Source organism: Patescibacteria group bacterium (genome assembly GCA_041653535.1).
Lineage (GTDB): Bacteria > Patescibacteriota > Patescibacteriia > JACRDY01 > JACRDY01 > JBAZFH01.
Window position 1 is genome coordinate 1 of the sequence record JBAZFH010000002.1, and the last position, 112,388, is coordinate 112,388.

126 protein-coding genes, 5 tRNA genes and 2 pseudogenes (1 of these 133 running past the window's edge) are annotated in these 112,388 nt (G+C 40.3%); 37 read left to right on the forward strand and 96 right to left on the reverse strand.

Features of this window, described 5'->3' with window-relative positions; translation table 11 throughout:
- Positions 1–178 precede the first annotated feature (178 nt).
- The 38 genes from WC310_01770 to WC310_01955 all read right to left on the reverse strand — a co-directional run bounded on the left by WC310_01770 (position 179) and on the right by WC310_01955 (position 31,193).
- A complete protein-coding gene (locus tag WC310_01770) occupies positions 179–553 on the reverse strand; it encodes a hypothetical protein (protein MFA5358533.1) in 375 nt (124 codons plus the stop codon).
- Positions 554–701: 148 nt separating this feature from the next.
- Positions 702–1,139 (reverse strand): pilin, encoded by a 438-nt coding sequence (locus tag WC310_01775; GenBank protein MFA5358534.1) that lies wholly within the window; start codon positions 1,137–1,139, stop codon positions 702–704.
- 34 nt (positions 1,140–1,173) lie between these two features.
- Positions 1,174–1,743, reverse strand: a complete 570-nt coding sequence (locus tag WC310_01780; GenBank protein MFA5358535.1) for a pilin — start codon at positions 1,741–1,743, stop codon at positions 1,174–1,176.
- Positions 1,744–1,753: 10 nt separating this feature from the next.
- A complete protein-coding gene (locus tag WC310_01785) occupies positions 1,754–3,154 on the reverse strand; it encodes an extracellular solute-binding protein (protein ID MFA5358536.1) in 1,401 nt (466 codons plus the stop codon).
- Between the two features lie 73 nt (positions 3,155–3,227).
- Positions 3,228–4,094 (reverse strand): UTP--glucose-1-phosphate uridylyltransferase, encoded by an 867-nt coding sequence (locus WC310_01790; GenBank protein MFA5358537.1) that lies wholly within the window; start codon positions 4,092–4,094, stop codon positions 3,228–3,230.
- 40 nt (positions 4,095–4,134) lie between these two features.
- Complete coding sequence (locus WC310_01795; GenBank protein MFA5358538.1) at positions 4,135–4,899, reverse strand: DNA alkylation repair protein; 765 nt, start codon at positions 4,897–4,899, stop codon at positions 4,135–4,137.
- Between the two features lie 19 nt (positions 4,900–4,918).
- Positions 4,919–5,221: a hypothetical protein gene (locus WC310_01800; protein ID MFA5358539.1), complete on the reverse strand. Its 303-nt coding sequence runs from the start codon at positions 5,219–5,221 to the stop codon at positions 4,919–4,921.
- A 48-nt stretch (positions 5,222–5,269) separates the two neighbouring features.
- A complete protein-coding gene (locus tag WC310_01805; protein MFA5358540.1) occupies positions 5,270–5,608 on the reverse strand; it encodes a hypothetical protein in 339 nt (112 codons plus the stop codon).
- Positions 5,609–5,693: 85 nt separating this feature from the next.
- Positions 5,694–6,176: a flavodoxin gene (locus WC310_01810; GenBank protein ID MFA5358541.1), complete on the reverse strand. Its 483-nt coding sequence runs from the start codon at positions 6,174–6,176 to the stop codon at positions 5,694–5,696.
- A gap of 209 nt (positions 6,177–6,385) precedes the next feature.
- Entirely contained in the window at positions 6,386–6,988 is a 603-nt protein-coding gene (locus WC310_01815) for a DedA family protein (GenBank protein ID MFA5358542.1), read from the reverse strand.
- A 28-nt stretch (positions 6,989–7,016) separates the two neighbouring features.
- On the reverse strand, positions 7,017–7,820 hold the full coding sequence (locus tag WC310_01820) for a transporter substrate-binding domain-containing protein (protein ID MFA5358543.1): 804 nt from the start codon (positions 7,818–7,820) through the stop codon (positions 7,017–7,019).
- An 11-nt stretch (positions 7,821–7,831) separates the two neighbouring features.
- Entirely contained in the window at positions 7,832–8,503 is a 672-nt protein-coding gene (locus WC310_01825) for a hypothetical protein (GenBank protein MFA5358544.1), read from the reverse strand.
- 20 nt (positions 8,504–8,523) lie between these two features.
- A complete protein-coding gene (locus tag WC310_01830) occupies positions 8,524–8,745 on the reverse strand; it encodes a DUF2769 domain-containing protein (protein MFA5358545.1) in 222 nt (73 codons plus the stop codon).
- 144 nt (positions 8,746–8,889) lie between these two features.
- On the reverse strand, positions 8,890–9,243 hold the full coding sequence (locus WC310_01835) for a hypothetical protein (protein ID MFA5358546.1): 354 nt from the start codon (positions 9,241–9,243) through the stop codon (positions 8,890–8,892).
- Between the two features lie 135 nt (positions 9,244–9,378).
- Positions 9,379–10,122 (reverse strand): cache domain-containing protein, encoded by a 744-nt coding sequence (locus WC310_01840; protein ID MFA5358547.1) that lies wholly within the window; start codon positions 10,120–10,122, stop codon positions 9,379–9,381.
- 81 nt (positions 10,123–10,203) lie between these two features.
- Positions 10,204–10,779: an NUDIX domain-containing protein gene (locus WC310_01845; protein ID MFA5358548.1), complete on the reverse strand. Its 576-nt coding sequence runs from the start codon at positions 10,777–10,779 to the stop codon at positions 10,204–10,206.
- Positions 10,755–11,465: a ribonuclease H-like domain-containing protein gene (locus WC310_01850; protein ID MFA5358549.1), complete on the reverse strand. Its 711-nt coding sequence runs from the start codon at positions 11,463–11,465 to the stop codon at positions 10,755–10,757. Before WC310_01850 ends, WC310_01845 begins: the two co-directional genes overlap by 25 nt.
- Positions 11,466–11,480: 15 nt before the next feature.
- The gene (locus tag WC310_01855) at positions 11,481–12,035 is read right to left on the reverse strand and encodes a M48 family metallopeptidase (protein MFA5358550.1); all 555 of its coding nucleotides are present in this window, start codon (positions 12,033–12,035) and stop codon (positions 11,481–11,483) included.
- Positions 12,036–12,068: 33 nt separating this feature from the next.
- Complete coding sequence (locus tag WC310_01860; protein MFA5358551.1) at positions 12,069–12,362, reverse strand: helix-turn-helix transcriptional regulator; 294 nt, start codon at positions 12,360–12,362, stop codon at positions 12,069–12,071.
- The gene (locus WC310_01865; GenBank protein ID MFA5358552.1) at positions 12,359–12,733 is read right to left on the reverse strand and encodes a type II toxin-antitoxin system RelE/ParE family toxin; all 375 of its coding nucleotides are present in this window, start codon (positions 12,731–12,733) and stop codon (positions 12,359–12,361) included. Before WC310_01865 ends, WC310_01860 begins: the two co-directional genes overlap by 4 nt.
- A gap of 138 nt (positions 12,734–12,871) precedes the next feature.
- Positions 12,872–13,312, reverse strand: a complete 441-nt coding sequence (locus tag WC310_01870; GenBank protein MFA5358553.1) for a hypothetical protein — start codon at positions 13,310–13,312, stop codon at positions 12,872–12,874.
- A 19-nt stretch (positions 13,313–13,331) separates the two neighbouring features.
- A complete protein-coding gene (locus WC310_01875) occupies positions 13,332–13,748 on the reverse strand; it encodes an EamA family transporter (GenBank protein MFA5358554.1) in 417 nt (138 codons plus the stop codon).
- A gap of 238 nt (positions 13,749–13,986) precedes the next feature.
- The gene (locus tag WC310_01880) at positions 13,987–14,358 is read right to left on the reverse strand and encodes a hypothetical protein (protein ID MFA5358555.1); all 372 of its coding nucleotides are present in this window, start codon (positions 14,356–14,358) and stop codon (positions 13,987–13,989) included.
- A 43-nt stretch (positions 14,359–14,401) separates the two neighbouring features.
- On the reverse strand, positions 14,402–15,190 hold the full coding sequence (locus tag WC310_01885) for an alpha/beta fold hydrolase (GenBank protein ID MFA5358556.1): 789 nt from the start codon (positions 15,188–15,190) through the stop codon (positions 14,402–14,404).
- 5 nt (positions 15,191–15,195) lie between these two features.
- Positions 15,196–15,663: an NUDIX domain-containing protein gene (locus WC310_01890; GenBank protein ID MFA5358557.1), complete on the reverse strand. Its 468-nt coding sequence runs from the start codon at positions 15,661–15,663 to the stop codon at positions 15,196–15,198.
- A 1-nt stretch (position 15,664) separates the two neighbouring features.
- Positions 15,665–16,129, reverse strand: coding sequence for a DUF5680 domain-containing protein (locus WC310_01895; protein ID MFA5358558.1), 465 nt, complete (start codon positions 16,127–16,129; stop codon positions 15,665–15,667).
- Positions 16,130–16,133: 4 nt separating this feature from the next.
- A complete protein-coding gene (locus WC310_01900; protein MFA5358559.1) occupies positions 16,134–16,439 on the reverse strand; it encodes a hypothetical protein in 306 nt (101 codons plus the stop codon).
- Positions 16,440–16,455: 16 nt separating this feature from the next.
- Positions 16,456–17,724 carry a 4Fe-4S binding protein gene (locus tag WC310_01905; GenBank protein ID MFA5358560.1) on the reverse strand — a complete coding sequence of 423 codons (1,269 nt, stop codon included), beginning with the start codon at positions 17,722–17,724 and terminating at the stop codon, positions 16,456–16,458.
- 48 nt (positions 17,725–17,772) lie between these two features.
- Positions 17,773–17,991: a hypothetical protein gene (locus WC310_01910; GenBank protein ID MFA5358561.1), complete on the reverse strand. Its 219-nt coding sequence runs from the start codon at positions 17,989–17,991 to the stop codon at positions 17,773–17,775.
- Between the two features lies 1 nt (position 17,992).
- Positions 17,993–18,412: a hypothetical protein gene (locus WC310_01915; protein ID MFA5358562.1), complete on the reverse strand. Its 420-nt coding sequence runs from the start codon at positions 18,410–18,412 to the stop codon at positions 17,993–17,995.
- Positions 18,413–18,599: 187 nt separating this feature from the next.
- The gene (locus tag WC310_01920; GenBank protein ID MFA5358563.1) at positions 18,600–19,391 is read right to left on the reverse strand and encodes a patatin-like phospholipase family protein; all 792 of its coding nucleotides are present in this window, start codon (positions 19,389–19,391) and stop codon (positions 18,600–18,602) included.
- 124 nt (positions 19,392–19,515) lie between these two features.
- Positions 19,516–19,917 carry a hypothetical protein gene (locus tag WC310_01925; protein ID MFA5358564.1) on the reverse strand — a complete coding sequence of 134 codons (402 nt, stop codon included), beginning with the start codon at positions 19,915–19,917 and terminating at the stop codon, positions 19,516–19,518.
- 172 nt (positions 19,918–20,089) lie between these two features.
- The gene (locus tag WC310_01930; GenBank protein MFA5358565.1) at positions 20,090–20,854 is read right to left on the reverse strand and encodes a cupin domain-containing protein; all 765 of its coding nucleotides are present in this window, start codon (positions 20,852–20,854) and stop codon (positions 20,090–20,092) included.
- Between the two features lie 108 nt (positions 20,855–20,962).
- A complete protein-coding gene (locus WC310_01935) occupies positions 20,963–21,703 on the reverse strand; it encodes a hypothetical protein (protein MFA5358566.1) in 741 nt (246 codons plus the stop codon).
- A 312-nt stretch (positions 21,704–22,015) separates the two neighbouring features.
- Positions 22,016–23,380, reverse strand: coding sequence for a hypothetical protein (locus WC310_01940; GenBank protein ID MFA5358567.1), 1,365 nt, complete (start codon positions 23,378–23,380; stop codon positions 22,016–22,018).
- A 5-nt stretch (positions 23,381–23,385) separates the two neighbouring features.
- Positions 23,386–24,129 carry a hypothetical protein gene (locus WC310_01945; protein ID MFA5358568.1) on the reverse strand — a complete coding sequence of 248 codons (744 nt, stop codon included), beginning with the start codon at positions 24,127–24,129 and terminating at the stop codon, positions 23,386–23,388.
- Positions 24,130–24,158: 29 nt separating this feature from the next.
- Positions 24,159–30,257: a tail fiber domain-containing protein gene (locus WC310_01950; GenBank protein MFA5358569.1), complete on the reverse strand. Its 6,099-nt coding sequence runs from the start codon at positions 30,255–30,257 to the stop codon at positions 24,159–24,161.
- Between the two features lie 117 nt (positions 30,258–30,374).
- Positions 30,375–31,193 (reverse strand): PAS domain S-box protein, encoded by an 819-nt coding sequence (locus WC310_01955; protein MFA5358570.1) that lies wholly within the window; start codon positions 31,191–31,193, stop codon positions 30,375–30,377.
- A 136-nt stretch (positions 31,194–31,329) separates the two neighbouring features.
- Here WC310_01955 and WC310_01960 point away from each other — a divergent pair, with 136 nt between their 5' ends.
- Complete coding sequence (locus tag WC310_01960; GenBank protein ID MFA5358571.1) at positions 31,330–32,457, forward strand: MFS transporter; 1,128 nt, start codon at positions 31,330–31,332, stop codon at positions 32,455–32,457.
- A gap of 266 nt (positions 32,458–32,723) precedes the next feature.
- On the opposite strand, the gene WC310_01965 is transcribed toward WC310_01960, so the two are convergent.
- From WC310_01965 to WC310_02025, 13 genes are all read right to left on the reverse strand, one after another.
- Positions 32,724–35,018 carry an N-6 DNA methylase gene (locus WC310_01965; GenBank protein MFA5358572.1) on the reverse strand — a complete coding sequence of 765 codons (2,295 nt, stop codon included), beginning with the start codon at positions 35,016–35,018 and terminating at the stop codon, positions 32,724–32,726.
- Between the two features lie 139 nt (positions 35,019–35,157).
- Positions 35,158–35,248, reverse strand: a tRNA-Ser gene (locus tag WC310_01970).
- Between the two features lie 58 nt (positions 35,249–35,306).
- Positions 35,307–36,644 carry an O-antigen ligase family protein gene (locus WC310_01975; protein ID MFA5358573.1) on the reverse strand — a complete coding sequence of 446 codons (1,338 nt, stop codon included), beginning with the start codon at positions 36,642–36,644 and terminating at the stop codon, positions 35,307–35,309.
- A gap of 86 nt (positions 36,645–36,730) precedes the next feature.
- On the reverse strand, positions 36,731–38,149 hold the full coding sequence (locus WC310_01980) for a flippase (GenBank protein ID MFA5358574.1): 1,419 nt from the start codon (positions 38,147–38,149) through the stop codon (positions 36,731–36,733).
- Positions 38,150–38,236: 87 nt separating this feature from the next.
- Positions 38,237–38,788 carry a PH domain-containing protein gene (locus WC310_01985; protein MFA5358575.1) on the reverse strand — a complete coding sequence of 184 codons (552 nt, stop codon included), beginning with the start codon at positions 38,786–38,788 and terminating at the stop codon, positions 38,237–38,239.
- A 10-nt stretch (positions 38,789–38,798) separates the two neighbouring features.
- On the reverse strand, positions 38,799–39,092 hold the full coding sequence (locus tag WC310_01990) for a hypothetical protein (protein ID MFA5358576.1): 294 nt from the start codon (positions 39,090–39,092) through the stop codon (positions 38,799–38,801).
- 19 nt (positions 39,093–39,111) lie between these two features.
- Positions 39,112–40,152: a Holliday junction branch migration DNA helicase RuvB gene (gene ruvB, locus WC310_01995; protein ID MFA5358577.1), complete on the reverse strand. Its 1,041-nt coding sequence runs from the start codon at positions 40,150–40,152 to the stop codon at positions 39,112–39,114.
- 527 nt (positions 40,153–40,679) lie between these two features.
- The gene (locus tag WC310_02000) at positions 40,680–41,162 is read right to left on the reverse strand and encodes a hypothetical protein (GenBank protein ID MFA5358578.1); all 483 of its coding nucleotides are present in this window, start codon (positions 41,160–41,162) and stop codon (positions 40,680–40,682) included.
- 29 nt (positions 41,163–41,191) lie between these two features.
- Complete coding sequence (locus WC310_02005; GenBank protein MFA5358579.1) at positions 41,192–42,208, reverse strand: radical SAM protein; 1,017 nt, start codon at positions 42,206–42,208, stop codon at positions 41,192–41,194.
- A 107-nt stretch (positions 42,209–42,315) separates the two neighbouring features.
- Positions 42,316–43,752 carry a hypothetical protein gene (locus WC310_02010; protein MFA5358580.1) on the reverse strand — a complete coding sequence of 479 codons (1,437 nt, stop codon included), beginning with the start codon at positions 43,750–43,752 and terminating at the stop codon, positions 42,316–42,318.
- Between the two features lie 193 nt (positions 43,753–43,945).
- Positions 43,946–44,031, reverse strand: a tRNA-Leu gene (locus WC310_02015).
- 89 nt (positions 44,032–44,120) lie between these two features.
- A complete protein-coding gene (locus tag WC310_02020; GenBank protein MFA5358581.1) occupies positions 44,121–44,861 on the reverse strand; it encodes a hypothetical protein in 741 nt (246 codons plus the stop codon).
- A gap of 126 nt (positions 44,862–44,987) precedes the next feature.
- A tRNA-Gly gene (locus tag WC310_02025) sits at positions 44,988–45,063 on the reverse strand.
- A 106-nt stretch (positions 45,064–45,169) separates the two neighbouring features.
- Here WC310_02025 and WC310_02030 point away from each other — a divergent pair.
- Positions 45,170–47,092, forward strand: a complete 1,923-nt coding sequence (locus WC310_02030; GenBank protein MFA5358582.1) for a DUF2079 domain-containing protein — start codon at positions 45,170–45,172, stop codon at positions 47,090–47,092.
- Here the strand turns inward: WC310_02030 and WC310_02035 are convergent.
- From WC310_02035 to WC310_02045, 3 genes are all read right to left on the reverse strand, one after another.
- Complete coding sequence (locus WC310_02035) at positions 47,079–48,707, reverse strand: hypothetical protein (GenBank protein ID MFA5358583.1); 1,629 nt, start codon at positions 48,705–48,707, stop codon at positions 47,079–47,081. The genes WC310_02030 and WC310_02035 overlap by 14 nt on opposite strands.
- A gap of 6 nt (positions 48,708–48,713) precedes the next feature.
- Entirely contained in the window at positions 48,714–50,324 is a 1,611-nt protein-coding gene (locus WC310_02040; GenBank protein ID MFA5358584.1) for a hypothetical protein, read from the reverse strand.
- A 110-nt stretch (positions 50,325–50,434) separates the two neighbouring features.
- Positions 50,435–51,505 carry an SIS domain-containing protein gene (locus tag WC310_02045; protein MFA5358585.1) on the reverse strand — a complete coding sequence of 357 codons (1,071 nt, stop codon included), beginning with the start codon at positions 51,503–51,505 and terminating at the stop codon, positions 50,435–50,437.
- Positions 51,506–51,722: 217 nt separating this feature from the next.
- On the opposite strand from WC310_02045, the gene WC310_02050 reads away from it, so the two are divergent.
- Complete coding sequence (locus tag WC310_02050; protein MFA5358586.1) at positions 51,723–52,448, forward strand: YebC/PmpR family DNA-binding transcriptional regulator; 726 nt, start codon at positions 51,723–51,725, stop codon at positions 52,446–52,448.
- Positions 52,449–52,612: 164 nt separating this feature from the next.
- Here the strand turns inward: WC310_02050 and WC310_02055 are convergent, their stop codons facing one another.
- Positions 52,613–52,861, reverse strand: a complete 249-nt coding sequence (locus WC310_02055; GenBank protein MFA5358587.1) for a four helix bundle protein — start codon at positions 52,859–52,861, stop codon at positions 52,613–52,615.
- A gap of 330 nt (positions 52,862–53,191) precedes the next feature.
- Between WC310_02055 and WC310_02060 the strand changes: the two genes are divergently transcribed.
- Both WC310_02060 and ruvC read left to right on the forward strand, forming a co-directional pair.
- A complete protein-coding gene (locus WC310_02060) occupies positions 53,192–53,899 on the forward strand; it encodes a hypothetical protein (GenBank protein ID MFA5358588.1) in 708 nt (235 codons plus the stop codon).
- A 181-nt stretch (positions 53,900–54,080) separates the two neighbouring features.
- The gene (ruvC, locus tag WC310_02065; protein ID MFA5358589.1) at positions 54,081–54,548 is read left to right on the forward strand and encodes a crossover junction endodeoxyribonuclease RuvC; all 468 of its coding nucleotides are present in this window, start codon (positions 54,081–54,083) and stop codon (positions 54,546–54,548) included.
- Between the two features lie 39 nt (positions 54,549–54,587).
- Here the strand turns inward: ruvC and WC310_02070 are convergent, their stop codons facing one another.
- Complete coding sequence (locus tag WC310_02070; protein ID MFA5358590.1) at positions 54,588–55,076, reverse strand: hypothetical protein; 489 nt, start codon at positions 55,074–55,076, stop codon at positions 54,588–54,590.
- A 137-nt stretch (positions 55,077–55,213) separates the two neighbouring features.
- Between WC310_02070 and WC310_02075 the strand changes: the two genes are divergently transcribed.
- Together WC310_02075 and WC310_02080 are read left to right on the forward strand one after the other, a co-directional pair.
- Positions 55,214–57,799, forward strand: a complete 2,586-nt coding sequence (locus WC310_02075; GenBank protein MFA5358591.1) for a PBP1A family penicillin-binding protein — start codon at positions 55,214–55,216, stop codon at positions 57,797–57,799.
- An 8-nt stretch (positions 57,800–57,807) separates the two neighbouring features.
- Positions 57,808–58,830 (forward strand): radical SAM protein, encoded by a 1,023-nt coding sequence (locus WC310_02080; protein ID MFA5358592.1) that lies wholly within the window; start codon positions 57,808–57,810, stop codon positions 58,828–58,830.
- A gap of 55 nt (positions 58,831–58,885) precedes the next feature.
- Here WC310_02080 and WC310_02085 read toward each other — a convergent pair whose 3' ends face one another.
- The 3 genes from WC310_02085 to dnaA form a co-directional block, all read right to left on the reverse strand.
- Positions 58,886–59,461: a GerMN domain-containing protein gene (locus WC310_02085; protein ID MFA5358593.1), complete on the reverse strand. Its 576-nt coding sequence runs from the start codon at positions 59,459–59,461 to the stop codon at positions 58,886–58,888.
- An 88-nt stretch (positions 59,462–59,549) separates the two neighbouring features.
- A complete protein-coding gene (gene dnaN, locus WC310_02090) occupies positions 59,550–60,713 on the reverse strand; it encodes a DNA polymerase III subunit beta (protein MFA5358594.1) in 1,164 nt (387 codons plus the stop codon).
- Positions 60,714–60,977: 264 nt separating this feature from the next.
- Entirely contained in the window at positions 60,978–62,402 is a 1,425-nt protein-coding gene (gene dnaA / locus WC310_02095; GenBank protein ID MFA5358595.1) for a chromosomal replication initiator protein DnaA, read from the reverse strand.
- 483 nt (positions 62,403–62,885) lie between these two features.
- Between dnaA and rpmH the strand changes: the two genes are divergently transcribed.
- From rpmH to yidD, 3 genes are read left to right on the forward strand one after another with little or no spacing between them, the layout of a single operon-like run.
- Positions 62,886–63,023, forward strand: a complete 138-nt coding sequence (gene rpmH / locus WC310_02100) for a 50S ribosomal protein L34 (GenBank protein ID MFA5358596.1) — start codon at positions 62,886–62,888, stop codon at positions 63,021–63,023.
- 55 nt (positions 63,024–63,078) lie between these two features.
- Complete coding sequence (gene rnpA, locus WC310_02105) at positions 63,079–63,426, forward strand: ribonuclease P protein component (protein MFA5358597.1); 348 nt, start codon at positions 63,079–63,081, stop codon at positions 63,424–63,426.
- A 1-nt stretch (position 63,427) separates the two neighbouring features.
- Complete coding sequence (gene yidD, locus WC310_02110; protein ID MFA5358598.1) at positions 63,428–63,700, forward strand: membrane protein insertion efficiency factor YidD; 273 nt, start codon at positions 63,428–63,430, stop codon at positions 63,698–63,700.
- A gap of 122 nt (positions 63,701–63,822) precedes the next feature.
- Here the strand turns inward: yidD and WC310_02115 are convergent, their stop codons facing one another.
- From WC310_02115 to tig, 8 genes are all read right to left on the reverse strand, one after another.
- Positions 63,823–64,047 (reverse strand): DUF167 domain-containing protein, encoded by a 225-nt coding sequence (locus WC310_02115; protein ID MFA5358599.1) that lies wholly within the window; start codon positions 64,045–64,047, stop codon positions 63,823–63,825.
- Between the two features lie 15 nt (positions 64,048–64,062).
- Positions 64,063–64,491: an MgtC/SapB family protein gene (locus WC310_02120; GenBank protein MFA5358600.1), complete on the reverse strand. Its 429-nt coding sequence runs from the start codon at positions 64,489–64,491 to the stop codon at positions 64,063–64,065.
- A 6-nt stretch (positions 64,492–64,497) separates the two neighbouring features.
- Positions 64,498–64,989, reverse strand: coding sequence for a YfcE family phosphodiesterase (locus WC310_02125; GenBank protein MFA5358601.1), 492 nt, complete (start codon positions 64,987–64,989; stop codon positions 64,498–64,500).
- Positions 64,990–65,145: 156 nt separating this feature from the next.
- Positions 65,146–65,991, reverse strand: coding sequence for a deoxyribonuclease IV (locus WC310_02130; GenBank protein ID MFA5358602.1), 846 nt, complete (start codon positions 65,989–65,991; stop codon positions 65,146–65,148).
- A gap of 109 nt (positions 65,992–66,100) precedes the next feature.
- A complete protein-coding gene (locus WC310_02135; protein ID MFA5358603.1) occupies positions 66,101–66,742 on the reverse strand; it encodes a hypothetical protein in 642 nt (213 codons plus the stop codon).
- 24 nt (positions 66,743–66,766) lie between these two features.
- The gene (locus WC310_02140; protein ID MFA5358604.1) at positions 66,767–67,273 is read right to left on the reverse strand and encodes a hypothetical protein; all 507 of its coding nucleotides are present in this window, start codon (positions 67,271–67,273) and stop codon (positions 66,767–66,769) included.
- A 197-nt stretch (positions 67,274–67,470) separates the two neighbouring features.
- The gene (locus WC310_02145; GenBank protein ID MFA5358605.1) at positions 67,471–68,013 is read right to left on the reverse strand and encodes a hypothetical protein; all 543 of its coding nucleotides are present in this window, start codon (positions 68,011–68,013) and stop codon (positions 67,471–67,473) included.
- A gap of 170 nt (positions 68,014–68,183) precedes the next feature.
- Positions 68,184–69,473, reverse strand: coding sequence for a trigger factor (gene tig / locus WC310_02150; GenBank protein ID MFA5358606.1), 1,290 nt, complete (start codon positions 69,471–69,473; stop codon positions 68,184–68,186).
- 73 nt (positions 69,474–69,546) lie between these two features.
- Between tig and WC310_02155 the strand changes: the two genes are divergently transcribed.
- Positions 69,547–69,972: a four helix bundle protein gene (locus WC310_02155; GenBank protein MFA5358607.1), complete on the forward strand. Its 426-nt coding sequence runs from the start codon at positions 69,547–69,549 to the stop codon at positions 69,970–69,972.
- A 90-nt stretch (positions 69,973–70,062) separates the two neighbouring features.
- On the opposite strand, the gene WC310_02160 is transcribed toward WC310_02155, so the two are convergent.
- Positions 70,063–70,344 carry a hypothetical protein gene (locus WC310_02160; protein ID MFA5358608.1) on the reverse strand — a complete coding sequence of 94 codons (282 nt, stop codon included), beginning with the start codon at positions 70,342–70,344 and terminating at the stop codon, positions 70,063–70,065.
- Positions 70,345–70,548: 204 nt separating this feature from the next.
- On the opposite strand from WC310_02160, the gene WC310_02165 reads away from it, so the two are divergent.
- Positions 70,549–71,220 (forward strand): hypothetical protein, encoded by a 672-nt coding sequence (locus WC310_02165; GenBank protein ID MFA5358609.1) that lies wholly within the window; start codon positions 70,549–70,551, stop codon positions 71,218–71,220.
- Positions 71,221–71,313: 93 nt separating this feature from the next.
- Here the strand turns inward: WC310_02165 and WC310_02170 are convergent, their stop codons facing one another.
- From WC310_02170 to WC310_02180, 3 genes are all read right to left on the reverse strand, one after another.
- Positions 71,314–71,652 carry a hypothetical protein gene (locus tag WC310_02170; protein MFA5358610.1) on the reverse strand — a complete coding sequence of 113 codons (339 nt, stop codon included), beginning with the start codon at positions 71,650–71,652 and terminating at the stop codon, positions 71,314–71,316.
- Positions 71,653–71,787: 135 nt separating this feature from the next.
- The gene (locus tag WC310_02175; GenBank protein ID MFA5358611.1) at positions 71,788–72,069 is read right to left on the reverse strand and encodes a hypothetical protein; all 282 of its coding nucleotides are present in this window, start codon (positions 72,067–72,069) and stop codon (positions 71,788–71,790) included.
- Between the two features lie 110 nt (positions 72,070–72,179).
- Positions 72,180–74,201, reverse strand: coding sequence for a sodium-translocating pyrophosphatase (locus WC310_02180; GenBank protein ID MFA5358612.1), 2,022 nt, complete (start codon positions 74,199–74,201; stop codon positions 72,180–72,182).
- Between the two features lie 242 nt (positions 74,202–74,443).
- Between WC310_02180 and WC310_02185 the strand changes: the two genes are divergently transcribed.
- Positions 74,444–75,733 carry a M23 family metallopeptidase gene (locus WC310_02185; protein ID MFA5358613.1) on the forward strand — a complete coding sequence of 430 codons (1,290 nt, stop codon included), beginning with the start codon at positions 74,444–74,446 and terminating at the stop codon, positions 75,731–75,733.
- Positions 75,734–75,827: 94 nt separating this feature from the next.
- The gene (locus tag WC310_02190; protein MFA5358614.1) at positions 75,828–77,348 is read left to right on the forward strand and encodes a YifB family Mg chelatase-like AAA ATPase; all 1,521 of its coding nucleotides are present in this window, start codon (positions 75,828–75,830) and stop codon (positions 77,346–77,348) included.
- A 7-nt stretch (positions 77,349–77,355) separates the two neighbouring features.
- Here the strand turns inward: WC310_02190 and WC310_02195 are convergent, their stop codons facing one another.
- A complete protein-coding gene (locus tag WC310_02195) occupies positions 77,356–78,102 on the reverse strand; it encodes a helix-turn-helix domain-containing protein (GenBank protein MFA5358615.1) in 747 nt (248 codons plus the stop codon).
- Positions 78,103–78,283: 181 nt separating this feature from the next.
- Between WC310_02195 and WC310_02200 the strand changes: the two genes are divergently transcribed.
- The 8 genes from WC310_02200 (at position 78,284) to WC310_02235 (ending at position 82,578) form a co-directional block, all read left to right on the forward strand.
- Complete coding sequence (locus WC310_02200; protein MFA5358616.1) at positions 78,284–79,411, forward strand: adenylyltransferase/cytidyltransferase family protein; 1,128 nt, start codon at positions 78,284–78,286, stop codon at positions 79,409–79,411.
- Between the two features lie 87 nt (positions 79,412–79,498).
- Positions 79,499–79,765 carry a hypothetical protein gene (locus WC310_02205; protein ID MFA5358617.1) on the forward strand — a complete coding sequence of 89 codons (267 nt, stop codon included), beginning with the start codon at positions 79,499–79,501 and terminating at the stop codon, positions 79,763–79,765.
- Positions 79,766–79,807: 42 nt separating this feature from the next.
- Positions 79,808–80,080, forward strand: a complete 273-nt coding sequence (locus WC310_02210) for a hypothetical protein (GenBank protein ID MFA5358618.1) — start codon at positions 79,808–79,810, stop codon at positions 80,078–80,080.
- A gap of 68 nt (positions 80,081–80,148) precedes the next feature.
- The gene (locus tag WC310_02215) at positions 80,149–80,424 is read left to right on the forward strand and encodes a hypothetical protein (protein ID MFA5358619.1); all 276 of its coding nucleotides are present in this window, start codon (positions 80,149–80,151) and stop codon (positions 80,422–80,424) included.
- Between the two features lie 12 nt (positions 80,425–80,436).
- A complete protein-coding gene (locus WC310_02220) occupies positions 80,437–80,706 on the forward strand; it encodes a hypothetical protein (GenBank protein ID MFA5358620.1) in 270 nt (89 codons plus the stop codon).
- 59 nt (positions 80,707–80,765) lie between these two features.
- Positions 80,766–81,170 (forward strand): DUF3307 domain-containing protein, encoded by a 405-nt coding sequence (locus WC310_02225; protein MFA5358621.1) that lies wholly within the window; start codon positions 80,766–80,768, stop codon positions 81,168–81,170.
- A 9-nt stretch (positions 81,171–81,179) separates the two neighbouring features.
- Positions 81,180–81,563 carry a hypothetical protein gene (locus WC310_02230; protein MFA5358622.1) on the forward strand — a complete coding sequence of 128 codons (384 nt, stop codon included), beginning with the start codon at positions 81,180–81,182 and terminating at the stop codon, positions 81,561–81,563.
- Positions 81,564–81,795: 232 nt separating this feature from the next.
- The gene (locus WC310_02235; protein ID MFA5358623.1) at positions 81,796–82,578 is read left to right on the forward strand and encodes a hypothetical protein; all 783 of its coding nucleotides are present in this window, start codon (positions 81,796–81,798) and stop codon (positions 82,576–82,578) included.
- A 112-nt stretch (positions 82,579–82,690) separates the two neighbouring features.
- Here the strand turns inward: WC310_02235 and lspA are convergent, their stop codons facing one another.
- The 3 genes from lspA to WC310_02250 form a co-directional block, all read right to left on the reverse strand.
- Positions 82,691–83,155, reverse strand: coding sequence for a signal peptidase II (gene lspA / locus WC310_02240; GenBank protein MFA5358624.1), 465 nt, complete (start codon positions 83,153–83,155; stop codon positions 82,691–82,693).
- An 8-nt stretch (positions 83,156–83,163) separates the two neighbouring features.
- Entirely contained in the window at positions 83,164–83,526 is a 363-nt protein-coding gene (locus WC310_02245) for a TraR/DksA C4-type zinc finger protein (protein ID MFA5358625.1), read from the reverse strand.
- 677 nt (positions 83,527–84,203) lie between these two features.
- The gene (locus WC310_02250) at positions 84,204–85,619 is read right to left on the reverse strand and encodes a hypothetical protein (protein MFA5358626.1); all 1,416 of its coding nucleotides are present in this window, start codon (positions 85,617–85,619) and stop codon (positions 84,204–84,206) included.
- Between the two features lie 224 nt (positions 85,620–85,843).
- Between WC310_02250 and WC310_02255 the strand changes: the two genes are divergently transcribed.
- Entirely contained in the window at positions 85,844–86,644 is an 801-nt protein-coding gene (locus WC310_02255; protein MFA5358627.1) for an SPFH domain-containing protein, read from the forward strand.
- A 386-nt stretch (positions 86,645–87,030) separates the two neighbouring features.
- On the opposite strand, the gene WC310_02260 is transcribed toward WC310_02255, so the two are convergent.
- From WC310_02260 to WC310_02275, 4 genes and pseudogenes are all read right to left on the reverse strand, one after another.
- The gene (locus WC310_02260; GenBank protein MFA5358628.1) at positions 87,031–89,298 is read right to left on the reverse strand and encodes a polyribonucleotide nucleotidyltransferase; all 2,268 of its coding nucleotides are present in this window, start codon (positions 89,296–89,298) and stop codon (positions 87,031–87,033) included.
- Positions 89,299–89,471: 173 nt separating this feature from the next.
- Positions 89,472–89,978, reverse strand: coding sequence for an NYN domain-containing protein (locus tag WC310_02265; GenBank protein ID MFA5358629.1), 507 nt, complete (start codon positions 89,976–89,978; stop codon positions 89,472–89,474).
- Between the two features lie 237 nt (positions 89,979–90,215).
- Positions 90,216–90,476: pseudogene (gene rpsO, locus WC310_02270) on the reverse strand (30S ribosomal protein S15).
- A gap of 218 nt (positions 90,477–90,694) precedes the next feature.
- On the reverse strand, positions 90,695–90,907 hold the full coding sequence (locus WC310_02275; protein ID MFA5358630.1) for a hypothetical protein: 213 nt from the start codon (positions 90,905–90,907) through the stop codon (positions 90,695–90,697).
- A 174-nt stretch (positions 90,908–91,081) separates the two neighbouring features.
- Between WC310_02275 and WC310_02280 the strand changes: the two genes are divergently transcribed.
- Positions 91,082–91,567, forward strand: coding sequence for a hypothetical protein (locus WC310_02280; protein MFA5358631.1), 486 nt, complete (start codon positions 91,082–91,084; stop codon positions 91,565–91,567).
- 272 nt (positions 91,568–91,839) lie between these two features.
- Here the strand turns inward: WC310_02280 and WC310_02285 are convergent, their stop codons facing one another.
- Entirely contained in the window at positions 91,840–92,475 is a 636-nt protein-coding gene (locus WC310_02285; protein ID MFA5358632.1) for a hypothetical protein, read from the reverse strand.
- A 97-nt stretch (positions 92,476–92,572) separates the two neighbouring features.
- Here WC310_02285 and WC310_02290 point away from each other — a divergent pair, with 97 nt between their 5' ends.
- The 3 genes from WC310_02290 (at position 92,573) to WC310_02300 (ending at position 93,968) form a co-directional block, all read left to right on the forward strand.
- Positions 92,573–93,547 carry a tyrosine-type recombinase/integrase gene (locus tag WC310_02290; GenBank protein ID MFA5358633.1) on the forward strand — a complete coding sequence of 325 codons (975 nt, stop codon included), beginning with the start codon at positions 92,573–92,575 and terminating at the stop codon, positions 93,545–93,547.
- A 237-nt stretch (positions 93,548–93,784) separates the two neighbouring features.
- Positions 93,785–93,856, forward strand: a tRNA-Arg gene (locus WC310_02295).
- Between the two features lie 37 nt (positions 93,857–93,893).
- Positions 93,894–93,968: transfer RNA gene (locus WC310_02300), tRNA-His, on the forward strand.
- A 2,060-nt stretch (positions 93,969–96,028) separates the two neighbouring features.
- Here WC310_02300 and WC310_02305 read toward each other — a convergent pair.
- The 4 genes from WC310_02305 to WC310_02320 all read right to left on the reverse strand — a co-directional run bounded on the left by WC310_02305 (position 96,029) and on the right by WC310_02320 (position 97,974).
- On the reverse strand, positions 96,029–96,376 hold the full coding sequence (locus WC310_02305; protein MFA5358634.1) for a hypothetical protein: 348 nt from the start codon (positions 96,374–96,376) through the stop codon (positions 96,029–96,031).
- Positions 96,366–96,515, reverse strand: coding sequence for a hypothetical protein (locus WC310_02310; GenBank protein MFA5358635.1), 150 nt, complete (start codon positions 96,513–96,515; stop codon positions 96,366–96,368). The genes WC310_02305 and WC310_02310 overlap by 11 nt, the downstream gene beginning before the upstream one ends.
- A 182-nt stretch (positions 96,516–96,697) precedes the next feature.
- The gene (locus tag WC310_02315) at positions 96,698–96,841 is read right to left on the reverse strand and encodes a hypothetical protein (protein MFA5358636.1); all 144 of its coding nucleotides are present in this window, start codon (positions 96,839–96,841) and stop codon (positions 96,698–96,700) included.
- A 383-nt stretch (positions 96,842–97,224) separates the two neighbouring features.
- Positions 97,225–97,974 carry a hypothetical protein gene (locus WC310_02320; protein ID MFA5358637.1) on the reverse strand — a complete coding sequence of 250 codons (750 nt, stop codon included), beginning with the start codon at positions 97,972–97,974 and terminating at the stop codon, positions 97,225–97,227.
- 159 nt (positions 97,975–98,133) lie between these two features.
- Between WC310_02320 and WC310_02325 the strand changes: the two genes are divergently transcribed.
- Together WC310_02325 and WC310_02330 are read left to right on the forward strand one after the other, a co-directional pair.
- A complete protein-coding gene (locus WC310_02325; GenBank protein ID MFA5358638.1) occupies positions 98,134–99,324 on the forward strand; it encodes a hypothetical protein in 1,191 nt (396 codons plus the stop codon).
- The gene (locus tag WC310_02330) at positions 99,321–99,767 is read left to right on the forward strand and encodes a putative toxin-antitoxin system toxin component, PIN family (protein ID MFA5358639.1); all 447 of its coding nucleotides are present in this window, start codon (positions 99,321–99,323) and stop codon (positions 99,765–99,767) included. Before WC310_02325 ends, WC310_02330 begins: the two co-directional genes overlap by 4 nt.
- On the opposite strand, the gene WC310_02335 is transcribed toward WC310_02330, so the two are convergent.
- The 3 genes and pseudogenes from WC310_02335 to WC310_02345 all read right to left on the reverse strand — a co-directional run bounded on the left by WC310_02335 (position 99,747) and on the right by WC310_02345 (position 101,406).
- A complete protein-coding gene (locus tag WC310_02335; GenBank protein MFA5358640.1) occupies positions 99,747–100,418 on the reverse strand; it encodes a hypothetical protein in 672 nt (223 codons plus the stop codon). The genes WC310_02330 and WC310_02335 overlap by 21 nt on opposite strands.
- A 98-nt stretch (positions 100,419–100,516) precedes the next feature.
- Positions 100,517–100,819 (reverse strand): hypothetical protein, encoded by a 303-nt coding sequence (locus WC310_02340; GenBank protein ID MFA5358641.1) that lies wholly within the window; start codon positions 100,817–100,819, stop codon positions 100,517–100,519.
- A gap of 428 nt (positions 100,820–101,247) precedes the next feature.
- Positions 101,248–101,406, reverse strand: a pseudogene (locus tag WC310_02345) (YHYH domain-containing protein).
- Positions 101,407–101,814: 408 nt separating this feature from the next.
- Between WC310_02345 and WC310_02350 the strand changes: the two are divergent.
- Entirely contained in the window at positions 101,815–101,985 is a 171-nt protein-coding gene (locus WC310_02350) for a hypothetical protein (GenBank protein ID MFA5358642.1), read from the forward strand.
- Positions 101,986–102,041: 56 nt separating this feature from the next.
- Here the strand turns inward: WC310_02350 and WC310_02355 are convergent, their stop codons facing one another.
- From WC310_02355 to WC310_02365, 3 genes are all read right to left on the reverse strand, one after another.
- Positions 102,042–103,205, reverse strand: coding sequence for an NADP-dependent malic enzyme (locus WC310_02355; GenBank protein ID MFA5358643.1), 1,164 nt, complete (start codon positions 103,203–103,205; stop codon positions 102,042–102,044).
- A gap of 117 nt (positions 103,206–103,322) precedes the next feature.
- The gene (locus tag WC310_02360) at positions 103,323–103,739 is read right to left on the reverse strand and encodes a hypothetical protein (protein MFA5358644.1); all 417 of its coding nucleotides are present in this window, start codon (positions 103,737–103,739) and stop codon (positions 103,323–103,325) included.
- A 177-nt stretch (positions 103,740–103,916) separates the two neighbouring features.
- Positions 103,917–104,519: a hypothetical protein gene (locus WC310_02365; GenBank protein ID MFA5358645.1), complete on the reverse strand. Its 603-nt coding sequence runs from the start codon at positions 104,517–104,519 to the stop codon at positions 103,917–103,919.
- A gap of 218 nt (positions 104,520–104,737) precedes the next feature.
- On the opposite strand from WC310_02365, the gene WC310_02370 reads away from it, so the two are divergent.
- The 3 genes from WC310_02370 to WC310_02380 all read left to right on the forward strand — a co-directional run bounded on the left by WC310_02370 (position 104,738) and on the right by WC310_02380 (position 106,088).
- Positions 104,738–105,283: a DUF2178 domain-containing protein gene (locus WC310_02370; protein MFA5358646.1), complete on the forward strand. Its 546-nt coding sequence runs from the start codon at positions 104,738–104,740 to the stop codon at positions 105,281–105,283.
- A 9-nt stretch (positions 105,284–105,292) separates the two neighbouring features.
- A complete protein-coding gene (locus tag WC310_02375) occupies positions 105,293–105,487 on the forward strand; it encodes a helix-turn-helix transcriptional regulator (protein MFA5358647.1) in 195 nt (64 codons plus the stop codon).
- A gap of 400 nt (positions 105,488–105,887) precedes the next feature.
- Positions 105,888–106,088 (forward strand): cold shock domain-containing protein, encoded by a 201-nt coding sequence (locus tag WC310_02380; GenBank protein MFA5358648.1) that lies wholly within the window; start codon positions 105,888–105,890, stop codon positions 106,086–106,088.
- A gap of 98 nt (positions 106,089–106,186) precedes the next feature.
- Here WC310_02380 and WC310_02385 read toward each other — a convergent pair whose 3' ends face one another.
- The gene (locus WC310_02385; GenBank protein MFA5358649.1) at positions 106,187–106,477 is read right to left on the reverse strand and encodes a hypothetical protein; all 291 of its coding nucleotides are present in this window, start codon (positions 106,475–106,477) and stop codon (positions 106,187–106,189) included.
- Positions 106,478–106,605: 128 nt separating this feature from the next.
- Complete coding sequence (locus WC310_02390) at positions 106,606–106,947, reverse strand: hypothetical protein (GenBank protein ID MFA5358650.1); 342 nt, start codon at positions 106,945–106,947, stop codon at positions 106,606–106,608.
- 142 nt (positions 106,948–107,089) lie between these two features.
- Here WC310_02390 and WC310_02395 point away from each other — a divergent pair, with 142 nt between their 5' ends.
- Positions 107,090–107,647, forward strand: a complete 558-nt coding sequence (locus tag WC310_02395) for a YdcF family protein (GenBank protein MFA5358651.1) — start codon at positions 107,090–107,092, stop codon at positions 107,645–107,647.
- A gap of 9 nt (positions 107,648–107,656) precedes the next feature.
- Positions 107,657–108,868, forward strand: a complete 1,212-nt coding sequence (locus WC310_02400) for a methyltransferase domain-containing protein (GenBank protein ID MFA5358652.1) — start codon at positions 107,657–107,659, stop codon at positions 108,866–108,868.
- 275 nt (positions 108,869–109,143) lie between these two features.
- On the opposite strand, the gene WC310_02405 is transcribed toward WC310_02400, so the two are convergent.
- Positions 109,144–109,320: a hypothetical protein gene (locus WC310_02405; GenBank protein ID MFA5358653.1), complete on the reverse strand. Its 177-nt coding sequence runs from the start codon at positions 109,318–109,320 to the stop codon at positions 109,144–109,146.
- A 179-nt stretch (positions 109,321–109,499) separates the two neighbouring features.
- Here WC310_02405 and WC310_02410 point away from each other — a divergent pair, with 179 nt between their 5' ends.
- On the forward strand, positions 109,500–109,862 hold the full coding sequence (locus WC310_02410) for a four helix bundle protein (protein MFA5358654.1): 363 nt from the start codon (positions 109,500–109,502) through the stop codon (positions 109,860–109,862).
- Positions 109,863–109,893: 31 nt separating this feature from the next.
- On the opposite strand, the gene ychF is transcribed toward WC310_02410, so the two are convergent.
- Positions 109,894–110,973 (reverse strand): redox-regulated ATPase YchF, encoded by a 1,080-nt coding sequence (gene ychF / locus WC310_02415; protein ID MFA5358655.1) that lies wholly within the window; start codon positions 110,971–110,973, stop codon positions 109,894–109,896.
- A 125-nt stretch (positions 110,974–111,098) separates the two neighbouring features.
- Between ychF and WC310_02420 the strand changes: the two genes are divergently transcribed.
- A complete protein-coding gene (locus WC310_02420; protein ID MFA5358656.1) occupies positions 111,099–112,040 on the forward strand; it encodes a DUF475 domain-containing protein in 942 nt (313 codons plus the stop codon).
- Between the two features lie 5 nt (positions 112,041–112,045).
- On the opposite strand, the gene WC310_02425 is transcribed toward WC310_02420, so the two are convergent.
- Together WC310_02425 and WC310_02430 are read right to left on the reverse strand one after the other, a co-directional pair.
- Entirely contained in the window at positions 112,046–112,300 is a 255-nt protein-coding gene (locus WC310_02425) for a hypothetical protein (GenBank protein ID MFA5358657.1), read from the reverse strand.
- A 57-nt stretch (positions 112,301–112,357) separates the two neighbouring features.
- Positions 112,358–112,388: the final stretch of a TIM barrel protein gene (locus tag WC310_02430; GenBank protein ID MFA5358658.1), read on the reverse strand. It continues 692 nt past the right edge of the window; only the last 31 of its 723 coding nucleotides appear in the window; its start codon lies beyond the right edge, outside the window; the stop codon is at positions 112,358–112,360.

Sequence of the window (112,388 nt, forward strand, 5' to 3'; positions counted from 1 at the left end):
GTTAAACCGGTAGCAGCGCCGTAACTTAGACCCAGGTCTTCCGCCTCAAGAGCAAAAGCAAATTGGGGAATAATGACCAAGCCAAGCATCAGGACTAGGCTAGCGATTTTAAATACGTTTTTTTTCATAAGAATTTTGGTTAGCCTTAATTCTTAATTTATTTAAAGTTAAATTAAAATTATGCTGTAGCGTTTACTAATGAATTGATAACAAAAGCGGCGATGGCGTAAGCGGTGATGATAATAACCAAACCGATAACACCGGCGGCAATCAACTTCTTGGACTCGGAAACCTTATCTTCGTTACCCAGAGCGGTCATCCATTTGAAACCGCCAACCAAGATAATGGCAACGGCGAGAATACCCAGAAGTCCCAAAGCGACGTTGATAATGTTGGCAACAGTGGTACGAATATCTGTGCTGGTTAAACCGGTAGCAGCGCCGTAACTTAGACCCAGGTCTTCCGCCTCAAGAGCAAAAGCAAATTGGGGAATAATGACCAAGCCAAGCATCAGGACTAGGCTAGCGATTTTAAATACGTTTTTTTTCAGCATAACTTTTTATCACTTAAAAGTTTATTTAAATTTAGTTATTTCTAACAGTATTGTCGCCGAGTTCTTTTTATATTATAAAACTTTTTTTCACTAATAGTCAAGTAAATTAACCACAAACAGCCAATTATCTGGTAATTATTAACAAGGTCTACTGACCAGTAGAAGTTACAATGGTCTGCATGACAAAACTTACCAAAACATAGGCTAAAAAGACTATAACTAACCCAAGGATCGACCAAACCAAAGTGCCTTTTGCTTTTTTTATCTTTTCTTCATTACCTTGCGCAAAAAGCATCTGGAAAGCGCCGTAAACAAACATGATAAACGCTGCTGCTCCCACCACGCCGATAATAGACTTTGCCACTGTCGCAATAATACTGTTAATACCCAGATCTTCCATATCCGCTCCCTCGGCGCGAGGAAATTCATCAGAATTTGATAATGACTCAAATTTTTGCGGAGCGAAACCACCGTTAGGATCGTCCGTAATATCATTAATCGCGGCAAAGGCGGGAATCAGACCAAAAAATAAAACAAAAACCAACAAAAAACTAAATAGTACGATTAGCTGTCCTCTTTTGTTCATAATTGATTATTGATCTTATTATTATCAAATATCATTACTGGTTATCTGTTGACACCTCGCTACGAGTGCTTACATTTCGGCATGGATTATCCCATTCGTATTGACCAAATATTAAATAATTCCACTCTTGGCTGCCTCCGTCTTCTGTTTGCGTGGGAGTAATCGCCAAAACAACAACAACATGGATGATTTGCCAAGCAAAAACGATAATTACTATACCAATAAGAGCATTGGCTAAAATACCGCGGGCTTTTTTTATTCTTTCCGGATTACCGGCAGCAATAATAAAGCTGATACCGCCATAAATAAAAACGACGAAAGCAACCGCGCCAAAGCTGCCAAAAATTATTTTGGCTATTTTGTTGGCTAAAGATAAAAAATCACAAATGTCACAATTACCACAAACTACGCATTGCTTGCGCACTCCGGACATAATGCCGTCAGGAATGGGTTGGGCATAAGACGGATCGTTGCAGGCTTCCTGCGGTTTGGCTATTTCTGTTTGTTCTTCGCTATTGTCTTGCGCTAAAACCACCGGAACTATTAAAAATACAAAAACAAAAATCAATAATCCGATAAAAATTCTTTTTTTGCTTTTTGACATAAAATAAAATTTACATTGTCTGCTGAACGCGACCGATAGCGCGACCAAGCGCTTCGGCAGGAGAAGCCTGGGCTTGCACCACTGAATCAATCATTTCCTTAAAAATATTCTCCGCCAACCCTAAGTCGTTTCCATGATACCAATTTTTGGCAGTGAGCAGTTGATTGACAAAAGGCAACAGCTTTTCTTTTTCCACCTGATAATTAATCAAACTACGCAATGCGGTCGGTAATTCCGTTTTGTCCAAATAAGTCTTTGCTTGCTTGTCATTAGCCGCGGCAAACTGCAAAAAATCCCAAGCCCAATCCGTGTTGCTCGACTTTTTAGCCACCGTTTCCACCCAATAATTAGCGTAATTAACCGCTTGGTTTCCTTCAATTTGAGGCATGGCACTATAACCAAAGCTCAGCTTCGGCGCGCGATTTAAAATATCTTTCAAATGATAAGAATATCCAAAGAAAAATGCCACTTTTCCGCTGATAAAAGCGTCAAGCGAATTGGGCATTTGATCATTCCAAGTATACACTTCTTTAGCTGGATAAGCAAAATCAGTATAAAAAGTTAAGGCCTCTACGCCCGGAACTACGCTGCGGTCGCTCATCCCGGCAGGTAGTTTGTTAAAAGTAACCGTACTTCCTTCTGTCATCCTGGTTCCGTTTTGCATCATCAGTAGCGAAAGTAGGTCAAAACTCCTCGCTACGTTGCTAGAAGTACCGATAGCACCGCCGGAATAAACAAAATTTCCTTGTTTATCCTGCTTGGTTATTTTTTTCACATCATCTTGAAATTCCAACCAGGTACTTGGGGGCTGGGGAATGCCGGCGCTATTTAATAAATCTTTATTATAAAACAAAACCATCGTATCAACGCTCATCGGCAGACCATAAATCTCGGCTGTTTTATCGGACAACATCACTACGTCGTTATATACCACATCAATAAATTTTTCTCGAAGCTGCGCCGCGGTTATCATCTTGGTAGAACGCATCTCCACCGTAGTTTCTTTTTTCAAACCACCTAAATATGATTTTGTCACTGGATATGGCAAGGAAACACTGGCAGGCATTGGACTGATTTTACTGACATATTTTCCTACCCAACCGTTACTAATGGAAAAAATATCCGGCCCACGATCTTCAGCAAAAGCTTCAAGCAAAGCTTTTTCATATTCTTCATAGCGAAACCGTTTATACTCGATACTAATATTAGGATGTATGGCTTTGTAAGCGTTAATGATATCGCCAAAATCGTCTTCGCTATCCCAAACTCGCCAAAATTTAAGCGTTATCGGTTTATTGGCAGTCGCGGTATCAGATGATCCTCCCTGACAGCCTAAACCGGCGGTAATAAAAAATACAAAAAGAAAAAACAAAATCATCAATTTTGCTTTCTTGTTTTTATTTTTGAACATATTTTGGTTTTATGGCTATCAGTTTTTTAGCTCGCCTGCGACGCTTGGCGCGGCAACACGATCTAACTGCTAGCTAATATTTTAATCCTTTTAAATATTTTCTAAGATCCTTGGCTATATCCGGTCGCTGCAAACCAAGAGCAATATTGGTCTTTAGTAAGCCCAGTTTTGATCCAGCATCATAATAATCGCCATCTACCAAACGAGCGTATATTGGTCGTTTTTTGGAAAGCGTGAATAAAGCATCTACCAACCAGAGTTCGTCCCCCCGACCAATTTTAGTTTTTCGCAATATCGGAAAAATGTCAGGAGTAAGAATATAGCCGCCTACTGCCGCCCACAAAGACGGCGCTTTTTCCGGACCTGGTTTTTCCAGTATCGAATTAACCCGCAAAATATTTTCATCTATCTTTACACCATCAATTATACCATACTTTCCAGTGCCCTCTTTATTGGTTTTAATAGCAGTTAGCACCGGATCACCATATTTTTCATACACTTCAATCAATTGTTTGAGTCTCGGTTTTTTGCCGATCAAAATATCGTCCGCCCATAACACGGCAAAGGGCTCATCGCCTATCAAATATTCGCAGTTCAAAATCGGCGTACCGTTGCCATAGGGACCTTTTTGTCTGACATAAACAAAATGTGCCATGTCGGCGATTTTTTTTATTTCTTGACGCTCTTTTTCCTTGCCCTGTTTTTGTAGCTGATTCTGCAGCTCATAATTGTAATCAAAATGATCTTCTATCGCCCGCTTGTTCGCGCCGGTAACAATAATCACTTCTTCAATACCGGCAGCCACCGCTTCTTCCACCACATACTGAATAACCGGCTTGTCGATAATCGGCAGCATTTCTTTTGGCTGAGCTTTGGTCGCCGGCAGCAGTCGCGTGCCAGATCCAGCAGCGGGAATAATCACTTTACGAATTTTCGGCATAAATTTTTTTTATTATAACAAAAAAAGATAAATAACACGATTATACTTTTAATAATTTTTGATATTCCAACGGCAATTTTCTGCCGCCTTCACGAAAACTAAGGGAAGACATTTTATGACGATTAGTTTTTAAAAAATTATATATCTCTTCCGGCCACCGCTCCGACATTTCGCGAAGCACCCAGCCGATGGTTTTACGGATAAACCAACGACCCATTTTCTCCGGATGATTGCCAGCCCAAGAATCAAAGTTTTGCCACGACTCATCCATCATTTTAACAGCTAGCCGATAAAATAACTGCCGATCCCCCTGTTTTTTACGGAAAAGAAACAACTGCGAAAGTAAAGCCGCGCGACGAATCCAAAAATTTTTATCAATACTCCATTTTTTTAAATAGCTAAAAGCCCTTTGGTCTTTTTCTAAAATTGGACCAACTAAATGCACTGCTATTTCATCAATCTGATCCCAATTAATTGCTTGACGCAACAGTCTTTCTATTGCCGGCAGATCGGAATAATCAAGTTTTTTCAGGTAACCACGTAAAAGATTAACGGCCGTGCTGCGTAACTCATGGTAACCAGACTCCCATAAAACCCGAACTAAAAGCCAAAGGTCTTTTTTGTCCAACTCTTTGTTTTTTTGGATAAATTGCTTTATTATTTTTTTGACATCATCACCTTTGACTCCGTAAAACTTAAAAATACTGCGACAGTAGTTTTTATCCCAGGCGGCTCTTTTTTTGTTGCCCACCCGTTCATACCGTCGCTTTAGATATTCGACTTCTTTCTTAACGTTAATCGCCATTTTCGCTTATCACTAAAAACTAATTCATTTTTTCTGGTCTTTTTCCTCCACGGTTAAAAAAAGTAAAAGCGTCTCCGAGAAGTCTACTCAAATTAGCAATTTCCACTCTGGCTCTTCTTAAAATCTCCGCTTCTTCCGTGGTTATTTCGGCAGCTCCCGCTTCAGTCACTCGCTGCTTGATTGTCGCCAGTAATTCTTCCTGCCGACGGTTATTTTCTTCGAGATCGTGTACAAGTTGCGTCCACCAAATATCAGGGGAAAAACCTAAATTTTCCCTTAGCCCTGTTTCACTTGGCTTTGAAGAAGGCGTCTCTTTTGTCATATGATTTACTAGTTATTAGTTAACCTGCCCACCTCCTGGCAAAATTTTTTATTTTATAACTTTAATATTTAATTCCTTGCGTATTTCTTCTGGTATAGGAATTGCTTTACCAGTAGGACTTTTGGCTGGATATCTCCAAACCGAAATTATCGTATTAGTCCCTTTTGCTTTATCGTGCTGGTACATTAGCCATATCTCCGAGGTGTGTTTAGGGGTTAATGGCTGCATCAAAGCTGTGGTTTTTGGCGCAACGCCATCTTCGACTCTCGCGGGATGATGAAAGGCGCGCAAAATCCGGGATGGGGAAAGTCGGTAATATTGCATCTTTTCTTTGGCGTGTACCGTCCAAAAAAACTTATTTTGCCCCTTTACTTCAACCGTTTTCATATATTGGTATATTATCTAATTTTGAGCAAAAAATAAAGCCCCACGATATCAAAATGTGGCGCTAAAATATTCGCTTCTAAAACACCTAAGAACTGCTAATTTCAGTCGCCCAGACAGAAGCTTTGGCAGTTGAACCTTGCGGGTCTTTTTTTTGCGGTTCAAAAAATTCTATTTCGCCCAAAATTTGGTTGCCGGCCAACTCCTTTCTCATGTTTTCAAAAGTTTTGCCTTTTTGCCCGCCATTACAACAAAACAGCGCTACCTTTTTTCCAGCAAATTTATTTTGAGCAAAAAATGTAGCTAATGGTGGAGCGTAGTTCCAAGCCCAAACCGGGGTACCCATAAAAAGCATTTCATAATCAGCCGGATTTTTTTCTAGCGGTAATATTTCTGGCTTGATTTTCATCACCACTTGACGACCACCCCAGAGATATTTGAAAGGACTTTTGCTATTTAGTTCTTTCTTCGGCTTTAGTTCCAAAATATCAGCGCCAACTGTACTGGCGATTGCCTCGGCGATCAGGCGAGTGCTGCCGTCGAGGGAATAATAAATGACTAGGGTTTTCATAAAAATGGTAGTTAGTAGTTGGTAGTTAGTAGTTGGGGAGTCAATTTTATTTTAACACCCTAAAACCAAATTAGCCATCGCGAAGCCTATCGGTTCGACACGCCCCCTGGGCACGTTATTGAGAACGGCGCGCTGTCAGTTTTTTTTCAATATTAAACAAAAAAAACGGGCTTTATCCCGTCTTTCCCCTACTTGCTACATCCTATTTACTACCTCCTTCTTAATTTTGTAACCCCCCAAATAATCAAAACCACCAAAACTATAACAATAATAATATCCAACACTTCACTAAACTTCCTGATTTCCTCCCAGCGCGAACCAAGATAATACCCAAGATATGCCAAAAACGAATTCCAAAGACTGGCACCAACAACAGTGTAAACACCAAATTTCCAAATATTCATTTTACCGATCCCTGCTGGCAGAGAAATCAAATGTCGCACTACCGGAATAAACCGACTGACAAAAACCGCTTTATCGCCATAATGAGCGAAAAACTTTTCTGTTGCATCAAGGTGATGTTCATTGAGTAGTAAATATTTACCAAAGCGCATTACCAGTGGGCGACCACCGTAATATCCAATATAGTAAGAAAGTAGTGACCCGATAATACTACCCAGTGTTGCAAAAAAAACAATCGGCAAAAAACTCATTTCCCCCGAAAACCAAAGAAATCCGGCAAATGGCATAACGGCTTCTGACGGTACCGGTATCACCATGCTTTCCAAGATCATTAAAAAAATCACGCCGCCATAACCGGCAGTAGCGATAATACTCGTAAATAAATCAAGTAAACTTTGGGTGATAGACATATTTGGTAACCAAAAATTCGACTTAGTGCTATTTCATTATCTGTTCTTTGTACAACTCTTTATTTTCCAAAATCATTTGATCGATTGTACCATCGGCTTTGTATTTTTTGATCAAGCTGTTTATCTCTGGTAAATATTTAGCCAATGGTGAAACTTTGGAAATAGTAACATAAAAATTTTCTTCTGCCACATACTTTGGTAAAATTTCTATTTTGTCCTGCAAACCGTTTTTGGCAATCATTCTCTCTGCCGAGTAGAGAGCATAAACAAAATAATCGGCTGATCCATCCTCCAGGGAATTTACTGCCTCGATAGCGCTATTAGCCCGAATTGTACTCAGCTTGGCAGCAGCAAAATCGTCAAACTCCTGACCGTAACTATCACCTACGGTCAGTACCCCCAGTTTACCGACCAAATCTTCCCACTGATTGTATTTGAGATCACTGCCTTTTTTGACCACCACGGCAATTGGATCGGTAGTATAAGGAATGGAATAGTCCATATAAGTTTCTCTTTCCGCTGTTTTATAGACAGCAACCAAAACATCAACTGACCCGACCTTGGCTTTTTGTTGAACCATATCCCATAGACCAGTGTATTTTGATTCTATTTTGACGCCCAAATCGGTAAAAATCTTAGTAACCAAATCAGGGCCAGCACCAACAATTCTTCCCTGCTGCTGCCACATAATCGGCGCCCACTCCGGGTGGCCGGAAGCAACGAAAATTTCTTGTCTTTCTGTTCGGGAAACACTGACATAATAATAAACGGCAAACAAAATGATAGCTAAAATCAAAAGTACTAAAATTAAATGCTTGGTAACCTGCTTCATATTTTTATTTTTTATTTTTTTCTATTTCTTATCTTCTTTACTGCCAAAATAACAACCACGATCAAAACAACCAGCACCACCAAAATAATACCAACCGCTTTTCCTATCTTACCGTTAAAAAATGCCAACGGCTTTTCACCAAAAAATTGCATTTTTAGCCTAGGCAAATTTACCAGAGTAGCTAAAGACTCTCCGATTGGAAAAGATTCTTTTTGTCCGACAACCAAAACGTACTTTCCTGCATTTTGCGGAGCAAAAACCTCTATGCGGTAAGATCCTTTTGGTAAAGAAACGGTTTGTTTTGGTCCCTGCCAGTAGTTATCGCCAGCGTATTCTTCATAATATTTGTTCCACTCATTTTCCAGTCCCATCAAAACATTGGTTATCTCGCCAGTGACTATGGTTATCAGATTAGCCGAAATATCTTTTTTAATCTCCGGAAGATCTGGAACCAACAGACTAAAATAAAAATCCATTGGCTCACTAATTGTTACTCGATAATAATCAGGCGCTCCTTTTAGCTCACCGTAAAAAGCCTGCGAAACATCTGGCTGAGTGATAATCACTGGATTTTCTGAAGTAATCCGTTGCGGATAGACCAATCGCGGCTGGTGAGCGTCAACTGCAACAATAAAACCAAACATAATAACAACTGACAAAACCAAAATGTGGATTTTTTTCATACCCAATTATTAATCAATAATTACTTTATCTCATCGATACAAAAATACCCGCCACTTAAATCGTTTTCCGCATAAACCGGGCAACTGCCGCAGATACAAGGCTTGGAAGCGTCTAGATCACAAGTTGATTTTCCGACAGCACAATACAGCATTTCTTTTTTCTCTTCGGTACACTGATTATAAAGCGGGCAGTCGCCACAAATACATTTAGCTCGATTTTCCGGAGTATTTACTGGTTTCATAAGTTTGTTTTATTAAATATTTTAAACGCTTTAATAATACCAAATAAACAAAAAACCTGCTACGTAAAAATGCGGCAACACAAAGCCATTATCTTTTTACTTAATAAAAAGAGCCAAAAAAATTGCAAAACTCACAGACTATTTCTAACCAATTTTACGAAATCGAACAGAAAAAATCGGTTCGTACTCATTTTCATAATCATCAGTCACTTTTATTGTTTCGCCGCGGACCAACTGGTTAAGCGCCATATCGCTCAGCATTTCTTTGTCAGTCTTAATATCCAGCTCCATTAAAGACAGCTTTTCCAAATCACCGCGCAATTCGGATTTAACATCCTGCTCTATCTTTTTCTTACGCTCTCGCAATTCTTTTATTTTATCCAATAACTCTTGATAAGTTTTGGAATTAGCGAGCTCCTGCCGATAAACCGATTTTATTTCGTTACGCTGTTTTTTGTTCTGTTCAAGTCGTTTAAACACTTCGTGAAGCTGAGGCATAATTAGTGATTAGTAATTAGTGGTTAATAATTAAGCGAGATTGTATCATAAAACAAAAAAACATAACAACACAATAAAAAATTACTACTGCTTCCCTTTGTTATTATGTCGCTACGTTATTATGTTACGTTGTAACTACCACCATCTCATCATCTTGCCGCTACAAAAACCACAGCTACTACCCGCACTCCAACCGTTTTTATAATTGCTAGTTACCACGTCTTCCAAATAATATCCCGTCCCTATTATCCAACCAAATGGTTTAAATTCCAAACTATAAGAACGTTTCGCCAGAGGAACGGTTCCACCGGGTTTGACAAAATAATAATCAGTAAAACCCCCGCCCGGTTTCTGACCGGATTTAATAATCTCACGAACATGAAAAACACCATTTACTTTTGCGTCTATACGATTAGTACCCTCAACGCTTAAATTAGTCGGCAAAACGATATTTATACCTTCTACCGTATCAGCAAAAAAATATCCCTGACCGTCTTTTCCGTAGCGTAAATTTCTTAAAATATCAGCCGCCAACTTTTTTGCTGTTTCTTCTTCCATTTCTTCCGCCATCACTTTGGCATAAATACCATCCAAAATGCTTACCGCGGTTTGTACTTGCGTTTTTATCAATTCGTCCTGATCAGCAACTTTGACTGCGGAAAATGTATAAACCATAGCTTGATTTTTCGTCTCTATTCTGACAAAGCAAAACATAACAAACGACACAAGAAAAAGAACCGTTGCTGCAGTTAACAACAAAGGCATCCAAAAGCTGCATTGATATTTCGCCTTTTTGGCAACCGAATAAAAAATTTCTGATCTTTTAGAAGCCAAGAGATTCTTTGTTGTTAAAGGTTTTTTTGTTTTGGTTTTAGGCATAAATTTAAAAATGTAAACTATAAAATGATGTTATTTGTTTTTATTTAATAAACATATTATACCCCAAAAAAATAAAAATAGCTAGCCTACACGGTCAAACCTTTGATGTAATAATTTAAAAAGCGGCACGTACTCAGCGTGTTTTACGAACCCCAAGTCACCGGCAGCTATAATTTTCTCCAATTCTCGCCAAGGAATAAATTTTACTTCCGACACTTCTTCTGACTGCAAAGTCATGTCTTTGGTCTCAACGTCCATGGTCGTTAAAAAAACGTCGTTGTATTCATTGTTAATAAAAGTGCCGTTATTTAAAACCGCTTGTACTGGCAAACGAAACAAAAACTCCATTTTTTTAGGGTCAACGTCTATGCCTAGCTCTTCCTCCGCTTCGCGAACGGCAGAAGTAATTATATCAGTACCAGCCGGCACATGACCGGCGCTACTAATATCCCAAAGATTGGGATGAGATTCTTTTTCCGGCGATCTTTTTTGAATTAACAATTCTTGTTTGGAGTTAATAATCCAAAGATGGGTTGAGGCATGCCAATCACCGTCGCGATGGACATCGTCGCGCGGCTTTATTCGACCGGTCGGATTACCGTCTTTGTCCAAAATATCAAAATATTCCATACTTAAAATTTTAAAAACGTTTTCCATTTTTTATACAATTCCCTGGTGGCATACAAATCACCTACGTTATAACGGGCAATATCAACAAACTTTTTGGCTTTAAAAAGTCCAGCCACGTCGTCGCCGGTTATTCCATCAGCTTTGGGACTTTTGATACCAAAAGCTCTGGTCCATAAATGCAAACTGCCTTTGCGCCTAACCGCGCCATAAAAGCTCAGCTCTTCATAAAGATCGACATGTTTAGCATTATCTTTTTGCAGATTGAGATAACGGTTGGACATCAAATTTTTACTAGGACGAACTTCATTAACCGCCGAACGGATCATCAAAAACGGCACGTCAAAACTCCGCCCGTTAAAAGTAACAAACTCATTGTACTCGGCTGCGCCACGCCAAAAATTTTCCAGCATTTCTTTTTCGCTTGAAGGGATAAATTTGATACCGTTTTCTTCAAAATTTTCTAACTTCTCTCCTGGCGCTTGGAAATAAACAGCGCCTTTGTCGCGCTCTAAATCTAGAACACCAATAGCGGTTATCTCTCCGGTCAACGGTGAAAAGCCAAGCTCGCTTTTTAGCCCATCGAGCATAACCCGATAGTCGCCTTCGTCGGAAGACTCCTTTTTGATCCAACGGGTCAGATTTTCTTGAGTAGTTTTGTCTAGTGAATCAAAATCTTCACCAATTGTTTCGATGTCGATAATAAGTGTAGACATAAAGTTATAAAAATATTAATAATGAGACCAAGTTTTTCTGAGCTCCCGTCGAGCTGCTTTGTAACCCGGTATTGCTTCGGCAACCAGCCGCCAAAACTTTGGCGAATGGTTTAACTGCTCTAAATGACACAGCTCGTGAACGACAATATAATCAAACAAATGTTCCGGTAAATATAATATTTTATAATTAAAGTTCAAATTGCCGCTACGACTACAGCTACCCCATCTGGTTTTGGTATTGCGAATCGCTACTCGAGTAAAAGTAAAATTATAATGAATGTTAAAGTAATCTAACTTTTTTGCTATCAGTTCACGGGCAATTTCTTTTTTCGCCAAATAATCACGTCTACTGTTTTGCACAACAGCCCTAGTTTTAACCAATGCCAATTTTTCCAAAATCCAATCAGCTTTTTGTCGAATAAAACTCTCGGCAACGTCTTCACCCATCCAGTGTGGCATAGTAGCGACCAGACCGTCACAACGAACCACCAGCCGTAAATGCCGCGAACGTGGATTTTTTTTGAGCGTATAGTTTATCTGCTTTGTTTGTAGCTCTATACTTCTTTGCATTAACAAATTATAGCACGTGATGATTAATACTTACTAACAAAACTCGATTTTAAGCTCCCGACCAAACGCTTTAGCGATCTTTTCTAAAGTTCCGGTAGTAAGGTTTTGCCGACCAGACTCTATTCTGGCCAAATTACTTTGAGTTGTACCAATTTTCTGAGCCAACTGTAGCTGTGACATTTTTTTATTTTTTCTCAGCTGCAAAATTTGGTAAGCGACTTTCAATTGCTTGCCATAATAATCATAATGTTTTTTAAAATCATTATTTTTGAGCTGTTCTTGACGGTATCCCTCAAAACTAAACGATATCGATTTTGTTTTATTCATATATTTTTTTTACTACTTAATACTTCGTCATAACGTTTAATCGCTATATTAATTTCTTTTCTTGGCGTCTTTTTTGTTCTTTTCAAAAAAGCATGTAATAGAACTAATTTTTTATCAACAAAGGCGAAGTAAAATATTCGATGACGATGTCGATCAAAATCAATCCGCAACTCCCTGATCTTACCAACGATGTGTCGAGAATATGGTTCATCTAGGTAGCCCTTATTTATTTTCAAAAAGTCTATATATTTAACAATTTTAGCTCTCTGATTTATTGGCAAACCGTTCAAATACTCTAAAACCGGACAATAGCCGTTAGATCGTGCCCTATAAAAAACCACTTCGAATTCCTTGTCATTATTATATATCATATATGATATATGTCAATATTGATCATAAATTAATAGTATCGTTTTTATTTAACCATAGAAAAGATAAAATTTTTCTAAACTTTTTGAGACATAAAAACCCCACGAAAATCAATCCGCGGGGCATGAGTTGAATTGCTGTTAAATGACCACAGTCGACCGCTTACGACATCTACTTTTATAGGTATCGTAGGCAAACAAAATAACCAAGGCCTTGACCACAACTATCAGTAGTGACCAAAACCTCATAGCGAAGAACCATCCGGCCATCTGCGGCCATCCCACCCAATTAAAAACAATAGAAAGACCATTGAAGATGACCGGCAGACTAAAGTATGTCAGTAGGACCGGAAAGGCATAATGGTACAGTCGCAGCCTGAACAGCCGCAGCCCGAAACGATTCTTTAATCCTTTAACCGAAAGACGCATTTCCAGAGTGACGATCAGCAAGAACAGGCATATCGGCCCAAGCATGACCGAATAACCAAAAACGTAACCGCCACCGCCGGTTATTACCGTGTAGATCAAACCAATTATCGCTCCGACGATTACATACAAAATGAGAACGACCAGACCAAACATCAGTAGTCCCTCCTTCCTTCTAGCTAAGCAGAAAAACCGCGACACAGGCTAGCGTCAGCCCGGCGATTTTTTTGAGAGTGATCGGATCACCAAACAGAACGACCGCGATAAGCATTGCGAAAACAGGCACCAGCGCTGCCGCTATCGGCACAAATTTGGACAGCTCAACACTGGGTGAGCTGATCATCTTGGTGTAGGCTAACATACCGATGCCGTTGACTAGACCGGCGACAAAAATGATCAAAGCTGCTTTGCTTTTCGGCAGACCGTCGCCGGCAAGATATTTACTCGTAATCATGCCAAAAGAAGCGGTGGTCGCCGTACCAAGAGACATCAATACCGCCAACCAGCCCGGGGATGCCGAAGCAAACCTGGCTAGCGACGGCCATAATGCAAAGAAAAAAGCCGTCACGACACAAAGGATCAGAGTATTCATTTATTTCCTCCGTTTTAATGGTTATTTTTTCAAAAATCGTTGATTGCCAACATTATCATATTAATTATTTTTTGTCAACATAAAAACAGGTTTAAAACCCGCTTTTCAATCACGAAAGTAAAAACTACTTCCGTGCTAGTACCGTATTTTTTCACGATTTTAAAATGAAAGATCTATGAGAGTGCGGCTATTCCAAATCTACAAAAAAACCGTCGATTAAGACGGTTTAACAATGTTTTTACTCATCACTTTTGTGGTCGGCAAGTTGTTCTTCGGTATAAATTCCAATAGCCCACAAAGATCCCTGGACAAAACCAAATTTCAACAACACCTGCTGAAAATCTGGCAATGCCTTTCCAACCATAACAGGACCAAACATCTCTCTTTTGATTTGCACGACCCTATCCGGTCGCAATATTTTTTTAGCTTGCCGTGCGGCTTTCAAACCGGCGACCGCTTGTTCCAACTCATCGATAATCGCGACCAAATCTTGCAATATTTTTAAATTCAAATTTTTTGCCTGTCCTAGCCTTGCTGTTCTTTCATCAATCTTTTTTTGCAACTCCAGATGATATTGTCGCGTGAGACGCGCGATTGTTTCAAGTTTCAACGTCAATCCTCCTTTTGGTTAAAAACCGTTTGTTGAAGACACTCTATCTCCATTTTTCCATTTTGTCCAGCCAGAAAAAAATTATTTTCTTTATTTCTGCAAAATGTTCAACCGTGCGAAAAGTGTGCTCAGCACCATCAATAACATGCATTTCCTTGATTCCGGGTAACGCCTGGAAAAATTTTTCCACTTGATAAACCGGCGTGCTGGTATCGTTTTGCCCGACAATAATCAAAACCGGCATGTTCAATTTGTTTGCCTGCGGAATCAGATCATATTGATCCCAGTCTGCCACCACCGACCAAGGACTTCGTCTGAACGCGCCTGGTTTAGAATTGCTAGGAACCTCAAGCCAACCGGTTTGACGCCATTTTTCCCATACCGCCGGGTTTCTTCTTATCATCGCCTCGTCTAAAAACTTCCCAGATATTACTGGAGAAAACGGCGCGATCGCCAAAACTTTCTCCGGATAATTCTCGGCATAATATGCTATACAAAAAGAACCCATACTGTGCCCAGCTAAAATAAATGGTTCTTGATACCAATCCCGTGTTTCTGACCAAGCGATCACGTCTTCTAAATCTTGATAATAACTGGTGAGACTACCGTCTTCCACCCTGCCTTCGCTTTCGCCCAAAGTATTTGCGGTGTCAAATAAAACAGTTGTATAATTTTTCTCAAAAAAAGATTCGCCGATAGCCTGAATCTGGTCCTGATCTTTAAATCCGCCAAAACCATGCATAACAAAAACTAGTCCTGCTTGATCTTTTGCCTGACGGACATTGACTACTATTTTTTGCCCCCGACGATTGATAAAAGAAAGTTTTTCCATATGTTTTAAAGATTACGACGGATGTCGGAAATTTTTATCTTGGCCTCTTTTGGCGTATTAGTAAAACCATTTTTAATGTCTTCGACCAACCAGTCACGAATCTCCAACGGATAAACCAACATCTGCGGCAAGTCGGTAATTTTGTGCCATTGCGGTTGATAAAAATTATCATCACTCAACCTTTGAGCCTCTATACTGTCTGACGACAATCTGGGATCGCCGGAAAGATAGGAACATAAATAAAAAAACTGCTCTTGTTTATTGTCATAAATATGGTGATAGAGGAGTTTTTCTATTTTAATATCCAAAGTCGTTTCTTCTTTAATTTCACGGATAGTGGCTTGTTCTACTGACTCGCCGTCTTCCACTCCGCCGCCGGGAAAAGTAAAATATTCTTTTCCATTTTTGCGGCGAAACATCAGCAACACTTCATCGCCTTTTATCGTTATAGCTACAGCGCGGTTTTGTAACATATTATTGATCAACCAGTCCTCCTAAATAATTCGCTTGATACGCCTCCTCGCCATCGAAGAATATCTTTTCTTGACCGGAAAATTTTGTTATATCGCCGATCCACTTATTTTCATAACGTAACATTGAGTCGACTAACTCGCTTGGACCGCGCAACGGCATTTCTGCCGGAAACGATTTCAACGCTTGGCGCAAAAAATCATAGACCATTTCTTTATCAACGAAACTTTTCACTTGTCCGTAATAAACCATAATAAAAACCGGTTTACCTTGATAAGAAACCACCTCTCGACCACCATACGGCTCGCCGCCAAAATAATTATCATTAAAACCCCAATCGCCATCAACAAAAACTATTGTCTTTGAACCGTCGGTTTCTTTGATGAAAGAGTTTTCCGCACCCGTGGCATAGCCAGCCAGATTAGCTTCTGCTAAAAAACTTTTTAATCGCACTAAGTCAACCGCCACAAAATTAATACCAAACTAAAATGACCAATAAAACCATGGTAATAACAAAAAGCCAAGCCAGGGTGTAACCGAGCAGCTGAATCGCCTGAACTTTCTTGTTATCCAAGTACATCATTATCGGACGACCAAAAACTAAAAAACCGGTAATCGCTGCGGATAAAACAAAAATGAGCAAAAAGGCTACTGGCGCTAAATAGTTTTTACCTGTGCCAAAAAGTCTCTCGCCGTTTTGCATAATGAGAGAAACGGCGGCAACATAAACGCCTACGCCCAAAGCGCTGGCTAACCCGGAAAAAATAAGTTTTTTCATAAAATTATTGTTATATTTAAACCTTTTTATCTCCTGCTTTTAGTTTAGCATAAACCGCGGTCAAATGAGAAACATATCGCGAACAAAGCTGCTGGTCGGCTAACCGCCGCTTGATCGGACTAAGTTCCAATATCACTTTTAGCATCCGGCGCAGCAACTCATATGTCCAGAGAGAATAATTATCAAAAATTAAATTTTGCAGCTTGCCGTTTTCTATCGCACCCAAAACAAATCTCTCAAAGCTGTTGTTTGGCACAAAACGCGTATCGGATCGGCGCACCATTTCCATCGCTTTAGTCGGACAAAATCTGGTACAAACACCGCAGCCGATACAGTGGGCAATATCTATTTCCGGTTTTTTGTGGTTTATTTTTATGGCTTCAACCGGACAACGTCTGGCGCACATACCGCAGCCGATACATTTGTCGCTACTAATCTGCGGAAAATAATTGCTATTGATCGCCGGTCGAGTACCGAGTTTTTTATAAGCCAGTATCGCCTCGCAACAACAACCGCAACAATTACAAATCCAGGCAACTTTATTTTTGATATTATCGCCAAGCTGCACTAAGCCCAATTTAACACATTTGTCCAAAATCGCTTTTGCCTCTTCTTTGGTGATTTTTTTAGCGACACCGTGTTTGGACAAACTTTCTGCGGCGGTATTAAATGTCAGACAAACATCTTGCGGCATTTGACACGCTTTACCCATGTGCTCCATTTTGTGCCGGCAATAACAAGTACCAACGGTGATACACGAAGCGGTGTTGATCACCTCTGTCGCTTTTTCGTAATCTAGTATTTCTGTTTTGGCTTTTTCTGATAAAGCGTCTTCTTGGACAAAAGTGCGGGCAATCGACGGATCTATAGCTAAAACTTCTTTAACAAAGCGATCTTCAATATTTATGTATTGATAATATAGTTCGGACAAAACTTTGCGGTCGAACCGACCATCAGTACGCATAATAGAAAATTCAAAAAACCCCGCCATCGTCGGGGCTAAAATATAATTTTGTTCTTTGCCATTTTGGATATCAAGAAAAAGTCCTTTGTCGGCCAACGTGTCCAAAATAGCCTTTGCCTCGACTTCTTTCTTTTTCCAAATCTTGGCCGCTTTTTTAGCAGTAAAAAGGTTGATCGGCAAAAACGAAACCAGCTCGGCTTCTTCCGGGGTAAACAAAATCTCCAGAATTTTAAAAAGCGTCTCTGAACTCGGCGCGCCTTGCGGCGAACGATCCAGCCGACGCTGTAAATCCAAATAATTTTTTGAAGTCTGATGACCCATAAACATTGACCACTATTTTCTAAGCATGAACAACTGCCTCAAAACCATCTATAGTTTTTCTATTTCCTTTAAATCTTTATCCGGTAAGTACAAAACGACAAGACCAATAATAACACCAACGATAGCCGTCCACACATGACTACCGCCAAAAAGCCATTTATCAAATCCGTCTAAAACATACCAAATTCCGCGCCAGATCAAAACCAAACTAACGGCAATGGAAATGTTTTTTGCCAAATAGCCTAGGGTTATTTTACGTTTAAACATATTATTTTATTGACTTATTTAGTCGCGCCAAAATCCAGCCTGCCAACAAACCATCTATCAGACCCATAATCGTCCAGGTTAAAATCATTACTAAGGGTAGATTAAAACTGGAAAAATTAATTAGAAAAGCCGGGATACCACCGACAAAAAAATAAATTAAACCAAAGTTCAGACCGTTATAAAAAACGCTTTTACCAAATAATTGCTTGGTCTTATCCCAAACAAAAGATAGACCGAAACCAAGTGCTATTGGGTAGAGAAAAAAAAGCATCATGATTGGGTCCTGCCAAGGACGAAAAACTGGATTCATGTAAGACTCTTTCAACCAAGGAAAGAGGGAGCTAAAAATCGGGTTCAGCGCCATATTAATAACTACCATGACCACGCCGGCGACTAACCCAGTCCAAAATACTTTTTTCATAGAAGTTTTTTTAATATTAAGCCAATATAGCTTATCTTAACTTATTAATTCATAAATTAAATCAGCTAGTTAAAACCCAATATTTTTTTGGCAATCAATACTAATAAAATATAACTTAATTATACTGATTTTACAAGGAAATCTCAATAAATAAAAGCAGAAACCTACTGGGATATTTTTTACCTGATCAAATCTTGGCTTTGATTTGAGAAATAATTTTTTCAGTTTCGAATTCACCAATTTCAACGATCTTTTCACCGGAGTCTTTAGTAAAATATTCACGCCAACTGGAATATCTACCAAGCGGCGGTTGAATAATAAAATCAGCATCATGCATCGAATATTCCGCCAAATAATGACGCATTATTTCCTGGGTCCTTTCCGCCACCAGAGTAAAGCCAATTTTTTGCGGAGCGACACCTAACGAGTTTTGAGAAAAATCCAGATTAACCGCAATAATCACTTGCGCACCCATACTTTTTAAATAATTATCGGGTACGGGGTTACTGACACCACCGTCTACCAAAACACGATTGCCAAAAATCACCGGTCGAAAAATGCCCGGCACTGCCATACTGGCACGAGCGGCAAATGCCAGATTACCTTCGCTAAACACCACTTGCTCGCCGCTAATCAAGTCGGTAGCGTTAATCCGGAGAGGAATCTGAACATCGGCAAAAGTTTTTTTATCAAGCCAACCATCAAGCATGGCTTCGATTTTTTCTCCTTTGACCAGACCGCCGCCTAATGTCGGTTCCAAAAAACTTAACAACTTTTCTTTTTTTCTGCCAACCGTAAATTCAGCGGTTTTTTCAATATCGCGATAAAGCGCAAAATGCGCCGCTACCCAAGCGCCAATACTGGCTCCAGAAAGATAGTCAATCGGAATATTGTGACGCAAAAGCGCTTTAATTACTCCGATATGCGCCAGTCCTCTTACTCCGCCGCTGCCAAGGGCTAATCCAACTTTTTTAAACATAAAAATAAAACATCTTCTGTACATACAACACTACGCCCGATTATACCTTTTGTAAACCCAAATAAAAAATCAGTACTATTGAAAATAATACCGACTTTTTATTGGTTAAGTTATAAAATAAAGCTTATCTCCAATTATTTTTCCATCCATTCGGTCCGGAGTCGTAATCGTTTTGTAGCTCGCTGCTGGCTTCTTTGTTTTTTGGTCTTTGCAGCTCTTCAGGAGTAGGATCTGCTTCGCCGCAATCAAGCGAATCGACTTTGACTAGCTCTGACTGCGGAACCTCGTCTCGATGATAAGCAAGATAATGAACGGCGAGAAAATTGGTCTGCTCTCCATTGGGTAACGTGTAATCACAGTTCGTGCTACGTGCTCCACACTTACAAATATGTATGCCGCGATAACCAAGACCTTCTTTGCCCTGCCGAAGAGCGGCAACCATTTTCCTGGTATACCTATCAATAACCGGCTCGGAGGAAGTTTTCGCAGAGGGCTCGATATAAAGAATTCCCATGTCTGTAATCATATTAAACAATACTTAATATTTAACATTTAAAAAAATATTATCATCATCAACTACTATTTTCTGCGCTTTGCTAATTTTCACATATCCAACATTATCACTAATTATCCACCTTGTAAATAAAAAAATCCCCGCATACACCACTAAGGGCGAACGGGGATGCTGATAGCCGTGCCTAGCGACGGCTATAATGAACGTCTTCCATCTGAAAAGCCGGGGAGCATACACATACTACGACAAGGTCTTCCGGAGATTCGTTGACGAAGCCATGTTCCGTTCCGGGATTGACACGCAACCAATCACCGGACTGAATCGGCACAAGAGTTCGATTGATATTGACGAATCCTTTGCCCTCAACCACGTATGCGAACTCAGTGGTCCGCTTATGATAATGAGGTTTCTTGCGCCGCATCAGATCACTGGTAACCCAGCCTAGTGCCACACTCAAACCAAGATGGGAAAAATCATATGAGATAATTTTTGCACCGTCAAAGCAATCTTGCGGCTCAGACAAAAACAACTGGGCGGGGGATTTTTGAACAAACGATTCGTCTTTAATTATCTCGACGTCAGCGGGGTTAAACGGGGGCAGGGCAAATACCAGATGTTCCAAATATCCACCGCCAATATTTTTGAGCATATGCGGAACACCGGGCAGAATGTCAAAAGCGCTACCAGCGACTACCCGACGACAAACATCGTCCGGTTTCGAAACATCAAACAAAGCTTCTCCGTGACCCTTGGTGATAACATAAATCTCCGTCATCTCTCGATGTTTATGCAAAAGAGATTCAGCCATCGGATTCATAATCACGTGTGCCATTGACCATGTCGGCTGTTTTTCCACTTCACGCAGTACTTGTCCGCAAACATTCGCGGCGACCGGCAGTTTTCGCACCTTTACCAAAATCAACGAATCCTTAGGTTTCCGTCGTATCATAAAAAGCTCCTTTTTTGTTTTTTACGTACCACTAACTAATTATTCACTGATGTCACGACAAACACTAAAATTTTAAACAAAAATCACAAATATATTCGGCAACCGATATCACGCTTTTTTTATCTCAATTTTTAACCTTTTTGCCAGCTTACTGCGGTGATGCCGGTAAAAATATTCCAGGCGACTAGCTGCTTTATGCGCTTTAGCATAAATCTCGGTATAGTTTTTATTCACCCGCAACGTGCCGTTTCTAATGTCAAAACAGTGCCCGGCAGACATTATTCTTCTCTCATAAAGTTCGTGTAGCAAAACAAATTCTCTTTCGGCGGGATACAAACCATCATCAAGCCAAATTTCTTTATCGGGAATAAAAGAATAAACCCTGTCATGACCACCTTCGGTAAAATCAATATAGTAAAAATCACGAACCAATTCCCCTCGTACCACCCAGACATTAACCTTCTTACTATACTCTTTTAATAATTCCTTATGAACACTGGCGACTAATTCTTTTTTATTCTTTCTAAATTTTTCTAATTTTTTAAACAATTTAGATTTTTTTCTTTCTAACAATTCAGCTTTACCCGCCGCATCCATAGCCACGCATCGGCTCTTGCCTTCCACCATCAGCCGGTACTCCGTCAACATTCGGTAAATATAAAAACGCACTTCGCTTTGTTGCTGCTCCCGGTCGATCCAAAATTCATCCAACGGAATACTTTTGCAGGTATAATGATGACCGAAATTGGTAAATTCTTTATCGAGGTTGGTTCGGATATATTGACCGTCTACTAACCAGATACTTATAACACCTCTGTCGTCAATCTTTTTTAAATACGGCTTTTTCATGTGGTTTAACTCTTTCGTCTAATTACGCCCGTTTTTTAAAAAAATAAATTCCTATCTATGCGTAGCACATTTATTCGTAAAAACTCCACACTAAGCAGGATGTAAATGGGGACGATGTCCCGAAGTTTGAACCGAGAACACGGCTAAGTTTCGCGTTTATTGATAAAAGTATACAGCAATTAAGGGCTTATTACAAAATTCATCCGGAATGGTTTGAGACACCGAAGCCAAAATCAGTTAAGGGTAAAAATGAGGTGGATTATTCGGTTTGATTATTAGCAAACACTCCTATTAAACTTCACCCCACCACAGTTACTTATTGTGGGATTGCTTTTTGTGGGAGTAAATAAACCAAATCACGGCTATTACAGCTACTAGAACATAAAACCATAGAAATAAATGGGAAGTTGATAGACTCATTGATATTGTTTCGGGAATGCCGACAGCTGCGAAAATGGCAAAGTGAGTAAGATGATTTACGTAGAAAGTCGCGCTGACATCATCAAAGATTGCGTCGGAAACAAGTTTCCATTCGTTTGAATCATCATCGAGGTAATATACACCCAAGTCATTGCGATCACGCAAATTTTCAGGAATCACAAGCGTAATTTTGATCGGTTTATCAAATTGATGAACCACCTGACCTTGTTTATTGACTGCTGTGATATCAAAAACAGTTCCCAAGAGAGTTGTTTGGTCGTTTTGTAGAGAAGCGACAGTATCGGCTGTTGCCAGCCTAACTGAAACCGTAAGGATATCAGCTGATACTTCTTTTGGCAGCTCGATAATCACCGCCTGTCTTTTTGATTCTTGAGCCATTTCCGGCGTAGTAAAATCCCAGACCAGAAGTCCGCTTTGCTGAGGTTCTACAGCGAGCGGTGCGTTAAAACTTTCCTGATGATTTTCTTCGGGTCTGTCTGTTGGTAATTGTTTCTGTAAGCCCTTAAAAAATTGAGTAATATTTTCACTTGTAGGTTGACTATTTTCAGAGGTCGATTTGGGAAGGCTGCCATCGATTTGCATCTCTTTGTTTATGGACGGCTCAGTACTCGGCTCATTATTCGGATTTATTGGATTTTCCGATATAGGCTCAGTCGGAGAACTTGGCTCTATAGGGGTTGTCGGAGCAGAAGGACTTCCCCCACTTCCACCTCCGCCGCCAGTTGCCACGCATGATCCGCCCGATACTATATATCCGCTATTGCAGGTAGCCGGACCGCAGGTTGGGTAGGCATTATAGGTAGCGGCATTGGAAACTACCGGACAAGCCGGCCGCCAGTCAGTCCGCACATCGCAATAAGTCGGGCAGTCAAAAGTCATGGTGCCTATAAGATCGCCCGTGGCAGTTCCAGAGAATTTACCGTTTGAGGTGTTTATAGAAACGCTGCCAAAATTAATCCAGCCTAACTGATCGCCCCAGGCATAACCAGACAAATCACCATTATCATTTAAAACCCCGCCATTTGGCGGATCAAATCGTATCCAACCGAAATTTTTAGACCAGGCATAGCCGGTAAGTGCGCTGTCTGAAATAGTTACACTTTCAAAATTGATGTAGCCGGTGTTATTGCTCCAAGCGTATTTGTAATCACCAGTGATGTTAGCGGTCAACAAAAAAGAAACCGGCAGAAAAATGCCGACAATAATTAATAAAAATGTCGGAATTTTTGTTGCCATATAAATTATTTTCCGGAGATAACCAAAATGTCGGCATCCGGTTTACCTTCGCCCTCGGGCAAAGAAGAAACTCTGCCACCCAAAAGACCGGCGATCTGGCCTGCTTCCTTGCTGTGCGCGCCGGTTAAATCAATTACCAAAGTTTCCTTATAATCTTTTTTAGAGGCATCGCCCGAGACGCCAGTCTGATAGAGCGGGTAAGTCTTTTGCACCAGCTTTTCAGATTCACCAGCTAGTTCAATGGATTCCGTGCCATTGTAATAAGCGATCTTCAATCCGGTCAGAGCAACGGTTGCCGACTTCTCTTGCTTAGCAACATCTTTCTGATCAATAAAAATTGGCGCAACATTGATAATTTTGTTGGTGGATGGCCGATAGAGAATGGCTTGCATTGCCTTGGTATAAGCCAAAAGCTTGTCGCCATTTTCAGCTTTTGCAAAAAATGGCTGGTCTTTTAGTTTGTCTTTATCCATAATTGTTGCCACGGTTGGCGTTTCATCTGCTGGCAACTCCATTATTTTACTAACCGCAGATACTAAAGTTTCGGTTTCTTTTTGAGCCTCAATGTCTGGATTGGCTTTAAGCTGGCGATATCTATTAGAGTAATAAATTGATGTGGCAATTCCGCCAACGGCCAAAAGAATTATAACAACTGCCAGCCAGCGTTTTACTGCTGGGTAACTTGGAAATTTAGGCTTGCTTAATTTTTGTGCCGCATCAATACTAGATACTTTAACGTTCTTAAACATATCTTTTATTTAATAATAAATTACTTTTATTATTGCGCAACATCGCCATTATCTGGAACTGGGGCAGGTTCAACTGCAGGCTCTGGAGTTGGTTCGGGTTCTGGGGCGGGTTCTTCAACAACAGGAGCTGACTCTGGTTCAGGATTGGGTATTGGCTCGGGCACGGGCTCTGGCGCTGGAGTTGGTTCAGTAATAGTTTCTTCCGGTTCTTGCTCTGGTTCAGAGTTTGGTGTTGTTTCTGCTTCAGGTTCGGTTGGTGCTAACTCTTCGGGAGTAGTTATTACTGGCTCTGGTTCAGGAGTAATTTCAGATTCTGGGGCTTGTGTTGCTTCCACAACCACGGTAAATGCATTGCCCTTTTGGGCAAATACATGCCAATCAAAAGTTATGTCGCTTGTTTGAGCAGAAGAAATGTTAACGGTAAATCCGTTTGGCGTTTTATTATTAACAAAGAATGAAACAGCCTGGTCTGGCGTTATAGTGATTGCGGGTTTTTCTGTGTATGGAGTTGCAAATGTAATATTTGCTGAAGTTTGACCAGCCGTTATTATGGCCTCTCCAACCGTATCTTCGCCTAAGACTACATGACCAATAACTGATAATGCTCCAGAAATTGTTAATTCGTTTAAAGAAATAACCGAAATACCACCGGAACCGCTCTCGCTTGCCAAAGTTAATTGATTTTGAATTTCTTCAATCTCCTTTTGCTGGTCTTGAATGGCCTTTATTGCCAGTACACTTAACTTAGGATAGTCAACACCGCCCAAAACCGCCACACCATTTTCATCATAATTATAAGTATTGAGCAAAGGATCAACTTCGGCTACTTCTTCGGCAATCAAACCAACTTGCTGTTTGTCCATATCGCCGGATAAACCATGATATGTGTCTTTGTTCCAGTAGTAAGTTACCGGTCGCAACTTCATTGCTTCATCTAAACCAAAATGTAAATCTTCAACATTTGTTTTGTAAACGCCCAAAGAAGAATTACAAGCACTAGCAGAATAAGTAATACTTCCGCCGTTATTACACAAATAGCTCGTTCCAACACTCGAGCCCAAACCATTTATTGTTAAACCGCTAGCGCCGACATTCATAGTTACTCCAGCCGCGGCAGAATCAAAAACTAGAGGAGTTTGCCAAGTGGAGCCGTTCCAATACGAAATACCAAAGTCATTGCGTTCACTCGTTGTTGAATACGCGTCTCCGCGGCCATACAATTGCCAGCCTTTCGTGCTTGCACCACTCAAACCAGAGGTATTTCCACCTTTAGTTACAAATTCCAGATTAACGGCTGAGTCCCCCGCGGTTCCGGCTGTGCCTAAAATTTCCGAACCCACAATGTGCAATGCGGCTTGAGGAGCTGTCGTCCCGATGCCGACGTTGCCATCATTGTAATAAAGCGCCGTGCCATTACTTGTCCATTGATCCGCGCCTTCAACCGCCGGATAAAATTTAACGGTTACAGTATCATATCCCTGGGTCACCCTATAATAATTACCCTTTTTTATCGGTACCATGGCCGCGCCATATTTCGTATAGAGATTTTGATCATCACCTTGGCGCCACACAACAGTTTCGGGCGGATTGGTTGTGCCGACATAAATATACAAATCATTCATGTATGATCCGGAATAAACGGCACTCAAATAACCATCCGTGCCTGCTTGATAAATGATATCCGTAACCCTTGTTTGCCCATTGGCATAGTCAGGAACACCCATCCCTCCTCCACCATCTCCACTGCCGGTTCCTCCGATTACTCGCCAATAGGAAGTCGCCGCCGTTCCGGTTGAATCGTATTGCAGCGTCACCGAAGCATTAGCGGCAATAGTCAAATCCGCGTCGGTGCCAGTCAGAATTTTGTTGCCATCGCTGGATGATGCGGAACTGTTGGAAAGAGTTACGGCGTTCGCCGCGTCCACATTCATAAGAGTAAGAATTTTCCCATCCGCTCCGCCGGCGATACCGGTAATCGTTTGAGCTGTGCCTGAAGTATCCAGTTTGATAAGCGACACATTGCCAAAATTCACATTGTTGGCTGATCCGGCAGTGGTGTAGGTCGTTCCGGCTTTAAAAGCTACCGCTCCCTGGATGTCCATTGAAAGTCCGGTTCCGGAATTGGCAATCGAAAGTCCTTTAGCACTGGCGCTGGCGTTACTTATATTTAAAGATAAAATATTTCCTGAAGCGCTGGCGCTTGAAGTCGCCAAATTCAAAAGTCCTCCACTAGTGAGAGTATTGCCAGTCATTGTGAGACCAGTTTGTGTCGTTGCCGTTGACCAAGCCCAAGTGTGAGCATAACTTCGATTATCCAAAGATCCATTGGCGGTCGCGTCAACCAAACTACTTAACGCCACACCGGATGAAGCGGTCGAGCCGATTTGAGTGATCGATGCAAAAGATTGCCCTCCCATTATTGTTCCAGAGCCTGCAAACGCAACCAGTTTTACTTGCTGATTTGTTGTTGGCGTATAAATAATGCTACCCGATTTGCTCTCATAGGCGGCGGCTGAATTACCCATTCCTGTATTTGCAACTAGGTTAGTAGCACCATCATTGTCCCGCCAAGCAACATCAAACTGAGCTGAATTACTAGTATTACGCAAACTATATGAAAGTTCATAGGTTTTTCCGGCAGTCAAAGTAAACACGCCTGTGGAAGTATTATAAGGAATATTACCGCTAACCTGTGTATTGAACAGAATTGTGGTGCCGTTACTAACATCCTGATTAGATGAGCGTGTGACCATTATATACTCCACTGTACTAACCACATTCGTCCCCATGGCCGACCAGCCCTGAATCGGGATGGAAACATGCAATGAAAAACTTCTGTTTGCGGCATTCTCAAACCAATCAGAGCCAACCACATAATGATTTTCTGAGTATTCTTCTGTCTGAGCAATATTTAATTTATTTGGTGTTGCTCCTCCCCACACATACGCTGTCAGTATTTTTCTATTTTGATCTGTTGTTTGATTATAATCTCCATAACCATAACCAATATTTGTAGCTCCTTGACTTGGGACGCTTCTTGCGGCGGCAGACTGCAAAACAAGATTAGTGGTGTCAATATTGTATCCGCTAGGGATCGGCAATAGATATGTACCCGATCCACTATTACCGGCAACACTCATATAGTAGTCGTATTCTATTTCCATATTCTGCCCGACTCTTCGCCACCGCATTTTGTTGATGGTCACAGTACCGCCGCTTGGAGCAGTGCCGGTGGACTCTATGGAGAAGGTGCTGGTTTGCCAGTTGGTTATGGTTGCCACATCTCCGTTCTTGTTTTGCGATGAAATCAACACATTTGAACCGTCGGACCGAAAGACGACACTTTCACCCTGGTTATACAAGTAAACATCTTTGGTTATGCCGTCTATGGTTTGTCCGGAAGAAGCAGAGATTTTAACAAAATTAGTTGAGCTATCGGTTTTATAGACTTCAATCAGTTGTCCACTATTTTCGACTGCCGTCGGCAAGGTAACCGTTACAGATGCGGAAGTCGCATCGACTTTGACTGTTCGCGTCCAACCCGCCAATGTCGCATCGGCAGTTATACTCTGTAGTGTCGTTGCACCTCCTCCGCCGCCAACAGATGACCCATTCCATTGAAGTGATCCAGAACTATTGCTTAAAGCCGTTCCGCCGATGTAAATGGAACTTTCGGAAACATAAGCGTCTTTCCATTGCTTGGTACTTGAACCCAAATCATATGTTTCGTCGGTTCCCGGCAAAAGATTTCCGTTTATAGTAACGTTTCCATCTAAAATAATATTTCCTTTCAAGGTAATCGTATCAAGAGCCGAACCAATAGTTACGTTATCGGCTGTCGTATTGTCGGAAGCTATATTTATAGTATTGCCAGCTGTGCCTGTGCCAATGCTTATTGTTTTTGCATTATTACCAGTGCCAATATTTACTGCTCCTGTAGAATTTGAATCCAAAGTAATCGCCCCCGTACTGCCCGATGTAATTGATAAAGCTCCGGAGCCCGCAAGAGAAGCAACATTTGAAAGCGCACCGGCATTAATAACCAGACCATTGATTGTATTAGTAGATGTGGCGCCGGTAATGGCGCCGGTCACGCCAAGCGTTCCAGCAATAAGAGTGTTTCCACTCGCAGCTGTGACAGTAAATTTGTCGGTATTTATGGCCAGGTCGCTGGCTAAATTTAACCCTCCGCCTGAAGTAAAATCTGTTCCAGCTGCGCCGATGTTGAGCATCAGACCGTTTGCCATATCCACATTACCGGAAGTCATAGTTAAACCGGTAATGCCCGAGAGCGCACCAGAATTTATAATTAATCCGTTTATAGAATTTGCTAAGGTCGGCGCAATGATAGCTGAAGAGAAAGTTTTAGTTCCGCCAATTGTTTGTGATTGGGTTGTGTCAACAAGGCCAGACCATCCGGTGTTAAGCGAATCACTAGTTTTAACATAAAGCACGCCGTTTGCGGTATCAATTGCTAGCGAGCCTTCGTTGGCCGCAATTGAGCTTTCCGGAGTTCCGGCAGTATTAAAAATTCCAAAAGTATCAGTGCCATCGGCAAAATTCATCCATTGTCCAGCCGAAGTCCTGGTATATTTTGGCAAGCCTCCGCTGGTGATTGCAAAAGTTAAATCGTTACCAGCCAAAGTAATACCAGTTGCAGCATCAAGTGTTAGGGCATCAGCAAGCTTGGTAAAATTTAGCGAATCGTCAGCCAAAGCAATTGTCACAGCCGCATTTTCTGTTCCAGAATTGGCAATTGTAAAAATACTTTGTCCGCTGTCTGCAAGTGTTGCAATATAGTTTCCAGTAGTATCGGTAGCAAGAGTTACTTTGTCTGCGCCAATTGTAGCTGCGCCAGTATTATCTATTGTAATGTCTCCAGACATTACAACGCCTGTTGCCACGTTTGAACTGTTGCCAACAAAAATTAGGCCGCTGTTCAGACTTTTTGCAAGTTTTTCAGTGTCCAGTTCAACAATGGCGTCTTGTACGTTTGTGGCAACAATATTTCCACTGACTATATTGTCAATTTGGTCTGCATCATAATCATGTGCAGAGGCTGTAACAGTGCCTTGCCTGCCAAAAACAGAATCAACGGCATTTGAATTATCAAGCTTTTCCCATTTTGTGCCGTTGTGCACCACCCAATCTCCCACAGTGTAAACAATTGCACCGCTGCCAAGATTTTGAGAACCGCCTGCCGCAACTACATAATATTTTCCCTGTTGGCCGCTAGTAGGAGCGTCAGCCAAGGTTGGTGTGTTGTTTGAAGCGTCCCAAGTTCCCTGGTACACAAGCGCTCCCGTAATACCAGAAAGAAAATTCGCTCTTGTGATTTGTCTTACTGCGCTGGCGCTGGAATCATATATAGGAATCAAGTCTGCGTTATCAATTACACCTTCGCTTGTCAGTCCGCTAATATTTAAAGAAAAAGCCCCACTTGAAAGTGAAAGCCCTGTGCCGGCCGTGTAAGTAGTATTATTGTCGGTTGAGCATGCCCAAGCTGAACCATTCCACTTTATTATTTCATTTGTAGCACAACTATTTTGTCCCAATTTACCAAAAGTTATAGTTGAGTCAGCGATGTCGGCAGTGGCGATCGTGCCGTCAATAATTTCAGAAGATTCAATTGAAGCACCTAAACTTGATGAAAGCGTGCCACTAGAAAAACTCAATCCAGTACCGGCAAGATTAGTATAAGTATTGCCACCAAGAATAAAGCCGTTACCGAAAGATTGAATGCCCGTCCAGCTGTTGGCATTAGTCAAATCAAGCGCGAAAGATGAACCGGAAAGCGAAAGTCCGCTTCCAGCGGTATAGCTCGTACCACCCGCGTCTGCCGCCCAAGTAGGCAGTCCGCCGGATAACTTTAAAACTTGGCCATCGGTGCCGGCTGATAAAAGCGACCAGGCATCGGACGAAGAAAACAACATGGCTCCATTGGTAGCGGTGTCAGATGTATAAACCGGCGCAGTAACACCGCAATTGCTATCTGCAGGACCGCAAGCTGGCGTAAGTGTTTGGCCAGGAGAATACATAACCGCTCCTGCGCTTTGAGGAAACACGACACAAAGCAATAAAATCAAGATGACAAATTTGCTTATAATATTTAAAAAATTATTTACCATACTATAATGAAAACAGCCCAATCTAAAAAGATTTGGGCCGCTCATGAGCCGCGTAGCTTATTTTTATTTATTATAACAAATTTTTATATATCCAATAATATTAGCCTGTGGATAAAATTACTTTTTCATCCAATTTAAATGTCTATATCCCACAAAATCTCCCAGATCGTCATAAAACGGCGAAGCTATACTTTCGCAATCTACAAAGTGACCATCTTTGTGTTTTGCTCGAAAACATGGGATCCGGAAAGATTGTCTTTTATGAAATAAAGCTTTCTGATTGTTATCACGCCACTCCGCTTCGTCGGGCGCATACAACTCTCTAACGTTTCTACCCAATAACTCTTCCTGTTCGTAGCCGTAAAAATTTCTTACTTGTTTGTCCACATACAAAAAATTGCCGCTTGAATCCATTTCCGTAACAAAGTCGCAATGGTTTTGAGAGTCAAACTTATTGCGCGACTCAAAGGCCTCGTCGGGGAAAATAACTTTATCAACAATTCTTAATATATAGTCACGGCCGTTTTCCTGAAATGATCGCATACAAATTACAATCGGAACCTCGCTTCCGTCTTTTGCCTTGTGACTAGTATCCCAGCGAAAGTATTTAAATTTGGTAATTTTTGAGATAAAAATTTTATCCACACTCCTCTGCTGTTCGCTAAAATAAAGTTCGTTGACATTTTTACCAACTATTTCGTTCAATGAAAAACCAATATTCCTTTCAATAGAAGGACTGGCGTTGACTATCTTTCCATCATAGGATGTAAGCAACAAATATCTGTTAGACTCGTCTCCATCGGCAATACCATTAAAACGCACAATTTTTCCACAACGGTCGCATTTAAGCTCCTCATAGCTTTTAAGCAACATCCCTCTTATAATCAAACGATTACAGCCGTCACAACGATATTCGTGTAATAGATAAGAGTCCATAAAATATGTTATAATATTATAACATATTTTATAAAAAACAATGAATAAACTCCGCAATATTTTTTTATGGGCGCTCTATGACTTTGCCAACTCTTTTGTTTATATCGCTTTCTTTTTGTATTTCAGCCAGTGGGCAGTGGCTGACAAAAATGTCCCTGACATTTGGTTTAACCTTTGCCTTGCCACCTCTTCTGCTATTTTATTACTAACTGCTCCGTTTGTAGGAATAAAACTTGATGAAAAATGGCAGAACATTTCTGGCCTACGTGTTACCACCATTGCGATTATATTTTTTTATGGACTCACGGCATTTTTCGCGCTCAAAAATTATGCCGTTCCAGCTCTTGCATTTTTCACCATCGGCCAATATTTTTTTGCTTTATCATTTTCTTTTTATACTCCGCTTATCAATGTTATTTCTCCGCCAAATAAACGCGGCTTGGTTTCGGGAATTGGTTTTGTGGGAAATTTTATGGGAAATATCGCGGGGCTGTTGCTTGCTGCGCCTTTTGCAACAGGGAAAATAAATTTATTTGGCGAATTAAGCCGCGCCGAAACTATAGTACCGGCGATCAGTGCTTTTTTGTTATTTTCCCTGCCAATGCTGCTGTTTTTTAAAGAACCTAAAAAAGAAAACACAACCACTCAGCTTGAGGGAAATTTTTTGCAAAAAGCAACGAGTATTTTTCAAAATCGTAATATTTTAATATTTCTAATTTCGTTTAGCTTATTCAATGGAGCCATTCTTACGGTAATAAATAATTTACCAATTATTTTTGAAAAGGTTTGGAATACAACAGATAATACTAAGGCGCTTATAACGCTAGCAACGGTTATTGCTTCGGTAATCGGCAGTTTCCTCTTTGGTCATTTTGCCGATAGATTTGGAGATAAAAAAATCCTTGTTTTAATACTTATAAGCTGGATTGTTCTATTGCCAGTCACAGCCATAATGCTGAATTTTTATTATTTTGTCATATGTTGCATTATAAGCGGATTGTTTATCGGTGCAAATGCAACCGTATCCCGAACAACAATGACCAATCTGGCCACAAATAAAAATTATAACCTGGGTTTTTCGTATTTTAATATTATTGAACGCGCCTCAATTATTATCGGTCCCATAATTTGGGGAACTGTTGTTTCAAGTTTTACTAGTTTTGGCATAGCGCGCTATCAATTTGCCCTATTAGCAATGGCGCTAATTGTTTTCTCTGGTTTAATTTTTTTGTTAAAAAAAAGCCGCCCATTTTCTAGCGGATAAAAAATAATTATGCAGGCATCTTTTTGCTAAAACTCTTTATTTACTCAGGTTCAAACTTGGTAATCTGGCGGTGACGATGTCCCGAAGTTAGAACCTAAAACGTCTTATAGACGGCCAACTTTCTGGACTCTTGATCCTATTATAAAGAATTTGAGGCATATGCACAAAGAACATCCAGAATGGTTTGAGGTGCCTAAACCTAAATCTGATAATGGTAAAAACGTAATCGAATATTCTATCTGACTTGAGAGTAAGTAATGTTGAATCTATTCATCGTCCTGTTTTTCGAGAATATCATCCTCAAACTTAATATCCAGCTTCTTCTTCAACAGCTTAACTTTATTTTCCAGCTCGACAATTTCTCTGATTTCTTTAACTAAATCATGTTGAACACTTAGTGGTGGTAGAGGAATTTGCAAATCCTCAAATGTTCCTCTTCTAATCGACGGATATCCTTCATTTAATAAAATATCTTGTGCTTTAATGTTTATTAAACAATTCAAAAGATAATAAGGGTCTACTTTGTCCTCATTTGGTATGATGCAAGCAAAATGACTTACAACATAAGCATTGCACCCTAGTATTCCTCGATGGTTTTTTAACGCAGATTTACCACTCTTAGGGAATAAGATTGTCCCCTTAGAAAACAGCCTTAACCCCTTAATTCCCTGCTCATTCAATAAATCTCTGGTTTCTTTAAGATTGAAAGCGATGTGTTCTTTTGCCAAATCAGAAACTCTAACAAATGGATAGGTTCCGTTTTCAAAAGAATCTAGGTCTTGCGGTGCAGAATTTCCAAAAGTTACTGTAGCAATTGATTTTAGACTTACGCTCTTATATCTTCCTGATGGTATTCCATTTGCCGTATATAACGATTTTAAAAGTTCGTATTTCTTTTTCCTTATTTCTGCAATTTCTAAAACATCAAAATGAATACCGTCTAATAAATTATCAAGATCATTTTTTTTAGTTGGTTTTCTGTAATTATCTAGAGTATATCCGTCTGATTTTACGTCAAAAAACCATATCTTCTCTTTCTTTTCAGATTTATCTTTTATTTTTACATGAAGAATACTAGCTTTTTGCGGAGTATAAGGCAGAAACACACCAGAAGGTAGCGACACTACTGTTTGTAAATCAAATTTCTCTACCAACCACTCCCTATCTTTTTCAAATTTAGAATCAAATAAAAAACCTTCTGGGACTATAATTCCTGCGCGACTATTTATGTTTTCACTGTTAAGTGACTTCAAACAGTGCTGCAAACAAATACTGTCTCCATTTTTAGTCGGTAGGTCATATAAATTACCCCATTCTGTTTCCTGAGAAAAAGGTATGTTAGTTATAACTACATCATATTCGTTTTTAACTGGGTGTTCTAAACTATCCATCTGTTGGATATTGCTATGTCCATCACCAATAAGAATCATGTTCATTTTTGCAATTCGAGCAATGCTCGTTAATTCTCTCCCATATACAGTATTTTTTCTCAAAATCTCATCTGAGTTTTTATTTTGAGGCATCCTGTTGTGAATATATTTAAATGTTTCGGTTAGCATACCTCCGGTTCCACAAAAAGGATCATAGACCTTTTCTCCGAGTTGCGGATTAAGTAACTTTACAAGAGTTTTTGCAATATGACGTGGAGTAAAGTACTGTCCCATGTCATTACTATTGCCAGAGCTGTATGATTTCAAAAAATATTCAAAGGCATCTCCTTTTATATCAGCATTAGTATCTATTAAAGATAAAGGATCGAGCATGTCGATAATCCTTTTTAATCTTTCTGGGTTTTGAATTCGAAGATCAGTAAAAATGTTCGCATCATTGAACCTTTCTCTGAAGTATTTCAACACTATAGAATTTATATACTGTTTTAACTCGTTATCATTCTTATTTTTAAAGAAATTCCATCTGAATTCTCTTGGTATAACGTTGGCGACACCGTTTTGTTCGTTTAAATCCTCTCTCTCAGAAATAATTTTTAGAAATAAAAGATTGGCAAATTCACTAAATCTGTCAACTCCAGCATGTAAGCCTTCTCCTCGTAAGATATCATTCGCTTGATCAAAAATACCTATGAGCTCTTTGCGTGACTCTATGACTTTTTTGTCTTTAGTAAGTACATCACTAGTGTCTATGTATTGTAAAGCAATATACTCTTTAATGAGTTCATCCAGTTCCTCTCCATTAAGAGTCAGCGGCTTTTTTGTCTTAATGTGTAATGTTTTTGTAAAAATTCCATCTGTTGCAAAAACGATAGGCGCTTTGATTTTTTGAGCATAATCCAAGCCCTGTTTTAAGGCCTCGTGTATATTTTTTCGAGTTTTCTTTGCTTCAATAACTATTATTGGCTGATCGGAATTTGATTTATACAACACATAGTCAGGTCTCAGTCCGCCCAAAGCTTTTTTCTGCTCAACAGTCTTTGGTTGTTGTTTATATACATTTCTTTCGTGACTTTTTGGGTCACTAACCCATCCCAAATTTTCCAGGGTACGGTCAATCAAAGTTTCCGTATCTCTTTCAATTGATAAATTATAGATATCGTCTTTATGCATATAAGTTAATTATGCAAAAAATAAAAATATTTTACAAATGTGCCGACATTCTAAAAAACGAAAAAATACCCTTTAAAAATCACACTTGTAAAAAGTTATCCACACTCAAGTTTTTAATCCAAGTTCTAACTTGGACATCTGGCGGAGAGGGAGGGATTCGAACCCTCGAGACCCTTACGGGTATACCGCATTTCGAGTGCGGCGCCTTCGACCAACTCAGCCACCTCTCCAAACAAGTGAGAAGAAACGAGGTACAAGGAACAAGCAGGAACAAATGCTCGTACCTTACTACTTCTTATTATACTCTTTTTTGTCCTCCGTCAAGATAACGCCAATACTAGCTCCATACGCCACCACCGACATTAACCCAAAAAACATCCACCACAGTACCGCCAGATCGTTTTTAAAATACGGTACGTCTACAAGACCGTGAACCAAAATCGTTACCATTGCTGCGACCAGTCCGGCAGTAAAAATTTGTATTTGACCTTGTTTTTTATCCTTATCTTTTCGCGAAAAAACAGTCCTTAATCCTATCCAAAAGTAATGAACGATCGATCCCAAAAAAACTATCAGTCCGGCTAGACCCAGTTCCGACCAAAAGTTTATGACGAAATTATGCGGATACAAAAATATCTCGATATATTTTGCCTGATGATAAGGCACTATTGCGCTCTGATAACCGGCTAGTCCCGCGCCGAGCAACCAATGATTCTTAATCATGTTCCAGCTCTCTGCCCAAATCGTTAATCGTACACTCCCCGACCAATCAGAAAAAGTCAGCTTTTGCATAATACTAGATGGCAAGCCAAAAAGTAAAAAGTAGAAAATAAGAAACAAAATAGCTCCAACGACATACCAACGAGTTTTTTTGACAAGCAAACCAAAAACTACTAAACCGGCAGCCAACCCAACTAATGCTCCGTCGGAATGCGCCCACCAAATCGCCAAAGCTCCACAGACTATAGTTGAAACTAAAAAAACTATTTCTAACACTTGTTGTGCGCTGCGGGCTGCGTGCCGTTTTATTGAAACCAAATATCCCACCATCATCATCACAATCGGCGCAACAAAAAGCCCAACCGCGTTTGGGTAGCTGTAAAAACTAGTCACGCGAGGTCCTTCACCTAAATACCAATATTGATATGGCACCAGAAAACCATTGGTAAATTTTTGAATAATCGCAAAAACAGAAATTACCAACGCCACCAAACCAAGGGAATGAACGACGTTTCTTAACTGCTCTGAGGTTTTAATCACACTGGAAAAAATTATAAAAAACAATATTGCTTCAACAAAATACGCCTTCCAAATACCGGCAGCCCGTACTAATTCTGGCGAGACAAGCATTGAGATGGTGGCAATAACCAAAATCAAAACAGACCATTTGGCAAACTTGCTTTGCGGCCAAAGTTCAAACTTACTCGATATCGCGCGCCAAAACCAAACCAGAAATAAAACTAAAATTTCCAACTCCAAAAGCGTCAATGGTAAAAACCCTAGCTGCAAACGAACGCCATAGCTAGGTAGTGTCAACAAAACCAAATACACGCCCCAGTCGAGACGACGAATGCAGACGTAGGCGAAAAATAATAGATAGATTGTAATCAAAAGGTAGGTTAACATAGGTAAAATATTTAGGGGCTAGTATTTAGTGACCAGAAAAAGACAACTACCAAATACCAAATACTAAGACCTAAATACTAAAATGATTATTTAACTAAATTTTGCAAAAGCTCTTTATTAATGCCACCGATCAGATAAAATATTGCGGCATAAGTTACCGTACCTACTATCAAGGAAACTAACAACCCGCCGCCATACCAACCAACCACCAATAACACAGCGCCCATCACCAAACTAGACAGGAGCGCTTTATTAAAAATATTAAACCCTACTGTTTTACCAGTAGCCCGCGTTACCACAAAGATAGAAATTACTAAAATCATCATCTCGGCTAACACCGTTGTCCATGCCGCCGCAAAGTAAGAATATTTCGGTATTAGCCAAAGATAGCCAGCTAAAGCAACAACGGCGGTAACAAAAAACCCTTTAAGGATTTGCCGTTGGCGTTCCAGGGCGATAATCGCATGATTAAAAATAGTGCTAAAATATATTGCTCCGGTGGCAATAATTAATATTTGCAAAAGCGGTCCGGCGTCAGTAAAGCCTTGACCGGCAACTAAAAACATGATTTTTTTTGCTAGCACAATACCGCCAATCATCATTGGTAGTGTCACCGCGCAAATAAAGTCCCAAGATTTTTGCGTAATCTCCCAAAACCGTTGTCCGTCTTTAGCCGCCAATGACGCCGACATTAACGGTAAAACTAACCCCATAAAAATATATGGCAATCCGGCTAAAATTTCCAAAACTTTATAGGTCGCACCATAAATCCCGACCTCTGCCTGACTGCGTATCAAAGACAAAATCAATGTGTCAGCCTTGAAATAAACCAAATTGAAAATGATTGACAGACCGATCGGCCATGATTTATAAAATACTTCTTTCCAAACCGACCAGTCAAAAGCTAACCTGATTCTTGTAATCGAACGAGAAAGTATAAATAAAAGCAAAAAATTCACCAGATTGCCAATCGACACCGCCGCCATAATCGCTAACAAGTTCCAACCGAAATAAACGGCTAATACGGCGCCAAAAAATATAATTGACCGACCGACCACATCGGCGATAGTCGCTTTCCCCATTTTTAATTCACGCTGAAAAAGACCGAGTATCAGTTGATTGAGTGAAGTGAAAAACAGCGCCCAAGTGGTAACTAAAACGCCCCATTTAATAATCGCTGGATAGGGGAAAAACCAAACTACTAAAGGCGCTAACGCAAAAAAGAACAGTGCCGAAATTAGACGAAAAGTAAAAATATTGGAAGTTAATTTTTCCGTCTCATCCGGTCGCGACGAGATCATTTGAACGATAATTACCGCCAAGCCGAAATCGACTATGATCCCAAAAAACTGCAAAAAAGCGATAATCGTCGAATATTGACCAAAGCCTTCTCGTCCCAAATAACGGGTCATGACACCAATCGTCAACAAACCCAAAATCATCGCGACAGCTTTGCCCGATATCTGGATAAAGGTATTTTTCAAAACTTTTTTTACTACTGACATTGGTATTATCTTATCATCGTTTGATTTTTTTTTCTACCATCAAAAAAACGGCTAGACAGCCGCTTATTTTTTAGACTCAAAAAAATATTATCCACTCATCGCGCTATTTCGACGGCGGCACTCTTCTGACAAAACCATTATTTTACGCGCCACAGCGTCGGCATGAGCAACTTGCTGCAAAATAGTATTAGACACAGCACCAGCGGCTTGAACGCTGATATTTCCATAATGTAACAGCGTCGGGACAAAACCGCTAATATCAGCATTAACATCTTGCACCCGATCAAGCTGCAGTTCTATAAGCGATCGGGAAAAAAGACCTTTTTGTTCTATACTGATTATCCTTTCAGTCGTTATTACCCATACATCCAGCCAATAATCGAGAAACCCGGCAAAAACAAACAACACTACAAATAACATATAAATACTGCCCGCCAAAAAAATTAATGCGTGCAACATCTCGTCATCCCAAATAATGGGGAATTGTGAAGACAAAAACCAACGAATCACCCATGGCACTAACAAAAGAATAAAATAGATAACAAATTCTTTAAAAACTATAAAACCATGACGACGGACCACCATCTGGACGCTCTCTCCTTTCTCCGGCATTGGTAAAAATAGTCTAGCTCTCATCATAATATAACAACTAAAAAGTTTCGTTAATTTCATTAATCGCCTGTTCTTCACTACCGATATTGAACCCGCTGATCCCCGGTGGGTTAAACTCGAAACCTTCTTTCCAGTTGACTTGACGAATATAATCAAAAGAAACAAACATGATTATTATTGTCGCGGCGATAAATAAAAAAGTAATAAAAAACGTGGCAAAGTCCCAAAAAGAAAACCGAATAGCATGATATATGTTAAAAAAGGCAAAAAATAAAAATACAACCACCAAGCCTATGTAAAGATACAGAAAAATGGAAAGAGGAATTAGCATAAAAATTAATAATTGACTTTTAAAGCCCCAACTTGCTTTGATAATCGCTAGGAACGTTTTTACCCAGATGTTCATAAGCAGCCGGCGTTACTATCCTACCACGCGGGGTACGGGACAACAATCCTAGTTGCATCAGAAACGGCTCATAAACATCTTCTATTGTTTCAATCTCTTCTGCAATCGCGGCAGCAAGAGTGTTCAGCCCCACTGGTCCGCCGGAAAATTTGTCTATTATTACTTCTAAAAGCCTCCGGTCGACCGCGTCCAGACCAATATGATCAACTTCCAACATCTGTAGAGCGGATAAAGCCGTATCTTTTTTTATCTTACCATCTTCCTTTACTTCCGCATAATCGCGGACTCTCTTTAATAACCGATTAGCTACACGCGGGGTTTGACGAGCGCGACCGGATATTTCGACGGCGGCATCGCTATCCATCTCGATTCCCAATATTTTTGCCGAACGACCGATGATTTGCTGAATGTCTTTATTGTGATAAAAATTCAAATGATAAATATTGCCAAAACGATCGCGCAACGGAGACGACAAAGAGCCGATCCTGGTAGTCGCCCCGATTAAAGTAAATTTAGGCAACTGCAAGCGCAGTGTCCGCGCCGAAGGACCTTTGCCGATTATAATATCCAACGCGTAATCTTCCATCGCCGGGTAAAGAACTTCTTCCACCATTTTATTAAGTCGATGAATCTCATCTATAAACAGAACATCTCCTTCGGCTAAATTAGTCAATATCGCTGCCAAATCTCCAGCGCGTTCGATCGCCGGTCCGGAAGTAACACGAATATTGACATTCATTTCTTTGGCTATAATATGAGCAAGCGTCGTCTTGCCAAGTCCCGGAGGACCATAAAGTAAGACATGTTCGATCGGTTCTCCACGACCCTTTGCCGCCGACATGAAAATCTCTAGATTCTCTTTTACCTTTTCCTGGCCAATATAATCTTGCAATTTTTGCGGGCGTAAAGTAACGTCAAAATTGGTTTCTTCTTTTTTTTCTTCTGGGTCGATAACCCTTTCTTTTTTTGGCTTTTTTTGAGTCATAATATATATAAACCGACCCACTTAACTATTTTTTATAAAACGCTAAAATACCAATATTGGCACACTAGTTACTTGAGGAAAGAAAAAGTCGACTCCCGCTGAAAGTCAAAAACTTTCATTAAGGTCTTATGACTGAAAAGGGATCGGCCAAAACCAGTTCGGCGTACAAGCTGGCGTGCGTTGCCAAAACTGGGGTTGTAGGGATGGTCAATGACTCAACGCCAAGAGTCAAGAAAGTTACAAAACCTTATCAGGTCTTTCTGCACCACCACCCTGAAGACGGGTGCCTACCAAAGCTTTAACAGCATTATTACGACCCCCAAGGCTAAGCAAGAACTAGTGTAAGCCAACCATTCATCTAAAGAGTTTCGCATTTTGCGAAACTCTTTTTCTTTCTAATGACCTGCCTTAATTTTAGCCTTTTAACCGCTATAAATCAAGCAGTGATTTTATTGTTTGTTGTTCTACTTTTTACTATAAAAAAAGGGAGGTCGCCGTTTGGTCGAGTCTCCCTTTGTATGAATATTTTATTTTTTCTTCTTATTTTTTTTATCCGGCAACGAATACCGGAGCATTCCCTGACCGCCGCCCGGACCGAACGGACGACCGCTGGGAAGTCCTTGTTCGAATACCGACGACAACGAATCGGGATCGACCTTTTTCACGAGATCAATTAGTAGATCGTCGATATCCTTATAATTCACTCGTTTAGTCTCGCCGTCATAATCGGCAAAGACACGATTGAAAGCAAAAATCATTTTCAAATTATCGTCCAAGAAAACACCGTAGATGTTGTCGGTCTGGTTGCGACCGAAAATTTTGAGCGCCAACTTGCGTTGGAACTCCGTAATTTGCTGACCAAAGGTTACTTCGAAGTCCTCCAGTCTGCTGGTTTTTGCCTGCATCATAATAAGATATAGAAACCTTTCCTCCTCCTCACCGGGCAAAACCACATAAACTTTGTGGTTTTGTAAATCCTTAGTAATCAACCTGATAGCATTGTTGGTCATTTCCTTGTCCTCCTTCTGGTTTAAGATTATCAACTCTGAAAACTTCTGACAAAGCAAAACGGCGAGCTGTGCAAGTAGCCGTAATAAGCAAACGACTGGCTATTGCAGCCACCGCGGCATTGGTTCAAATAATTACAACCGGCGCAATTGCCTTTTACGCTGCCAGGGTCAAACTGCCGATTGAAATCGAATATTGAAGAGCTTTTCCAAATCTCGCTCAAAGGTTTAGACTGGACGTTTTCACCGCGAATACCTCCTTGCAGCGAGAGACACGGCATAACGTTTCCGCTCGCATCAATACCGAGAGAAGAAATGCCAGCCGAGCATCCATTCCAGCAACCGGAACGAATTATATCAGGAGACGCTGCGCCGAAACAATCAGCAGCCTGGATACTTATTTGGCTAAACTGTTTTCGCAGCACGGCGACTTGCCGGCAAACTTCTCGAAATTCCTGCTCGCCCAAAAGCAGCTCACGACGTGTTTTCATCCTGCCAAAAGGCATGGCGAGCTGTATTTGCCAAGAATCTACTTCGGCGAGATCAAAAAAAGCGCCTAACCGCGTCAGCTCTTGATAGTTTAACTTGTGCAAAGTCGTAACCGCACAAATCGGTACAGCCAATCGCTGTAAGACAAAAATGTTTTTCATCAGCCCTTGCCAGCTATTTTCGTTTCTCCTTATTTTATTATGAACATTTTTCAAACCATCAATACTCAGACCAACCGCGAACGGCTGACTCTGCGTTATCGCTTCCTGCAGTAAGTCGGAAAATGGCTGCAAACCGTTGCTGATAAAACCGACCTTCAAACCCAACCCAGCGGCTGTAAGTAAAAGGCTTTCAAAGCCTTTTTTGAGAGTCGGCTCACCACCGGAAAAAACCACCTTTTCCACTTTCATATCAGCAAGCTGTGTTAACACCTCCTGCCATTGGCAAATCGTCAGTTCCAGCTTTTCAACCAAAGCCCTGCAATCCGAACCGCAATGCATGCAGTCGAGGTTACACCGCCGAGTGGTTTCTATCACCACTTCTCTTAATAAGTATTCCATCAGCCTCTCCTTATATAGAAAAAATATTATTAATATTTTAAAGTGCTACTTTAAAGGTTAAAACAGCTCGACCGCTCTGTCAACTAAACTTTTAAAAGCAACGGAAGCTATTTTACTGTCACTTTTACCCATTTATAACCAATATGATACTTAACTTTCAGCCAAGTTGTTCCCAAAGATTTTCCCGTCAAATTTCCTTTAAAATCTATTTGAGCTGTTTCAGTGTTCAAAACATCCCACTCTGGCAAAACCTGAACTGTATTATAATTCTGATCGGTGTGTTTAATTTCTAAACTTTTACTTTGTCCAATATTTAAATTTATTTCATCCACCTCTTTCCCTTTATCCAAAACTTGTATCCTTGTCAGATTAATCGGATCGACTACTGTTACAACACTTTTAAATGTCTGCCCGTTGTATTTGGCAGTGATTATAGCCGTCCCCAGCCCCATCGCCGTAACCAGTCCGTTACTGGAAACATACGCAACATTGGTATCGCTGGAAGAAAAAATCGGATTTACTACTGCACCTTTAAAATAAACAACTATTTTTTTAATACCGCAAGAGTAGGTTAACGGTTCATTTTTCGCTAACATCAGTTTAGCTGGATAAATAAAAGAATTGCCGCCGGTTATGGCTGTGATTGTTTTATTAATAAACAGCTTGCCGATCTGGTTATGAAAAACAATATTTCTGACATCGTTGTTTGCGCCGACGATATCTTTAGTGTGAGCATGGGCATAGCAAATATTGCCGTGCAAAAACCACAAAAAACCTTTTATCTGACCATGAGCAAAAGCTGTTTGGACATAATAATTTTGAGAACTTGTCAGTGGCTGTGGAACATTGATATTCCTTATATTTTGATATTCCTCATCAGAATAGCCGTTTAGTTGACCGTGACTTTGGGCTACTAAAAATATATCTTTGCCGGTATTTAAAGCCCACTCAACTCTTGGGTTAACATACCAATTGTAACATTTAGAAAAATTAACCGGCAACAAATGATTATATGTCGGACATCTTTCAAAAGTAAATGGTGGTACCGGATAAGCCGGATAAAAATAAGGATCTATCCCGACGTAATCGATATTGGAAGGGACCTCAGCATCAAGCCCTTGAGATAAACTGTAAGTAATTAACGATTTAGAATAAGGAAAATAAATCTTGGCAGTTTCAATCATTTCACTTAGTTGTTGGCTGGTAATTCCTTGCAAATCCGGCTCGTCATAAATATAAACTATGGCAACTTGTTTTTTTAATTGTTCGCTGTATCTTTCTGAAATTTTTTGCAGTTCATTGTCAATATTGTCTCCGGAAAAAACAAAAGACAAATTAATAATCACCGACATTTTTTCTCCTGCTGCTCTCTTTACTGCTAAAATATCCGTGGGCACGTCTATCATATAGGTATTAGTGTACCCTTTTACTTGCTCCAGACTGTGATCGGAAAAATTTTCACCGCTAAAATACCCATAATAGTCCACGGCGCTTGCCGGAAGGGCAAAGAACAAAAATAATATAATAACTAATGCTTTTTTCATTATTATAAATTAAATATAAGCTTCAAATAATTTAACCATATTATTAACTTTTAGTCAATAATTTTGACGTCTTAAAATCCCGCAACCATGATATTAAAATTATAATCTAGTTATTGCTTAAACTATTTTAAAATCAGATAAAAGTAAAAAATCAACTAAAAAACGAGTCTTTAAAACTCGTTTTATCGGAAAATGCCCGGGGCCGGGGTCGAACCGGCATGGAGTTTTATCTCCAAGGGATTTTAAGTCCCTCGTGTCTGCCAATTTCACCACCCGGGCAGACACCAAACTAAGCACTATTCTAACGAAATTATCTAAAAAGTCAACTAAAAGAAAAACCCCGCCATGTGACGGGGTGTGTTTTTTTGCTACAAACGGCAATATGCCGTGACAAACCCCTTACGCCACGGGGTGTCGGCATAAGGAGTGATTAGTCTGGGACCGTAGCCGTCACCATTGAAAAAATAATGACCCGGCTCTTCTAAAAGATCGATATGCCCTTGGTTAAATTTATCTGGATAGTGCAACGCCAAGGACACAACTTCGATCGGACGTAACGGTCGTAGTTTATGTTCGGCGAGCTCACGGACTTTTTGGCAGCGCAAAGTCGTTGGCTCGGTGTCGATATTGACGTTGAATATCAGATACAGCTCCGACTGATCTCCAGCGACCAGTTTATTGATAAGTCCTGAGGCGACCGTACCCGATCTCATCCTAACCTGTACCGCGTCCAAACGGTTGTTCTCAAGCACCAATCGCTTGCTTAGGATTTCCACTCCAGGCAAATTTTTTTCTTTAGCATATGCCAATTGCGAACGCAATTGGCTGATTTTTTTCAAAAACACTTCGCGCCGGATGTCAAAATGAGCCTTCAACTCCGGCACTAAAATTTTACCTAATTGAACGTCGATCGGTAAAATAACATGCGGAACTACCAAGAGAACTTTTACAGCCATATCATCACCATCACCGGCGTCGATTGCCGTCGTTCTCAGTTTGGAAATTTTTTCCCAAAACTGATTGTTTGAAACTTTGAGATCTTTTGTCAGACCCAATTTTATCAAATGTTCAAGCTGCCGCTCCAGAATTTGAAGGTAATATTGTGGCATGTTATGCCCTCCTTTTTTTTGTTAAAGATCTGTGAATTATTGATATTAACCTAACGGCATAAAAAAGTCAATACAACACTATTTTACCCTCTCAAACAAAAAACCCCGACTTTAATCAGGGATTTTTGGAGCGGCAGACCGGACTCGAACCGGCGACCTTCTCCTTGGCAAGGAGACGTTCTACCAACTGAACTACTACCGCATATTTTCCTTATACTTATTTTAATTTATTATAACCAATCTTAGCCTTTTTTCAACTAATAATCTATAATAAATCAGTGAGAATAGAATAGACTTTTTAAAGATTTATGTCAATACTAAAAAATATCTTATTACAAAAACATCGCCAAATACTGTGGTTCACGATTTTTCTTTATATTATTATCTTTAGTTTTTTTTGTCTTTATAAATACTACCATTTTGGCTACAACTCGCTTGATCTGGCAATACTCAACCAAGTATTTTTTAACACCGCCCACGGTGATTTTTTTGCTTCATCAATAAACTACCCATCATATCTTGGTGACCATTTCAAACCGATTATTTTGTTGCTATTACCCGTTTATTTTGTCTGGCAATCACCGCAAATATTATTAATTATCCAAACCTTTTTTCTGGCTCTTGCCGCTTGGCCATTATATCTGATCGGTAAAAAACTTTTTACCAACCCGCTGTATTATCTTATTTTACCGACATTGTTTTTACTCAACTCCACCGTTGCCAGCACCAATCTTTTCGAATTTCATCTTCTACCCATTGCTTATTTTACACTGTTTTTTTCTTTTTATTTTTATTTAGAAAAAAAGTTCTGGCCGTTTTTTATTTTTGCTTGCCTGAGCATGATGATCCGCGAAGACGTTTCTTTGTTTATCTTTTGTTTCGGTTTTTTTATTTTGTACGAAAACATAAAAACGAAAGAAAAAAGGCATTGGTATTGGTTTGTCGTTCCTATAATTTTGAGCGTGCTTTATTTCTTGGTCAGTTTAAAGATTATTTCTTATTTTAACACTGCTGGTGGCTACAAATTTATTACCTATTATTCCTGGCTAGGAAATAGCTTCACGGAAATTATAAAAAATTTCTTTTCTCATCCTTTGGTTGTAGTAAAACATTTATTTTTAAAACAAAACATTGAAATGGTTTTAGGCCTGCTTGTTCCTTTTGCTTTTTTCGTACCTCTAGCCAGCCCTCGCTACCTAATACTGACTGTATTAACCTTTGGTCAGTTTGCTTTGAGTAACCTGGGTGGTGGTGGTATAACAGTACAAACTCATTACGCGACACTATTAAACATTCCGTTGTTTCTCGCCGTAGGATCGTCTTTGAAAAGGATTAACGAAAACCAAATTTGGCAAAAACGTTTTTATATAATCACCGGCATTTTGTTTCTCGCTACTCTTTACTCAATGCTTCTGCTCGGACCTAAAATAGTCAGTCAAAATTCGCCAAAAAACATTGAAACGAAAAAAGAGTTTATCACTAAAGCATGCTCTCAGGTTTCTTTTTCTCAAAACGCAACTATTGTGGCTAGCTATGAAATTTTACCAATTTTTTCTTCGCGCTCTAACCTCTATCCTTTAAGCTATGTCTTCCTGGGGAAAAAACAATTTTCTACCGAAAAATATCTTCCGCCCCAAAATATCGATTTTTTACTTGCTGATATGGCCGAAACCATAACCTACCAATTCCAATTTGGCGACAAAAAATATTATCAAAGCGACTATTATCGAGGTGCTAAAAATTTGAGGGATTTTATTAATGAACATAAATTAAGTTATTCATGTTCTTTTGACACCACTATTTTGTTCGAAAAAAACACTAATAGTAATAATGGTTTGGGGTTGGTGGATATCACCCATGCGGAATCACAAAATAAATTCAACTGCCAGGGTTATGATGATAAACAAAATATAGCTTTTATATGTCAGACACAGTTTTCTCAACGACAAACAACCAACCACCAACTACAAATCCAGATTAAAAAAGACGAGAAAGAAATATACACCAAAATACTACCCTTCGCATATGGGTTTTACCAAACCACCGAGTTAGAAACGACTGATCTATTAACGATCAAATATCTTTTGACCATACCTCCGGACGTTGCTCAACAAAAAAACCAAATTTGTATAAATTTGGTTTATCTGGATGGCGACTATGTGTTAAATCAACAAAGGAGCGGAGAATTAATTGTTAAAAATATAAAAACAATCGACTCTAGCTGCTGGTAAAAAGCTGCTTCACTTGATAAATTTTCACATCTTGATTGCTGTATACTTCTTCCAAATAATCTTTTTGTCCTGGTTCAAAATAGCCGTTCCATTTTTCAAAATCTGAGTACCATATATAATCAATGCTATTTTTATTGAGCCAATTTTTCTTTTCCGCGTCTTGGTCGTTAGTTTTAAAAAACCAACTTTTCAAAAAATATCGACGTTGATAAAAATCTATCGTCTGATGACCATGCCCGGCATAAACGGTGCGACCAGAAAAAGCCGGGATTAGATTTCCTATCTGCACATCCGCCGCTACCACGTCGTTTGGTTTAACATTATTTTTAATCCAGGAAAAACCATCATAATAAGTATTAGGTATAAGATAAGGAAAATCCGGATCGATCAAAATGTCTATTTCTTGTTTGATTATTACAAAATTAGTTACAAAGAAACAAATTATCAAAAAAGAAACAAAAACGGTTGAATTAATCCATGTAGCATATTTACGAAATATCGGCGCAAGATAAAATATCCCCACTGACGCCAAAATCACCAAAGCTACATGCCAACCATTGCTAAATCGTCGTTGAACATTTAATGGTAAATAAACTAATACCAAAGATGTTATCGCCCAAATTATAATAAAATAAAACTTTTCTTTTTTTTGTTTTATTACCACCCAGACTCCAATTAATGCAAGAATAAAAACCAAACCATAACCCCAAAGATAACTTAAAAAAGGCGGCGAAACGGTCAAGTTTTGGTCAGCCCAGCCGCCAATAGCTATTTGCGTCTTAGTTATATAATAGTAGTAAACAGCCGCCCAGACAGAAATAAAAACGATCCAAAGATAGGTCGCTATGCCGTGCCAATCAATCCTTTTTTGCCGCCAAGTACAAAAAACCAAATAAACACCCAGCACGGCACAAATCGTCACGATATCGTAAGGATGAATAATCGCCAATACAGCCACCAGAAAACCTACTAAAAGAAATCTTTTTTCGTTAAACTTTTTAGTAAAAAAATAAAATATTGCCAAAATCAACGTTTGCGAAAAAATGAATAATGCTGAGTGTAACAAGGTTAAAAAAGTATTACTTTCCGAAATCCAAACATCTGTCGGCAAAAGCAAAAATACGTCTTGAGCGGAAAAAACCGGTCGTGAAGAAGAAATAATACCGCCAAAACCAGAAGCAAAGATTGTTAACAAAAAAACAATCAAACGTTTTTTTGTCGTAGTAAAAAAATAACTAATAAAAAAATACAAACATAACAAAAAAACCACGGCGGCGACACTACGTAAAAAAATAAAAACAAAAGCGTTTGACCAACCGGTAGCAGTGCCAATCCAGCCGCCGATCAGCCACAACGGTGAAAACAAAACCGCTTTTTGCGCTTCAGGAGTATACAGGTTTTTAAATAAAATTTTCCCTTGCCTGCCCTGTTCGATTAACGAAAAGTAAACGGCATCGTCTGATTTATTTATAAAATCGGGGGTAAAAAAATGATATTGTCCTCCAGCGCGCCAATAACCAAAAATCACTGGCAGCAGCGTCAGCCAAATGACCGCAACGATTATTACAAAAACTATTAACTTTTCGTAACGATCGACCCAGGCGTTCCAATCCATAATATTTTAATTAATAATTTTAAAAATTTTACTTTCCTTGTCGCTAAAAACAAGCCAAAAATCTCCAGACTTTTCCAGGCTTGATATTAAACTCTCCCGACCAGCTGTATCGATAAAAAAATAGTTCGCTCCAAAATTATTTTTTATTTTCTCCGCGATGCCGTCGGTTGTTTTTGCCATAGTAATATTTTCAAATTCTTTGTATAACGCCGGATCTTTTTTATATAGAAACGTCGGGTCTAACCCGGCAATATAATAATTCCAATTATTATGGTAAAAAAGAACCGGAAACTCATCCCAATCACTATGAAACACCGTGCTGCCAGCCGATGTGTTTTGTTTTAACCAAGTACTGGCGGCAGTAAATTTATTAAAACTATGACCTGTATGATGATATAGCTGCCAATTTATCACCCAACCCCGGCTAGCCAATATAACTATCGCTATAAACCAAAAAACGCCCAAACAAGTAGCTACCACCACGTGTCTATTATAAAAAACCTTGGCTCTGGCAAAATACTCGCCGGGTGGTGTTTTTTTTATATAACTACCGACGACCATTGCCGCAAAAACCACAGCCATGGGGATATAATACTCAACATATCTCTGCGACTTGAGAGTAATAGCAAAAAAGAAAATGCTTAATACCAGCGCTACCCAGGTTACTCGGCTTTGTCTTTTATAATTGATAACCAGCAGTAAAAAACAAAGAATCAAAGCCGCGGAAAGTAACGGCGTTTCCAAAAAAAGATTACGCAGATCATAAGGATGCCACTCGGCTCCGACACGAACTACTTTTTGAAAATTAATAACTCCGATCTGGACAAACTGCTGCCAATAAAATTTTATATTATTGGGAAAATATGGATTAATCACCACACCAGCCGCTAAACCGGTCAAACACGAAACCATCAGTTTCCAGCGTTTTTTATCAAAAACCGCATTAAAAAAATTTTTTGCCAGTTGTTTTTTTCTCTCTTTTACTGCGTGAAAAAAATCAGCTAAAGCACTGACTAAAATCGACGATCCTAAAACCACCAACAAAACCGGCCAGCCGCCATAAAGATAAACATACATAAATGAAAATAAAAAAAGCCAATGGTAACGCTGATGAATAATTAGATGCCAACCAATAAATAAAAAAAGTAGTGACACTGCCGGAGCCTTCGCTAAGTTAATTCTAAAAACTAAAGGGCTGCTTGCCAGCATCAATAAAATAAAAATAAAATTTACTCCCACTCCGGCAGATGGATTGTTTTTTTGTAAAAACCAATAAAAAATCGCCACAAATAATGCCGCGAAAAAAACCGTTGCCGCTTTTATGCCAACCAATGGATTAAAAAATATTAAAAACGGAATAACCAATATGTGATATAGAAAATGCTGATCAATATAATAATCATTTAATACGGTTAACGGCAACCAAGGAAAGGCTGTCACCACTCCTTGATTCTTAATCAGCTCAACAATTTTGGCATGGTAAAAGGAATCAGGATCTAAAAAACTCTTTTCCCAATTTAGAGCCCCAAAAACCACTAAACAAACAAAAAAAACCATTAAACACCACCAAAATATTTTCTTACTTTTTGTTAGATCTTTCCAAGAAGTATTTTGCATGGCTATATTATAGCAAATTTCCGCTAAATAAAAACATTTTGGTTAAAAAAATTCCTCCCAAGCATGGGTGGAGGAATTTTTTACAACTAGACCCACTAACGTAATATTCGTTATTTTTCTAATTGCTCTTTGAAATAATCAACCCAAGGGACCGGACTCGGATCAATGCCGTTCAACACCGCCAGATAAAAACTAACGTAACTACCAAAAATCAAAAGTTCAAATGCTTGCTCAAATTTTGTTTTCGATTGTAACTGATGTTCTATAAAATCTATACTATTACTCTCCACCACGTCTTTACTTACTTCTATTCTTTTCTGATTACGTGGGTGATAAAGTTTTGACTGAATAAATAAAAATCTCAAACTCTTTTTATATTTTTTCGGCTGAGACAATCCTTCCATTAAATGATGATTCATTTCCGATATCGGAAAATAACAGGCAAAGGTTTTAGCGTTTTCATTTAGTTGATTGGAAAAAACATGCACGCTGCCCGTCAAAAAATCGGCAGCTACCAAAACCGGAACTCTTTCGTGTAATTTGAGAGCTATCTGCTTAGCCGGATTTTTACCAGTCGAAATGTTGGGCGCAAATTTTTTATTCAATTTTTTCAAAACATTAACTACTTGCTCGACATCTTTATCCTTTATGTCAATTATTCCGCAACGGCTTAAAAGCGCCAACTGTCCAAAAACGGAATAGCCAATACCCATTCTGGGTTGACCACAGAGATTATGGTCTTCCTTTATTAAATACCCTGGAGTTTTCCCATTGAGCACCAACTTGCCTATTTTGCCACCTTTAGTAATAGCGATTATTTTAGCATTCTTTACTTTTGCCGGCGCGATAGTATCTATAGTCTCTTCCGTATTTCCCGAATAACTGGAAACTAAAAATAAAGTATCTTTATCGACGCAGGCAGGAATAGTATAACTGTTAATTACCTGCATCGGCAGTTTTATTCTGTCCCAAAATAAAAACTGGATGACATGCCCACCCAGCCCGGATCCACCCATACCACTGACAACGATTTTTTTTACATTATGATAAGAGGCAGGGATTTTCACTTTTTTCGCTTCATACCAAGCCTGCCTACACTGTAATGGAAGCTCTTTAATCGAATCCAACATTTTTGATTGGTCAATTTTTTTTATTTTTATTTGATTGTCCAAAACAGACATATCTTGTTAATTTATCTGACCCACTTTTTTACTTCCTCCAGTTTAAGTGATAATTATTTTTTTGGCAAGACCGAAAACGGCTATAACAAAACAAAAAGAATTCCTGTTGATTAATCATTTAAAGACAAGCCGCATAAAAACATTGATTTCCCTGCTAAACATTGCTAAAATAGCATTATAAACAAACCCTCTAACAACTAGATAATTCCTATTAAATATGTCTGGACACTCTAAGTGGGCAACCACCAAAAGACAAAAATTTGCTACTGATGCCAAAAGATCAAACCTTTTTACCCGGCTGGCAAAAAACATCGCTTTAGCGGCAAAAGAGGGCGGTGGCGATCCAGAGATGAACTTTAAACTCCGTATTGCCATCGACAAGGCTAAAGAAGGCAATATGCCAAAAGACAATATCGAAAAAGCAGTAAAGCGTGGCACTGGCGAAGGCGGTGGAGCGGCATATGAAGAAATTTTTTACGAAGGCTTTGGTCCGGCTGGCAGCGCTTTTATTATTCAAGTGGTTACGGATAATAAAAATCGAGCAGCCTCTGAAATAAAACATATTTTTTCAACCAACGGCGGATCGCTGGGCAGCAGCAATAGCGTTTCCTGGATGTTTGATAAGGTAGGTGGAATTAAAGCGACTGCCGCCGATAGCCGTCCTAAAGAAGACGTCGAACTTAATGCTATTGATGCCGGCGCAATAGATTTTGAATGGTTAGATGAAAAAACTATTTGGATATATACTGAGCCAAGCGGCCTACAAAAAGTAAAAACTGCTCTGGAAATAAGCGGTCTAGTTGTTTCCGACAGTGAGCTTGGCTATAAACCGAAAGAAAGCCTACTAGTAGAAGACGATATTCGTCCAGCCATGGAAAGAATGTATGACGCGCTGGACGAGGCAGAAGATGTCCAAAATTTTTGGAGCAACATGGCCGTTTAGTTGGTAGAGGGTAGTGAGTAGCGGGTAAAGAGGGACGGTTATTATGACCGTTCTTTTAGTTTTCTCAGAGAGCCATTTATTAATTTCTTGGCTACAACTGTTTGCTCGGCAACCTCCAAAAACCTCTCTTCGCTAATATAACCCAGGTCTCGAGAAGCCAATAACTAACTTTGAATTTCAACCAGCGATCCTAAAGCGATAGAATAGAAATGGATTTTTTCCAACTTAGTCCTTCTACAAAAACCTTCGGCTATGTTTGAAGGGACGGAAACGGCCGCTCGACGCAGTTGGTCAACCAAGGAATATCTTTCTTCCCTAGGAAAATTACCAGTTGCCTTATAAATCAATAAAAGTAGTTTGTGAGCCTCCTGCCAAGTAGTCAGCTGATAAAACGACTGTATTTTTTTATTCATAATATCGTTATTTTACAAAAGCAATCATTAAATCTTTCTAAACTTTCTTTATACTCACCACTCACTACTCACTACCCGCTACTAAAAACCCCTTGCCGAATATAACTACTGATTTATTTTTAGATTTAAAAAATGACCCAATTAAACTAGGGTTATTTTTATTAAATTGACGAAAATTAGTCTTTAAGCTAAGTTATAATGATATTTTTGAGTTAAATGGCTTGGTTGCTTAAGCCAAAAACAATCAAACCATTTACCTCAATGTTGAGGTAATCGCTAAGCCTGAAGGCGGATAATTTGGGCTGGTACTTTTTTCGAAGGAGGTTTGTCATGGCGGGTAAAAATTTTCCTGTCGACGGCGAACTGTACAGGACCATTGATCGACGGATGATAGAGATTAAGCGTCAGCTTAATCAGGACGGTGGAAGTCCAATTGACCCCGAACGGGTGGCAGTAGATCTTCAAAAAATTATTGAATCTGCCGTCCAAGACAATCCGTGGCCGTTTGAACTGGTGACAGATTTCGGGTTGATCGTTGTGCCCGACAACTACAATCACGCCACGCAATTAGCCAGCTTCCGATCAAAGTACCCGGAATTGTTTGGTAACCGTTCTCAAAATATGGTTGATTCTCGTTTCGCACTGGTTAGCCATGTTTTGCGACCAGGGGAAAAATTCTGGGTTTTGGGATTTAAAAATCTTAAAGCCTATCTTAGCCCCACAACCAACGAACAGCGTTTGGCTTTTATTAAAAGTCAAGAAGGTTTTCTGGTTGGCGCCCAAGGTCTTACCCTAGTTTGGGAGCAACGGAGCCAACTGTTTTTACCTAGGCAACATTATGCGTCCTTGGACGTAAAAAAGGCCCTGCCGAGATTTCTTGGTCATGGCAGTAAAAGTCGTGCTGGCCACGGCACTATTGTGCCGATGTTGAATTTACTAGAAAAAGGCCAAACCGAGTTTGTGCCAATCACCTTTAATTGCAACCAGTACAGCTATTTCCTCGTTTTTTATCGGCGGCAGCCGTCATTAGACAAGTAGATAGCTCTCACTACTCTTAGGTAATCAAGGGCGTTCGTTTAGTCGGACGCCCTATTTTTTATCCATAATATCGTTAATTTATAAAAACGATCATTAACTCACCACCCGCTACCCGCTACTAAAAAACCCTATTTTTTGATATAATTCTGATACTAATAAATACCACTTAAAAACCGATCTCATGTTAATCCTCGGCATCGACCCTGGTTTTGCTGATACTGGCTGGGGTGTAATAGAAAAAAAAGGTAACGACCTAAGCTTGGTTGACTATGGGGTAATAAAAACCTCAACCAAACTTGATTTTATTGCTCGCCTGGAAATCATCCATCAGGACTTGACTAGAGTTATAAAAAAATTTAAGCCGGAGAAGGTCGCCGTCGAACAGCTTTTTTTTGCTAAAAACGTCAAAACCGCTCTTCTTGTCGGTCAGGCTCGCGGCGTAGTGCTCCTTACTATCATGGAAGAAAAATTGCCGCTGCTGGAATATACTCCACTGCAAGTAAAGCAAGCGGTATGCTCCTACGGTCGGGCAGAAAAAACTCAAATCCAAAAAATGGTTAAGGTCTTGCTGCAGATGAAAGATATTCCACGTCCGGACGACGCTGCCGACGCCTTGGCAATAGCCATTTGTTGCGCTAATAGCAACTAAAGAAAAAAACGCGTGTACTGCTGACACGCGTTTTATTTTTTATACCGGTAATCTGCCATTTTTTTCCAGTTTGGCTATGTCGTTTAAAAAAATCGCCGCCTCTTCAAGTGCCGCTGCCATTATTTCGTTTTGATGATAAGGAACTCGGTGTTCTTGATTATGGTTAATACACGCCGGTTGAAGACCTCCTCCCTTAGGTCCTAGCCTTAAACGAATGTAAAGAGCAGCTCCTTCCGAGGTAGAAGACGAATCGATTTTAGTACTTATATCTAACCATAAAAAACCAGCATCTTCCTCGGTAATCTCGGTGGGGTCGAGAAGTTTTATCCCGGCGCCAGTCATTAATGTTTTGAAACAAAGAAAAACCTTTTCCTCTACATTACCGACCGACTTTTGTTCCCTTGTTAAAATAAACGAATATTGATGCTTTACTGTGTTTTTGATGAAAAAGTACATTAGTTGCCACCTGAATGAAAAGGTAATAACAACTAAAAAAGCCATAATCACAAACAAAGAAGTCAGCAGCATTATCGTTTCTCCTTTAGTTCTTTAGAGTTGAGATAACTTTTCATTTAAAGTGCCAGCTTAATACAGTTTATATTTTATTGGTCTTTTGTCAACCTATTGGAAAAAAAACAAAAAATCACTATAATGTAAACCAGTATATGAGTTTACCTAATAATATAAAATCTAGAAAAGACTTTAGAAAACGATCCTCTTTTTTTGGTCGCTTTTTTAAAAAGTCCAGAGAAATGCGTCTTTCCCGGCTTTCTTATATCCAGCACCACCGCCAAAAGAGAATAAAGCTGCTATTTAACTATGTTGTTAGCCTGGGAATAGTCGTTTTCCTTTTTGGCGCACTTTTTGCATTGATTGTCTTTGCTTGGACTACTCGCGACCTACCCGATCCAAATAAACTACAAGAAAGAAGTGTTAAACAAAGTACCACTATCTATGATCGGGAGGGAAAAACCATTCTTTATCAGCTTCACGGTGATGTAAACAGAAAACTAATTAAATTGGAGGAGCTGCCGAAGTATATGATTAACGCCACCATCACCGCTGAAGACAGGGAGTTTTATCAGCACAAAGGATTCTCTATTCGCGGCATCATCAGATCTTTTATTTCTAATATTTTTAGCGATACTCGGATCGGCGGATCCACCATCACTCAACAGTTTGTTAAAAATGCAATTTTAACCACGGAAAAAACTTATACTAGAAAATTAAAAGAGGTTATCTTGGCGTATCGTATTGAAAATAAATTTTCAAAAGATGAAATATTACAAATGTACTTTAACGAAATTCCTTACGGCTCTGTGGTTTATGGTATTGAGGCCGCTAGTGAAAGCTATCTTGGCAAATCAGCCAAGGATTTATCCTTAGCACAGGCTGCCGTTCTGGCCGCTATGCCCCAACGACCGACGTATTTTTCTCCTTATGGTACTAATATTGACAAACTGATGGAACGACAACGATATATTCTTAATGAAATGGTTGATCTGGGCTATATCACAGAACAAGAAGCCGAAACTGCAAAAGCCGAAAAAATAGAATTTCGACCTCGTTCGGAAAAAATGCTTGCACCACATTTTGTTATGTATGTAAGAGAATTACTAGCTGAACAATTTGGGGAGCGTTATGCCGAAGAAGCAGGATTGAAAGTTACCACTACTTTAGAAAAAAATTATCAAGAAGCGGCGGAAAAGGCCATTGCCGACCACATAGAAAGCAACCGTACAAAGTATAACGCCAACAATGCGTCGCTAATAGCATTAGATACAAAAACAGGACAAATAATGGCGATGGTGGGGTCAGCTGACTACTTCAATGAAGAAATCGACGGCCAAGTAAACGTCGCTTTGCGCCCACGGCAACCAGGCTCATCTTTCAAACCTCTGGCTTATGCTACAGCTTTTAATAACGGCTATACTGCTGATACCATACTTTTTGACGTAGAAACAACCTTCAAAACCGACACTGCCGACTACGCGCCAAAAAACTACGACCTAAAAGAGCACGGTCCGGTCACGATGAAAAAAGCGTTGGCAGGATCTCTCAATATACCCGCGGTAAAAACTTTGTATCTCGCCGGAGTTGATCGTGTTTTAGATTTTGCTGAAAGTATGGGCTACTCGACTCTACGCGATCGCAGTCGCTTTGGACTGTCTTTAGTTCTTGGTGGTGGTGAAGTAAAGCTGTTAGAGCACACCGCCGGCTATGCCACGTTTGCTCGCGAAGGAGTTTATCAAAAACCTTTGGCTATTTTAAAAATAGAAGATCCTGACGGCAAAATTTTGTATGAATACAAAGAAGATGAAAACAAGGGTCAGGAAGTAGTAAAGCCGGAACCAATCAGAATTTTGAACGATATTTTATCGGATAATTCTGCCCGTGCCTACATCTTTGGTGAAAAAAATTATTTAACTTTATCTAACCGACAGGTGGCGGCGAAAACCGGGACTACTAATGATTACCGCGATGCCTGGACGATGGGTTACACTCCCTCCCTAGCTACTGGCGTCTGGGTAGGAAATAATGACAACTCGGAAATGAAACGCGGCGCTGACGGTTCGGTTGTTGCCGCTCCGATCTGGAACCAGTTTATGAATTCTGTCTTATCTGGTAAACCGGCTGAGAGCTTTAACCCTCCTCCGGAAAACACCTCCACCAAACCAGTGCTGCGAGGCGCGCTAGCCGGACTACAGCCGGTAAAAATAGACCGCTTGACCGGTAAACTGGCAACCGAACTAACACCGGCTGATCAGATTTCTGAAAAAATCTTTACCCAGTTTCATTGTATTCTATACTACGTTAACAAAGATGATCCGCAGGGTCCATCGCCGGTTGACCCTTTCGCCGACCCGCAATATGCTTCTTGGGAAGACGGAGTACAAGCCTGGGTTAAAAGACAGGGTTATAGCCAGAGCCAAGAAACTCCACCCACTGAATATGACGACTTGCACACCTCTGCTAATAAACCAACTCTAGTTATGGTTTCTCCAGCTAACGGCGCAACAATTAATAGTAAAAATTTAATCGTTAATATTGCCGCCTCAGCTCCTCGAGGGGTAAAGAAAGCAGAATTTTTTCTCGATAATAAACCAATCGGCACCACTACCTCCGATCCGTGGACTTTAAGCACCCAACTTAGCAATATTGAATCAGGGATTCATACTTTATCGGTAAAAATTTCTGACGATGTCGGCAACTCAGAAACAAAATCACTTGAACTAAACTTTTTATTGTAGCCATTACAATGAATAATAAAATAAAAAAACTTCTATTCGAAACTGAATATCTAACTGGCGGCTATCATATGCCGCCTGAATTTTTGAGTTTAATTATTACCTTCCGCTGCAATTTTCGGTGTCCGTCTTGTTCTATCTGGCAAAAGCAATCTTTTGACGACGAACTAACGGAAGTTGAATGGTTGTCAGCAGCGGAAAATATAAAAAAGACTTTAAAGCCAAACGCTTTTGTCGAGATTAATGGTGGTGAGCCTTTAATCCGAAAAAATCTGACTATAAAAATAATTCAAGAACTAAAAAAATATTTTAAATCAGTGGCTCTAAATTCTAATGGATTATTAATCAACCAAGAAACGGTTAAAGAACTAGAAAACGCCGGTCTTGATATACTAAAAATCTCTTTTTATAGTCTAGACCAAGAAACTCACAATAATCTGCGCGGTACGAGCACTGCTTACGACAGCGCCCTAAAGGCAATCAAACTAATGAGTGCCAGTAAGATCAAACTAGAAGTCGGTGTTTTGGTCACCTCACACAACATAGAAGACCTACCACGGCTCGTGGAGCGCCTCCAGGAAACGCCAAACACAACTATTGTCATCCAACCACTAGATGAGAGTGTTGAGTTGCTAGAAGCAAAGAATAATCCCAAAACAACTGCTATAAATGATGGCTTATGGCCAGCACCAGAAGTAGTTCAAAAAACTTTTTCTTGGCTATCAAAAAACAATCACAACATAAAAAACTCTGTTTTAAGTTTGCAAGCTATAAGAAACTATTATCTTGATCGGGCGAGTGCTCTGCGCTACCGCTGTTTTGCCGGACAACGAAACCTGGTCATATATCCCAACGGAGAAATTACTTTCTGCTTTAAACGCGGAAGTGTCGGTAATATAAAAAACAAACCTCTTAACACGACTCTAAAAGGGGCTAAAAAAGAACGTTTGGCTATTAAAAAATGTCCAAAATATTGTCGGATAATTGGCTGCAACTTTTCTCGCGGCATAAAGGAGTTATTTATAAAAAAATAGCTTTAACAAAAACACCCCCTGCGATAAGGGGTGTTTTTATATACTTTTTGTATTTTTAAAACTTAAATTCTTTGCCATTAACAGTCACGACAACCATTTCAACTTTTTTAGATAGTTGCTCTTCTGCTGCATATTTTGCCGTCATAACAATCTGCTGTTTAGCCTGTCTTGCTTCACAACTTCCCGCGACCAGATTGCTAATGTTGCCAGAAAAATCTAGCACAATTTTTTCGTCTTCAATCACGACTTTGTTTAAAATTGTCCCTTCTGGGATACTAGAATAATACCCGGCGCTTTTCCATTTTTCCGTCGGTCCGGCAAGAAGCAGCTTGATATTGTTCTCAACCGGATTTTCTCCCACGCCGCTAATGTGAACCCAGTAAACAGTGCTGCAGTTCTTTTTATCTGGATCATATTTAGCGCTGCCGAAAAAAATATTGTTATATTTTATTACCGCCTTTACTTCTGCGCCGGTTTTTTCAACTGGCATTGTTTGGTTGTTATTTTCGTCTAGTGTATTTAAATTATCTTCACCACCAAACTTTCCTTTAAGTGCTTCACTTAAATTTGAACAGCCAACTAAAACAAAAGATAAAGCAACGACAACTAACAAAACTCTTGTTTTTTTCATACTTTTAAAAATTTATTAATTTCTTTTTGACTCTTTTAATAATACAACTTTCAAGGCTTTTTTCAACCTTGTGGGGAATAGAAAACATTTATTGTTTTATTGGCATTATTAAATAAAGATAGTCTCTATCCACTCCTTCTTGCGCTGAAGCTAGTACTGGTTTTATTATCACCGGAGTATTATTATCTGTCACTTCAACTAAAGCTTCGGAAGTATTAATCGCTGTTAACCCATCAAGTAAATAACGGTAATTAAGAACAACTTCATTTTGTTCTCCATTAATATTTGCTTCCAAAGAAGAAGTATTTTCTCCAATCTGCGCGTTAATAGAAGAAATTATTAGCTCTGCCTCTGGTTTTAATTGCAAAGAAATGTCATTTATACCGGATTTTACAAACAAACTTGCTGACTTAACTGCTTTTGTTAAATCGTCCGTATGAATAATCATTTGAGTTTTATAGCTATTTGGTATTATGGCCGAATAATTTGGGTACTGCCCTTCAATCACGCGTGATATTAACTCTATATTATTATAAACAAAAAGTATTTGATTTTCGTTTAAATAAATATCTAAAAAATCTTCCTCTCCACCATCGTTGTCTTTTTCTTTGTTAATTACTGACAATATTCTTTGTATTTCTTGCAGTGTTTTGGTTGGCAAAACCACTTTTTTTTCTTTATTCTCTTCGCTAATTTTAGATAAATTTATTTTCTTTTCAGCTAAACGATAACTATCTGTTGCCGCCATAATTAATTTTTTGTTTTCATTGTCAAAATACATAAACACGCCTGATATTTCTGGTCGCGCTTCGGATATGGCTGTAGCAAAAACAACTTGCTGAATACCTCTAAGAAATTCATTTGGTTTTATAGAATAAGGTATGGTTTTTTTTATTTGAGGGATGAGCGGAAATTCTGAAGCAGCTTCTCCTTTTATCGTTGTTTGATGATTGCTGCAATTAATTTTTATTTGATCTTCTTTTAACTCAAGATCAATTTTTTCTCTGGGTAGTAAATTAATATAATCCGCTAATACGCGCGCCGGTAAGGTAAATTCTCCGTTTTCCTCCACCTTACCACGAACAAAACAAGTTACGCCTATTTCTAAATTTGTGGTGGAAATTTTTATCAAACCATCCTCCGCCTTAATTAAAATATTATTTAATATTGGAAGATTAACATTTTTAGTAGCAATATGACTTGCTATTAAAAGACCTTGATTAAAATTTTCTTGGGTACAGGAAAATTTCATAAAATGTATTTTAATTATATTATATTAAAATATAATAAGTAATAATAATAAGGGGTGTGGACGGAGTGGAAAAGTGCTTTTAAAACAGCTAGGACAAGTAGTTTTCTTTTTATTTTTGTGAATAACTTTTGTAAAAACTGCAGGTCTTGCTGTGAACAACTTTAAAGTTAAAAACCGCTTGAGAAAAAAATTGTTGAAAAACAGTTTATAACTTCTTTGGTTATATATAGTCTTTTAACAACTAATCAACAAGTTATTCAATTTTTAATTGTAAAGACGTTGTTTGATCATGCTTACATCCTGTCTGATTTTTTCATCATTTTCTGCTTCCCTGGAAATTTTGGCATAAGCGTGCATAGCAGTGGTGTGGTCTCGACCGCCCATTTCTTGTCCAATACCAGGAAAAGAAGATTTTAACTCTTCCCGCATTAAATACATAGCAATTTGTCTTGGCACCACTAATTTTTTTTCCCGGCAAGCGCCAACCAGATCAGTTAAAGTAATATCAAAAAAATCACAAATTGTTGTTAAAATGGTTTTAGCTGTTATAGCCTTTTTCTTTGAGCCGTTAGTGGTCCAGGAGGTTAAAGATTTTTTTACATTGTCTAAGCTAGGCATCATTTTATGCACTTCTACAAGGGCTAAAATCTTGTTTAAAGCGCCTTCTAGCTCACGAATATTACTCGCGACATTGTTGGCAATATAATGTAATACGTCGCTTTCTAGTTGAATGTTTTTTTCCCGGCACTTATTTTCTAAAATTGCCAAACGCATTTCGAAATCAGGAGTACCAATATCAGTGATAAGCCCCCATTCAAAACGAGAAATTAATCTTTCTTCTAGCGCTGGGATGGCTTTAGGCGGGCGGTCAGAAGTAACAACAATTTGTTTGTTTTCTTGGTGTAAGGCGTTAAAAGTATGAAAAAATTCTTCTTGAGTACCTTCTTTACCCGCTAAAAACTGGACGTCATCGATTAAAAGTAAATCAGGCGTACGATAAAAACGTTTAAAATCGTCCACCGTGCCGCTTTGGATTGATTTAATAAAATCGTTAGTAAATTTTTCACAATTAACATAAAGAATTTTTTTATTTGCCGCGCTTTCTAATACACGATGACCAATAGCTTGCATTAAATGCGTTTTTCCTAAACCCACTCCCCCATAAATAAACAATGGATTATAGGTGCGACCCGGCGCTTTTGCCACAGCCATGGCAGCAGCGTTGGCGAGTTCGTTGGTTTTACCAACAACAAAGCTGTTGAAAGTATAGCGTGGATTAAGACCGAATTTGTTTGCTTTAAGATCGTTGGCTACCGGCACCGCCATTCTTGTTTCGAAACTTTTTTCTTCAAAAACCGTTTTATCTTCATCTTTTGTTTCTTCAAGGGATTTTTCTCCGTCGGAATTATTAGCGCTAAATAGGTCTTGAGCTGTCGGCTTATAAGAGGAAACGCGAAACTCTATCTTTTTTACTTTGCCTTCAGTAATTTTATCTAAACTTTTAATAATGTTGCTATAAAATTTTTGTTCCAACCATGTTTTGGTAAAAGCATTAGGGACGCCGATAACTAAGGCATTGTCGTTTTTTTCTAAAACAAAAGTTTTTTTAAACCAAGTAGAAAAACTTCCTTTCGTTAGCGTTAGTTCAAGCTCTCCTAGTACTGTTTGCCAAAGTTGTTGGTTAGTCATAATATTAGGCCCTTTTAAATTATCCGCCAGCAGCGGATGAATAAATTTTGATTTAGATTTTTGTTTAGAGTGATGTTATTTTAGCACATTATCCACAACCAAAGAATGGTCAAAAAATAGTAAATGTTAATTAACTGTGCACTAGCTGGGGAAACATCTGATTTGTACTATGTCGCCCAATATTTATAGGGTTGTCGGCGATTTTGGCTATTCACGCTGACTCCTAAAAAGGAACCATAGAAAAGGAGTCGTAGCATTTAAAATAATTAAAAAAGTGTTTAAAATTAGACAAATAATGTGCTTGGTGCTGTTTTTTTCAGCAAACGAGCGGTTTGGCCAGATTTTGATAATAGGTGTATTTTAAAATATATTTAATTTTAGACAAATTTCATTTTTCTTGTTTTTCAAGAGTTTGATCTTTTGGGGGTTTGGTGTTAGTATTAGGCTATTACTTGTATAAAACATTTAAAATTTACCTAAATTATGCCAAAAAGAACATTTCAGCCGAAAAAGGCTCATAAAGCGAAAAAACATGGTTTTCGCTCTCGAATGGAAACCAAGGATGGTCGCAAGGTGTTAAAGCGCCGACGCGCCAAAGGCCGCAAAAAATTGACTGTCTAAAAACTCTTAAAGCCCCCTCTTTGTGGGGGTTTTAAAATAGTTGTAGAATATACGTATGCTAAGCAAAGAATTTCGAATAAGAAAAGACAAAGAAATAAAAACCATTCTCGGTAAGGGCAAGGGTTTTTATAGTAAAGTTTTTGGTATCAAGTTTTTGCCAAACCAAGCCGCGGTTAGCAGGTTTTGCTTTGTGGTTTCTAATAAAGTGAGTAAACAAGCAACTAAACGTAATACCCTAAAAAGAAAAGTAAACGAGATAATCAGACTCAACCTTAAAAAAATTAAACCCGGAATTGATTTAGTGATCATGGCCAGAACTGGCGCTGATATTTTGAGCAAAGACTACAAAGAGTTGGAGCGAGAACTGTTTTGGGCTCTAAATAAAAGCGGTCTGACAAAATAATATGAAAACTCTAGAAAAAATATTTTTCCCTTTACGACTGTTTGTGGTTTTTTTGATTAATATTTATCAGAAAGTTTTGTCTTTTGATCACAGTCCGGCAGGAAAGGCGATGTTTCCTCACGGGTTTTGTCGTTATAGTCCGACTTGTTCCGAGTATGGCAAACAAGCGATATTGAAACACGGTTTAATAAAAGGTGGTTGGCTGGCGACGTATAGAGTTTTTCGCTGCAATCCGTGGTCGAAGGGCGGATACGATCCAGTACCGGAGGATTAGTATATAGGGGTTGGTATATAGTATATAGGGAAAAATACAAAAATTTATAGAATAAAAAATCGAGGCACTCCCTCGTTTTTTATTTTACTATAAGCATAAAAGCTATGGGCTACTAGCCGTTCTTACATCTGTATTTCAATAGTTTTGTCTTTGCCGCGCAGACCTTTTACGATTACAATGTTGCTTTTGGCAACTTTAAACTCTTCGGAAATAAGTTCTATTACCTGATCGTTGGCTTTACCCGCAGTAGGGGCGGCAGTAACGCGCACTTTCCAGGCGCCACTGGGTTCTTTGATAATTTCATTTTTATTAGCCCTAGCGGCTACTCTTATTTTTAATCTAAACATCATACCTATTATTTTTTATAATACCTCTTTAATGCTTTTTTTATATTTTTTCTTATCGGCAATAAGTAAAAATATAAAAATCACGGCGGTAATAACTATGGCAACTAGGTACCAACCAACGGCAACTGTCATGCCAATAGCGGCTGCTACCCAAATATCGGCAGCAGTGGTTAGTCCCCGAACCTCTCCTTTTTGTACTATAATCATGCCGGCACCAAGAAAACCGATGCCGACAACTATTTGCGCGGCGATTCTCGTAGGATCAACAATCGCTCCGAAAAAACCATAAACAGATAACAGTGTAAAGAGTGCCGAACCAAGAGCTACCAAAGCGTGGGTTTTAGTGCCGGCGGCTTTTTCGGCAATATTTTTACGCTCCCATCCCAGCAATCCTCCTAAAACAGCGGCGAGCAAGACCTTAGCTAAAATAATGATTTGAGACATAATTTTTTATAAGTATAAAATTTTTAATTCTGCTTCGTGTTTTTCTGTATCATAGACGGCAAAAGTCGGTTTGGCAAATAGACCTGCCAGAGTGCCCGGATTTAGTAGTTTGGTTTCCCCGATGGTTTCTTCCCATGGTTTATGGTTGTGACCGTAAAAAACTACATCATATTTTTTGGTGGTGGCTAGCTCTCTGGCTTTTTCCGGTTGGTGGGTAAAAGCGATTTTGATTTCCTTGATTTCTAGTTCGCCGACATCGCCAAGTAAATGGGTATTAGGTGTGGCTAATTTTTGCATAACCTCTTTATCGCCGTCGACATTACCAAAAGCTAAATATACTTCTCCGTCAAAATTTTCACCCAAATATTTCAAAACGCTCGGCGCGCAAACATCGCCGCAATGGATGATGGTTTTTATTCCTTCAGCTTTAACAATCCGCAACATCTCGTCGATGTTTGGGATATTGTCATGGGAGTCGGAGATAATGGCAAATAGCATATTGGTAGTTGGTAGGTGGTAGTCGGGGTTAGTTAGGGAGCGACCCTGCATGTGCGGGGTTATCGTGATTGGCGCATTTAATAACCAAATTTCCAGTTTCTAATTTCAAGTTTTTTGTCTTTGTAGCGTCAAAATAAAGAAATCAGAAATTGGAAATTAAGAGTCTCTTAGATGTTTTAGAAACTTTATATCACGTTTTCTTTTTTCGTCGCTGGGGGTTTCTAGGATCATGTTAACTTTTTTTAGCTTAGAATTTCGGACGATAGCAGTGATCCCCTCTTTACCGATTTTACCGTCACCAAGATCGGCGTGGCGATCTTTTTTGGAATTCAGTTCAGTCAGCGAATCGTTGAGGTGCATTAGGTTTAAAAATTTTAAACCAATTTTTTGATCAAAAGTCTTTAGAGTTTTTTCTATAGCGGCTTTGTTTCTCCAGTCGTAGCCGGAGGCAAATGAGTGGCAAGTATCGAGACAGACGCCGATTTCCGCCTTAGGAAGCTTTTTTAGGATACCCTTGATAATCGTACCAATTTCTTCGAATTCATCTCCAATGATTTCCCCGCTGCCGGCCGAGTTTTCGATCAGGAGTTCGGTGGTTCCTTCGTAGTCTTCCAAAACCTTGATTAAACCCTCGATGGTTTGTTTGATTGCCGGCGTTCGACCCAAGTCTTTGGCACTACCCAGGTGGGTCATGAGGTATTTCACGCCAAGCAGTGAGCAGCGTTCCAGTTCTTCACGAATAACCGAGATAGAACCATAGCGAACACGGCTGTTACCTGAAGCAAAATTTATAAAATAAGGAGCGTGGACATAAGCTTCAGCTTGTTGGTAGTTTTTACACGCTTCTTTAAAATCTTTCACTGTTTTAGGAGTAATAGTCGCGGCTGGTCCGCCCTGTGGCGGTCGGGTGAAAAATTGAAAAACCTCGCAATTGATAGAAGCGGCATTGGTCGGGGCGTTTGCTGCTCCGCCGGCAGCAGAGATGTGAGCGCCAAATTTCATATGTCTTAATTTTAGCAGGTTGATAAGAGGATAGGAAGGTAGGAGAATAGGAAAAGAAAAACCCCGTTCTGCACAATGGCGAGAACGGGGTAGTATAAGTGTATGGTGGCTATTGAAGTAACATGCGGAGCAGGTCCTGCACCGCGTAGTATTTGGGGTTTATCAACATCAACACCGCGTCGGCGGTGCGACTGAGCGCCCATATAGTGTCGAGAAAAAGAATAATCAGTGGCAACAGCGTAGCGATAAAACCCCGCCAGCCTTTATCAGTAATACTTCCATCTTCAGAAAAATCGTCGCCATCGGGGTATTTTTTCCAGAAAATTCGGATTACCCCCATATAGACGATGGAAAGGAGAAATAGTCCCCAGGGAACGACCAAAAGGGAAATCCCCTTGGCGTATTGTTGGCGGACCATAATCTCCCACACTTCCGGCGCAACGCCCTCCACCACCTTGGCGATGGTGCCAACGAGATTGCCGATCATATCCAAGGCTTTGTCAGCGATTCCAACAACTGTGGTCGGAGTTTGTTGAGGAGGCTCTTTTTCGGTCGGGGTGGTAACGCCAAACATTTCCCCGAGCTCTTTCAAGCTCTCCTTGGCTTCCCCTTTTTGTTCAGGGGAAAAAACTTGGCCGCCGTCCACGGTAGGGGTTGCCTCCGGTGCCGGAACAGTGCTCGCCACGGCAGCAGCATTGTATGATAAAAACGCGAAGACAAAAATAAAGAAAGAAATCATGAAGCGTTTCATTGGCTTACTCCTTTTACGGTTTATTTAATGGTTTGCCATAAGCTGTTTGAATCTTCCCAGAGCGACCGGATTGGATAATCCGACCGCTTCTACGATTGCATTAATATCTTTTTTCTCTCGTTTTTTGCGGAGGTGGGAAACGATCGAAATGTAGAGTTTGTCGGGGTAGTCTTTTTCCCGCAAAAGATACCCCAAAAATTTACCTAGAAATTCGTTGCTGAAATCCATGACGAGCGGCGGCAGATAGCCGTTATTGAACATAAACGAAATACCCGCCCTCCTTTTAAGGCTGAATAATACATCCAACCATTTTTGGCTGTCGTTTTTTTTAAGAACGGTTATTGTCTTTACGATCAGGTCTTGAACCTCGGCATCCCGCCGTTTTTTTCCAATGAATGCGTAGTGGATGATCCATCCCACTACATAAAGAGCGGGAGCGCCGATGCTGAAAAGCATTGTCCAGCCGCCGAGCACTTGAAAGGCAATCGCGGAAACCAGAACGTAGGCAACCAAAAGCAACACCTTTTTCATTATTCATATCCTCCGTTTTTGTCGGTAGTTTTCAAAAAACATTCATTTTAGTGAATATGTTACATTATCATATATTAACATTTACGTCAAGGGGAAAAAGGTTGGTTAAATTGTTTATAAAATAAAAAAAACAAAGAAAAAAGAAAAACCCCGTTCTGGCGCGATGGCGAGAACGGGGCGATGATTGATCTTTGTCCCTAACGGATCGCGTTGGACGGATCAAGAGCGATGCGGAGTAGCTCCTTGGTTGCGTAGTACTCCGCGTTGGTGAGATTCATGACCCCGAACGGGAGCAGAATGAACGCTATAATCCCAGTGATCACCGCCACAACTAGGAAGAAAACGGTTATAGAGCTCCATTCATGTTCGCCGTTGTCGTTTTTTTTCATGGTTTTTTTGTCTTCCCGACGGCAGAGCACCGCCAGAACGATGAAAATGATGGCGGTGATCGGCATTATCGTGCATTCCAGAATCCCAGCGGTCATGGTCTTTTTTACGAACATCATCCAAATCAAGGGGGATTTTTCCTTGATCTGGGCGCCGACGACCGTCGCCAACTGGTCAATCATGTTGAGCGCCTTCTCCATTGCGTCACCGACCGTTGCCGGGACCTGCTGGGTGGCGGCAGCGGGTTGCTGCGGCACAGGTGTCGAATTTTCCGCACCCGTAGAGGCAAAACCGATAACGGCGAATGTGAGAATGGCGATAATCGCGATGGTCAGAACCAATGAACGTTTCATCTTTCTCTCCAGTCCAGGGTTTAGATTTGGGGTTTTTTATTGCGGTTTGTTGCTAGTTGTTTAAAAATCAATGATTTATTAGTTTATCATATATTGATATTTATGTCAATATATTAGCTTAAACCAGCCAAAAAACGACCATTTCTGGTCGTTTCTATAGGGATAACAGTTTATTTGATTATTTCCTTTTTCAGATGCTCGATCACCTTGCGGTTGGTTAGGGATGTTGCTAGATAGCGGCGATATCCCGGAGATGATAGATTATCTGCAACTTCCGGACTTTGACCATAAACTTTTTTTATTTCTTCCAGCTCTTTATCTATTTCCTCATCGGTTGCCCAAAGTTTATTTTGATCCGCCACCTTGCGGGCAATCAGTGCTGTCTGGACGCGTTTTTTTGCTTCCGGCAGTATTTCTTTCTCCAGTTCTTGCTCGGTCTTTTTTAGATGTTTCAGATAATCTTCAAACTTTAATCCTTGATGTTCAATACTGTGTTCCAGCTCATGAATCATTTTGTGCGCTTCCGCATGGATCATGCTTTCCGGCAGTTCGGAAAATTTAGCTATTTTAATCAACTCATCCAGCATTTCTATTTCTTGTTTTTGGTTTTCCTTTTCCTCTGCTTCATGGAGTAGATTGTGTTCGATACCTTTTCTTACGTCTTCGATTGTTTGGTAGCCACCGAGAGTCTTGGCAAAGTCATTATTTAGTTCCGGCAACTCGCGTTTGAAAGTTTCTTTTACTTCCACTTTAAATTTAGCGAGTTTGCCTGCTAGATTTTTGGCATGATAGTCTTCCGGAAAGCGCAGCTCAAATTCTTTATTTTCATTTTGTGACATGCCGACTATTTGTTCTTCAAATCCTGGGATAAAGCGACCTTCGCCAATAACCAACGGAAAGTTTTTGCTTGAGCCGCCTTCGATAGCCACGCCGTCGACAAAAACGTCAAAATTCACATTAACTTTGTCGCCCTTTTCCAGCGGACCGAGTTTAACGGTTTCTTTGGCGTGAATGTTTTGTAGGTTGGTTAAAATCGTTTCAATTTCTTTAGAATCAATCTTAACGTCTTTTTTGGCAACTTTAATTTTTGAATAATCGTCGAGAGTTACTTCCGGCAGCAGGGTGATGATGGCTTTGTAAACCAAAGGATTGTCTGGAGCCATTTTCTCGATATTTATTTGTGGTGATCCAACCACGTCGGTGTTAGGCAGCTCTTTTTCCAGAACTTCATAAAGGGTTTTGCCGATTATGTTGTCAGCAGCATGTTGGTAGATAGTCATTTCACCCACTTCTTTTTTTACCACGTCATAAGGCGCTTTACCCGGGCGAAACCCGGCAATACTTTTCTCAGTAGAAATAATTTCCGCGGCCTTGATCAGATAAGGTTTGGTTTCTTCGGGAGACACTTCAATGGTAAATTCGATCTGGGCTTTGGATAGTTCTTTTTTAGAGATATTCATAAATTAGTGGATAGCAGCTAGTGGCTAGCAGCTAGGGTTTAATAATATTTAATAAAAAGTTTAGCAATATTTAATGTTTTATTTGTTATTTTTGTGGTATCTAACTAATATTTGTAAAGCGTATGAACAAAAATCTTGTAAGGATTTAATTGTTTGGCAGAAAGCGATCAGGTTAACCGTAGAGGTCTACAAGCTAACCGAGTCTTTTCCAAAAAATGAGCTGTTTGGTCTGACATCGCAAATGCGTCGGGCTGCCGTATCAATAGTTTCTAATATAGCCGAGGGCTATGAGAGAAGGAGTCAAAGAGAGTTTTTAAGGTTTTTATTAATATCCTTTGGTTCGGCTGCCGAACTAGAAACGCAAATGATAATTGCCAAGAGCTTAAAGTATAGCAATCAAAAGGCTTTTGTAGAGTCAGAGCAGTTGCTATCGGAAACCTCCAAGATAACTTTCGCTTTTATCAAAAAGATTAAACTCCGGTTATTTCCTAGCCGCTAGCTACTAGTCACTAGTAGCTATTTTTTAGTGAGCCTAGTTTAGCAAAGGAAAGAAAGAAAGGCAATATCAGGTAAAAAAAGAAGCGGTCGATTATACGACCGCTTTTAAATTTGGTGTTTCTTTTGCCGCCACTGGCGGTAGTTTTTCCAGCATTTGGTTTTCCGACAATATCTGGAAAAAATTAATAATCGCCGCGTTGTTGTCGAGATGACCCCGCCGGATAGCGTCCAGGGTACTGGGGATATTAACATCGCCACCCCTGGTTTTAATTATGCCGTTGTGCACGGCTAGCCTCTCGGGAATTTTTTTATTGGCTACCAGCCAATCTAACAGTTCCTCCAATGGTAATATACTGAGCTGTAGTTTTGACATTTTATTCTCCCCTTTTCTAGAATAGCAGTTTGAATAAGATACTATATTTGTCAATTTTAGTCAAGTTTATATAATGGTTAAATAATTTTTTATATTAGTACTTGTATTGACAAAATTTTTTTAAGGTGTTTAAATAAAAGGTCAATAGCATAAAAAATTGTCTGTTGATGATCTTTTTAACTTTTTAACAAGAGGAGAGGAAAGATGAACCGTTTGTTGATTACTGCAATGGTTGTGATTTTTTTGGTCGTGGGTTTCTCGACAATGGTTTTTGCTCAGGACATGAGTGTTCGCGTTCGTTATCTGAACGGCGCGGTCGACCAGGTCGCGGCTTTTGGCGATTGGCGACTCAACGACGTCGTGTCCGTCGGTCCTTGGGTTTTTGGTAGCGTGACGCAGGTTGAACTTGATGCTGCCGTCAAGGTGAAGCTCGGTAAGAGCGGATTATGGGCGATGCCGGCGTTTGGTGTTATTTCTGATCCGGTCTCCGGCGCTGCTGTTTATTTGGTGGAAGACCTGATCGTCGGATACAATCAACCTTGGGTTGAGGTCCAGTCGCAGAATCTTTTTTCTGATTCTGTCCGATTTGATACGGGTAGTGTTTTTTTTGAACGGGCGTGGGTGCTGTTTGGCAACGCCGATGTAACTCATGTGAAAATCGGCGCGCAGGTCGAGACGTTTGCGCCGCAAGACATCGACGACAAATTTTTGCGGGCGACAAATAAAGTCGGTCCCAAAGTGTCATTTTTTTTCGCGCCGATGCGGTTCGATTTCTGGTACGGGCTGGTCACCAACGACCCGACGCCAGACGTGGAAAACGATACCAAACCTACGACTATGTTCTGGGTTTGGGTAAACTTCCCTATCCAGCATTAGCACAATCATTTTAAATCCCCGGCAGTTTTTGTCGGGGATTTTTTTGTCGGAAATAAAAACACCCCGCTGTGTCGCGGGGCATTGGTTTAATGGTTAATGAAAAATGTCTTCCGCCTCCGCCGTGGTCGTGTCGGCGATCAGTTCCCGTAAAGACTTAATAGCAAAGTTCAATGGTTCTCCGATGAGAATCCTGTGCATGGTTATCAATTGTTCGCTCAACGGCGTCTGGCTCAGTTTTTCGAGGACGCTGAGAACGGCTTCAAGGTCTTGTTTTTTTAGCCTTCCTTGGCTGAAAACAGAGCAAGCCAGTTCAAGTCTTCCCAGTTTGTTTGCCCATAGCGCAAGCTGGGCGCCGGGGTCAATGGTGTTTAAGCCATCGAAAGCTTCTTGGGCTTCATTTAATAAAATTTGGTGATATGGCAGGTCAGACATCCTCTTTCTCCTTTTAGTTTACGCGACACCTTAACTTTTAAACAAAAAACGATTTTTTAGCTTATTCTAAAAGGTGGAAAAAGTCAAGACTGAGAAAAAAATACCGCCTTGCTGTGTTACAAGGCGGCGGTTCGATTAAATATTGAGGTCGCCAGGAAGCGTCAGACCGATTGAAGTTGGAATGGGGACCATCTTCCCGCTGCCAGCCTCTTTGGCGTAGTCAATGCGTTTGATATCGGCGGTTGCCAAAACGTTTTTGGACGAACGACCTCGGATCAAGGTCAGAGTGGATTTTTCGAGAAAATCGTCGCCGGAGATTGCTTCTACCGTCCACGGTTTGCTTTTTACGTCGTCGTCCGGCAGGATCACTTTTTGCCCGATTTCGAGGAAAAATCGAGCGTTATTTTCATCTTTCAAATTAGACCTCCTTTAGTTGGTTGTGGGTTTATCTTAGTACATAAGGAGAAAAAGTCAATCAAAAACACCCTCTTTTGCAGAAGGGTGTTTTTGATATTCTGAGGCTTAGGTTAGATCAGTAGAGAGACCAGCAGCAAAGCCACAACATTCAAAATTTTAATCATTGGGTTGATAGCTGGGCCGGCAGTGTCTTTGTATGGATCACCAACAGTGTCACCGGTAACAGCGGCTTTGTGAGCGTCGCTACCTTTTCCGCCGTAGTTACCGGCTTCAATATATTTTTTGGCATTATCCCAAGCGCCGCCGCCAGAAGTCATGGAGATAGCGACAAACAGCCCGGTAACGATACTACCAACTAGCACACCGCCGAGCGCGACCGGTCCAAGGATAAATCCGACAAGGATCGGAACAAGTACCGGTATTAATGCTGGAACGATCATTTGTTTGAGCGCGGATTTGGTAACGATGTCAACGGTTTTGCCATAGTCAGGTTTGGAAGTGCCAGTCATAATGCCTGGGTTTTCACGGAACTGACGACGGACTTCTTCCACCACTCCACCGGCAGCTTTACCGACAGATTCCATAGACAGAGCGCCGAAAATATATGGCAGCAGTCCGCCGATAAATAAACCGACGATAACCAGCGGGTCGGAAAGTTGGAATAAAAGTTCTCTGCCACGATCGGCAAACTCTTGAATATAAGAAGCAAATAATACCAGTGCGGCCAGACCGGCGGAACCGATAGCGTAGCCCTTGGTTACTGCCTTAGTAGTATTGCCAACGGCATCGAGCTTGTCAGTGATGGTGCGGACTGATTCTGGCAGTCCGCTCATTTCGGCAATACCACCGGCATTGTCAGTGATAGGACCGTAGGAATCTATGGTAACGATAATGCCGGTTAGCGACAACATTGCCATGGCAGCGACAGCAATACCATAAAGTTCAGCAAAATAATAAGCGCCCAAAATGCCGGCGGCGATTACTAATACTGGTAAGGCGGTTGATTTCATAGAAACAGCCAACCCGGCGATTACGTTGGTACCATGTCCGGTTTGTGATGCTTTGGCGATCGACTGAACCGGTTTGTATTCCGAAGCAGTGTAGTATTCGGTGATAACGACAATGAGCGCGGTCACGACTAAACCAATAAGCGAAGAAAAGAAAAGATCAATAGTTTCGTATTTGCCGTTGTTTGCCATCAGCCAGTTGGTAACAAAGTAAAAAGCGACAGCGGCGATAATACCGGCAGCCGCCAAACCTTTATATAAAGCAGCCATGATTTTTTCTTTTTTACCCAGACGAATAAAGAAGCTGCCGATAATAGAAGCAAGTATTGCTACGCCACCCAAAACCAGCGGATACAAAATTGCGTTTTCAAATCCTTTAAAAGCCAGCGCTCCCAGTAGCATCGCAGCCACGGAAGTAACAGCATAGGTTTCGAAAAGATCGGCCGCCATGCCGGCACAGTCACCGACATTATCACCGACGTTGTCGGCAATAACAGCCGGGTTGCGCGGGTCGTCTTCCGGGATGCCAGCTTCAACCTTACCAACCAGATCGGCGCCGACGTCAGCAGCTTTGGTGAAAATGCCGCCGCCCAGACGAGCAAAAACGGAGATTAAGCTGCCACCAAAACCAAGTCCGACTAAAACTTTAGTTGACTCAACGGCGGAGAGTCCGGCAAGTGTTAAAATTAAATAATAACCAGCTACGCCCAGCAATCCAAGCCCAACGACCAGCAAACCGGTAACGCTGCCACCTTTAACGGCAACCGAGAGAGCTTGTTTAATACCGGTTTTGGCAGCTTCGGCAGTACGGGAATTGGCGCGGACCGAGACATTCATGCCAATATACCCAGCAAGCGCCGAAAGTACGGCTCCGACTACAAAACCAAAGGCGATATACCAACCCAGGGCAAAACCGAGAATAATAAATAAAACCACAGCGATAATAGCTACGGTCTTGTACTGCCTGTTGAGGTAGGCTTTGGCGCCGGTTTGGATAGCGGCGGAAATTTCTTTCATTTTATCGTCTCCTGCCGGTTGTTTAAAAATCCAGGAAATCAAAACGATGCCATAGATAATGGCAGCAGCCGCGCAAGCGAGAGAAAAAATAACGAGTTGCATAGACATACCAAAATTTTATTTGTTATTTATTATTAAAATTTAGACAAAATTTGTACGAGCGGATAAGTTATATGTTAGATTTTTCACGTGTTTTTGTCAATCGTTGACCGAAGACCCGTTTTTTGATATTGTTTATATTGTTTTTAGGTCGATTATAGGAGATAATCGGCAAAAGGAGAAAACATATTTCTCATTTTTTTAAAAAAATTGGAATTAGTTTAGCTGCTCATGGATTGAGAAGTTTAATTTTGGTCAAAAACGTATTAGCGTCGTTTTATAGACAGTTTTTGCGCCAAGCGCTTTTTAATAGTGGCAGTTTTTTTATTAATCGCATTATCCTTCCTTTCTATCAGGGATATCTTTTTGGCAAGCGTCAATTGGCTAAAATTTATCACCCATCAGATAGTAGATTTTGGGACATCGTAACCCATCGCTATTTAGTCCATTTTATTATTATCATTTTGGGTGTATTAGTTTTAGCCAATAATATTCAGGCAAAAATTGTTGGTTTTCGTGACGAAGATTTCGGCAAGGAAACAATCCTTTATTCTTTGGTTGGCGGAGATGAACTTGGTTTAATCGAAGAAAAAGCCGATGACACTTTTATTGATCAGCCGACTGATAATTTTAATTATCAAAGTGGCGGCATCGAGGCCGGATCTTCTTTTGGAGAGGGAGAGGGCGAGTTTAATGATCTTTCTGCCACTACTCAAGGAGGTTTGGCTTTACTTAAACCTGAGATTTCGCCCGTGCAGGAGACTAGCAGGGTTAGCCGCACTAAGGAAGAAATTTACGTCGTACAAAACGGCGACACCGTTGCTTCGCTCGCAGAAAAATTTGGTGTGTCGGTCTATACTATTTTATGGGAGAACAATCTGACAGAAAAAAGTTATATTAGACCGGGAGACAAGTTAATTATCTTGCCGGTATCGGGTATTAAGCATAAAGTAAAAAGAGGAGAAACGCTGGATCAAATAGCTCAAAAATATAACGTGGATAAAGAAAAAATTATCGCTTACAACGATTTAGTCCAAAATCAAGGCATAAAAATCGGTGATGACCTTTTGATCCCCGGAGGCAAAAAATTACCCACCTATTCTCCGGCTCGCGTACCCGCTAGTTATGTTGGCGGTAATACTACTACTAGGCCGAGTTCCGCTGTTGTGTCTGGCACTAAATTACAGTGGCCGACTTCAGCATCTCGCATCACGCAATATTATGGTTGGCGTCATACCGGTTTGGATATTGCCGATAAAGGTTCGCCGCCGATTTATGCTGCCGAGTCGGGAAAAGTTATCCGCGCTCAGGCCAGCGGATATAACGGTGGTTATGGTAAAAATATAATCATTGATCATGGGAATGGGTTGCAAACACTTTATGGTCATTTAAGTAAGCTCTATGTTACTGTTGGAGAACAGGTCTCCAGAGGGCAAACAATAGGTGTTATGGGCACCACTGGTCGTTCAACTGGCATCCATCTCCACTTTGAAGTTCGAATTGGAGGATCAAGAGTCAATCCGCTTAGTTATATCAGATAAAGCAATTTAAGGGTTTTTAAAAAGCCTTGGTTTTACGCCAGGGTTTTTTAAGTTTAGAAAAATTTAATGTTTAGTTATGTAATGTAAGGTGCGTATGCTAGCAACTATTCCCTCCTGTGCCGTTGTAGGACTGGATTGTAAACCTGTAGAAGTCGAGGTAGACCTTAATCTTGGTAAGGGTTATTTTGGCATTGTCGGGTTGCCAGATAAATCAATCAAGGAAGCAGAAGAGCGATTGCGTTCAGCTATTAAAAATTCAGGAATAAAATTTCCCCTCAATAAAAGATTGATTATCAATTTAGCTCCGGCTAGTGTTCCAAAAATGGGGGCGGTTTACGACCTGCCAATGGCCGTAGGAATAATCGTAACCGCGCTTGATTTAAATATTAATTTATCCGATTCGCTTTTTGTCGGCGAGGTGTCCCTGGAAGGAAAAACCAGACATACCGACGGCATATTGCCTATAGCTCTCTATGCTAAAGAAAAATTTTTTAAATATCTTTATCTGCCGAAAGAGGATCTGGCAGAAGCCAATCTGGTCGCGGGAATAGAAATAATGCCGGTGGAAAGCCTGGCTCAACTTATAGACCATTTGCAAGCAAAACAAAAAATATCCGTTCATCGAACCACTGGCATTATTACCACTCCGGAGACAGAGCAATTTTTTTATTTTGATTTTGCCAACGTCCGTGGGCAGCAGCAGGCTAAAAGAGCTTTGGAAATAGCTGCCGCCGGAGGGCATAATGTACTGCTGTCTGGTCCACCTGGGTCAGGCAAAACACTACTTGCCAAAAGCTTGCCATCCATATTACCACCATTGACCATGGAAGAAATCATGGAGGTAACCAAAATTTACAGCGTTGCTTCATTGCTACCGGCTGGCGAACCGATAATTTTTCATCGACCTTTTCGCAGCCCGCATCACTCCAGCTCCGGTGCTTCACTTATCGGCGGCGGTCGGATTCCCAGACCGGGCGAAATATCACTCTCGCATCGTGGCGTACTTTTTCTTGATGAGTTTCCCGAGTTTCCTAAACAAGTATTGGAAAGTCTGCGTCAGCCGCTAGAAGACGGGGTGGTAACTGTCAGTCGTACCGCCAGTACTCTCACTTTTCCGGCGCGTTTTACGCTCGTTGCCTCGCAAAATCCTTGCCCGTGCGGTTTTGCCACTGATTCAGAAAAGCAGTGCGTCTGCACGCCCAATCAGATAAATAATTATCAGCGTCGAGTTTCCGGTCCGATTTTGGACCGAATCGATCTCCATGTTGAAGTACCGCGGGTGGATTTTGAAAAACTTTCTCAAATCACTAATACCGGGGAGTCTTCGCAATACATACGACAAAGAGTGCTCGCGGCAAGAGTTATACAAAGGCAGCGGTTTACCGGCTTGCCGATTATTACCAACTCGGAAATGGGACCAAAACAAATTCAGGAATTTTGTATTCCCGCTGATCAAGGCTTGCAACTACTCAAATCCGCCATGGCTAAATTTCATTTTTCGGCGCGCGGCTACCATCGGATATTAAAAATCGCCAGAACCATTGCTGATTTAGCGGATAGCGAAAGTATAAAAACCGAGCATATCGCCGAGGCGCTACAATATAGGATGAAATAAGGACGGGTTATTTTGACATCTGCCAAAGAAAATCAAAAATACTTTTTACGCTTTTGACTATTAGCGGCTGTTGGATCGAAACTATAAACGGCGGTGTGCCGGAAAAAAGAACCAAAAGATTGTCAATAAGCCAAAGCGAAGCCACGAAATCAATTTGTGCCGGCATTTCTTTAACCGTGATTTGCTGCGCCAGTAATTTTTCCGGACTGATAAGTTTTTTGCTGTCCGCCGGGATAAGGGTTTTTGTTTGGATATTTTTGCGGTTTTTTAGCTCAATCATTATTTTGCCGAAATCATCGGAAAATATTTTTTGGTAGTCGCCCTGGTGAGGAGAGTCGATAGTGTAGATAATACTTTTTTTCTCCAATCCGCTTAGCAATTTTTCGATAAAATTTTTGATGCCTTTTTTTGTGTCAAAAATTCCAGCTGAGGGAAAGTGCGGCTGAGTTCGATAAATTTCCCGTAAAACATTTTCCAGGTTTTGGGCGATAGCGACTTTGTTTTGGAAAATATTTTTTAAAGTTTGCGGTGATTCCGCCCAGTAATAAATTTTTCCTCGATATTGGTTGGTCGAGAGGTAACCGTCATTGGTTAGTTTATTAAGAATTGAAATAACCGTGGTGCGAGCCATGCCGGTTTTTTTGGCGATGATGCTGGCGGGGGCTTCACCTGTCTCAGTGAGCGATAAATAAACCTTGATTTCATTTGGCTTGAAATCCAGGTCTTTTAGGTTGTTATTTAGCTTTTCTTGCATATTTTTATTATTACTGTCGAAAAAGTTCGACAGATTATACTAGCATTATTATCTAAATTTAAATAAAAAGCAACACTTGCTCTAGTTTTCAACAAGTAATTTCTTAGCTATTTTTGTCAAAACGATACGATTTATTCAAGAAAGAACATTGATAATTGAATTATAGAAAAAGGAGGTTGCTATGACTGGGTGCTGGACCGAGGACGAAAAACGGTGTCGCGAACGGTTTCTGCGTGAACAAAGAAGTAGAGAGTTAACTGGATGTCCGGTAGTAGTTTTTCCTGGCACCTTCTCTCCCCCGACTTATGGTCATCTACGAGTGGTGGTCGAAGCGGCGAAGATTTTCCCTCGACTGAAGATTATTTGCTCGGCTAACCCTGACAAAAGCGATCAATGGTTTACTCCGGAAGAAGCGGTAGAGCTGTGGCAGAGCTACAACTTGCCGCCGGAAGTAACGGTAGTGACACTGGCAGAAGAAATGGTGGCGGAAAAAGTCAGCGGCACCAAACGTGAAATCGTTATGGTGCGCGGAATTCGCAACTGCGAAGACTTGGATTACGAAAAAAAAGTAGCGCTTTATAACAAAGAACACTTTGGCATCACTCACCAGCACTACGTGATTCTGACCGACCAAGAGCCGATTTCTTCCACCCGTGTCAGAGAGTTGGCAGAAAATCTGGAGCTCGAAGAACTGTCGCAATTCGTTTCTCCGGTCGTGATAACGGCGCTACTAAAAAAAGTTTTACAGTTGCATGATGTCATCATGGTTGTCGGTCCTCCGGCATCCGGCAAGAGTAAAATGTTGCAGTACATGCACGAAATAGACCGCCGCTTTGTTCACGTTAACACCGATGACTTCAATGTTGTTTTGCGTCCGCTGTTAGCTAAGACTTTTGGCGAGGAGAATATCTCTAAGCTGGCAGTCGATCGACAAAAAGAGCAAGAAGTATCGGAGTTTATCAAGCGACCATGGTTTGATCTACTGCGTCAGGCATTACGGGCGGTGCCAAAAGACAGTGTGGCGATGGTAGAAATCCCTTGGGGTCTTCGTCCCGAAAAAAGAATGTTCCGCTTTTTGGGAAACAAGGTACTCGTAGTTGGCTGTCCAAGTAAGGAGCGCAACGAAGAACTAAACGCTTTGCGCGGTACTTCGCATTTGAGACCGTTTATCCACCTGATTCCGGGCCTGGAAGAGTCAAGGAAGATCGCGGAAGAAAATAACTTGAGTGGTTACGAAGTTATAAATAATGGCGACCTCGAATTTTTGCGAGAGCTGGCAGAATTCACGGCGAAAAAAATCTTGTCCTAGACAAACATGAGGCGGGCGTATTGTAGGGGCAATTCATGAATTGCCCCTACGGGCTCGCCTCTTTTACTAGTATAAAGGAGAAATAAAATGTCCAGAGTACCAGATAGCTCGAATTATTTTGGTTTGGTAGGTGCCCCCGTAGTACCACTGCGAAGACATGGTCGAGAAAAATCCGACGGTCCAATAGTGCTTGCCAGTGAACGACAGTTCGAACAAAATACGTCCGTCGTCGGTAACCAATCTCTTAATGATAAAATGTGGGATACCGTAGACATCACTGAAACCGACCCTTCAGCAGCAGACAAGTATTCTCCTGTTATTCTCTTGCCGGTAAAAATACTGAAAAGCAGATGAGAGATTTAACGTTACTATTTCACTTAAACAAAGGAGGAATAAATGGCACGACAACGACTGATTCCCGATGATTCGAACTACATGGGTTTAGTTGGAACAAACACTTCTCCGCTAAAAAGGATCGGTCGCGTACAGCCAGACGGTCCAACGGTGCTTGTCAGCGAACGACAGTTTGAACAAGATCGTTTTTCTGATGATAGTGATGATATGCCTGAATGGGACACCGAAGACATTACCGAAACTGATCCTTCGGCCATTGGCAAACCTTCTCCTATTTTAGCTTTACCGGTACGTAAGATGACAAAACCCGAATAAATATTTGAGGCAAACGTAAGGTAAAATTTTCAGTTTGCCTCTTTTACTAGCATAAAGGAGAAATAAAAATGGCACGACAATCACGACAACGACGAGTACCTGAAGATCCGAATTACATGGGTCCGATAGGGGGAGCAACAGCGTCTCAAAAAAAACACCCCCGCATGATATTTGAAGGAAAGCACGAGAGTATTGATGAGCGAGATTTTGAAAAAAATCATTCAGTGCTTAACGAAGATAAGCCAATGTGGGTAACAATAGATATTAGCGAAACCGATCCGTCAGTAAAAGACAATCCTTCACCTATCATCGCGCCGCGAGTGCGCCGACTAGACCTTGATTGAAGGGGGGACAAAATGAGAATAATACCTGAATTTGACGATCCAAACTACTGTGGCTGGGTTGGCGCGTGTACCTGCTTTAGGAGATTGCCGCATTCTCGGTGGCACCAGAACCCGAGGGCAGTATTGGTTAGCGAACGCAAGTTTGAACCTCTGCGTGTTCAACAGCGTCGGCGGAAAATGCCTGCGTTTGAAACGGAAGATATTACCGAAACCGACCCTTCGGCGGCCGGTAAGTCTTCACCTATACTCGCGCCAAGAGAGCGTCGGCTGAATTCCGTATAAATATCTATGGGGCGAGAGACGGTCCTTTCGCCCCCAGTTTTCTAAAAAGGAGATTTGCCATGAACGATATCTTTATAAGAATCGTATTAGGGCATCTGGTCGGAGACTATCTGCTGCAAACCAAACATATGGCGTTGCGCAAATCTGATAAAGGCTGGACCGGGGTTAAGCAATGCTTGATTCATTGCTTTATCTACACTGCGACTATTTGCCTTTTTGCTTGGTGGGTAGACCCGCTCTTTATTGTGTTGGTTTTTGTCAGCCACTACCCCATCGACCGCTGGTCACTCGGTGGCGCTTGGTTAAAGATGATCCGTGGACGTACCTTTGTCGCAGCCTATACTTCGACCGACAAATACCGCGAATTTGACGTCGCTTTCACTAGTATTGTCTACACCGTGACCGACAACACCATGCATATCGTTTTGTTGTGGTTGATTGTACGGTTGCTGATTGTCTGCTAGGAGGAAAAAATGGAAAATGACTGTCCTTACCAGTTTCACGAGTTTAGTGTTGGTGATCGAGTGGTATTAACGGATAATATTCTTCTCCAGATGCAAAGGGAAAAAAATGGCGGTGTAACTATTAGCGGTCCAGGTTTGTATGAGGAAAATATTCCTTTTGAACTGGCTAGTCCCGACAATATTTACACGGTGTCGGCAGTAAAAAAAGAAACCCGCGGAGTTTGGGAGTCCACGTTTCAGCTTTGCGAGGAGACTCTGGAGTTCTATGACTTTCTTTTAATAGAGGTCGAGGGATATCCTGGTCGTTTCTTCATGTCATATTTTTTTAAGACGGCACGTAAGACATCCTCCATATCACGACTTTTACGAGTTGTTAGGCGGTCCGGACGGTAAGCGTTAAACATCAACAAAACCCCTGTGCTTCAATAGCATGGGGGTTTTTAAGTATGCAGGAGCTTGGTTTATTTCCTGCATACCGTATATCCCAAAGGGATCGCTTCGCGACTTACCCTTGCATACCTTTTTGTTTGACGGGTTGAATGTATATGTTAAGATATAAAATCATCACGTTAGTTATTTGAAAATTTAAAATATCAGGTGTCAAATTACTTGAAAGGAGGGCGCGATGTTGAGACGAGGGGTTAACCACGTCAATTACTCTGGTGGCGATTTTTCTGAGGGGCGACCGTCAAAAAACAATCTTGTTATCGAAATGTTTGGTTCAGAAGAGGCGTTTCGAGAAGCAGAACGACAGATGATGGCTGACCTCGAAGCGCGAGAAAAAACTGCCAAGGAAAAAAGGCAACATGAACTCTATGGAGATAAGAGGAGTAAAAAGGAAATCGAAAAAGCCAAACAGCAGGAATACCGTCTGGCTGTTCGTTGGCGCATGTTGTCAGGAATACAGGAAGCTGCGCCGGTAGCGGGTTTTGCCGTTGGCGATAAGATCACTCCGTTGCGGGTTGTTGGTCCAACCGAAAGAGTCGAGGAAGACGAACAGATTTGGATTCATCGTCCGTGCATTGATGCTTGGCATGGCCCTATTATGGTCCGATGGCCAGAAGGAGCAGGCTTTTTGCCCACCTCGTTGAAACCGGGCAAAAGCTACACGGTAACCAAGGTGGCGCGTTACGGTTGGTTTAACAAATACGTAGGAGCGGACGCTGATCCTTTTTTTGGAAACCTTCTTCGTAGCTACACTGTTGAAGAGTTTTATTACGTCCAGTTGATTCAGTTGGCAGGTCAGGGAGACAAATGGTATAGCGCGCCGTTTTTCGTTCGCTTTGGTTTATGCGCCGAAGGTCAAGATCCTTTTCCCGCCAAGTTAAACCGTCTTTTCCGAGATGGTCGCGGTGATTGGGTCAAAAAGATTTCGGGCAAACCCATCAAGCAGAAAAAAAAGAAATAATCATCAACAAAACCCCTGTGCTTCAACAGCATGGGGTTTTTTAATTAGTATATAGGTCTTAGTATTTAGCGGTTAGCCAAATACTAGATACCAAGACCTAAATACTTGCTTGTTAATTGCTAGTTCGTTTTTTTATATCGAACTGCTTTAGACAATAGCCCGCGGCGCCGACCACGATCAAGATGTCGGCGATATTGAACACCGGCCAGAAATTAAAATTGATATAATCAATCACTCCCCCGTAAGCCAGCCGGTCGATCAGGTTGGATAGCGCGCCAAGGATGATAATAGTCAAAAAGATAGCTGCAGAAACTTTTTTATTTTGGTATTCTTTGATAGTTATGTAGACGAGAAATAAAATAACCACGCCGGTGATGGCCGAAATAATTTTTTGACTATCGCTGCCAAAAAGGTCGAGACTAAAAGCCATTCTTTCGTTTTGCCAAAACTGTAAGGTGAATATTTTAAAATCCCGAATCACTTCGGGATTTTTTAGCAAATAAAATTTTATTAATCGGTCAAAGGCAAATAGAATGAAAATGACTAGGTTTAAAACGGTAATTCGCAGCGTTTTCATGGCTGATTTCAAGACACTTTAGTTAGGCGATTTTTGCATGATATACATGCGGAAGAAGACGGACGGGCAAGCAGCCTTTTTTCATCAATCGGTTTGCCGCAGTATTTGCAGATACCGTAAGTGCCATCATCGATATGCTTTAACGCTTTTTCAATATCGTGTAAGCTGGCCTGCAAGCTTTCTTCGATCGGAAGGTTATCGCTGTATTCCGCAACTTCAGCGGCATTATCATCTTCTTTGTCGCCGAATTCGGGAAATTTAGAATCAGTGGCGTCTTCATTACCGCCGGTAAAGACCGATAATTCCTTTTCTATTTTTTCTTTGCGTTCCAAAAGGTCGTTTTTTATTTTTTCTAAAGTTTTCTTGTTCATATAAAGATTTGTTTTGTTTACCTCATTATAGCCTAAACAGATACTAAATAGCCAGTGTTCGGCTGGATAGTAGGCGTAATTATCTCAAAACAGCAGCTTTTGTCAATATTGGTTAAAATTTAGACAAAACAAAAAGGCGCAAGCTATAACCCAAATTTGTATTAATACATGGTTGCCGCGCCTTATGCGCTCGGGAAACACTTTATGGTCGTCCGTCACTTATTGGCAACATTGGTTACCCGCAAGTGGTGGACGACTCATAAATAGACTTTTTGCCCGAACAATGATGATTTTTCAAAACGTTTTTTGCCCCTGAAAACGTTACCGATTCACCGGATCTTGGTAAATAGTGGATTTAGCACTTCTACCATTTTGCTTTTTGTTTTTTGTTGGGTAAGGGAGCTTCTTACCGGTTTAAATAAGATCGAGTAAATTGGTGCATAGATAACGGAAGTTATCTACACATGTATTATACCATATATTTTAAACCACATCAATTTACGCAAGTGTTGTTTTTTGTTTAAGTTTAGATGAAAAAAAATGTGGATATTTACGTATTTTTTATTTTCTGTTCTTTTTTACTTTAAATTTTAATCAAGATGTTAACAGGATATCCACAAATAATGAAAAAATGTGGATAAAGATTGATTTAAAAATTTATTTAATTTTAAATAAAACTATTTTAGACAGCCAGATATACCATAATCGGTCATTTTGAATGCCGAAATACTAAAAACTTCCCTATATCTAGCCAAAAAATTATTAGCCATGGTTTCTTGGAAGTTAAAAAACATTTGTGGATTAGCAATCTTCTGGCAAAAAGAGGTTAAATTAATGTTTTTTTCGCCGTTTATTAGCTGTTTAGTGGCGTCGAGCGATGTTGAGAGAATCAAGACGTCATCAATCTGCCCAAAAATAATTTTTAGTTTTGGCGCCTCTAGGTATTTTAGTTCGTATTTTCCGATTATTTCCGTTTTGGCGTCAAATCTTTTGGGATTAGCTACTAACTCGGTGTATATTGATTTATCCGGTAGCGACCTTTTTACTTTTTCGGGATACTGGTGGGCGAGGATGTTTTGTAGAATCCTATTAACGGTTTCCAGCGAGTTTTTGTCTTTGTTTTTTATGATAAAAGTATAAAACAGCTTGTTATCTTCTTTGGTAATAATGATTTGTGTTTGATTGTCCAAATATTTTTCTATTTCCGGAAAAGAAAACCGAAAAGTTTGTTCATATGCTTGCCAGGTGCTGAATAGGTCTAAAAATTCTTTTGGTGAAAATTTTTGTAGCTGAACGGAAAAAAGACGGGAAAAATTCAAAAAATTTTCAGCGGCAATAGAAAAAGTTGTACTTGGCGGCAATTTTTTGGTGATTAGGTTGGCGCCTTTACCAAAATCGATACTTGATTTAATGTTAAAGTTAAAATTTTTATCTGCCGATATGTAAAAAGCTTTTATGTCGTTGTTTTTGAGGTAGTTTTGTAAAAGGGAAGAAAATATGGGAAAAGAAAGGTTTTTTTGTAATATTTCAGGGCGTAAAAAAATTTTTAACAAACCACGATCGTAAGCAGATAGCCAGCGATTGTTTTTAACGATCGACTGTTGTCGCTTGATTATGGTCGGGGCAGGAGCAGAGGTGTCCAGAGGGGCGATCAAATAGCGGCTGCCGGCGAATATTATTGTTTTTTGTCCGGAAATAATATTTTTTATTTCTTTTGGTTTTAGTATTTTGATAACAAAATACCAATTATCGTCTTTGTTTAAATAAAGTCCGATTTCCCGGTCAATGTGGTTTTTGACAACAGAGATGTCAAAAGGCGGTAGTCCAGACATTCTTTCATCAATATCATCAAAAAATATACTGAAAAATTTTTCCGCCGGCGTACCGCTTTGTTCCAGGGGTAAATAGTTAAGATGTATATATATTTGCGCGTCAGCGGGGACAAATTGCGCTAGGTTGTCACCATTACGATTGCGACTGATAGCTAAAAATAAAATCCCGCTGAATATTATAATGATGGCGAGTAAAAATAAGATTGTTGCCAGGTGGCGAGGGCGGATGAGTTTGAGTTTTGCGAGTAGACGCTGGATCATGGTTTGATTATAACAAATAACAGGGTAATAGAGTAACGGGGGCAACTATAGAAATATAAAAGACACATAAATTGAGGCTCAGTATTGACAAAAAAATGTGTTTATATTAAGCTGCGACGATGCCTTTTGAAAATTGAATATAGAGTAGAAAATAATGTTTTGTTAAAGGTTCGGGAAAGTGAACAGAGCCAATTTTTGGCTCGCTAAACCAAGGGAGACTTGAGATGAAGATGAAAATGGCGTTCTTTTTTTGTGTGGTTATTTTCGTCGTGTCGTTGATCGGTTGCACGGTCGCTCCTAAAGCCTGCGAGGAAGCGGTGCTTGTCAAACAGCCGTGGATTTTCGGCTCCGGTGGTATCGACCCGACGCCCGTTAAAACCGGTCTGAAATACGTGGCGCCGAGCACTCACGCGGTGATCGTTTCGACGTCGCCGCAGCAGTTTGCCATTCATTTTGACGATTTGATGTCAAGTGATGGCGTTCCGCTGGATTTCGATAGCGTGATCCGGCTCCAGGTTCTGGATTCGGTTAGTCTGGTCAAAAACTTCGGCGCCGACTGGTATAAGTTGAACGTCGAGAAGGAATTTATGAATCGAGTTCGGCAGGCCGTGCGTAAGCATGGCATGAACGAGACGGCCATCAATACCGTTGCCATCGACGCTATCGACGCGGAGGTGTCGGAGGAGATGACCAAGTATCTAAAAGAGAAGACTGTTCCGGTCGCCCTTATCGGAGTGACGATTGGAAAGGCGAATCCTCCCGACGCGATCAAATCGCAACGGATCGCGACTGCTGAGCAACAGCAGCGTATCCTGACCGAACAACAACGGAAGCTGGCGGAAGACCAACGCAAGCTGGCGGAAAAGTCCCGCGCTGCCGCCGATAACGCTTATCGGGAAGACATGTCGTTGTCTCCTGATCAATTTCTGCGTCTTGAAAGCATCAAGATGCAGCGTGAAGTTTGTTCCGGCGGCAAATGCACGTTTCTTTATGGCGGCGCATCCGCCGTCTATGACGTGAAATAATTTTTTTCAGCACCAAAAACCCCGTACAAAGATGTACGGGGTTTTTTATAACCTTTTGCCCTGCGCGGGCGGCGGATACTTTCTGCAAACAGAAAGTATCAAAAGATTTTCTGGGGTGGCATAAGCCCGAGTTTTATAGCACCTTACGGTTCTCTAAACCCGCCTCGTCCGCCGCGGCGGACTTCGGCTCGGGGCAACGCCACCCCAGAACCCCCGAGGTTTAGCATTTTATCTTTTTAAAAATAAAGTCAAAAGTATTCCCGTGTAGTCCGCGGTGTTACTGGCGTTTTTCTAAATACTATATACCAGCCCCTATATACTCAACCGTGGTTAGAAAACAAAAACGTCCCGTTATAAACAGGACGTTTTTTATTTAAGGGTAAAGTTTAGAATCTTGGTTTGCGAGGACCACCACGATGAGGACCGTTGTTACGACCGTGGTTATTGTCACGCTCTCCGCCAGCCGCGCGTGGATCGTCTTTGTAGTTTGGATCCAGTCGTTTTATCGAGAGATTAATTCTACCTTGATCGTCAATTTCTTTGACAATTACTTTGACCTTGTCGCCGATATTTACCACATCGGTAACTTTTTCAGTCCGACCGGCTGCTAGCTCGGAAATATGCACTAGACCGTCTTGCTTTGGTAGGATTTCAACAAAGGCGCCAAAGTCCATTATTCGAACAACAGTACCTTCGTAAACTTCGCCGGCTTGGACTTCTTTGACGATATTATTGATCCAATCAACGGCTTGTTTTACTTTTTCCTGATCAATACCTGTTACCATCACTAGACCGGTTTGTTCGATGTCGATTTGTACGCCAGTGGCGTCAATGATTTCATTAATCACCTTGCCGCCAGGTCCGATAACTTCGCGAATCTTATCAACTTTGATATAAAAGGAAACGATACGTGGAGCATAAGGTGACATTTCTGCTCGTGGAGTCGGAATTACTCGTTCCATGACATCGAGGATTTTTTCGCGACCGGCTTTGGCGCGAGATAAAGCTTGTTCGATAATATCTAGATCAAGACCGTCGGTTTTAGTATCCATCTGGACGGCGGTAATACCGTCGCGAGTGCCGGTAACTTTGAAATCCATACCGCCAGCTCCGTCTTCTAGATCTTGTAGATCGGTCAGTAGTTTATATTTGCCACTGCCATCGCTAGCTAGACCAATAGCCACACCGGCGACGTGCTTTTTGATCGGCACGCCGGCGTCCATTAGTGCCAGAGACGATCCGCAGGTTGATCCCATAGAGGACGAACCGTTGGAACTCATAACTTCAGAGACTACGCGAATAGTGTAAGGGAAATCTTCCTTGGCCGGTAGGACCGGGATCAAGGCTTTTTCCGCTAAAGCGCCGTGACCAATAGCGCGTCGGCCAACAGAGCCCATGCGGCCAGTTTCGCCATAGCTATATGGAGCATCGTTGTAATGATGCATGTAGCGTTTTTTGCCGTCTTCTTCCATTGAGTCGAGAGTCTGTTCATCTCCAGGTGAACCAAGAGTCACGGTAGAAAGGATTTGAGTCTCGCCGCGATTGAACAGCGCTGAGCCGTGAGTGCGCGGGAGCAGACCGACCTCGCAAGCCAGCGGGCGGATTTCATCAAGTTTACGTCCGTCGACACGTTGGTCGTTTTCCAGTATCGCTTTAGTAATTTGCACTTCGATAAATTTATCAAAATCTTTCAGGACCTTTTTACGGTTCTCTTTGCTCACTTGCTTTTCTAGCAGCATCGCTTCTACCTTTTCTTTTAACTCATCTAGGACGATATGGCGTTCTCTTTTAGTTCCTTTTGGGGTGTTAAAAAGATACTGGTCAAGGTTTTGCAAGATAAAGGTGTGGGTCTCAGCTTCGATTTCTTCATAAGCTTTTTCCGCTTCCACGGCTTCTGTCGGAGTTTCTTCTTCGGGAAATTCAGCTTCGGCTTTTTCTTCGATTACTTCGGTCATTGAGATTTTTTCCTTACCTACCGCGGCGCGAATTTCTTCTATGAATTCAATTAATTTTTTGCCGTGTTTCATGCCAAAGGCAACGGCGTTATAAAAGTCAGATTCGCTGATTTCGTTGGCCGCGGCTTCAAACATCATTACTTTTTCTTTGGTCATAGAAAAAGCGATATCGCAAACGGATTTTTCTCTGGCGGTATAAGTCGGGTTGAGTACCCATTCGCCGTTGATTTGTCCGACACGGATACCTGCTAGCGGTCCGTTCCATGGGATATTGGAAATGTGCAGGGCAATCGACGCGGCGATCATGCCAACGACATCGGGATCGTTTTCACCATCAACGGAAAGCGCGGTGAGTATCACTTGGACTTCATTGCGCAACTGTTCCGGAAAAAGCGGGCGCATACCGCGATCGATCATACGACCGGAGAGTACGGCTTCGTCGGTTGGTCTGCCTTCGCGTTTGATAAAGCGGCTGCCTTTGATTTTGCCGGCAGCGTACATTTTTTCTTCATAATCAACCATGAGCGGGAAGTAATCTATTCCCTCTCGCGGTTCCGGTGACATAACGGCCGTAGCCAAAATAACCGTATCTCCGTATTGGACGGTACAGCTGGCATTGGTGTGTAGGGCTAGTTTCCCTACTTCTACTGTGAGTTTTTGGCCGGCAAACTCTGTAGAGAAGTTTTTCACTTCTGACATATTTAGTTTGTTTAGCCCGGCCGCAGATTATTGTTACGTGGCTGACTACAAAAATAGTCAGGTCATCTAACAACAATGTTATTGGCCGGATTGTTTAATTGGTAGCGGGTAGTGAGTAGCGAGTACAGAGCAGATATTTTTACTCACTACTCGCTACCCACTACTCGTTGATATTACCTTTTTCCGATCAAATATTTCCGTGGGTTGTCGTCCAGGTTGATAAAGTCATCAGCCGCTTCAATCAGTTTAGCCGAAGTGGTTTTGCCGAAAGCGACAACTTCCACCATGCAGCCTTTATTTTCCTGGAGATATTTTACCATCGGGATAAAATCTCCGTCGCCACAGACCAGAATGATCGAATCCAGTTTGTCGGCAAGTTTGATAGCGTCAACAGCGATGCCGACATCCCAGTCGGCTTTTTTGACTCCGGAAAAAAATATTTGCAAATCTTTGCTTTTTACTTCAAAACCTTGCTTGTCCAGCGCGCCAAAAAATCCAGACTCTTCTTTGCTTTTTGATTCAATGACATAAGCGATAGCACGAATTAATTTGCGTTCGCCAATAGCCGTTTTGAGTATTTCTTTGAAATTAACATTGGCGTGATAAAGGTTTTTTGCCGAGTGATACATGTTTTGCGTATCAACCAGCACGCCGACTCTTTGATCTTTATGTTTTATCATAAAACGTGAATTTTAAATTGGTTCTAAGTTATAAATTTTTGAAACTGACTTTGAAAAAAAGACTAGTTAAAAAATGAGCTAAAAATCAGAAAAGCCCGGAGCCGGGCTTTCCATAAAATATATAGATTAAGGAGCGTCTTCTTTGACCGGCTCAACCGCTTCTTCCAGCTCTTCAACCGGTAAACCGAGTTCGTCTTCTTCAGCCTTTCTATTTTCCTCGGCGATTTCTTTACTTACTTTGATTTTTAGAGCTTTAACTAACTTTTCCCATTCTTCCAGATTTTCCTTCCGTAGATATTTGAGAAGTTTCTTACGTTCGTTTACTTTTTTGATCAAACCGCGCCGAGACGAATAGTCATGTTTATGATCTTTGAGGTGACCAGTGAGTTCTTTGATTTCTTCGGTCAAGATAGCAATCTGAACCTGCGAAGAACCGGTGTCACTGGCGTGAGTGCGATACTTGGCGATAATTCTGTCCTTTTTTTGTTTGGTTAGCATAAATCCTTGGTTTTGGCGCGCCGCCGAGTAGAGGGTTGCAAGTCCCGAAAACCCAGTCAGCCGTCTATTAATTAAGTAATAGAACAATATCATAGGATACAGGTTCAGTCAAGACGGACGTCGGGAGGAGTATTATTAGCTATTTAGATTCGCAGACTTGCTATAGATACGAAAAACGCCATACGGATTTTATCCGGTGGCGTTAAAATTGGTTGTGTTTACTTTTCGCCCGCTTGGTTCGTAGCCGCCATTTCTTCGATTTTAATCCTGATAAGATCGGGCATCGGTTTGGACGGTATTTTCCCGGCGGCGGCTTGGGCTACTTGCCATTCGTCCGGGCTCATCACGTCGACCTGGTTGCTGTTATCGAGCAGAACGTCTTCCAGAAGATTTTTTAGTGGATGGTCGGGTTTCTGTCCTTTTTTTGGCATTGGCACCTCCTTTTGCGAGTATTGGCTATATTGTTAGATTATGTCGTTTTATGGTCTTTGTCAATGTATTTTTTAAGTAGTATGTTGGGTTTTATCAAAGGTTGCCGTAATTGACGCTTTATTATTTTTTTGTTAGTTTCAAAATAACAGTTGTCAAAAACAAGGGAGGCAAATATGACGGATGAGGACACTCAGGCGATTCCGAGAGCGGATTGCTATGATCCGAAAAAATGGCGGGACTTAAAAAACCGCGCCAGAAAGCACGAAAATGCTAAAATTGATTGGGCGGCAATCGAACAGGCTGTAAAACAGACCGTGCCTGAGATAAAGAAATTAGTGGACGATTTTTTGGTCGCTAATCCAGGATGGAAGGTTTCTTTTTTCTGTTTAGATTTGCCGCCGCGGATTGAGATTTGTTTCGCCTTGGACTGCGAAGCGCGGCAAAAAAGAGAAACCGTTGTTAGTTCCCAGCTCGGCGTGATCGCCCGGAAAATTAGCCCGGACGAAACGGACATGGTAGCGACTTTTGTCGCCCAGATCATGACCAAAATTGGATTTAAGGTAAAAAGAATCAGTCACGTCAGTTTGACCGAGATTCTTGAATATCGGATCCATCCGGAGTACGGTAAATTTACCAAAACCCCGGTCGCGACGACGTAGGTTGCCGTGAACATAAAATCAAAAACCGTTCGGAAACATTTCCGGACGGTTGTTTTTTAACCAGTCAAACTAACCTCTGTCGATAGATGCGAGCCGGTTTTTTCCCACTGTGCCTCTGGACGCCTGCCTGCCGGTAGGCAGGGGGCAGGCCGAGTTTTTAGAAATAAAGAAGTTAAAAACTTTTGGCGGTAAACTTGCTAGCGCATGTTGTACTGGCATCTGCTGCTTCGCCTACGTCACTTTAAATAAAAAAATAAATTTACGAGCAGGGTTTAGGAGCGATCAATAAATTCTATCTCTTTAGCAATTTCGGCTTTCCATTTTTCCGGCGGGACGTCTTTGCACTTGTCTTTCATGTCGCGGATCAGTTGGAAAAATTTGTCTATCTTTTCGGCGGCAGCCTCTTTTTTTTCCAAACCGAAAAGGTAGTTGAGCGGTGAGTATAGATTGCCGAACTCTTCAAACTGTCTTGGTGCGGCGGTTTTACCTTTTACTATGCCGAGGTTGTTCAGAATCCTTAGCATCTTGGGGCAAAGCTGAGTGGAACAAGTCGGCACGCGAAAAGAGTTTAGGGCACAGCCACTGCGGCGCAATGCCGGACAAGGACCGTTACCGGGCAGGCGGCGTTTGCCTACTTCTAGCCAGTTGGAATTTTTTTCGGCCAGTTTTTTACTCCAGCCAGGACCGTTCATGGCTTTCTGCGCCCGGTCGATAAAATTCCAATGATCCTGTACTTGGTTATCGAGCAGGCAGCAACACATTTCGTCGCGGTCGATAAAGCGTCCTTCTTTTACCATTTCCAGACTTTTATCAAAGCAACGTTTGCATAAATCGTCAAAAACGCGAAAAAAACCGATCAGTTCTTTTTCGGCTTGGCGGTAGATGGTGAGTTTTTGGCGTTCGTTCATGTTGTTAGGAGGATAGGATTATTATAGAAGCAGTTGGTTAAAAGTCAAAGGGAGGCTTGCGCCATTTGAGTAAGTGTCGTAAAATAAACACATTGTTATGTCGAAAACTGGAAACAACCTAATCACCGATTTTCTCGAGTATCTGGAAATCGAGCGTGGACGATCGCAGGCGACTATCCGCAACTATGATTTTTATCTGCGGCGTTTTTTTGATTGGGCGATTAAACGACAGAAGAGTTTTGATGTTAAAGATATTGATTCGCAGGCTATCAGACAGTATCGGTTGTTTCTTAACCGTGCCGTTGATGACAGAGGAAAGCAGCTTAAAAAAAGCACGCAAAATTATCACCTGATTGCTCTGCGGACGTTTCTCAAATTTCTTGCTAGAAATGATATCAAATCTTTGTCTCCGGAAAAAATCGAGCTGGCCAAACAGTCCGAACGCCAGATCGAATATTTGGAAGGGAGCGATCTTGGTAAATTTCTCGAAGCGCCGTTGCAAGTTGATGAGCAAAAAATCATCCAGCTGCGCGACAAATCAATGCTGGAAACGTTGTTTGCCACCGGGCTTCGTGTTTCCGAATTAGTTAATCTTAGAAAAGATCAGGTGAATCTGAATAAAGACGAATTCACCGTGCGCGGTAAAGGAGATAAGCTGAGAATAGTTTTTCTTTCCAACCAGGCCAAATATTGGATTAAACAATATTTGGAAAATCGCAAAGATGCTTCGCCGTTTATGTTTGTCAGTCATGACAGGGCGAGGCAGTCCAGGTCTGGTGTTAGCGGCACCAAAAAAGATATTTTAGAAGAAGTTGAACATCTGACGCCACGGTCGGTGCAGCGGATAATCAAGAAATATGCTCAGATGGCGGGTATTACCAAAAAAATCACGCCGCACACTTTGCGTCATAGTTTTGCCACTGATTTATTGACTTCCGGCGCTGATATCCGTTCCGTGCAAAGTTTACTCGGACATTCATCGATTACTACTACGCAAGTGTACACTCATATTGCCGATCAGCATCTCAAAGAGGTTTATAAAGCGTTTCATGGAAGGAAGATGAAGAAATGAGTATATAGTGGTTAGTATATAGTATATAGGGAGCAAATAGAGTATTTGTGTTTTATGGATATATAATTTTGGTCGTTGACTTTATGGAAAAATCTGCTAAAATATACTAACGTTATTGAAAAAAATTTGATTATTTGTTATTATGCGCCCGTAGTTTCCTCCTTTGTCCGCTGCGGCGGGCTTCGGCGGACAAGCAATGGATAGATATGTGGGCGCAATTTCGTTTGTTTCTTTTATGCGCCCGTAGTTCAATGGATAGAACGAGAGCCTTCTAAGCTTTAAATCTAGGTTCGATTCCTAGCGGGCGCGGAGATAATTAACAATTATTAATTAGTATTTGAATATGGTGGCTATAGTGTAATGGTTAGCACTCGACTCTGTGGAAGTCGCGGTTCGGGTTCAAATCCCGATAGCCACCCCACAAGGCACTCTTCTTTACGGAAGAGTGTTTTGTTTTGGAAATTAAGCCAATTTGGACAGGTTCTAAGGTTTTTATTTCTTCCAACCCAGTTTTTACAATTTCAAAGGGTTTTTGCAGGTTCAAAGATAATTGACGGTCTTTCAAAATAAAACCAGAGCCTAAAGATATTAAGATAGTCTTTTTAGTATCTAAGTCGCCGTTTTTAAACCAATGACGCGCATAGCAAGAGAATTCAAAAGTCTTCTCAACGTTCTCCCTCCAGTTGTCAGCTCGGCTTTCATAATTTTTTAATTGCTCAGCCATTTTTTCCCTCTCTTGCAAAAGTTTATTTTTCCGTTCAGTATATTCGGCATCATTTATTAGTTCACTTATTCTCATTGAAAGCAGGCTGTCTAATTTCTTTTCTACATTATCGTAAGCTTTTTGTTGGGTGGCTCGGATTATTTCTCTTTCCTTAATCTCACCATCATTAAGATTGTTGAGCCATTTTATAGCCCAGTTTTTAAAATCTTCTGGTATTTGTATTTTTTCTAAATAAGCGTCAACTTGTTTTTCGAGCTCTTTTATCTCGAGGGTTTTTTGGCTACACTTCGGGCAAACATTTTTCCCCTTGCCACAGCGATAGTAGGTGTAATGGTGGGCGTTGCCGTTTTTTTGTTTCTTGAATTTTTCCTCCGCAGTTATCATAGAGCCACACTCTCCGCAGCGTATAAGCCCCGTAAACGCAAAATTATGCGTTTTAGGGCGTGACTTACCCTTTCTACCCAGTATCTCTTGTACGCGCCAAAAATCATCTTCTGTGATGATTGTTTCATGTGCCCCCTTGTACCACTCGCCCCTATATTGGAATTTTCCAAAATAGAATGGGTCAGCCAAAATTCTATAGATAGTACTCTCAGCCATTGGTCTGCCACCCTGTCTTTTAGTTTTAGGAGTTAAATATCCCCATTCATTATTCATCTTGTCTAACACTTGAGCGACAGTATATTTTTGGGTCAGAATCAACTCGAAAGCCTTTTTAATTAATGGCAACCTTGCGGTATCGGGTAGGAGTTTCTTGTCCCCTTGTTCGGAGAGTTTGTCTGGTAAATACCCTGGCTTAGCTCCAGGCAACCACCCCATTTTTACTTTTTGCATCAGCCCCCTAATTGTATTTCGGCGTAAGTCGATAATAAATTGGTTCGCTACCCCAAACTCCATATTCATAAGAAGCACATTGTCTCCTGGATAGTAGTCTCTCTCGGGAGTTTTAATGTGTTTAATAATACCTTGCTGCAAAAGCCAATTAATTCTGCCACCATCTATTGGGTTCCTAGCTAGGCGGTCTAATTTCCAACAGATTATACCCTGCGCCTCTCCGTTTTCTATTCTCGTAATCATCTCATTGAAAATTGGGCGCCCTGGGCTTTTAGCCGACATGGATTCTTTGAATATATGTATGCTGTTTAAACTAAACTTTTTCGCCGCCTCCTCACTAGTTGAAAGCTGCGCGGGAATAGATAAGGCTTGCCTGTCTTCCGCGGCTTCAGACTTTCTAGCATAAACGAAGTACTTTATAGTGTCTAAATTTTCCAAATTAGTCATATTTGCCTCTATTTTGTCGTTTCGCCTTCTTTGCCCTCTTTATCTTCCTTGGGGTTTGTTAGTCGGTTGTTTCCGCAAAATTGGCAACCTTTCCGATAGAAAGGCAGTATAAAAATCCAAAGTCCGCCGGTGACCAATACGGCGATAAATGTGCCGAAAGTAAAATGCCTTTTTGAGGTGACGTTCCTTTTACAAAGAACGCAATAGCCGAATCTTCGCATAAATGTCTATTTATTAATTAATTTTATAGCCATACTACTAAAACTGCTCGAAACTAGATAAAGCTACTAAGATTTATTCAAAATTACCTCGTTTTGTAGTTTGACAACTAAAAAGCCCCCACCCATCGGTTTTTACGAACTTGCGTTCGTATGTGCGTCAACACTAGCCGAGGATGAGGGCATCCTAAGTGTTGACGCACAAAGTTGTATTGATATTCTACCGCTGTTTTAGGCATAAATCAATACTTTCGTGCTTTATTTGTCGAATAATGAACGCCATTCCTCTTGTGTTCGTGGGCGCATGCTTTTGAGTCCATATAATCTTTTTTCAGAATCCTCGATGTTTTTGGATATTGCCTTTTTGTGCTCTGTGAGAGCTTTAATTTGGTTAGGGTTCATGGAGTATAGCGAGCTACCCTGTTTATCAATCAGTTCTTGTTCATATTTTGTTATTCTGCGCAGGTTCCAAAAATCTAAGGCGATATCTTCCACCAATTCGATTTCTAGTTCGGTGACTGGTTTTAGTATCAGCCTCATCCTCTCTTTCAATTTAGTAAGTTCCTCAAGATTATCATTGTTAGTTAAGGAATTTTCATTTTCCATACTTTTTGTAGTTATTAATTATTTTATCTAAAAAACCAGCAATGGTTTTGGTGTCTCTGTTATCGTCCAGATAATCCCTTTGTTTTGGGTCAATACGCACCAGGGCTTTAAATCTCGTTTTTCTTTTAGTTGATGTCATAAGTATACTTAATAGCTCCCTCTGGCTCTCCTGCCCGAATAGACACTTGTTCGCCTGGTTTTTAGATGGGACTGCCCGAGAATCTCGTCTCGGTCAAAGCAGTTTTTATCATTCGGTGTAGGTGTCGCCGTCGGTCGCTATCTTAATTCAGTTAATTGATAATTGAATTAAGATAAAGACCATTATTTTTTGATTGGCTTGTATATAGTTTTAAATAGATTCAAAAGGTTTGTAGCTTGTTTGGCGGCTTCAGCGCTACTAATTTCTATCCCGCAGCTATCCTTATATATTTGTTGAAATTCTTTTATAGCCGTTTCAGTCAGCATAAACTCTGCTTTTTAACTCTTTAAGAGTATTGAAATAAATTAGCGGGTCGACGGTTAGTCCATGAGCCCAAAATAATTGTATTAGTTGGTCTAAATACTCGTCTCGTCTTATAAGGAATTTTATTTTTTGTGGGTTTTCTTTGTCTGTTGCTTCTACGCAATATCCGAGGCAACCGAGCGTCGCACATAAGGAAAGGTCAGAGGTCTTAAAATAATCATTTTCATTTAATTTTTGGGTCATATAATTTTCATTAATTTTGTTTTTATTATGACAAAACCACCTATCCGGTGTTGAAAAGGTGGTTTTTATTAAACAAAAAATAGCCTTAATTTGGCTATTATTTATTTAGCTTTCTACGTTTTAGGTAAAAAGATTACCACTTTTACTTTTTTGTTTTTTTATTTTCAACCCAAACCTTCCTGCCTTTTACGTGGAAAGAGAATCTTTTATTAAGACCGTTTCTTTTTAATGTCCTTTGTATTTCCTTGATGGTGGTTTTTATTTTTTCAATTTTTTGCCATTCATTATAGTCGTCGGTCAGTAATCCGTTTTTTTGGTCTTTTGGCTCTTGAATTATATTAATTATCTCATTCGTAGAAGTGGCTAAGCCAAAATAGTCCCAGAGACGTTTTATTAGCCTACCTTGCCTAGTGTTATATTTGGCGACTTTTATATTCCTACTGTCAATATTTAAATAACAAAATTTAATATTCCCTTCTTTTTTGATAGAAACTTTACTGGTAGTTTTATCATTAGATGGGTATTTTAAATTTTTTATTTGTAAAGAATTTTGATAGGCGGTAGCTTTTGTTTTGTATGATTTCTTAAAATTTTTAAATTCATTTTTAAATTTTTGTTCGTTAGTAGAAAATTCGAAATAACCATTAATATCTTCTTCAAGTGGGTATTTAATATTTTTTATTACCCCCTTCTTCTGCAATATTTGAAAAGCCCAAATTCTTCCTTTGATAAGTTCGGTTAGTTCTACACCCTTTATCCCTTTATTGTATTTATTTGCTACCCACCCGCCTAGCAATGGTATTTTAATTTTATTTTTCTCGGATACAAAGAAGCTCCTTATTTCTTGCAAGGCATTCCAGACTCTCTCTGTTTCCTTTCTATCTAAATACATTAATCTTAATTTTAATCTTAATTTATATTCTTATTTTAGCACTTTTAGTTAGTTCTTTAAAGATGAAAATCAGCCAGAGTTTACCCGTTATGTATTTATTCAGAAAATGAGCTATAATTAAACTCGCAGTCTTGCTGGAGTATTAAAACATTAAAATGTATGGAAAATCCTATTTTTATACCAAAATTAATCCAAAACGAAGCTGGCTTTGTAGATAAAATAAAATTGCCAGCTATTTTAATGGACGCTAATATTGTTGCCTTTTCCCCTAAAATATCCGGCAAGATAAGAGCGTCTGCAGATAGTTTTATTATCAATCCGGTCACTAATTTTTTTGTTGAAAATTCATTCATAGGCAAAAAAGCATTTAAGAAGTTGCCTACGGCTCCAGCTAAGCCCTATAGAGTTGAAGAGCTATTAACAAACGAAAAGTTAAGACGAGATGAATTGGTTTGGAAAAATATTGAGTATCAGATTAACAATAAAGCTAATATAATTATTATCCCTTACATTTATTCTGACAGCATTAATGATTCCAAATTCGGAATAAATTTAAGTATGATTTCTGACGCTTTAAAATTATTAAAAGTAAATAAAATAAATATCCCAGCGTATGCCATGATTAACATGGGCTCAAGTGTTTTGAATGATTTTACTGGACTAAATAACTTGATAGAAAGATACCGTGATGATTTTAATGACAAGATAAATGGTTTTTTTATGATGTTTGACGGCTTTGATTGTAGAAAAGCCGTGGATGATTCATTAATGGGTTTAGCCTATTTAACATTTTATTTGTCCGAGAATAAAAATACCTTCATTTTAAACCTGGGTGATTTTGGGGATGTATTATGTGCTATAGGTGCAAGGGGATATAGTAGCAGTTTGGGCGGTGGTGAAATATTTAATGTAGAAAAGCTATCCAAGGAAACTAAGAGTCGAGGCAGAAATCATAAAATTTTCTCTTACGTGCCCGAGGTGTTTGATTATTTAAATAATGAATCATTAAGAAAAATTGGTTATAAATGTCCCTGCTCTATTTGCGATAATGGAATACCTAATGGCTGGAATAACGCAAAAGCCCATTTTCTAAACAGAAAATTGGAGCGGATGGATAATTTAGCCAATTTAAATCGTGACCAGAGAATTGATTTTATTAAATTAAAAATTGAGCAAGCCGTTGAACTAATATCTGTATATAATGCAAATTTTGCATTATCTATAAAGACGGATTTTTTGCTAAGATGGAAGAATGTTTTGGAAAAATCACGCCACTGGTCTTATAGCAAGCGAGAGACTGAAGCGGTGGATTTAGATAAAATAATTGAAGAAGCTAGAAAAAACAAATGAGAATCGTGCCAGATACAAATTTATTAATTCAAGGATTGCTTTTTAGAGGCACAGCTAGAAAAATAATCAACTTGGCTTATGAGAAAAAAGTTGATTTTTATGGTAGTGCGAATTCTTTTAATGAAATAAAAAGAGTAGTCTACTATTCTCGATTTAAAAAATACCTTGAGAATGAAATATTTTCCCCAGAAAAAATAATGATTTCTTTTAAGTCCCTCATCACCGTTGTTTCTATAGACTCAAAATATAAAAATTCAAAATTTGTCGCCGATGATGCAGATGACGATGAGTTTATAAGAATAGCTAAGACAGTACAATCAAAATTTATTATTTCAAGCGATAAGCATTTAAAGAATATAAAAAAAGTCGACGATATAAGAATCGTCGAGCCAGAAATTTTTTTGAAGATATATCCAACTATATCAGGAAAAACATTTTTTTAATTGTTGTTTTCCTAAGATAAACTCAGCGGCTAAATTAAACTTATGCCTATTTAAGGGTCGAGTGGCTTTTACTCGACTTATTTTTTTTGTATGCTTATCGGGGTCAAATAAAATTAATCCTATATTATGTTTTTTAAGTAGCTCGCGGTCTACTAGATGACCTCTAGCAGCTGGCATGGCTAGGTATGCTTTATTAGCAAAAGATTTATATCTATTGGCTTGCACAAATCCCTTTTTCCAATCTTTAAGTTTGGCTTCAATGGCAATGATTTCTTTAGCGATGGGCATCCAACCATTTATCTTGAAATAGTATTTGTTATCAACTTTTTTTATAAAGCCATTATTTTCTAGGGTTTTTAAATATTTATATTTTAGAGTTGCCTTTGGAATATTTAGATTTTTAGTTAGGCTGTTTAGGTCAACTTTTTTATTAGCGCCTAGCTCTGGCAAGTAATCAAAAATTTTAAAAAATTCCTCATTTTTTATTTTTTTGTATTGTTTGTTTTTGTTTCTGATGGCGCACTTATCTGGATTGACTCTAAATAGGACTAAATCTGCAACCCCATAACCAACGCCAACCTCCCTTTTGGTTAAGAAACCTTCCTTAATGAATTTTTCTTCCAAAAGTTTGACAAATTTTTTTTCTGTCATAATAAAATTATAGCATAGTTTAAAGTAATACTGAAATCCACAGTCATCCGCCCCGTTAGGGTTTTTATTACCCCAGATTTTTTATTGGAATTTTGTGTTTAAGGTGCATCGACAGTATCTACGGTTTCTAAGTCGTCTAGAGCCCATTCCATATCATCGCAGCTAGACCATGAATAGTCTTGAGCATCTTCTATGTTAGAATTACACTCCTCTATGTTGTTGTTGGCTTGTTCTAGGGCATCTTGATAACTATAAAGTTGGTTTTCACAATAGTAAAGTTGGCTGTCGTAATAGAGAAGTTGGTTTTTCATTTCCTCTGTAGCTTGATTATTTTTCCATATCCAAATACCACAAACTAGTATAACTAAAAAGATTAAAATTTTTAGCTGTTTTACCCCCATATATTAATCATTTTTTTTAATCAATTCTTTCCAAACGTAAATAGTTAATATTACGAACGGTATTGGTGCTAACGCAATTGCATCACTGTTCGGCTTTTCAATTATAACCGACCAAGCGAAGTAAACCGATAGAATTAGAATGATAATTCTGAGCCAACGAAAAAAATTTTTCATATAAATAAATTAATTTATTTTTTCTTAGCTAGCCAATATCCACCAGCTCCAGCTCCGCCTAGTCCCAAAACCCAAGCCCAGGTATTATCTGATTTATCAGAAGAATCTTGTTCGGAGTTGATTTTAGCAATTGGTCGCTGATTAACTTCGAGTTTAGGGATTTCATATTCTGGTGCGGGTTCTGTTGTTCCTGTCCCATTAGCTCCGTAAGTGCTTTTTATGGGCTCTTCTGGCTGAGGCAAAGCTTTAGCTTGGTGGCAATGATATTCGCCCGTGCCGAGACCCCAAGAGGAGCAATTTGTTCGACAGGTATGACAACCAGAAGCATCGGTTCTGCCAGGATGTGCTTGAGCAATCAGAACAAAGCTAAAAGAGGCAATAAATAGTGCTATAGATAGGGATACTTTGTACATACTTTAATCATATCGGAAAATGGTGATAATTTAAATAGGGCGCTTTTGTTTCAAGAAAATAAACCCGTAGAGTTTCAATTATCTCAATCAATCCGTTTCTAACTTCCTTTCGCCCGCCACCCCATAAAAAAGCATTTGCCTTTTGGCATAATGCTTTTTTATTTTGTAAGACTGAGGGGTTTGAACGGTCCGCCAGCTGGCGGATGCCCAGGGCGATGAACCCAGCTGCGGGGCTCTGCAGCTGGGGACGAGATCCCGATAGCCACCCCATGAAAAATTCTCACCGCTTCGGCGGTTGAGAGGTTTTTATTTTTTTAATTTTAAAAGGCTTGCCTTGCGGCAAGTCTTTATAATTTTTAGTTATCAGGGGTTGACGTAGTGGTCAAACCTGTTATACTAACCGCACTTATGGTTCAGCTTGAGCCTAGGATAATAAATAAAGACAAAGGTATGACACATTTTGATGATGAGAACACTGAAGCTACCGCTACCGAAGCTACCGAAGCTGAGGTTACTCCTGAAGCAACAGAAGAAGAAACTGTTGCTACCCCAGAAGAGACTGGCGACCAAGCCGTCTAACTCTCCAGCGATTATTCGCTAAAAAAAGTAGAGCCCTTAAATTGGGCCCTATTTTTTTATTTAATCGCGTTAGCCACTGTCGCAACTAATCCCGGATCAAAAGCGCTTGGTAATATATTGTCTTTTTTTGGCTCCACCACCCGGGCGGCGATATTTTCCGCAGCTTTGGTTAACATTTTATCGGTGATTTTGACCACTTTATTGTCCAGCGCTCCGCGAAAAATTCCCGGAAAAGCCAAGACATTGTTTATTTGGTTGGCAAAATCAGATCGTCCGGTGGCAACTATTAGCGCTCCAGCAGCTAGCGCCTCGTCGGGCATGATTTCCGGTGTGGGGTTAGCCATGGCAAAAATTATTGGGTCAGGATTCATCAATTTAATCAGTTCCGGTTTTAAAGCTCCGGCGACGCTAACACCGATAAAAATATCCGCACCTTTTAGCGCGTCAGCTAGGCTACCTTTGATGCAAGCGGTGTCATCCTGATCGCGGAGACAAGCTAGGTTGGTGAGCTTGGCCAACTTTTCTTTAATCGGATTGAGACCGTCGCGGTTTTTATAAATAGCGCCTTGGCTGTCACAAACGACGATATTAATAAAACCATAAGCAAGTAAAAAATTAGTAATAGCCAGCCCGGCTGCTCCGGCACCACTGACAACTACGCGTACAGACTCTTTTTTTTGCCCTTTGACTTTTAACGCGTTAATTAACGCTGCTAGCACTACTACTGCTGTTCCCTGCTGATCATCGTGGATTACCGGAATCGACAGTTCGTTTCTCAGTCTTTCCAAAATTTCGAAGCATCTTGGCGAGGAAATGTCTTCGAGATTGATCCCGCCAAAAACCGGAGCGAGCTGTTTAACCGCTCTAATAATTTCTTCCGTATCTTGTGTGTCCAGGCAAATAGGAAAAGCGTCCACTCCGCCCAACTCTTTAAACAGTAATGCCTTCCCTTCCATTACCGGGATGGCGGCGAGCGGACCGAGGTTGCCCAGACCTAAAACGGCAGAACCGTCGGAAATAATCGCGATCGTATTTTTTTTGAGAGTGTATTCATAAGCCAGCTGCGGATCACGGGCGATCTCTTGGGAAACCTTGCCCACGCCAGGCGTGTATGCCAGCGACATGTCTTGTTTGGTTTTGAGTGGTACTTTACTGCGCACCTCCAGTTTGCCCTGATATTTTCTATGCAAATCTAGAGCCGCTTGTTCGATTGGGGTCATATTTTTTTAGATTAATTCAAGAAGTGATTAAATTTTAGTCTTTTTGGGTTGTCCTGTCTAGTAAACGGAGGTAAAAAGAAAAACCGCTCCGCTATGTAGTGGAACGGTTGTTTTGGTTTATTTGGCGAGCGCCTTCTGTCGTAAGAGGCCATTTTTGATCTCGTCGCCTTTACCGACGATAATTTTGACGAGACGTCGGTTGTCGAGATTGTAGACAACAATTAGGTGAGTGATGATCTGGGAAGGCTTCACGAGAGAGAAAATCAATTCCCAATCCTTTTCGTTGTTTTTCGGCGATGGGGCTTTTTCGATTTTGAGGTGAGGGTTTTGGAAATCAATGTCTTCGAACCATGCCATCCAGATCTCGTGGCGTTTATTGACGCACGGGTTTTCAATTTTTGCGAAGTCAGCAATACCTTCTTTTTCCTTGTATTTGGTGACGAAGATGTGTGTTCTGTACGCGTACCATTCTTTTCTCACCGCCCACAAAAAAGGAAAATCCCGCAACATTCGCACCATTCTCTTGTGTAACATTTTTCCTCCCCATCTTTAAGCTCGATCGAGCCGGGTCGGGATTGGAGGCAAAATTGCCTCGGTCTTTGTTTTTACCATAGTAGCCACTTTTTGTCAATATACTAGTGATTTTATGAAAAAGAAAAAGACCCTTGAAGTTATCGCTGGGTCTTGATATTAACTTGTTTTGTCGGAAGCCTAATTTGCCTCGGCTTCCTTGTTTTTTGACTCAATCGGTTCCGGAGAACATTCCGGAGGGTAATAACCGATCGTTTTATAAACGGTCGTTCGAAATTTTGCCAACATCATAATTTTTTCCAACCCCTGCGCTTTGATGACAATGGCAAGGGAGACAGCGGCGATTTCCGCCGCAAACAAGATGGTGGCAGGAATGGCAACCATCCACCCTGTGGCGCCGGAGAAATATGTCGCCGCCGTAAGCATAACGGAAGCGGCAAAGAAAATAACCGACTGAATGAGTCCGATAATACTCATTTTTTTGTCGGCTGTTTTGTACGTTTCTCTTAGCCAAAGAGAACCTTCTTGGTAGTACATTTCAATCTGCGCCGGGTTTTCTTTGGCGGCAATGACAACGAGCATTTTTCGGCACGTTTGTGCGAGAACGTCATTGTCGTTTTTCGCCATACACAGTTGCAAAGCTCGTTCATAGTTCGCCGCTTCCACGAGCCTGGTTAGCCCATGGATAAACCCTCCGGCGCTATATTGTTTTTTTATTTGTCGTTTAGTTAAAACTACCCCAAGCACCATCAAAATAGTCATCGCCCAAAACAAATAAATCATTCTTTTTCCTCCTTTTTAGTAGGTGTTTTTGTCAAAGTATCATTATACAATATCATAAGTTTTTATTTCTGTCAATCTTTTTAAGATTTATTATCTATTTTAGATAAATATTAATATCTATGTCTATTTAAAGTTTTTTGTTATTCTTTAGCTACTTGACAGCTATGTTAGAAATATATAACATAGGGGTATAAACTAATAATTAAACAAAAAGCATTATGACCGCCAAACAATTTTTATTTTTTAAATTAATAGTAGTGGTGATTCTGGCCGGCGTTGTCTCCTCTTTTATTACTGTCGGTAATTATGTAATACCGCTTTTGGTATTAATGACAGCAGGAGTGCTTCTTTATTTTATAAAAAAAAGAGTCAAGGATGTTATGGAAGACGAACGCGATTTTGAAATCGCCGGCAAAGCCGCCAGGTATGCGATGACAATTTTCAGCTTAGTTGGTGGAGTGGTTATTATTGTTATTTTTGCTTTACGCCATACCAATCCAGATTTAGAGCTGGTCGGCTCAGTGTTTGCTTATGCGGTTTGTTTTTTGTTGCTTTGTTACAGCCTGTTATTTAAATATTTTCAACAATCTCCCGGCAGCCGTCGACGATATGTTTTGTCGGTTGTAATAGTGGTCGTACTCTTTTGTTTGTTGGTTTTTGGTTTGCGCTTATTTTCCGGTGAAGATAATTGGATTTGCCAAGGCGGGCAATGGTTACAACACGGTCAACCCGACTTTCCCGCTCCCGCAGAATCTTGCAGATAAGCTTTGTTTATGCAAAATAAAATAAAAGAGTTACGAAACAAGCTAGGGCTGACTCAGGAATATCTTGCCAGCAAAGTTGGCGTGCGGCGCGAGACCATAGTTTTTCTCGAACAGGGGAAATATAATCCTTCGCTACAACTAGCGCACAATATAGCCGTAGTGCTAGAGGTGAAGGTTGACGATTTATTTTTATTTGAAAAATAGACGGTTGGCAAAATAAAGAAGAGAAATCCGTTTTATTATGCGGCAGAACGGATTTTTAAATTATTTTGTGATAAATTTGTGAAAAAATAACGCGCCTGAGCGCCAATTTCGCCGTCTTCGGCAGTGATGATTGGGGCTTGTGGTTCTTCGCTAAGATCGAAAAAAAAATGATCAAGGTAGATAATGGGATAAAACGGTTTGACGTGGGGAAATAGACGTGTTATATAAGTGTGTTTTATTTAGACGTGATTTAGAGCTGTTTTGGTCGTTTTTTGCCTGCCCTCTTGCTTTTTTTAGCGTTTACTGCTATGATTGTCTTGCAAAAAGTTTGCCACAAGTAGAAAGGAGTCGAATTTCTGCGGCAGCCAAGTTTTGCAGTTTAATTCACTATTTTCTTTTTATGAACGGAAAAATAAAGCGCTTAACAGACAAGGGTTTTGGTTTCATCACCCCAGACGGCGGCGATGGAAAGGATGTTTTCTTCCATTCCTCAGCCCTTCAGGGTGTTGACTTCCCTTCTCTTCGCGAAGGCGATGCCGTGACTTTTGATGTCGAAGATTCTGAAAAGGGTCCTCGCGCCATCAATGTTGCTCGCGTCTAATGGCTAGACTTTAGTCTCTATATAACTCCTACCCACTTTGGGTGGGAGTTTTTAGTTAAAAAATTTTTAAAACCCCGGGAGTTGTCCCGGGGTTTTTGTCAGCCGTTTGCCGCTTTTTCCCTTTCTTTAATTTTCAGTTTGTCGTGTTGTTTGCTGTCTCCGACAAAGGAAAAAGCATCAAGCTGTTCTCTCTCAAGAATTTCCGTTACTGCGGCGGAAATCCTTTCTTCATCCGGACAATGGTCGCCGGACCCTAGATTATATCGTAGGTGCATAACCAGCATCGCCACCGCCATATCTTTGCCGATTATTTCGATCACCATGTTGATTCCCTTGATGCCGTCGGTTTCAAGAATTTTTGCCGCTCGCTGCAGCACTTCAGAAATCATTTATAAATCCTCCCTTTTTTAAGACCTCGATTTGATTTTATAGCTTAAGCTGTTCTCTCATTTTTGTCAATATTTTACCCGCTAAAGAAAAAACGCTCTAGGTGTCTAGGGCGTTTTTTAAAAAAAAGTTAATCTTCTTCCGGCTGAAGGCGTTTTTCCAAATCCCGGAAAAAATTTGTCATGCTGGCAATTTCCATTTGAATATCTCGGATAATTTTCAGCGTTCGGATCCGGGAATTTATGTCCGCCGTCAGTTCTTCAATCGTCTGCGCGTTTGCGCCGTTGCCGTTGACGACATTCATGAGAGTGATGAGCATGTCTTGATCGGTGTTTTTTATGGCTTGTTCCAAGATGTTGATTAGTTCCGAAATGTCTTTATCCAGCCAGTCAAAAGAAAGCCCTGCCATCTGACCCAGTTTGGTAGCGAAATTGCCAGCCAAATGAGAAAAATTTTTTCTATCCAGAGCCATTATTGCCTCCTTGGTAGGGGGAAGAGAGTATTTACTCTTGGTTAAAATGTTCAGTGTCGTTTATGTTAGGTTACAGTCGGGTAAAAGTCAAGAATATTAGGGTTTTACTTTTGTTCCGGTATTGTTAGAATATGTTATATATATGACAAGCGGTAATATCAAAAAAATAACCGATTACGTGTTTATTAACTCCGTACCTTGCCGAGCCGACGTAGCAATAGTTTTTGGCACTAGGCATTCCGAGCCAATAGACCTGGTCGCGAAATTGTGTCAGAATGGTCATGTTGAGAAAGTCGTATTGTCTGGTGGTGTTAACAGTCAAACAGGACAAGTAGAGGCCGAGGTAATGAAAAATCTTTTGGTTGGAATCGGAATAGACGAGAGTCGATTGATAGTAGAGAATCGTTCAACCAACACGCTAGAAAACGTTATTTTCTCAAAAAATGTGATCAGCGAGCAAATCGGTCTGGAAAAAATTGGAACTATCATTGCGGTGGTAAAACATTTCCATGCTAGACGCGCCGTCATGACTCTTCGAAAACATTTTCCTAAAAATATAAAAATAGTGCCGGTAGCTTACGATATCCACGGCTTCGGCAAAGAAGACTGGTATAATTGCGATGATGGTATCGAGAAAGTGATGGGAGAGTTGGAAAAAATAGAAAAATATCTAGATAAAGGAGATATTGAGGAATTATAAAAAATTATTATGCTTTATTATTTTATCCTAGGACAATCGTCTAAACTATCCGTTGCTGAAATCTGCGCTTATTTGCAGAGAGCCGGTATCGATTTTAAAATAAACAAATTTTCCGACGAAGTATTGGTTTTAGAGACTAAAAAAGAAATTGACGCAGAAAAGACTTTAGACTGTCTGGGCGGCACTATAAAAATCGGACAGATACTGCTTGACTCGCCTTCAATCAAAATTTCTCCAGAACTTGTTACCTCCAAGCTAAAAGTATCAACAACCGATTCCAAGTTTCATTTTGGTTTTTCTACTTATCAACTGGTCAAATACAATTTCCGTCTGCCGCGAAATTTCGGTCTGGAGGTAAAACGTTTACTAAAACAAAAAGGTATTTCTTCGCGGCTAGTTACTTCCAACGAACCAAATCTTTCCTCTGTTACTGTGGCCAAAAATCGCCTACTCAAAAACGGCGCAGAGATTTGTTTGATTATTGACAAAGATAAAGTCTATATCGGTCAAACGTTGGCAGTGCAAAAATTCGGTGAATATTCACGACTAGACTATGGTCGACCGGGACGCGACAGTCTTTCCGGTATGTTGCCACCAAAAGTAGCCAAGATGATGGTTAATATTGCGGCGATAGAAAGCAGTAAAGCAAAAATTTTGGATCCGTTTTGCGGCAGCGGAACAGTACTGCAAGAAGCGGCATTGCTTGGTTATACCGATCTGATCGGTTCGGATATTTCGACAAAGGCGATCGAAGACACTAAAAAGAATTGGGAGTTTCTTACTGCCAGTAGTTCATCGGTAGTCGATAGTCATTTAGATATTCATGTTCTTGACGCCACTAGACTTTTTTTAAAAATTAAACCAGGCTCTGTTGATACTATCGTTACCGAACCGTTTCTTGGTCCCCCGCTGCGAGGCGGCGAATCGTTGAGAGAGATTAAAGAAATTACCGATAAGCTTGCGGCATTATATTTTAAATCCTTTGGTGAGTTTAAAAAAGTATTAAAACCTGGCGCCAAAGTAGTGATAATTTTCCCGATAGTAAAAAGCCGACCGTCTATTGGCAACGATCAGCTAGAGCAGATAAAAAAACTTGGTTTTACTTCGGATTGGGATTTGCCCAAAGGAGTTGAATCTATTTTGACAGAGCGACAGTCGATCATCTATTCTCGACCAGGGCAAAGAGTAGAAAGAGAAATATTTGTTTTTAAATTAAAATAATTTTTTGAGTGGATCAAAAAAACTGGCAGGGATTACCCCGCCGATTTTTTGGGAAAATAGAAACCCCGTACTAATAAAGTACGGGGTATTTTGTTAAGGCGGGAGTTAACCGTGCGACCGTTGTCCTAGACTAACGACTAGGAACAATCGCTCTACCACTCCCAAGGAGAAATGATCACCCCCTCTCATAGGAACGAGTTGTTTAAAACCTCATTTTTTCGGACGAAGTTTTTCAACAGCCTCATTTCTCCCCCTCCTTTCTTAGGCAGGCTGGGTTAATCGAAATAGCGGTCCAACAACCAAAAGGCGCCGTTACCTATCAGCTCTTTGGCCGTTCCGCCGATCTCCTGATAAACCGGAAGTGCCAGTTTATCATAGAGATATTGGAGCAAAAAGACATAAAAAAACGGAGGGCAAATTGCGCATAGAAAAAGTTTTTCTTTGGCATTCATTTTTTTCCCTCCTTTGGTATTTTTCTTGATGTTCTAAATATATTGTAGCGCGTTCGTGGAAAAAAGCTAGGTGGTAGCTGGTAGTTGGTAGCTGGGGATAAATAGGAGATTGGTAGGTGGTAATTAGGGGTAAAAAGTTTAGATATTTTTAACATCTTATCCTTTATTCTGATTCTATTATGAGTAATTCAATAAAAGACTTTACGGATTTAGAAACCTGGTGGGAAGCCCAGCGCCTACTTTTAGAAATCTATAAAACAACCGAAGACTTTCCTAAAGACGAACTTTTTGGGTTAGTTAGTCAGATTAGAAGAGCTTCTGTTTCTGTTACGTCAAACATTGCCGAAGGTTTTTCTAGGTATTCTTTGGCGGAGAAAACAAGATTTTATAATATAGCCTATAGTTCTGTCGTCGAAGTTTATAATCAATTGATTGCAGCTAAAGACTTGGGTTATATAAAAAAAGAATGCTTCGAACAAAACATTTTGATTATAATCAGCGTCAAAAAATTGATTAACGGTTTGATAAAAAGTCTCTGTTAGTCACCCCAACTACCAACTACCACCTACCATTTTAATTACTAAACCTAAAATGACAAACATCGCCGTCTTGCATGACATAGTCTTTACCCTCGATCCGCAGTAGACCTTTTTCTTTGCAACCAGTTTCACCATAGGCGACAAAATCCTGCCAGCGACAAACTTCGACGCGGATAAAACCTTTTTCAAAATCGGTATGGATCCTGCCTGCTGCTTGCGGCGCAAAACTGCCACGCTGTACTGTCCAGGCGCGAGTCTCATCTGGACCGGAGGTAAGAAAAGTTATGAGATCCAAAGTTTCGTAACCTTTTTTAATCAGCTGATCAAGGCCGCTTTCTTCAAGTCCCAATGTCTGTAAATATTCTTTTTTTTCTTCATCAGCAAGTTCAGCTAGTTCGGCTTCAATTTTTGCTGAAATGGGAAGAATCAAATTTTTATCTATGCCTTTGATTTCCGGCAATGGGTTTTTGACCGCGCCTTCGTCGACGTTTAAAATATACATTACCGGTTTGGCGGTCAGTAGATTGAACTCTTTGATCATGCTTTTTTCATCATCGGTTAAATCAAGAGAATTGACCATTGTACCGGCTCCTAATTTTTCTTTTATTTTTTTTACCAATTCTAGTAATTTGGTGTCTTCTTTACTGACGCCAGATTTGATCTTCCTTTCCAGATCGCCAACACGCTTGGTGATTGTTTCCAGATCTTTGAGCGCTAGCTCGGTATTGATCACTTCAATATCAGAAGCAGGATCAACCTTGCCACCAGACTCGATAATAATATTTGGATCAGTAAAATTGCGAACCACTTGAGCAATAGCATCGACTTCGCGAATATTGGCTAGGAATTGATTACCCAGTCCTTCACCAACCGAAGCGCCTTTGACTAGTCCGGCAATATCAACAAATTCAATCACTGTCGGGACGATCTTTGCCGATTTTGCCGCGTCAGATAGTTTTTGCAATCGTTCGTCAGGTACCTCAACAATACCCACGTTTGGTTCGATAGTACAAAAGGGGTAATTGGCAATATTGATTTGTTTTTTGGTCAGAGCTTTGAAAAGCGTTGATTTACCAACGTTTGGCAGACCGACAATACCGATGGATAGAGACATGAAAATTAGGAATTAGGAACTGGGAATTAGGAGCTGGGAGCTAGGAACTATGTTACCTTTATTTATTGATAAAATCAACTATTATCGTTTGATTTAACTATGATTTACTGTATAATATTGTCATTATGTTTTCTCTTGCCACCATATCTCATTTTCTTATTATTATTCTCGGACTTTGCGTTTTTGAGATTATTTCGAGTATTGATAATGCTGTAGTCAACGCCCATGTTCTCAAAACCATGCCGGAACGTTACCGCAAGATTTTTCTGTTTTGGGGCCTGCTTTTTGCTGTTGTTCTAGTACGCGGTCTGCTACCTTTTGTTATTGTTTGGATTGCCAATCCGGCACTTTCGGCGCTAGAGGTAATACGCGCTTCTTTTTCTTCCAGTGATCAAGTTGCCGTCTCGCTAGAAACGTCAAAACCATTGCTACTACTCGGCGGCGGCATGTATCTTTTCTTAGTTTTCTTGGCCTGGCTTTTCTTAGAAGAAAAAAAATATGCTTTTCTGGTCGAACATTTTATCCATCGCCAGTCAGTCTGGTTTTACGCCATCTCGTCGATATTTTTCACTACGATTATTTATCTAGCGATCAAAACCAATCCGATGCTAGCCCTAGCCGCCGCTATTGGTACTACGGCATTCTTTATCACCGATGGTTTTAAGAAAAACGCCGAAGAGCAAGAAAAAAAATTAGTCAGTGGGTCAAACATGAGCGCTTGGAGTAAAATTTTATATTTGGAAGTACTTGACGCTTCTTTTTCGATCGACGGCGTAATTGGTGCTTTTGCTTTCACACTTTCTATTCCCCTGATTATTATTGGTAACGGCATTGGCGCATTTGTTGTCCGAGAGTTTACTATTCGCGGCATCAACCTTATTTCCAAATTTGCTTATCTAAAAAATGGAGCGATGTATTCCATCGGTATGCTCGGCACTTTAATGGTTTTGGAAAGCTTCGGCAAGCATTTTCCTTTTTGGGTGGCGCCAATAAACACCTTTTTACTTCTAGGTTTTTTCTTACTGCTATCTTATCTGGAGGTGAGGAAACAGAGTGAGATTAAATAACCCTTTTATTTTTTGAGGAAATCATCGAAAATATCGATGGTTTTTTTGATGTCAAAAACAGATGCCCCTTTGTCGGTGCCGGTTATTTTCGGACCCAGTTCGAGATTGATAACATTAAATCGTTCCTGCGTAATTACGCTATTTTTAACAACAAAACCAACCAGATCAAGGAACCTTTCTTTTTCTTCGGGTAAATGTTTAAGGAATTTGTTGATACCAATATGGCTGTCGAGCTGATAAGACAGTCCCCAGACGATCATTTGCCATAAATAAGTTTTTGATTTTGTATGCGTTCCGTTGATTATTTTGCGATAATTTCAGTGCGGTGAAACCAGATGGGCGTAGTTG

Excerpts from the sequence above, each read along its gene's own strand:
- WC310_01770 (MFA5358533.1), bottom strand. The coding sequence starts at position 553 with ATGCTGAAAAAAAACGTATTTAAAATCGCTAGCCTAGTCCTGATGCTT.
- WC310_02155 (MFA5358607.1), top strand. The coding sequence starts at position 69,547 with ATGTTTTATTTGTTATTTTTGTGGTATCTAACTAATATTTGTAAAGCG.
- WC310_02225 (MFA5358621.1), top strand. The coding sequence starts at position 80,766 with ATGAACGATATCTTTATAAGAATCGTATTAGGGCATCTGGTCGGAGAC.
- WC310_02330 (MFA5358639.1), top strand. The coding sequence starts at position 99,321 with ATGAGAATCGTGCCAGATACAAATTTATTAATTCAAGGATTGCTTTTT.
- WC310_01820 (MFA5358543.1), bottom strand. The coding sequence starts at position 7,820 with ATGAAGCAGGTTACCAAGCATTTAATTTTAGTACTTTTGATTTTAGCT.
- WC310_01785 (MFA5358536.1), bottom strand. The coding sequence starts at position 3,154 with ATGTTCAAAAATAAAAACAAGAAAGCAAAATTGATGATTTTGTTTTTT.
- WC310_02145 (MFA5358605.1), bottom strand. The coding sequence starts at position 68,013 with ATGAAACGTTCATTGGTTCTGACCATCGCGATTATCGCCATTCTCACA.
- WC310_02260 (MFA5358628.1), bottom strand. The coding sequence starts at position 89,298 with ATGTCAGAAGTGAAAAACTTCTCTACAGAGTTTGCCGGCCAAAAACTC.
- WC310_02335 (MFA5358640.1), bottom strand. The coding sequence starts at position 100,418 with ATGACAGAAAAAAAATTTGTCAAACTTTTGGAAGAAAAATTCATTAAG.
- WC310_02290 (MFA5358633.1), top strand. The coding sequence starts at position 92,573 with ATGTCGAAAACTGGAAACAACCTAATCACCGATTTTCTCGAGTATCTG.
- WC310_02030 (MFA5358582.1), top strand. The coding sequence starts at position 45,170 with ATGTCAATACTAAAAAATATCTTATTACAAAAACATCGCCAAATACTG.
- WC310_01930 (MFA5358565.1), bottom strand. The coding sequence starts at position 20,854 with ATGATACGACGGAAACCTAAGGATTCGTTGATTTTGGTAAAGGTGCGA.
- WC310_02325 (MFA5358638.1), top strand. The coding sequence starts at position 98,134 with ATGGAAAATCCTATTTTTATACCAAAATTAATCCAAAACGAAGCTGGC.
- WC310_02200 (MFA5358616.1), top strand. The coding sequence starts at position 78,284 with ATGACTGGGTGCTGGACCGAGGACGAAAAACGGTGTCGCGAACGGTTT.
- WC310_02275 (MFA5358630.1), bottom strand. The coding sequence starts at position 90,907 with ATGCCAAAAAAAGGACAGAAACCCGACCATCCACTAAAAAATCTTCTG.
- WC310_01865 (MFA5358552.1), bottom strand. The coding sequence starts at position 12,733 with ATGATATATAATAATGACAAGGAATTCGAAGTGGTTTTTTATAGGGCA.
- WC310_01940 (MFA5358567.1), bottom strand. The coding sequence starts at position 23,380 with ATGGCAACAAAAATTCCGACATTTTTATTAATTATTGTCGGCATTTTT.
- WC310_02230 (MFA5358622.1), top strand. The coding sequence starts at position 81,180 with ATGGAAAATGACTGTCCTTACCAGTTTCACGAGTTTAGTGTTGGTGAT.
- WC310_01905 (MFA5358560.1), bottom strand. The coding sequence starts at position 17,724 with ATGGGTCATCAGACTTCAAAAAATTATTTGGATTTACAGCGTCGGCTG.
- WC310_01985 (MFA5358575.1), bottom strand. The coding sequence starts at position 38,788 with ATGATGAGAGCTAGACTATTTTTACCAATGCCGGAGAAAGGAGAGAGC.
- WC310_02235 (MFA5358623.1), top strand. The coding sequence starts at position 81,796 with ATGTTGAGACGAGGGGTTAACCACGTCAATTACTCTGGTGGCGATTTT.
- WC310_01990 (MFA5358576.1), bottom strand. The coding sequence starts at position 39,092 with ATGCTAATTCCTCTTTCCATTTTTCTGTATCTTTACATAGGCTTGGTG.
- WC310_01810 (MFA5358541.1), bottom strand. The coding sequence starts at position 6,176 with ATGAAAACCCTAGTCATTTATTATTCCCTCGACGGCAGCACTCGCCTG.
- WC310_01890 (MFA5358557.1), bottom strand. The coding sequence starts at position 15,663 with ATGTTACAAAACCGCGCTGTAGCTATAACGATAAAAGGCGATGAAGTG.
- WC310_02255 (MFA5358627.1), top strand. The coding sequence starts at position 85,844 with ATGAAGATGAAAATGGCGTTCTTTTTTTGTGTGGTTATTTTCGTCGTG.
- WC310_01850 (MFA5358549.1), bottom strand. The coding sequence starts at position 11,465 with ATGTCTACACTTATTATCGACATCGAAACAATTGGTGAAGATTTTGAT.
- WC310_01975 (MFA5358573.1), bottom strand. The coding sequence starts at position 36,644 with ATGTTAACCTACCTTTTGATTACAATCTATCTATTATTTTTCGCCTAC.
- WC310_02160 (MFA5358608.1), bottom strand. The coding sequence starts at position 70,344 with ATGTCAAAACTACAGCTCAGTATATTACCATTGGAGGAACTGTTAGAT.
- WC310_02115 (MFA5358599.1), bottom strand. The coding sequence starts at position 64,047 with ATGTTTAGATTAAAAATAAGAGTAGCCGCTAGGGCTAATAAAAATGAA.
- WC310_01945 (MFA5358568.1), bottom strand. The coding sequence starts at position 24,129 with ATGTTTAAGAACGTTAAAGTATCTAGTATTGATGCGGCACAAAAATTA.
- WC310_02390 (MFA5358650.1), bottom strand. The coding sequence starts at position 106,947 with ATGGCTCTGGATAGAAAAAATTTTTCTCATTTGGCTGGCAATTTCGCT.
- WC310_02135 (MFA5358603.1), bottom strand. The coding sequence starts at position 66,742 with ATGAAACGCTTCATGATTTCTTTCTTTATTTTTGTCTTCGCGTTTTTA.
- WC310_02070 (MFA5358590.1), bottom strand. The coding sequence starts at position 55,076 with ATGCTGCTGACTTCTTTGTTTGTGATTATGGCTTTTTTAGTTGTTATT.
- WC310_02250 (MFA5358626.1), bottom strand. The coding sequence starts at position 85,619 with ATGATCCAGCGTCTACTCGCAAAACTCAAACTCATCCGCCCTCGCCAC.
- WC310_01950 (MFA5358569.1), bottom strand. The coding sequence starts at position 30,257 with ATGGTAAATAATTTTTTAAATATTATAAGCAAATTTGTCATCTTGATT.
- WC310_02310 (MFA5358635.1), bottom strand. The coding sequence starts at position 96,515 with ATGACATCAACTAAAAGAAAAACGAGATTTAAAGCCCTGGTGCGTATT.
- WC310_01800 (MFA5358539.1), bottom strand. The coding sequence starts at position 5,221 with ATGACAAAAGAGACGCCTTCTTCAAAGCCAAGTGAAACAGGGCTAAGG.
- WC310_01935 (MFA5358566.1), bottom strand. The coding sequence starts at position 21,703 with ATGAAAAAGCCGTATTTAAAAAAGATTGACGACAGAGGTGTTATAAGT.
- WC310_02075 (MFA5358591.1), top strand. The coding sequence starts at position 55,214 with ATGAGTTTACCTAATAATATAAAATCTAGAAAAGACTTTAGAAAACGA.
- WC310_01795 (MFA5358538.1), bottom strand. The coding sequence starts at position 4,899 with ATGGCGATTAACGTTAAGAAAGAAGTCGAATATCTAAAGCGACGGTAT.
- WC310_01955 (MFA5358570.1), bottom strand. The coding sequence starts at position 31,193 with ATGGACTCTTATCTATTACACGAATATCGTTGTGACGGCTGTAATCGT.
- WC310_02315 (MFA5358636.1), bottom strand. The coding sequence starts at position 96,841 with ATGCTGACTGAAACGGCTATAAAAGAATTTCAACAAATATATAAGGAT.
- WC310_02080 (MFA5358592.1), top strand. The coding sequence starts at position 57,808 with ATGAATAATAAAATAAAAAAACTTCTATTCGAAACTGAATATCTAACT.
- WC310_02280 (MFA5358631.1), top strand. The coding sequence starts at position 91,082 with ATGACGGATGAGGACACTCAGGCGATTCCGAGAGCGGATTGCTATGAT.
- WC310_02355 (MFA5358643.1), bottom strand. The coding sequence starts at position 103,205 with ATGACCCCAATCGAACAAGCGGCTCTAGATTTGCATAGAAAATATCAG.
- WC310_02130 (MFA5358602.1), bottom strand. The coding sequence starts at position 65,991 with ATGAAATTTGGCGCTCACATCTCTGCTGCCGGCGGAGCAGCAAACGCC.
- WC310_01925 (MFA5358564.1), bottom strand. The coding sequence starts at position 19,917 with ATGATTACAGACATGGGAATTCTTTATATCGAGCCCTCTGCGAAAACT.
- WC310_02220 (MFA5358620.1), top strand. The coding sequence starts at position 80,437 with ATGAGAATAATACCTGAATTTGACGATCCAAACTACTGTGGCTGGGTT.
- WC310_02120 (MFA5358600.1), bottom strand. The coding sequence starts at position 64,491 with ATGTCTCAAATCATTATTTTAGCTAAGGTCTTGCTCGCCGCTGTTTTA.
- dnaA (MFA5358595.1), bottom strand. The coding sequence starts at position 62,402 with ATGACTAACCAACAACTTTGGCAAACAGTACTAGGAGAGCTTGAACTA.
- WC310_02360 (MFA5358644.1), bottom strand. The coding sequence starts at position 103,739 with ATGTTACACAAGAGAATGGTGCGAATGTTGCGGGATTTTCCTTTTTTG.
- WC310_01900 (MFA5358559.1), bottom strand. The coding sequence starts at position 16,439 with ATGAAAAAACTTATTTTTTCCGGGTTAGCCAGCGCTTTGGGCGTAGGC.
- WC310_02350 (MFA5358642.1), top strand. The coding sequence starts at position 101,815 with ATGGTTCAGCTTGAGCCTAGGATAATAAATAAAGACAAAGGTATGACA.
- WC310_02370 (MFA5358646.1), top strand. The coding sequence starts at position 104,738 with ATGACCGCCAAACAATTTTTATTTTTTAAATTAATAGTAGTGGTGATT.
- WC310_01830 (MFA5358545.1), bottom strand. The coding sequence starts at position 8,745 with ATGAAACCAGTAAATACTCCGGAAAATCGAGCTAAATGTATTTGTGGC.
- WC310_02410 (MFA5358654.1), top strand. The coding sequence starts at position 109,500 with ATGAGTAATTCAATAAAAGACTTTACGGATTTAGAAACCTGGTGGGAA.
- WC310_02190 (MFA5358614.1), top strand. The coding sequence starts at position 75,828 with ATGCTAGCAACTATTCCCTCCTGTGCCGTTGTAGGACTGGATTGTAAA.
- WC310_02385 (MFA5358649.1), bottom strand. The coding sequence starts at position 106,477 with ATGATTTCTGAAGTGCTGCAGCGAGCGGCAAAAATTCTTGAAACCGAC.
- WC310_02405 (MFA5358653.1), bottom strand. The coding sequence starts at position 109,320 with ATGAATGCCAAAGAAAAACTTTTTCTATGCGCAATTTGCCCTCCGTTT.
- WC310_02395 (MFA5358651.1), top strand. The coding sequence starts at position 107,090 with ATGACAAGCGGTAATATCAAAAAAATAACCGATTACGTGTTTATTAAC.
- WC310_02020 (MFA5358581.1), bottom strand. The coding sequence starts at position 44,861 with ATGCCACAATATTACCTTCAAATTCTGGAGCGGCAGCTTGAACATTTG.
- tig (MFA5358606.1), bottom strand. The coding sequence starts at position 69,473 with ATGAATATCTCTAAAAAAGAACTATCCAAAGCCCAGATCGAATTTACC.
- WC310_02375 (MFA5358647.1), top strand. The coding sequence starts at position 105,293 with ATGCAAAATAAAATAAAAGAGTTACGAAACAAGCTAGGGCTGACTCAG.
- WC310_02035 (MFA5358583.1), bottom strand. The coding sequence starts at position 48,707 with ATGGATTGGAACGCCTGGGTCGATCGTTACGAAAAGTTAATAGTTTTT.
- WC310_01845 (MFA5358548.1), bottom strand. The coding sequence starts at position 10,779 with ATGGAAAACGTTTTTAAAATTTTAAGTATGGAATATTTTGATATTTTG.
- WC310_02210 (MFA5358618.1), top strand. The coding sequence starts at position 79,808 with ATGGCACGACAACGACTGATTCCCGATGATTCGAACTACATGGGTTTA.
- WC310_02170 (MFA5358610.1), bottom strand. The coding sequence starts at position 71,652 with ATGTCTGACCTGCCATATCACCAAATTTTATTAAATGAAGCCCAAGAA.
- WC310_02000 (MFA5358578.1), bottom strand. The coding sequence starts at position 41,162 with ATGACCAACAATGCTATCAGGTTGATTACTAAGGATTTACAAAACCAC.
- WC310_01875 (MFA5358554.1), bottom strand. The coding sequence starts at position 13,748 with ATGAATACTCTGATCCTTTGTGTCGTGACGGCTTTTTTCTTTGCATTA.
- WC310_02165 (MFA5358609.1), top strand. The coding sequence starts at position 70,549 with ATGAACCGTTTGTTGATTACTGCAATGGTTGTGATTTTTTTGGTCGTG.
- WC310_02060 (MFA5358588.1), top strand. The coding sequence starts at position 53,192 with ATGGCGGGTAAAAATTTTCCTGTCGACGGCGAACTGTACAGGACCATT.
- WC310_02055 (MFA5358587.1), bottom strand. The coding sequence starts at position 52,861 with ATGAATAAAAAAATACAGTCGTTTTATCAGCTGACTACTTGGCAGGAG.
- lspA (MFA5358624.1), bottom strand. The coding sequence starts at position 83,155 with ATGAAAACGCTGCGAATTACCGTTTTAAACCTAGTCATTTTCATTCTA.
- WC310_02215 (MFA5358619.1), top strand. The coding sequence starts at position 80,149 with ATGGCACGACAATCACGACAACGACGAGTACCTGAAGATCCGAATTAC.
- WC310_02285 (MFA5358632.1), bottom strand. The coding sequence starts at position 92,475 with ATGAACGAACGCCAAAAACTCACCATCTACCGCCAAGCCGAAAAAGAA.
- rnpA (MFA5358597.1), top strand. The coding sequence starts at position 63,079 with ATGCTAAGCAAAGAATTTCGAATAAGAAAAGACAAAGAAATAAAAACC.
- WC310_01965 (MFA5358572.1), bottom strand. The coding sequence starts at position 35,018 with ATGCATAAAGACGATATCTATAATTTATCAATTGAAAGAGATACGGAA.
- ruvB (MFA5358577.1), bottom strand. The coding sequence starts at position 40,152 with ATGACTCAAAAAAAGCCAAAAAAAGAAAGGGTTATCGACCCAGAAGAA.
- WC310_02010 (MFA5358580.1), bottom strand. The coding sequence starts at position 43,752 with ATGAAAAAAGCATTAGTTATTATATTATTTTTGTTCTTTGCCCTTCCG.
- WC310_02195 (MFA5358615.1), bottom strand. The coding sequence starts at position 78,102 with ATGCAAGAAAAGCTAAATAACAACCTAAAAGACCTGGATTTCAAGCCA.
- WC310_01840 (MFA5358547.1), bottom strand. The coding sequence starts at position 10,122 with ATGCCTAAAACCAAAACAAAAAAACCTTTAACAACAAAGAATCTCTTG.
- rpmH (MFA5358596.1), top strand. The coding sequence starts at position 62,886 with ATGCCAAAAAGAACATTTCAGCCGAAAAAGGCTCATAAAGCGAAAAAA.
- WC310_02125 (MFA5358601.1), bottom strand. The coding sequence starts at position 64,989 with ATGCTATTTGCCATTATCTCCGACTCCCATGACAATATCCCAAACATC.
- ychF (MFA5358655.1), bottom strand. The coding sequence starts at position 110,973 with ATGTCTCTATCCATCGGTATTGTCGGTCTGCCAAACGTTGGTAAATCA.
- WC310_01885 (MFA5358556.1), bottom strand. The coding sequence starts at position 15,190 with ATGGAAAAACTTTCTTTTATCAATCGTCGGGGGCAAAAAATAGTAGTC.
- WC310_02085 (MFA5358593.1), bottom strand. The coding sequence starts at position 59,461 with ATGAAAAAAACAAGAGTTTTGTTAGTTGTCGTTGCTTTATCTTTTGTT.
- WC310_01790 (MFA5358537.1), bottom strand. The coding sequence starts at position 4,094 with ATGCCGAAAATTCGTAAAGTGATTATTCCCGCTGCTGGATCTGGCACG.
- WC310_02045 (MFA5358585.1), bottom strand. The coding sequence starts at position 51,505 with ATGTCTGTTTTGGACAATCAAATAAAAATAAAAAAAATTGACCAATCA.
- WC310_02180 (MFA5358612.1), bottom strand. The coding sequence starts at position 74,201 with ATGTCTATGCAACTCGTTATTTTTTCTCTCGCTTGCGCGGCTGCTGCC.
- WC310_01980 (MFA5358574.1), bottom strand. The coding sequence starts at position 38,149 with ATGTCAGTAGTAAAAAAAGTTTTGAAAAATACCTTTATCCAGATATCG.
- WC310_01835 (MFA5358546.1), bottom strand. The coding sequence starts at position 9,243 with ATGCCTCAGCTTCACGAAGTGTTTAAACGACTTGAACAGAACAAAAAA.
- WC310_02305 (MFA5358634.1), bottom strand. The coding sequence starts at position 96,376 with ATGGAAAATGAAAATTCCTTAACTAACAATGATAATCTTGAGGAACTT.
- WC310_02005 (MFA5358579.1), bottom strand. The coding sequence starts at position 42,208 with ATGGAATACTTATTAAGAGAAGTGGTGATAGAAACCACTCGGCGGTGT.
- WC310_01910 (MFA5358561.1), bottom strand. The coding sequence starts at position 17,991 with ATGTTTAAACGTAAAATAACCCTAGGCTATTTGGCAAAAAACATTTCC.
- WC310_01860 (MFA5358551.1), bottom strand. The coding sequence starts at position 12,362 with ATGAATAAAACAAAATCGATATCGTTTAGTTTTGAGGGATACCGTCAA.
- WC310_01855 (MFA5358550.1), bottom strand. The coding sequence starts at position 12,035 with ATGCAAAGAAGTATAGAGCTACAAACAAAGCAGATAAACTATACGCTC.
- WC310_01775 (MFA5358534.1), bottom strand. The coding sequence starts at position 1,139 with ATGAACAAAAGAGGACAGCTAATCGTACTATTTAGTTTTTTGTTGGTT.
- WC310_02320 (MFA5358637.1), bottom strand. The coding sequence starts at position 97,974 with ATGTATTTAGATAGAAAGGAAACAGAGAGAGTCTGGAATGCCTTGCAA.
- WC310_01920 (MFA5358563.1), bottom strand. The coding sequence starts at position 19,391 with ATGTTTAAAAAAGTTGGATTAGCCCTTGGCAGCGGCGGAGTAAGAGGA.
- WC310_02140 (MFA5358604.1), bottom strand. The coding sequence starts at position 67,273 with ATGAAAAAGGTGTTGCTTTTGGTTGCCTACGTTCTGGTTTCCGCGATT.
- WC310_01915 (MFA5358562.1), bottom strand. The coding sequence starts at position 18,412 with ATGAAAAAAGTATTTTGGACTGGGTTAGTCGCCGGCGTGGTCATGGTA.
- WC310_02340 (MFA5358641.1), bottom strand. The coding sequence starts at position 100,819 with ATGGGGGTAAAACAGCTAAAAATTTTAATCTTTTTAGTTATACTAGTT.
- yidD (MFA5358598.1), top strand. The coding sequence starts at position 63,428 with ATGAAAACTCTAGAAAAAATATTTTTCCCTTTACGACTGTTTGTGGTT.
- dnaN (MFA5358594.1), bottom strand. The coding sequence starts at position 60,713 with ATGAAATTTTCCTGTACCCAAGAAAATTTTAATCAAGGTCTTTTAATA.
- WC310_01780 (MFA5358535.1), bottom strand. The coding sequence starts at position 1,743 with ATGTCAAAAAGCAAAAAAAGAATTTTTATCGGATTATTGATTTTTGTT.
- WC310_02420 (MFA5358656.1), top strand. The coding sequence starts at position 111,099 with ATGTTTTCTCTTGCCACCATATCTCATTTTCTTATTATTATTCTCGGA.
- WC310_01815 (MFA5358542.1), bottom strand. The coding sequence starts at position 6,988 with ATGTCTATCACCCAAAGTTTACTTGATTTATTTACGAGTATTATCGCT.
- WC310_02245 (MFA5358625.1), bottom strand. The coding sequence starts at position 83,526 with ATGAACAAGAAAACTTTAGAAAAAATAAAAAACGACCTTTTGGAACGC.
- WC310_02050 (MFA5358586.1), top strand. The coding sequence starts at position 51,723 with ATGTCTGGACACTCTAAGTGGGCAACCACCAAAAGACAAAAATTTGCT.
- WC310_01870 (MFA5358553.1), bottom strand. The coding sequence starts at position 13,312 with ATGTTTGGTCTGGTCGTTCTCATTTTGTATGTAATCGTCGGAGCGATA.
- WC310_02365 (MFA5358645.1), bottom strand. The coding sequence starts at position 104,519 with ATGATTTATTTGTTTTGGGCGATGACTATTTTGATGGTGCTTGGGGTA.
- WC310_01805 (MFA5358540.1), bottom strand. The coding sequence starts at position 5,608 with ATGAAAACGGTTGAAGTAAAGGGGCAAAATAAGTTTTTTTGGACGGTA.
- WC310_02205 (MFA5358617.1), top strand. The coding sequence starts at position 79,499 with ATGTCCAGAGTACCAGATAGCTCGAATTATTTTGGTTTGGTAGGTGCC.
- ruvC (MFA5358589.1), top strand. The coding sequence starts at position 54,081 with ATGTTAATCCTCGGCATCGACCCTGGTTTTGCTGATACTGGCTGGGGT.
- WC310_02425 (MFA5358657.1), bottom strand. The coding sequence starts at position 112,300 with ATGATCGTCTGGGGACTGTCTTATCAGCTCGACAGCCATATTGGTATC.
- WC310_02380 (MFA5358648.1), top strand. The coding sequence starts at position 105,888 with ATGAACGGAAAAATAAAGCGCTTAACAGACAAGGGTTTTGGTTTCATC.
- WC310_01825 (MFA5358544.1), bottom strand. The coding sequence starts at position 8,503 with ATGAAAAAAATCCACATTTTGGTTTTGTCAGTTGTTATTATGTTTGGT.
- WC310_02265 (MFA5358629.1), bottom strand. The coding sequence starts at position 89,978 with ATGATAAAACATAAAGATCAAAGAGTCGGCGTGCTGGTTGATACGCAA.
- WC310_02400 (MFA5358652.1), top strand. The coding sequence starts at position 107,657 with ATGCTTTATTATTTTATCCTAGGACAATCGTCTAAACTATCCGTTGCT.
- WC310_02040 (MFA5358584.1), bottom strand. The coding sequence starts at position 50,324 with ATGCAAAATACTTCTTGGAAAGATCTAACAAAAAGTAAGAAAATATTT.